This is a genomic window from Mycobacterium sp. ST-F2 (assembly GCF_001905655.1).
Taxonomy (GTDB): Bacteria; Actinomycetota; Actinomycetes; order Mycobacteriales; family Mycobacteriaceae; genus Mycobacterium.
The window spans coordinates 1-82,110 of the sequence record NZ_JMHT01000021.1 but is presented as its reverse complement, the minus strand read 5'-3'; the positions used below and the strand labels follow the sequence as shown (position 1 = coordinate 82,110).

The following is an 82,110-nucleotide window of genomic DNA, read 5'->3' as shown; positions in this document are numbered from 1 at the left end:
GCCCACCTCAGCCCCGTCCCCGAATTCCCACCACCCCAGGGGACTTAGCCTCATTCAGGACGTGTGCAGCGACGCACGACCATTCCCACCGTCCGTGCGCACCGCACCCCGGCTGATCGCGGGTCGTCGGCTCGGCCAGCCGAAGTCTGGTAAAGCATGCGAGAGCCCGCAGAACGGCTCCTAATCGGCGAGCGGCGGTCGCCGATCGCCGAGACCACCCTGTCGTTCCAAGAGGCTACCGAGCCTGAATCATCTCCATGTGCGCAGTCGATTGGCCCCGTATATATCGGCGCGATACTATGGCGCGAGGTGTTGAAGCGTCCTAGCGCTCAATATGCGTTGCCGTCAATTCATGTCGGGAGGTGACACTGTGCTGGAGCTGGCCATCCTGGGGCTTCTGCTGGAGTCCCCCATGCACGGCTATGAGCTGCGCAAACGGCTGACCGGACTGCTGGGTGCGTTCCGTGCGTTCTCGTACGGCTCGCTCTACCCGGCGCTGCGCCGCATGCAGGCCGACGGCCTGATCGTCGAAGATGCGGCGCCGCTCGGTTCGACCAAGGTGCGCCGCGCCCGCCGCGTCTACCAACTGACCGACGCCGGCAAGCAACGGTTCACCGAGCTCGTCGCCGACACCGGCCCCCAGAACTACACCGATGACGGATTCGGTGTGCACTTGGCGTTCTTCAACCGGACGCCCGCCGAGGCCAGGATGCGAATCCTGGAAGGGCGGCGCCGTCAGGTCGAGGAGCGTCGCGAAGGTCTGCGCGAGGCGATCGCACGGGCCAGCAGTTCACTCGACCGCTACACCCGCCAGCTGCATCAGCTCGGGCTCGAGTCCAGTGAGCGCGAAGTGAAATGGCTCAACGAGCTGATAGCTGCCGAGCGCGTGGCAACCGCCGGACCGACGGCACCGCCGTCACAAGGCCACGCCGACCAAACCTGAGCGCACGCGCCCCCGGCGAATGCACTGAAAGAGTAGGAAAAGGAGACCGTCACATGTCTGAGTCGAACGAGGTACGCGTCGCAATCGTCGGCGTGGGCAACTGCGCGGCATCGCTCGTGCAGGGCGTGCAGTACTACCAGGACGCCGACGAAAACTCGACCGTCCCGGGTCTGATGCACGTCAAGTTCGGCCCGTACCACGTGCGCGACGTGAAGTTCGTCGCCGCGTTCGACGTGGACGCCAAGAAGGTCGGCTTCGACCTCTCCGAGGCCATCGGCGCCTCCGAGAACAACACCATCAAGATCGCCGACGTGCCGCCGACCGACGTCATCGTGCAGCGCGGCCCGACCCTCGACGGCATCGGCAAGTACTACGCCGACACCATCGAGGTCTCCGACGCCGAGCCCGTCGACGTGGTCAAGGCCCTCAAGGACGCGAACGTCGACGTCCTGGTCTCCTACCTGCCCGTCGGCTCCGAAGAGGCCGACAAGTTCTACGCGCAGTGCGCCATCGACGCCAAGGTCGCGTTCGTCAACGCCCTGCCCGTGTTCATCGCCTCCGACCCGGAGTGGGCCAAGAAGTTCGAGGACGCCGGCGTGCCGATCGTCGGTGACGACATCAAGAGCCAGGTCGGCGCGACCATCACCCACCGCGTGATGGCCAAGCTGTTCGAGGATCGCGGCGTCACGCTGGACCGCACCTACCAGCTGAACGTCGGCGGCAACATGGACTTCAAGAACATGCTCGAGCGCGAGCGCCTGGAGTCGAAGAAGGTCTCCAAGACCCAGGCCGTCACCTCGAACCTGACCGGCTCGCTGGCCGACAAGGTCTACGACAAGAACGTGCACATCGGCCCGTCGGACTACGTCGCGTGGCTCGACGACCGCAAGTGGGCGTACGTCCGCCTCGAGGGTCGCGCCTTCGGTGACGTGCCGCTGAACCTGGAGTACAAGCTCGAGGTCTGGGACTCCCCCAACTCGGCCGGCATCATCATCGACGCCGTGCGCGCCGCCAAGATCGCCAAGGACCGCGGCCTCGGTGGCCCGATCCTGCCGGCCTCGGCCTACCTGATGAAGAGCCCGCCGGAGCAGGTCGCCGACGACCTCGCGCGCGCTCAGCTGGAAGCCTTCATCGAGGGGTAGTTTTTCGACGTCAGAGTGGGCGGCCAGGTGAAACCTGGCCGCCCACTTGGCGTTTGGGGCGTCGGGACCGTCAGGCCGGCGGTTGTGAGACTGGCCACAACAGCCCTCTTTAAACTGGAATTAGTCCAGAAAATGGCACTAGGGTGGGCTCCGTAAAGACATCCGACAGTGACCTGAGAGAGGTTCCCGTGGCCCTGATCAACAAGCAGATCAAGCCGTTCTCCGCGACCGCGTACAAGAACGGCACCTTCATCCCCGTGTCCGAAGCCGACATCGCGGGCAAGTGGGCCATCTTCCTCTTCTACCCGGCCGACTTCACGTTCGTCTGCCCGACAGAGCTCGGCGACCTCGCCGACCACTACGACGAGCTGCAGCAGCTCGGCGTCGAGGTGTTCTCGGTGTCCACCGACACCCACTTCACCCACAAGGCGTGGCACGACTCGTCCGACACCATCGGCAAGATCAAGTTCGCGATGATCGGCGACCCCACCCTGCGCATCAGCACCGACTTCGAGGTGCTGCGTGAGGACGAGGGCCTGGCCGACCGCGGCACCTTCCTGGTCGACCCCGACGGCATCATCCAGTTCACCGAGGTCACCGCCGAGGGCATCGGCCGCAACGCCGCCGAGCTGGTCCGCAAGGTCAAGGCCGCGCAGTACGTGCGCAACCACCCGGGCGAGGTCTGCCCGGCCAAGTGGGAAGAGGGCGAAGAGACCCTGGCCCCGTCGCTGGAACTCGTCGGCAAGATCTAGTTTTCACTGCTGGTCGGCGGTACGGGCTCCGGCCCGTACCGCTGTCCAGAAGTCTTCGCCCCCAACATCTTTCGGGCCACACCGGCCCACCATTCCTATTTCGATGGAGTTGATCCGCATGCTCGACACCGCACTCGCCGGCCAATTGAAGTCCCTGCTGGAGCGGCTGACCGTGCCCATCGAGCTGGTGTCCTCCCTCGATGACGGTCCCAAGTCCGCCGAGCTGGCCGGCCTGCTCACCGAGATCGCGGCAATGTCGGACAAGATCACCTACTCCCGGGCCGACGACGACGCCCGCCGGCCGTCGTTCGCCATCCGCCGCACCGGCACCGATGTCGAGGTCCGGTTCGCCGGCATCCCCCTCGGCCACGAGTTCTCCTCGCTGGCCCTGGCGCTGCTGCAGGTCGGCGGATACCCGTCGAAGGAAGCCCCCGAGCTGCTCGAGCAGGTGCGGAGCCTCGACGCCGACCTGCACTTCGAGACCTACTTCTCGCTGTCCTGCCAGAACTGCCCCGACGTGGTGCAGGCCCTGAACCTGATGGCGATCCTCAACCCGCGCATCAGCCACGTCGCGATCGACGGCGCGCTGTTCAAGGACGAGGTCGAACAGCGCAAGGTGCTGGCGGTCCCGACCGTCTTCCTGAACGGTGAGGTGTTCGACTCGGGCCGCATGACCCTCGAGCAGATCATCGGCAAGGTCGACGTCGGCGCCGCGCAGCGCACCGCCGAGGCCATCGCCGAGAAGGACCCCTTCGACGTCCTGGTCGTCGGCGGTGGACCGGCCGGGGCCGCGGCCGCAATCTACGCCGCCCGCAAGGGAATTCGCACCGGCGTGGTCGCCGAGCGGTTCGGCGGTCAGGTGCTCGACACCATGGCCATCGAGAACTACATCTCCGTCCCGCACACCGAAGGACCCAAGTACGCCGCGGCGCTGGAAGCCCACGTCGGCGAGTACGACGTCGACGTCATCAAGACCCAGCGCGGCGCGAAGCTGCTGCCGGCGATCGACGAAGGCGGCCTCATCGAGATCGCGCTGGAGAGCGGCGCCTCGCTGACGGCCCGCACCGTCATCCTCGCGACCGGCGCCCGCTGGCGCGCGATGGACGTGCCCGGCGAGGCCGACTACCGCAACAAGGGCGTCACCTACTGCCCGCATTGCGACGGACCGCTGTTCAAGGGCAAGCGCGTCGCCGTCGTCGGCGGCGGCAACTCCGGCGTCGAGGCCGCGATCGACCTCGCCGGCGTCGTCTCCCATGTGACGCTCATCGAGTTCGACTCGGTGCTGCGCGCCGACGAGGTGCTGCAGCGCAAACTGCGCAGCCTGCCCAACGTCGACATCCTGCTGAGCACGCTGACCACCGAGGTCCTCGGCGACGGCGACCAGGTGACCGGCCTGACCTACCAGGACCGCACCACCGGCGAGTCGCACCAGCTGGACCTGCAGGGCGTCTTCGTCCAGATCGGCCTGCTGCCCAACACCGAGTGGCTGGAGGGCAGCGTCGAGCTGTCCAAGCGCGGCGAGATCGTCGTCGACGAGCGTGGCCAGACATCGGTCCCCGGCGTGTTCGCCGCCGGCGACTGCACGACGGTGCCGTTCAAGCAGATCGTCATCGCGGCGGGAGCCGGTGCGACAGCAGCGCTCTCGGCGTTCGATCACCTGATCCGGACCACCGCCCCGGTCGGCTAGGCACTTCGTCCGGGTCGGGCGCGGGCGTTCCCAGCAGTTCACCAGTTCTTTCCCAGCTGCTGGTTCAGCTGTCATAGGTTCCAGCATCGTGGCCCTGTTTCCGCTGAACCTGCTCCTGACCCACGACGGCCGGTCGTCGCGCCAGCACGTCACGTGCCGCCACAAGTGTGGCGACGCGTGCTCGAAGCCGCTGCCGAACACCAGCGACAACGAGTACTTCGGTGACATCGCGCAGGCCGTGTCCCGACGGTCGATGCTCCGCGCGACCGGCATCGCGGTGCTCGCCGTCGGCGCCGGTCCCGCCCTGGCCGCGTGCGGCCGCGACGAGCAGCCCGCCGCAGGCACCTCGTCCGCTGCGCCCTCGTCGACACCGCCCGGCATGCGATTCGCCGCGGTCGCACCCAACCGCGAGGACGCCGTCGTCATCCCCGAGGGCTACCGGCAGTCCGTGGTCATCAGCTGGGGTGACCCCGTGCTGCCGGGCGCGCCGAAATTCGACGTGACGGCGCAGACCGCCGCGGCGCAGCGCGGCCAGTTCGGGTTCAACAACGACTTCGCCGGGCTGCTACCGATCCCCGACCGGCCCGGCCACTTCCTGCTGGTGACCAACTTCGAGTACGTCACACCGCAATTCATGTTCCCCGGCTACGACCCCAAGCACCCGACCCGCGAGCAGTTCGACATCGAGATCGCCGCCATGGGCATGGGCGTCGTGGAAGTCGCGCGCACCCCCGACGGCCTCAAACCGGTTCTGGGCCCGTACAACCGACGCATCACCGTCGACACCCCGTTCACCCTGACCGGACCCGCGGCGGGCACCGACTTCGTCAAGACAGCTGCCGACCCGACCGGCAGACGCGTGGCGGGCACCATGGCCAACTGCTCCGGCGGCATAACCCCTTGGGGCACAGTGCTTTCCGGCGAGGAGAACTTCCAGGGCTACTTCGGCGCACCGGCCGGCACCGCGCCTGCCACCCCGGCAGACGCGACCCGCCTCGCCCGCTACGGCATCGAGCTCAAGCCGTCCGAGATGCTCTGGGAGACCTTCGATCCGCGGTTCGACGTGGCCGCGACGCCGGGCGAGGTCAACCGGTTCGGCTACATCGTCGAACTCAATCCGTGGGACCCGAACTCCACCCCGGTGAAACACACTGCGCTGGGCCGCTTCCGGCACGAAGCCGCCAACATCTACGTCACTGCCGACGGCACCGTCGTCGCCTACAGCGGCGACGACGAGCGCTTCGACTACATGTACAAATTCGTGTCCAGCAAGAAGATTCAGCCCGGCCGCGAGCCGGCGGCGATGGCGCACAACATGACCATCCTCGACGAAGGCACCTTGTACGTCGCCAAGCTGTCCAGCGACATCCCCGCCGCCGAGATCGACGGCACCGGGAAGTTGCCGAGCACGGGTGCGTTCCGCGGCACCGGAACCTGGCTGCCGTTGCTGCGGTCCGGCCCCGAGGGTCGGGCCGAATCACTGGTGCCCGGGATCAGCGCGGCGGAGGCCGCGGTGTTCACCCGCTTCGCCGCCGACAAGGCCGGCGCCACCAAGATGGACCGGCCCGAGGACTTCGAAGCCGACCCGAAGACCGGCAAGCTGTACGTCGCCCTCACCAACAACTCCAAGCGCGGCGCGGAGGGCAAACCGGGCCCCGATGCGCCGAATCCGCGCAACGACAACAAGAACGGCCAGATTCTCGAGATCGTCGACAACCACGCCGGCACCGACTTCACGTGGGAGCTGCTGTTGGTCTGCGGCGACCCCGCCGCCGCCGACACCTACTACGCGGGGTTCGACAAGACCAAGGTCAGCCCGATTTCCTGCCCGGACAACCTGGCCTTCGACAGCCACGGCAACCTCTGGATCGCCACCGACGGTAATGCGTTGAAGTCCAACGACGGACTGTTCGCCGTCGCGCTGAGCGGCCCGAACCGCGGGGAGACCAAGCAGTTCCTCACCGTGCCGCTCGGCGCCGAGACGTGCGGCCCCGTCGTCACCGACGACCTCGTCACGGTCTGCGTCCAGCACCCCGGCGAGCACGACGACAAGAGCATCGACAACCCGGTCTCGCGGTGGCCCGAGGGCGGCAACGGCACCGCACGCCCCTCTGTGGTGGCGGTGTGGAAGGACAACGGAACGATCGGCAGCTGAGCACGCCTCGCCGCCGGGGGTAATGTCCGCAGACGTGGCCCTCGAGATTTCTGACGACGAACTGCTGACGCTCAACGAGTTCGCGCTGCTGCCCGAGAACGCCGAGCAGATCGGCGCCGACGGCCCGCTGCCGACGGTGTCGCGGATCGAGGACGGGCCCATCAGCCTGCTGAAGTGGGGCGTCGCGGAGCCCGAAGTGGTGTTCCTGCACGGCGGCGGACAGAACGCGCACACCTGGGACACCGTGATCCTGGGCCTCGGAGTGCCGGCGCTGGCGATCGATCTGCCCGGGCATGGGCGGTCGGCCTGGCGCGAGGACGGCGACTACGGGCCGAAGCTGAACGCGTCGACCGTGGCCCCGGTGATTCGGCGCCACGCGCCGTCGGCCCGGCTGGTGGTCGGGATGTCGCTGGGTGGGCTGACGGCGCTGCGGATCGCCGCGACCGAACCTGCGTTGGTACCCGAGCTGGTGCTCGTGGACGTCACGCCGTCGGCGCCGGAACGGCACGAGCAGATGACGCAGGCTCAGCTGGGTGCCGTCGCGCTGGTGAGGGGCGACCGGAGCTTCCCCAGTTTCGCCGCGATGCTCGACGTCACCGTGGCCGCGTCGCCGCACCGCAGCCGGAACTCGCTGCGCCGCGGCGTCTTTCACAATGCCAAGCAACTCGACGACGGCACCTGGACGTGGCGGTACGACTCGTTGACGCGAGGAGACGGCTACTCGAACTTCAACGGACTGTGGGACGACGTCCCGTCCATCACCATGCCGACGACGCTCGTGCGAGGCGCGAAGTCGTACTTCGTCAACGACGATGATGCCGCCGCGTTCGCGGCCGGGGCGCCGGGTTTCCAGCGGACCCACATCGTGGCCGACTCGGGTCATTCGGTGCAGGGCGACCAGCCCGCCGCACTCGTCGACATTCTGCGGGGCGTCCTCGGCGGTTAGCGTGGGGTCATGACCCAACCCATCCGCATCGGCGTTCAACTGCAGCCCCAGCACTCCCCCAACTACGGCCTGATGCGCGACGCGGTCCGGCGCGCCGAGGACCTCGGCGTCGACGTCGCCTTCAACTGGGACCACTTCTTCCCGCTGTACGGCGACCCCGACGGCGCGCACTACGAATGCTGGACCATGCTGGGCGCCTGGGCCGAGCAGACCTCGCGCATCGAGATCGGCGCCCTAGTGAGCTGTAACTCGTACCGCAATCCGGAACTGCTGGCCGACATGGCGCGGACGGTCGACAACATCTCGGACGGCCGGCTGATCCTGGGCATCGGCTCGGGCTGGAAAGAGAAGGACTACGACGAGTACGGCTACGAATTCGGTACGGCCGGAAGCAGACTCGACGACCTGGCGGCCGCCATGCCGCGCATCGTGTCGCGCCTGGGCAAGCTGAACCCACAGCCGGTGCGCGACATTCCGATCCTCATCGGCGGCCAGGGCGAGCGCAAGACGCTGCGGCTCGTCGCGGAGTACGCGCAGATCTGGCACAGCTTCACCACCGCGGCGACGTACCCGGAGAAGGCCGCCGTGCTGGACCGGCATTGCGCCGACGTCGGCCGCGACCCGAACACCATCGTCCGCTCGGCCGGCGTGGACAACAGCGGCGACGGCCTGATCGCCAATGCCGAAGCGCTTACCGCACTCGGGGTTTCGTTGCTGACCGTCGGGGTCAACGGCCCCGACTACGATCTGGGCCACGCCGAAGCCCTGTGCCGCTGGCGCGACAGCCGGTAGCCGGCGCTGCCCGGCCGAATGAATTCCCGGCGAGCTGAAGCCGCTGAATTCGGCCGGGCACCCGCTAGGTTGACGTGCGTGACCTCTTTCCTGCGTGCGACGGTAGCGATACTGGTGGCACTCCTGGTCTGTTCGCTGTCCGTGGGAGTCCCAGCCGGCGCCACCACCGACCAGTGCGCACCGCCGGGCGTGCAGAGCGCCAGCGCCCTGCCCACCAACCTGGCCACCGCCGCCCAGGGCGACGGCACCGACAAGTACACGACGCCCGGTACCCAGCCGCTTTCCACGGTGCGGCCGGAGGCGTTGGGGCTGGGTACGCCCGGAGTGCTGACCGTCGGCACGCTGTCCGATGCCCCGCCGAGCATCTGTATCAACTCCAGCGGCCAGTTCACCGGATTCGACAACGAGCTGCTGCGGGCCATCGCCGAGAAGATCGGCCTGCGCGTCAACTTCGTCGGCACCGATTTCGCCGGGCTGTTGGCCCAGGTCGCGTCCCGGCGGTTCGACGTCGGATCGTCGTCCATCACCACCACCGACGCCCGGCGCCGTACCGTCGGATTCACCAATGGCTATGACTTCGGCTACTTCTCGCTCGTCGTCCCGACCGGATCGGCCATCAACGGATTCGGCGCGCTGAAGGCCGGGCAGCGCATCGGCGTCGTGCAGGGCACCGTGCAGGAGGCCTACGTCGTCGACACCCTGCACCTGGAACCGGTGAAGTTCCCGGACTACGCCACGGTGTACGCCAACATCAAGACCCGGCAGATCGACGCCTGGGTGGCGCCGTCTCAGCAGGCCTCCGGCACCGTGCAACCGGGTGACCCGGCGCGCATCGTCGAAAACACCTTCAGCTTGGACAATTTCGTCGCGTATGCCGTCGCGAAAGACAACAAGCCGCTGATCGACGCCCTCAATGCGGGGCTCGACGCGGTGATCGCCGACGGCACCTGGGCGCGGCTCTATGAGAACTGGGTGCCACGCGCGCTGCCGCCGGGCTGGAAGCCCGGATCCAAGGCCGCGCCGCTGCCGCAGCTGCCCGACTTCAACGCCATCACCGCGTCGCATGCGTCAGCGGCGCCGGCGGCCGGTCCCGCGCCGAAATCCACGCTCTCGCAACTGAAAGACGCGTTCCTGGACTGGCACCTGTACCGGCAGGCCATCCCCGACCTGTTCAAGACCGGCCTGCCCAACACGCTGATCCTGACCGTCAGTGCCAGCATCATCGGCCTGATCATCGGCATGGCACTGGCCATCGCGGGCATCTCGCGGTCGCGCTGGCTGCGCTGGCCGGCCCGGGTGTACACCGACATCTTCCGCGGCCTGCCCGAAGTGGTGATCATCCTGGTGATCGGGCTGGGCATCGGGCCGGTGGTGGGCTCGTTGACCGGAAACAACCCGTACCCCTTGGGAATTGCCGCGCTCGGTCTCATGGCGGGCGCCTACATCGGCGAGATTCTGCGCTCGGGCATCCAGAGCGTGGATGCCGGCCAACTCGAGGCCTCGCGCGCGCTGGGCTTCGGCTACCCGTCATCGATGCGGCTGGTCGTGGTGCCGCAGGGCGTGCGCCGGGTCCTGCCCGCGCTGATGAACCAGTTCATCTCGCTGCTGAAGGCGTCGTCGCTGGTGTACTTCCTGGGGTTGATCGCCAGTCAGCGCGAGCTGTTCCAGGTGGGTCGCGACCTCAACGCGCAAACCGGAAACCTGTCTCCCCTGGTCGCGTCCGGGCTGTTCTACCTGGCCCTCACCGTCCCCCTGACCCATCTGGTCAACTACATCGACCGGCGGCTGAGCACGGGCAAGCCCGTTGCCGCCGAGGTCGCGACCCAGGAGATCATATGACCACGCCGCAGGCAGTTTCCCTGGCCGCCAAGGATATTCACCTGTCGTTCGGGGCCAATGGCGTCCTGCGTGGCGTCGATCTGGATGTCCCCGCCGGCACCACGACGGCAGTCATCGGGCCGTCGGGCTCGGGCAAGTCGACACTGCTGCGCACCCTGAACCGGCTGTACGAACCGGACCGCGGCGACATCCTGCTCGACGGCCGCTCGGTCCTGAAGGACAACCCGGATCAGCTGCGCCAGCGGATCGGGATGGTGTTCCAGCATTTCAATCTGTTCCCGCACCGGACGGTGCTGGAGAACGTCACGCTCGGACCACGCAAGCTCAAGCGCCTGGACGCCGATGCAGCCCGCGAACTCGGCCTGAAACTGCTCGATCGGGTGGGGCTGAAGCACAAGGCCGACGTCCGTCCCGCGACCCTCTCCGGCGGGCAACAGCAACGTGTCGCGATCGCCCGCGCCTTGGCCATGAGCCCCCAGGTGATGTTCTTCGACGAGGCCACGTCGGCCCTGGATCCCGAACTCGTCAAGGGCATCCTGGCGCTCATCAGCGAACTCGGGGCCGACGGCATGACCATGGTGGTGGTCACCCACGAGATGGGTTTTGCCCGGTCAGCGTCGGATTCGGTGGTGTTCATGGACGGCGGCCGGGTGATCGAGACGGGAACCCCCGAGCAGATCTTCGAATCCGCGGAAACTCAACGTTTACGTCAATTTTTGGCGCAGGTTGTCTAATACCGGCCAGTATCCGGCATACACGTTAGACTATCGAACTATGTCGTCGACGGAGCCGCAGGTCGCGGACCTTGCAGGAGACCTGCAACAGGTCCTCTCCAAGCTGTTCAACGTGATGCGCCGACGCGTCGAAATCCCGAAGGACGCCGAGGCGGGCGCCGATCTGACGTTGGCGCAGCTGTCCATCCTGCTGACCCTGCTGGACCGCGGACCCATCCGGATGACGGAACTCGCCGCCCACGAACGGGTCCGTACGCCCACCACCACGGTGGCGATCCGCCGGCTCGAGAAGCTCGGTCTGGTCAAGCGGTCCCGCGACCCCTCCGACCTGCGCGCCGTCCTGGTGAACGTGACACCGAAGGGACTGGTGCAGCACCGCGAGGCCCTCGAAGCCCGTCGGAAGGTGCTGATCGCGATGATGTCCAAGCTGACGCCCGAGGACATCGACAACATCTCCAAGGCCCTTGCGCCGCTGGAGAAACTGGCCACCAGCAACGACGACTAGCCGCGCAACGATCAAGCGGCGAGGAACGAGCCGCGATGAGGCGCGCGGCAACACGGCCTGAGTCAACCCAGCCAGTCGAGAACGGCGGCCGCTGTCCACGACTGCTGCATGCTCCCGAGCGGTTCCCCGGTGAAGGGTTCGTAGTACTCGGCGAACGTGCCGTCGCTGGCCTGCCGCAGGCCTTCCCGGCGCAGGATCGACGCGCGCTCGGACCAGCCGCGGCGCGCGAAACACCAGGAGAACAGCCACGTCATCACCGGCCACACCGGGCCGCGCCAGTACTCGCGCGGCCGGAAATCGCGGGACACCGGTGACGTCGACGGGATCAGCGGGTACTTGAGATCCGGGTGCGCGCAGAAACGTGGGCCCTCCAGCAGGCGCAGCAGCGCGCGTTCGCGGTCATGCGGCAGGCCGCCGCACAGCAACGGGGCGAACTGCGCGACGGTCTCGCTCTGGATCCACTTGCCGGCCCGCAGATCGAAGTCGCGGGCCGCGCCGGTGCGTTCGTCGGCGGTCGCCACCACGCCCTGACGGAACCGCTCGGCCCACGAATACAGTTCGCGCACATCGGCATTCGGGCGCTTGTAGTCCTCGCCGATCTCGGCCAGGACCGTACACGCCACCGACAGGATCGCCGAGACGAAGACATCCTCGACCTGGAAGCTCATGACCTTGGGCAGCAGCGCGTCGTCATAACGGACGGACTTCATCTCCTCCAGCAGCCACAGGTAGCGGTCGTACTCGACGTCCGACGGCCGCTGGCTGGTGTCGGTGATGATCGCGTTGTCCTCGCGCTGGTATTCGGGCACCGCGCCCGGAACCACGTTGGCGTATGCGCTGTCCCACCGCGGCGAGTTGTCCATGCCGGACTCCCAGCCGTGATACAGCGTCACCCGGCCGTGTTCCTGTGGGTCCCGGGCCTCGGCCAACCAGCGGTGCCAGCGCACCAGATCGTCCCACCGGCGGTCCAGGAACGCCTCGGCGACCACGCGCGTCGACCGGCCGCGGGTGCGGGCGTGGTCCAGAATCCGTTGCACCGCAATGGCATGTACGGGCGGCTGGGTGATGCCGGAGGTGTCCCGGCTGCGGGGCGCGTTGACGGCCAGGGCGGCGGTCTCCCACCGGGCCGGGCCCGGAAAGTAGCCGTCGACGCCGTTGGCGAAGACGATGTGCGGGATCATGCCGTTGGCCCACTGCGCCGACAGCAGCGTGTCCAGCTCGACGACCGCGCGCTCGACCGTCAACGACGCCAGACCGATCGACACGAACGCGGCGTCCCAACTCCACATGTGCGGATACAGCAGCGGCGCCGCCGTCGTCATGACACCCAGGTCATTACCGCGCAGCAGGTAGGCGGCGCGGGCGGAGAGCTGGGTGGGCGCAAAGCTGTGGTCGGGTGGCATCGCTGTCTATTGTGCGTCGCCGCCCCGGGATTCGCTGATCGGTAGGCTCACGCCATGCCGACCGCAATGATCACCGGCGCTTCCCGGGGCCTCGGACTGGCCATCGCCGAAGCCCTCGCGCCGACGCACACGCTGTTCCTGGCCGGCCGGCCGTCGCCCGAACTCGATGCCGTGGCCGAGCGCTTCGGCGCGACCACCTGGCCCATGGACCTCACCGACTACGAGGGCGTCGAGGCGACGGTGGAGCCCATCGTCGAACTCGATGTGCTGGTGCACAACGCCGGCGTGGCGTACCCGGGGCGGGTCGGCGAGTCCTCCATCGAGGAGTGGCGCGCCACCATGGAAGTGAATGTGCTTGGCGCCGTGGGACTTACGCTGCCGCTACTGCCGGCATTGCGCGCGGCCCGGGGCCAGGTCATCTTCGTCAACTCCGGTGGCGGCCGCAACCCGTCCCCCGGGTTGGCGGCGTATTCGGCCAGCAAGTTCGCGCTGCGGGGCTTCGCCGACGCCCTGCGCGCCGACGAACCGTCACTGCGCGTGACGACGGTGTACCCGGGCCGGATCGACACCGACATGCAGTGGAACCTGGTGGCCTATGAAGGCGGCGACTACAACCCCGAGCGGTTCCTGAAGCCGTCGACCGTGGCGCAGGTGATCGCGCAGATCGTGGCCACGCCCGCGGACGCCCACCAGCACGAGGTGATCATCCGCCCCCGCTGATTTCCGAGGGATTTGTGCACGATTTTCCGCGCCGACCGCGGAAAATCGTGCACGAATCCCGAGTCAGGCGACGATATTGACCAGCCGGCCGGGCACGACGATGACCTTCTTGGGCGTGGCGCCGGCCAGGAAGGCCTGCACCTTCTCGTCGGCGAGGGCCGCGGCTTCCAGCGTGGCCTTGTCGGCGTCGGCGGCGACGACGATCTTGCCGCGCACCTTGCCGTTGACCTGTACCGGGTACTCGACGGTGTCGTCGACCAGGTAGCGCTCGTCGGCGACCGGGAACGGGCCGTGCGCCAGGGACTTCTCACTGCCGAGACGACGCCACAGTTCTTCGGCGAGGTGCGGGGCCAGTGGCGCGACCATCAGCACCAACGGCTCGACCGCGGCGCGGGCCGTCACACCCTCCTTGGTCAGGTGGTTGGTGTACTCGATGAGCTTGGCGGCGGCGGTGTTGTTGCGCAGCGCCGCATAGTCCTCGTTGACGCCGGCGATGGTCTTGTGCAGCTGCTTGAGCGTCTCGTCGGACACCGCGTCGTCGGAAACCCTTGGCTTGCCGGTGGTTTCGTCGACCACGACGCGCCACACCCGCTGCAGGAACCGGTGCGCGCCGACGACATCCTTGGTCGCCCACGGCCGGGACGCCTCCAACGGACCCATCGACATCTCGTAGACGCGCAGGGTGTCGGCGCCGTACTCCTCGCAGATCTCGTCGGGCGAGACGGAGTTCTTCAGGCTCTTGCCGATCTTGCCGAATTCCTGGTTGACCTCGATCTCGCCATCCGGTCCGGTCCAGAAGAATTTGCCTTCGCGCTCAACAACTTCCGCTGCCGGGACGTAGGCGCCGCGGGCATCGGTGTACGCGAACGCCTGGATGTAGCCCTGGTTCACCAGGCGGCGGTAGGGCTCGCGCGACGAGACGTGGCCGAGGTCGAACAGCACCTTGTGCCAGAACCGCGAGTACAGCAGGTGCAGCACGGCGTGCTCGACGCCGCCGACGTACAGGTCGACGCCACCCGGGTCCGCGGGCCCGTGGATCTCGGGCCGCGGGCCCATCCAGTAGGCCTCGTTCTCCTTGGCGCAGAACGCTTCCGAGTTGTGCGGGTCGGCGTAGCGCAGCTCGTACCAGGAGCTGCCGGCCCACTGCGGCATGACGTTGGTGTCGCGGGTGTAGGGCTGCAGGCCGTCACCGAGATCCAGGTCGACGTGCACCCATTCGGTGGCCTTGTTCAGCGGCGGCGACGGCTCGCTGTCGGCGTTGTCCGGGTCGAACAGCACCGGCGAGTAGTCGGGCACGTCCGGCAGTTCGACCGGCAGCGCCGAGTCCGGCAGCGGGTGGGCTTGGCCGTCGGCGTCGTAAACGATGGGGAACGGCTCGCCCCAGTACCGCTGGCGGGCGAAAAGCCAGTCCCGCAACTTGAATTCGACGCGCGCCTGGCCGCGGCCGGCCGCGACGAGCTTGTCGGTCACCGCCGCCTTCGCGTCGGAAACCTGAAGGCCGTCCAGGTAGTCGGAGTTCACCAACGCGCCGTCGCCTGTGTACGCGGACTCCGAAAGATCGCCGCCGGCAATGACTTCCACGATGGGCAGGCCGAAGGCGGTGGCGAACTCCCAGTCGCGCTGGTCGTGGCCGGGCACCGCCATGATGGCGCCGGTGCCGTAGCCGGCCAGCACGTAGTCGGCGATGAAGATGGGAACCTGGTGTCCGTTCACCGGATTCGTGGCGTAGGCACCGGTGAAGACACCGGTCTTGGTCTTGTTCTCCTGACGCTCCAGGTCGGACTTGGCCGCGATGGCGGCGCGGTAGGCCGCGACGGCCTCGGCCGGAGTGGCCGCACCGGACGTCCAGCGCGCGTCGACATCGGCGGGCCAGGCGTCGGCCACCAGGGAGTCGACCAGGTCGTGCTCGGGAGCCAGCACCAGGTAGGTCGCACCGAACAGCGTGTCCGGGCGGGTGGTGAAGACTTCGATGTCGGCATCGCCGGCGGAGAACAGCACGGCGGCACCGGTGGAGCGGCCGATCCAGTTGCGCTGCATGGCCTTGACCTTGTCGGGCCAGTCCAGCACGTCCAGGTCTTCGAGCAGTCGGTCCGAGTACGCGGTGATGCGCATCATCCACTGCCGCAGGCGCTTCCGGAACACCGGGAAGTTGCCGCGCTCGCTGCGGCCGTCGGAGGTGACCTCTTCGTTGGCCAGCACGGTGCCCAGACCAGGGCACCAGTTGACCATCGAATCCGAGCGGTAGACCAGGCGGTACGAGTCGACGACCTCGGCGCGCTCGGCGGCCGACAGTGCCGACCAGTCGCGACCGTCCTCCAGAGTCCTTGCGCCGGAATCGAATTCGGCGATCAGCTCGGAGACCGGCCGGGCCTTCTGCTGCGCCGCGTCGAACCAGGCGTTGTAGATCTGCAGGAAGATCCACTGCGTCCACTTGTAGAAGTCGGTGTCGGTGGTGGCGAAGCTGCGGCGTGCATCGTGACCCAGGCCCAGGCGTCCCAGCTGCCGCCGGAAATTGACGATGTTGGCCTCGGTCCGGGTGCGCGGGTGCGTCCCCGTCTGCACCGCGTACTGCTCGGCGGGCAGGCCGAAGGCGTCGAAGCCCAGAGCGTGCAGGACGTTACGGCCCGTCATGCGGAAGTAGCGGGCGTACACGTCGGTGGCGATGTAGCCGAGCGGGTGGCCGACATGCAGGCCGTCACCCGAGGGGTACGGGAACATGTCCTGCACGAACATCTTGTCCGCGGGCACCGAGGAGCCGTCGGTGGGTGCGAGCGAGCCGACGGGGTTCGGCACGTTGAAGGTGCCGCGGTCCGTCCACACCTGCTGCCAGTCGGCCTCGATGTGGCCGGCCAGTTCGGCGTTGTAACGGTGCTGCGGGCTGTCGGCGTCAGCGGCCGCAGCCGCCTCGGGACGCACGCCTGCCTGCGCATTCGGGGATTCGCTCACGTGCACAGGGTAATAAACGCCCCCGGCGCGACCTGCATCACGCCAACCGATGGCCATTGGTCTCGGTTCCGTTGCAGTGCGGTCAGAGCACGGTTGCAGGTGCGCGTCGGATCTGGTGGCCACGACGCGGCCCTACATACAGTCGGCTCCAGTGCAACGCGTGAGGCAGAAGTGAAGCGGAAGGACTGGCGCCACATGTTCGAGAACGCCCGCCACTGGCGACTTCTGGCAGGAGGCGTCGCCGCCGGCCTGGCGGGCGTCGTCGGCTTCGCCGGCAGCGTCGCAGCAGCCGATCCCCTGCCGCCCCAGCCCGTCGTCCCGGCGCCGGCGACCGTGACCCAGACCGTTACCGTGGCCGCCCCGGCGCCGGCGGCAGCCGCTCAGCCGGCCGGTCCCGCCTTCATTCCCGCAGGCCAGGCCGCCGGGGTGCCGCAACCGGCCGTTCTCCCCCAGCCCGCCACGCTCCCCCAGCCCGCCGTCGCACAACCGGTAATCGCTCCCGCCCCGGCCCCCGCGCCGACCCTGCCGCCGGCCGCCTCAGGCACCATCGCCGACTTCTTCCACGCCCACAACGTCGCCATGCAGCGGCAGACGGCCGCCGGCTTCACCGCGCTGAACATCGTCCTGCCGGTGCCGCCGGGCTGGGCCGCGGTACCCGATCCGAACGTGCCCGACGCCTTCGCCGTGATCGCCGACCGCGTCGGCGGCGACGGCCTCTACACCTCGAACGCCGCACTGCAGGTCTACAAGCTGGTCGGCGACTTCGACCCGCGCGAAGCCATCAGCCACGGCTTCATCGACAGCCAGCAGCAGGTCGCGTGGCGGTCCACCGACGGTTCGATGGCGGACTTCTACGGCATGCCGTCGTCGATCATCGAAGGCACGTTCCGCGAGAACAACATGACGCTCAACACCTCGCGGCGGCACGTCATCGCCACGTCCGGCGCCGACCGCTACCTGGTGACGCTGTCGGTGACGACCAGCGCGCAGGTGACCGTGGCCTCGGGCAACGCCACCGACGCCATCGTCAACGGCTTCAAGGTCAGCGCGCCCGGTGCCCCGGCCGCTGTACCGGCGCCGGCCGTCGCACCCGCGGCTCCAGCAGCTCCGGCTCCGGTCCCTGCCGCACCGATGGTTCCGGCGCCGGCCGCCGTCGCGCCGCACGCCGCCGGAGCCATGCCGCTCACCGCGACCATTCCCGGCACGGGCCGCTGACCGGTCGCCGGTTTGGATCGGCCGCCCGGCCGCCCCTATCCTGAGGGGCATGCTGATCGCCGCCGTGCTGTGCCTGTGCGCGGCCGCGGTGACCGCAGGCGTCGGCGCCTGGTCGCTGCGCCGCCCCCATTCCGATGACACCGTGCCGCGCGTTCTGCGTTCCGTGGCGCCCATCCAACTCGCGACGGCCGTGATGCTCGCCGCGGGCGGCGCCGTCGCGCTCGTCGCACCGCGCAGCACCGGCCTGATGGTGTTGATGGTGTGCGTCATCGGAGCCGTCGGCACCCTCGCGGCCGGCTGCTACCAGGGCGCCAAGGCCGGAGCCGCCATGATGGCCCGCGAGAACGCCCCCGCCGGCGAAGGCTGCGCCGGCAGCTGCGCCAGCTGCACGCTGTCCTGCAGCTAGTTACCCGTACGGTCCGCGTTCGCATGGATCGCTGCGCGGCAGTAGGCCGCCAGTCCCGGAAGTCCGAATGATTCGTCGTAGGTTGCGACGTATCTCGGATCGCTGACGTACATGTCACCCAACCGCCGGTGGAAATCCGGCGGGCAGTCGTAGAACCACCGATTCACATGGACTCGATGATGTTCGGCGGCAGCCATCGCCTGCTCGGAGTCGGGCGGAAGTCCGGCACGGAAGGCGTCGGACAACGCCTTCTCGACGGCTTCGCCCTCGGCCTTGATCCGGACCCAGTCGTCCTTGCCGTACGACTTGGCCCGGCGCTGCGATTCCTTCCACTCCGGCGTCTCGCCCCACTTCTGCTCGGCCTCGGCCTGGTAGTCGTCGAAGCCGTCGCCGAAGAGTTCGCGCATGTCGTCGTCGGTCATGGGGGTGTTGGTCATCGCTTTCTCCAATGCCTGATCGATTGCCTCGACGAGGTCCTTCATCTCGTCGAGGCGGGACATGACGCGTTCGCGCTGACGAACCAGGTGGCTGACCTCGTCGCCCTCATCGAGCAGGCTCGCGATCTCATCGAGAGAGAACTCGAGCCGGCGGTAGACGATGATCTGGGACAAGCGCGTCAGGTCGGCCGACGTGTACACCCGGTATCCCGAGGCGCTGCGCCGACTCGGGGTCAACAACCCGATGTCGTCATAGTGGTGAAGCGTCCGGACCGTGATGCCAAATCGCTCCGCGACTTCGCCCACGGTGAGTCCGTCCACCGGCATCTCCTGCGTCACATCGATAAGGCTGAGGCCTGACGTTGCGTAAGGGTCAAGCCCCGGAAGCAGTTAGTTCCGGCTCACATCGATCGGGTGCGTCGCCAGCATCGCCATGGGCATGGGCTGGCGCCGCAGTACCCGCGACCACAGATCCACGCGCGGCTCGACCAGAACGTCCGACGGCAGCGCCGACAGCACGATCCAGTCGTCGCGCTCGATCTCACCGTCGAGCTGGCCCACCGACCACCCCGAGTAGCCGGCATAGATCCGGACGCCCTCGACGGCGGCTTCGATTTCCTCGGGTTCGGCATCCAGGTCGACCATCGCGATGCGGCCCTGGACGTGGCGCAGCCCGGGCACGGTGGCCGGGTCGACGCCGACCTTCATGGTCGCCAGGCACAACGCGGAATCGCGCTTCACCGGTCCGCCGATGAACATGGACTTGGGTTTCTTGGCCAGCTTCGCCCACTGCGGCAACACGTTGTAGACGGCCGTCTCGCTGGGGCGGTTCAGGACGACGCCGAGCGTGCCACCGGAGTTGTGCTCGACGATGTAGATGACGCTGCGCCGGAACGTCGGCTCCAGCAAATCGGTGTTGGCAAGCAGCAGCGTCCCTGCCCGGATCCGGTGCGCGGCAGGGGCTATGAAATCCTCCGGTTCCTCTGACTGCGCCACGCCCTCCATCATCGCACTCGCCGGCCCTCGCCGTGACCTACGCACACGGGTCGCCGGGATATTTGTAGTGTGGAGCGGGCCGATTCGATCCCGCCCGGCACCCTCAAATCAGGACACGAATATTCCAGTGACCGACCGCCCCCATCACGTCGTCCTGCGCGCGGTGCAGGCCCTGCCCGACTTTCGGCGGCTGCTGGAACTGCGTGCGGTCAGCCAGTTCGGCGACGGACTTTTCCAGGCCGGTCTGGTGGGCGGGCTCCTGTTCAGTCCGGAACGACAAGCCACCCCGTTGGCCATCGCCGGCGCCTTCGCCGCGCTGTACCTGCCGTACTCGCTGCTGGGTCCGTTTGCCGGCGCGTTGCTTGACCGCTGGGACCGCCGGCAGGTGCTCATCGCCGCCAACCTCGGCCGGCTGCTGGTGATGATCTGCGTCGGCGCGCTGCTGGCCAACGCCGCGTCCGACCAGTGGATCCTGTTCGGTGCGTTGATCGTCAACGGCTTCACCCGCTTCGTCTCCTCCGGGTTGTCGGCCGCACTGCCGCACGTCGTACCCACCGAACACGTCGTGTCGATGAACTCGGTGGCCACCGCTTGCGGCGCCGTCTCGGCGTTCGTCGGCGCCAACGTGATGCTGCTGCCCCGGTGGCTGCTGGGCGCCGGCGACACCAGCTCGGCCGTGGTGATCTGGCTGGCGGCGCTGGCCGTCGCGGTGGCGCTGTGGCTGTCGGTGCGCTTCCACCGCCACCTCCTGGGTCCTGATGACAGCGTCCGCGCGGTCCACGGTTCGGTCGCCTACGCCGTCATCACCGGCTGGATCTACGGACTCCGGTCGGTGGCGAACGTGCCGACCGTGACGGCCACCCTGACGGGTCTCGCGGCGCACCGGATGGTGTTCGGCATCAACACCCTGATGGTGCTGGTGATCGTCCGGCACGGCGGCGGCGAACACGTCGCCGGGTTCGCGGTGACCGTCGTGTTCGTCGCCGCCGCGGGCCTCGGGTCGTTCCTGGGCAACGTCGTCATGCCGGCCGCGGTGCGCCGCTGGGGTCGCTATGCGACTGCCAACGGGGCCCTCGCCATCTCGGCGGTGGTTCAGCTTTCCGGTGCGGGCCTGCAGATACCGGTGTTGATCGTGTGCAGCCTGGTGCTGGGCACCGCCGGTCAGGTGGTCAAGCTGTGCGCGGATTCGGCCATGCAGCTCGACGTCGACGACGCGCTGCGCGGCCACGTCTTCGCGGTGCAGGACTCGCTGTTCTGGCTGGCGTTCATCATCGCGATCACCGCCTCGGCTGCCGTGATCCCGGCCGACGGCAAGTCCTCGGCGCTGATGGCCAGTGGCGCCGTCGTCTACGTCATCGGGCTGGCCCTGCACGCGACGCTGGGCAAGCGCAGCAGAACCGGCGGTACCGTCTAGGGTGCTGCCATGGCCCCCAATGCTGCTGCCGGTGTGATCGCCGATCTGCGTGCCGAAAGTGACGACCTGGACCGGCTGGTCGCCGAACTGCCGGCCTCCGAGTGGGCCGCGCCCACCCCGGCCGAAGGCTGGACCATCGCCCATCAGATCGCGCATCTGTGGTGGACCGACAAGGTGTCCGTCCTGGCGGTGACCGACGAGGACGCCTTCGCCGCGACGCTCACCGAAGCGTGGAAGAACCCGCTCGGTTTCGTCGACGAGGGCGCCGAGGAACTCGCGACGACGCCACCGGCCGAGATGCTGGCGCAGTGGCGCGCCACCCGCGCCACCCTGCACGACGCGCTGGAAGGTGTCGCCGACGGCCGCAAGCTGCCGTGGTTCGGCCCACCGATGAGCGCCGCGTCCATGGCCAGCGCCCGGCTGATGGAGACCTGGGCGCATGGCGCCGACGTCGCCGACACGCTCGGGGTGCGGCGTGAGCCGACGGCCCGCCTGAAGTCGATCGCGCACATCGGGGTGCGAACAAGGGATTTCGCGTTCACGCTGCACGAGCTGGCCCCGCCAACCGAGGTGTTTCACGTGGAACTTTCCGCGCCCGACGGCGGCCTGTGGACCTGGGGGCCGGATGACGCCGCGCAGCGGGTCACCGGCTCGGCAGAGGATTTCTGTCTACTCGTCACCCAGCGCCGGCCGCTGCGCGAACTCGACGTGACGGCCGTCGGCGACGACGCCCAGAAGTGGCTGACCATCGCCCAGGCCTTCGCCGGGCCGCCGGGAGCGGGCCGCGACTGAGCCGTGCGTTGACTCGCCGAGAAGGACCAAATGGTCGTGATGCGAGCCGATTCGCAGCCATACGGTCCTTCTCGGCCACGCCGCCGGCTGCGGTGGGCCGCCTACCCGCGCGCCACCCCACCCGCCGAATCCGCCGCGCCGTCACCATCGGTGTCGGTCAGCTGCAGGTCCCACCGGCCGTCGCCATCGGTGTCGGCGTACGCCACGGACCCGGCCAGGACCCGGTCCGCGAGCCCGTTGCCGTCGGCGTCGATCAGCCGGTCGTCGGCCGCGCCGTCACCGTCGAAGTCGACGACCGCTCCCCCACTCTGTTCGGTGCCGTCCAACCCGAACCACCGCAGCCCCGAGCCGACGGCCCACGTGCCGGATCCGTCGTCGGTGAGGGTGCGCTGAGCCCCGTCCAGATCCACGACGGCGTGGTCCGCCCGGCCGTCACCGTCGAAGTCGGCGAGCGCGTCGTCGAACAAGCCGTCGCCGTCCACATCGAGCCGCACGCCGTCGAGCGTCCCGTCACCGTCGGCGTCCACGGCCGGCTCCCCCGGCCACCACGACGCCGACCCGTCCCCGTCACTCAGGCAGTAGTCCATACCTGATTGGACGGATGGTCAGCCTCTGGCGTTCCACCATTTCTGCAATTCGGCGACGGCCTCGTCGTGCGACAGGGGGCCGCGGTCCAGCCGGAGCTCCTTGAGGAACCGCCACGCCTCACCGACCTGCGGCCCGGCCGGGATGCCGAGCAACGTCATGATCTCGTTGCCGTCCAGGTCCGGACGCACCCGCGCCAGATCCTCCTGCGCGGCCAGCTCCTCGATGCGCCGCTCGAGCCCGTCGTAGTTGGCCTGTAGCCGCGCCGCGCGCCGGCGGTTGCGGGTGGTGCAGTCCGCGCGCACCAGCTTGTGCAGCCGGCTGAGCAGCGGGCCGGCATCGGTGACGTACCGGCGCACCGCCGAGTCGGTCCAGTTGCCTTCGCCCTTGTCGTCGGCGTAGCCGTGGAAGCGCAGGTGCAGATACACCAGCTGCGAGACGTCGTCGACCATCTGCTTGGAGTACTTCAGCGCGCGCATGCGCTTGCGCGTCATCTTGGCGCCGACCACTTCGTGGTGGTGGAAGCTGACGCCGCCGTCGGGCTCGTGGCGACGGGTGTCGGGCTTGCCGATGTCGTGCAGCAGCGCGGCCCAGCGCAGCACCAGGTCGGGACCGGTCTCGGGCTCCTCCAGATCTATGGCCTGGCGCAGCACCGTCAGCGAGTGGTGGTAGACGTCCTTGTGCTGGTGGTGCTCGTCGATGGCCATCCGCATGGCACCGACCTCGGGCAGCACCACATCGCCCAGCCCGGTCTGCACCATGAGGTCGACGCCGGCCATGGGGTCGGCACCGAGCATCAGCTTGTCGAGCTCGGCGGCCACACGCTCCGCGGTGATCCGGCCCAGCTGCGGCGCCATCTCGATCAGGGCCTCCAGCACGCGCGGCGCCACCGAGAAACCCAGTTGCGAGACGAAGCGGGCGGCCCGCAACATGCGCAGCGGATCGTCACCGAACGACACCTGCGGCGCCGACGGGGTGTCGAGCACCTTGTCGGCCAGTGCGGTCAGGCCACCCAGGGGATCGTGGAATTCACCGATGCCGGCGGGCAGGTCGGGGTTGATCCGGACCGCCATCGCATTCACGGAGAAGTCCCGGCGCACGAGGTCGTCTTCGAGCCGGTCGCCGAACACCACCTCGGGGTTACGCGACACCTGGTCGTAGCTGTCCGCCCGGAAGGTCGTGATCTCGATGCGCTGCCCGTACTTGGCGACGCCCACGGTGCCGAACTCGATCCCGGTGTCCCACAACGCTTCTCCCCAGCCGCGCAACAACTTCTGCAGCTGCGCCGGCCGGGCGTCGGTGGTGAAGTCCAGGTCGTTCAGCTCGCGACCCAGCAGTGCGTCCCGCACGCTGCCGCCCACCAGATACAGCTCGTGACCCGCCGCGGCGAACAGCCGGCCCAGGTCCACGAGCAAATCCGCATGCTGATTCAGTGCGACCGCAGCAGCGGTCAGCAGTGTCGCCGGGTCGCTGCGCGAGCTCCGCTCCGGTCCGCCTTCGGCGCTTGCATCGTTCGGCACGTCCGATGAGCCTAATGCGCCCACCCCGCGACCGGACCACCCACCATCGCGGCACGGTCACAACTGGGCCACTGACCGGCGAGGGGGGACAGACCGCCCAACCTGAGCAGCTACTATCGCTTGGGTGTCGGAAGGCGAGCGTGCCAAACCACGACGGCGCCGCGGGCGACGTCGCGGTCGACGCTCGGCAGGTCCGCCCAGCGACAACGCCCAGCGCACCGACACCGATTCGGCAGCGCCCACCCGTGACACCACCGCACAACCGGTCCCTGCCGCGGCGGCCGCGTCCACCCCTGCCGCCCGCAAGTCCAACAACGACCGGCTGCGCACCGTCCACGAGACGTCTGCCGGCGGGCTGGTGATCGACGGCCTCGACGGCCCCAAAGACACCCAGATGGCCGCCCTCATCGGCCGCATCGACCGGCGCGGCCGGATGTTGTGGTCGCTGCCCAAGGGGCACATCGAACTCGGTGAGACAGCCGAACAGACCGCCATCCGCGAGGTCGCCGAGGAGACCGGACTGCAGGGCGGCGTGCTCGCCGCGCTCGGCAGTATCGACTACTGGTTCGTGACCGAGGGCCGCCGCGTCCACAAGACAGTGCACCATTACCTGATGCGATTCCTGGGCGGCGAGCTCTCCGACGACGACGTCGAGGTCACCGAGGTGGCCTGGGTGCCGCTGCGGGAACTGCCGTCCCGCCTGGCCTACGCCGACGAGCGCAAACTCGCCGAGGTCGCCGGGGAACTGATCGACAAACTGCACACCGATGGTCCGGGCGCCCTGCCGCCGCTGCCGCGCACCGCGCCGCGCCGCCGCCCACAGACCCATTCCCGCACGCGGAACCACCGCACCGACGACTCCGCCCATACCCAACCCGGCCGCCGCGCGAACGGCTGCGGACCCGGGTCGTGATGGTCAGGTTGGCGGCCTCGACAGCTCTCCTGCGCGTCCTGGCAGTCACCGCCCTGCTGTTGTTGCTCACCGCCCCCATCACGCCGCAGTCGTCGGCCGGGGAACCGGGCGGGACGACGTTCCTGCAGTTGCGCATCGACCACGTCACCCCCGATGTCGTCACCACCACCAGCGAGCCCGTGGTGACCGTCAGCGGCACCGTCACCAATGTCGGGGACCGTCCGGTGCACGACGTCATGGTGCGCCTCGAGCACGCGCCGGCGGTGACGTCGTCGCCGGGGCTGCGCACGACGCTCGCCGGGGAGCCGACGGACTATTCGGCGGTCGGCGACTTCACCACCGTCTCGCAGGACCTGGCCCGCGGGCAGAGCGTGCCGTTCCGGCTCGCGTACCCGGTGCGCTCGGCCGAACACCCCGCGCTGGGTATCGACCAGCCCGGCGTCTATCCGCTTCTGGTCAACGTCAACGGGACACCCGACTACGGGTCGGCGGCCCGCCTCGACGACGCGCGCTTCCTGCTGCCGGTTCTGGGCGTGCCCGCCACCCCGCCTGCCGCGGGCGGTACGAGCTCGCAGCAGCCCATCGACGCCGTCGTCCCGCCCGACACCGCACATCCTGTCGCGCTGACGCTGCTGTGGCCGCTGGCCGACCGTCCGCACCTGGCCCCCGGCGTCCCCGGCCGCACCGAACCGGCCCGCCTTTCCGACGACGACCTCGCTACCTCGCTGGCCAACGGCGGCCGCCTGGACACCCTGCTGGCCGCGGCCGACTTCGCCACCAACGACCAGGTGGATCCCGGCGGCCTGATGCGCGGCGCGATGTGCCTGGCCATCGATCCCGACCTGCTGATCACCGTCAACGCCATGAGCGGCGGCTACGTCGTCTCCGACGACCCGGCGGCCGGCCTGAACTCCCCCACCCACCCCGGTACCGGCCAGCAGGCCGCGACCGAGTGGCTGCAGCGGCTGCGGCAACTCGCGCAGCGGGTGTGCGTCACCCCGACGGTGTATGCCCAGGCCGACCTGCGCGCGCTGCAGCGCGTCGGCGATGCGGTGCTGAGCACCACCGCCATCACCGACGCCGGGCCCATCGTCAATCAGTTGCTCGGCATCACGTCACTGCGGGGTGCCACGGTCGTCGGGGACGGCCCGCTCACGGGCCCGGCAGTCCGGCTGCTGGCCGCCCAGCCCGAGCCGACCATGGCGATCGCCGCGGCCCCCGTCACCGCCGACGAGTCCGGCGAACCAGCCGATACCGCGCCCCGCCGATACGGCGACAAGGTCACCGTCGCGCCGTTCGATCCGTGTGTCGCCGCGGCCCTGGCCGGCGCCGGACGGACCCCGATCTCACCGGGGTACCTCGATAGCTCGCTGCACGTGCCGCTCATCCACGACTCCCCGGTCGCACGCCGCCAGGATGCCATCGCCTCCGTGCTGTGGCGGGGCCTGCAGCCCGACGCGCAGCCCCGCAATCAGATCCTGATGCCACCGCTGGCGTGGGATGTGACGCCCGACGACGCGCAGGCGATCCTGACGTCGGTGGCCACGGCCATCCACTCGGGGCTGGCGGTGGCCCGCCCGATGCCCGCGGTGATCGCCGAGGCGCAGGCGCTGCCACCAACGCCGACGGCCACGCCGCCCGACAATGCGGCGGGAAACCCCAAGGCCCGCTACGGCGACGGCGTCACCAGCCAGATCTCGACCACCATGGAGCGGATCTGGGGTCTGACGGCCGCGCTGACCGTCAACACCCAGACGGGGCTGACGGGTGACCAGTACACGGCGCCGCTGCGGGAGGACATGCTGCGCGCGCTGACGCAGTCGGTGCCCCCGACCGTCCGCGAGGCCCTGGCCCAGCAGCGCGTCACCACCACGCAGCACACCATGGACGACCTGTTCCACGCCGTCACCGTGGTGAACCCCGGCGGCTCGTACACGCTGGCCACCGAACGCAGTCCCCTCCCCCTGGCCCTGCGCAACGACCTGCCGGTGCCCATCCGGGTGCGGCTGGTCATCGACGCGCCGCCCGGCATGACCGTCACCGACATGGGCGAGATCGAACTGCCGCCGGGCTACCTGCCGCTGCGGGTACCCATCGAAGTCCACTTCACCCAGCGCGTCGCGGTCGACGTCGCCCTGCGCACCGCCAACGGACTCACCCTCGGCGAGCCCGTCCGGCTCTCGGTGCATTCCAACGCCTACGGCAAGGTGTTGTTCTTCATCACCCTGTCCGCCGGCGCGGTGTTGTTCCTGCTGGCCGGCCGACGGCTGTGGCACCGGTTCCGCGGGCAACCCGACCGCGCCGACCTCGACCGCCCGCACCACTCGCGGCCGCTGCGGCCCGATCCCCTGGATACCGCCATCGCCCACGCGCCGGAGGACACATGAGCGCGCCGCGAACCCCCCGTGGCGAGGCCCCCGCCGCCACGTCTCCCCGGCGCGCCGAACTGTCCGACGCCGCCGTCGTCTCCCGGTCCTGGGGCATGGCCGTCGCCACCCTCGTCAGCCGCATCACCGGCTTCCTACGCATCGTGCTGCTCGCCGCGATTCTCGGTGCGGCGCTGTCGAGTTCGTTCACGGTCGCCAACCAGCTGCCGAACATGGTGGCCGCGCTGGTGCTGGAGGCGACGTTCACCGCGATCTTCGTGCCGGTGCTGGCGCGCGCCGAGCGCGACGACGCCGACGGTGGCACCGCGTTCGTGCGGCGCCTGGTCACCTTGGCCACCGCACTGCTGCTGGTGACGACGGTGTTGTCGGTCGCGGCGGCACCGCTGCTGGTGCGCCTGATGCTCGGCAGCGACCCGCAGGTGAACCAGCCGCTCACCAGGGCCTTCGCGTATCTGCTTCTGCCACAGATCATCTTCTACGGGTTGACCTCGGTCTACATGGCAATCCTGAACAACCGCAACGTCTTCGGGCCGCCGGCCTGGGCGCCGGTGATCAACAACGTGGTCGCGATCATCACGCTCGGTGTGTATGTGCTTGTCCCGGGCGAACTCTCGATCGATCCCGTCGAGATGGGCAACGCCAAACTGCTGGTGCTCGGCATCGGCACGACCCTCGGCGTCGTGGCCCAGGCCGGGGTGCTGCTGTACGCCCTGCACCGGCACCACGTCGACCTCCGGCCACTGTGGGGCATCGACGAGCGGCTCAAGAAGTTCGGGACCATGGCCGTGGCCATGATGCTGTACGTCCTGATCAGCCAGATCGGACTGATCGTCGGCAACGAGATCGCCAGCCACGCAGCCGCATCCGGCCCCGCGATCTACAACTACGCCTGGCTGCTGCTGCAGTTGCCGTTCGGCATCATCGGCGTGACGGTGCTGACCGTCGTGATGCCGCGGCTGTCCCGCAACGCCGCCGCGAACGACACCCCCGCGGTGCTCGCCGACTTCTCGCTGGCCACCCGGCTGACCATGGTGACGCTCATCCCGATCGTCGCCTTCATGACCGTCGGCGGCCCCGCGATCGGCAGCGCCCTGTTCGCGTACGGCAACTTCGGGGCCACCGACGCCGGCTACCTCGGCATGGCCATCACCCTGTCGGCGTTCACCCTGATCCCGTATTCCATGGTGCTGCTGGAACTTCGGGTGTTCTACGCGCGCGAACAGCCGTGGATCCCGATCGTCCTGATCGTCGTGATCACCGTGGTGAAGATCGTCGGCTCGCTGATCGTCCCCCACCTGACCGACGATCGCGAACTCGTGGCCGGCTACCTGGGCCTGGCCAACGGGCTGGGCTTCCTGGCCGGCGCGACCGTCGGCTACGTGCTGCTGCGGTCGGCGCTGCGGCCGCCGGGCGGCCGGATGATCGAGCTGCCGGTGATCCGGACCATCCTGGTGACCATCTGCGCCTCGCTCGGCGCCGGCCTGCTCGCCTACCTGGCCGACAAGCTGCTGGGCTTCGCCCGGCTGACCGAGCACGGCGGCGCGGGCGGATCGTTGCTGCGGCTGGTTTTGCTCGGCCTGATCATGCTGCCGGTGATCGTGGCGGTGCTGGTCGCCGCCAAGGTGCCGGAGGCCCAGGCAGGCATCGCATTCGTACAGCGCCGACTGGGCCGCGGTACCCCCGCGCCGACCCCGGCAGTCCAGGTCAGCTCTGCTGTACCGGACTCCGCGAGAGCCGGGTTCCCGTACCCTGGACACGGCAATTCACCTCCGGTACCACGGCGGCAGGATGCGGCCGCCACCCCAGGGGCAAACCCGAAAGGTGGTACCACGGGCGGGCTTCGGAAAGGATTTGCGGTGACCGACGCACCCGCGGACCAGGGATCCGCCCCCACGCCGGATACCTCAGGCGGCGACGATGTCGCTTTGCGGGCCGGCGCGGTCGTCGCCGACGGCCGGTACCGGCTGCTCGTCTTCCACGGCGGACCACCCGATCTGCAGTTCTGGCACGCACTCGACATCGCGCTCGATCGCCAGGTGGCGCTGACGTTCGTCGACGCCGATGCCGAGCTGCCCGAGTCGATGGTCCAGGAAATCCTCACCCGGACAAGCAAACTGAGCCATATCGAAGGACCCGGGCTGGCCCGGATCCTGGACGTCACCCGGCTGGGCCATGGTGGCCTGGTGGTCAGCGAATGGATCCGCGGCGGCTCGCTCGCCGAAGTCGCGGCCACCAATCCGTCCCCGATGGGCGGGGCCCGCGCCATCCAGTCCCTGGCGTCGACGGCCGAGTCCGCGCACCGGGCCGGCGTCGCACTGTCTGTCGACCATCCGGGCCGGATCCGGGTCAGCATCGAGGGCGACGTAGTACTCGCCTTCCCCGGCACGCTGCCGTCGGCCACGCCCGAGGACGACATCCGCGGCATCGGCGCCACCTTGTACGCGCTGCTGATCAACCGGTGGCCGCTGCCCGAGGCCGGTGCCCTCAGCGGCATGCTGCCCGCGACGCAGAACAGCGCCGGCCAGCCCGTCGAACCGCGCTCGATCGACGGCACCATCCCGTTCCAGATCTCCGCCGCGGCGGCGCGCGCCGTCCAGGACGGTGGCGGAATCCGTTCGGCCCCAACGCTGTTGAACCTGCTTCAGCAAGCGACCACCGTCGCCGAGACCACCGAACTGCTGGAGCCCATCGACGGCTCGGCGGTCCTCGACGAAGCCGATGCCGAAGCCATCGAAGCCGCCGCCAAGCGGCGCCGGGCCCTGATGATCGGGGTGGGCGTCGGCGGCGCGATTCTGGTGGTGGCCCTGCTGGTGCTGGCGTCGGTGCTCAAGGGCATCTTCGGCGACGTCGGCGGCGGCCTGGACAAGCAGCAACTCGGCCTCAACAGTCAGCATCCGACCTCCAGCGGCGCCCCGACGCCCGGCAATGTGGTGAAACCCGTTGGTGTTACGGTGTTCTCGCCCGGCGGCGGCGCCGACTCGCCGGAGACCGCGGGCAAGGCCATCACCGGCGCCGCCGGCGACGCCTGGTCCACCGACGTCTACACCGATCCGGCCCCGTTCCCCAGCTTCAAGAACGGCGTCGGCCTCATGCTGAACCTGCCCCAGGCGACTACCGTCGCGTCGGTCAGCCTGAACCTGACCAGCACGGGTACGGCGATCCAGATCCGGTCCGCCCAGACGGCGACACCGGCCTCACTGGACGCCACCACGGTGCTGACACAGCCGGCGACCATGAAGCCGGGCACCAACACCATCACGATCAGCAACGCGCAACCGACGTCGCACCTGCTCATCTGGATCTCGACGCTGGGCTCGGTCGACGGCAAGAGCAAAACTGACATCTCGAACGTCGTGGTGAAGGCCGCCGCGTAGGTTATCCACAGGCCCGGAAACCGGGTTTGTGCAGGTCACAGCCGTGTCCGCCAATTCGCGTCAGGCCCCTTCCAGAACCGGATTTATGGTTCGGACGTGGGGAGTTTCGGGGGGAAACTGTCGGACACGTCCGACGCTGAATTACTGGCAGCGCACATCGCCGGGGACCGTTACGCATTCGAGGAACTGGTACGCCGACACCGGCGCCTGCTCTACCGGCTCGCGCGCGTGCGAAGCAACGACCCGCGGGATGCCGACGACGCCCTGCAAGACGCGCTGCTCAAGGCACACTGCCATGCGCCCCGGTTTCGGCACGACAGTTCGGTCCGCAGTTGGCTCAGCCGCATCGTCGTGAATTCCTGCGTGGATCGGTTGCGGCACAACAGCATTTACAGCACCGACGAACTCCGCGACGATGCCTGCTCGGTGCCCGGCCCGGCCCATCACGTGGAGATGGTCGTGGCGATTGAACGGGCGCTGCTGCGACTACCGGTCGAGCAGCGGGCCGCAGTGGTCGCCGTCGACATGCAGGGCTACTCGGTCGCCGAGACCGCGGCGATGCTGGGTATCGCGGAGGGCACTGTGAAGAGCCGCTGCTCACGGGCCCGGGCGAAACTCGCACGGTCGCTGGCCCACCTGGCACAGCAGCCGGACTGAGAGCGCGCCACCGCGGCCACCACGCAGCCGCAGCGCACGGAATGGCCGGCTACGCAACGCCATCGACAACCAGGGTGCCACCCCATGACTCGAGCGTGCCGGTGTTGCACCCGCCCGGTTTCCCGACCGCGGTGAGACTCGCATCGTGACCGCCCGTCGCGCCGATCGTCATCGGGACTCCACTGATGGTCTGACCGGGGTGGCCCACCGTCGGAGCGCCGGCCCCTTGGCCGTCTAGATGGAAGGCGAAGATGGCGTCCGAGCAAGAGTGGGCATCGGGGGTGTATTTGATCAATACTCGCTGGCCCTTCGCGGCATCGAAATGAACCGACGGCGCAGCGTTGCAAATCTGACCATTGGGTGGCGTGCAGTATCCGCGAACCGAGGACATCAGCGCTGCCTACACGGATATGACCTATAGCGGGCACCGGATCCCGTACCTGGGCTCGGGTGATCCCGAAGCCGCCGCGATCAACAGCGCCTACAAGCGTGGCGCGGGAGCCTTCATCAGCCGATGCGACTGGACCGAATTCGGCGTGGGCTTCATTCGTCACGAAGACCGAAGCGTCGACGTCGTGACCATCGTGTTCGGCAAACCGCTGGAGAACCCCGGACCGGATCCGAAGGCCGCCGACACCACCAACGGCGTGCCCGCCAACAAGCCTGTCGAGAAGCCGCCCATCCAATGCCCGGAGGGTTCGCCCACGCCTACAGTCCCGGCCGGCCAGCAGTGCGCACCAATCCCCATCGTGACCAATGCGATTCAGGCGTCCTTCGGTGATCCCGGCCTGACCACACTCACGTTCAACGTCACCAACACGTCCAAGCTCGAGGCAACGTGCAACTACACCGCCACGACAAACTCGATCAACCCCGCCGTCCCGAAGAAGACAACCCGACAGTTCAACGTGCCGGCAAACGGCAGCCACACCGAAACCTTCAACGGCGCAATAACATTCACTACTTACAACGCCGTGCTCTCCTGCAGGGACGCCACCGGCAGACAGACCGCCGAACTCGGCCACGTCGAAACTTCGGTCACGTGGTAGCCCGGTCGGTCACCAGAGGCGCTGACCTGGTCGACGGTGTCGACATCCAACGTCTCGATGACCCCACCGAGCACTGACCGTCGAAATCAGCACACCGGAAAGCATTTTCGCGCCAACGACGCCCCAACCAGGGCAGCACTAGCCCTACGACAATAGGTTTCACGATGGACCCGATGGAACCCTGCTATCTCGTCGAGTGGTACAGCCCGAGTTTCATCGACGGGGCACTGGCGCAGGCTGCCGACGCCTTGAGCGCCACCGCTGCGTCACTGTCCACCGATGGCGCGCGGGTCCGCATGTCGACGTTGATCGCCGTGCCGACAGACGAGGTGGTGTTCGGGATCTTCGTCGCCGACTCCGCCGAGATCGTCACGCGGACATGCGAATCGGCCGGTTTTCCCGCCCAGCGGCTCAGCGCCGCCAATGATGTGGGTACGCGCGAATAACATTGGGGTTTCGGGTAATCGGCCCGAACCGCTAGATTTCCTTTCGTGACCTGGGCACGACGGGTGACCGACTCCATCGCCGACGGCGCCAGTGACGGCACCGACGCGGACAAGCTCGTCGACACCCCGCGGCACCACGTCATCCCCGGCCACACTGCCGGTCATGGCGCGCGCCCACTGCGCCCGGCCGTCGTCGGTGGTGCGGTGGCGGGCATTGTCGCGATCGGGCTCGCGACGGCGCTTCTGCTGATCTCACCCGGCGAACCCACACGAATCTCCGCCGGCCCGACAGCGTCGTCGCTGACCGTGCAGCGCCAGGCGGGCATGCCGTGGTCCGACCGGCAGATTCTCGGGCTACGGAACAAGGCACCCGAGTTGGGGGCGCTCGCCGGAGCGGACCGGTTGCGGTCCTGCCTGCAGAGGCTCGGTTACTCCCCCACCACGCCGGTTCTGGGCGCGGCAACCCTGACCGCCCGCGACCAACCCCAGGTGCTCCTGCTGCTTCCCGGCACCGATCGCGGCTCGCTGCTGGCCCTGGTGGTGTCTGCCGGCTGCGGCTCGACCGACGCCGGCCTGATCGCCGATGCCGTCATCCACGATGCTGCGGGCCCGTCGCCACAATCGAGCCGCTGACCGCCCCGGAGCCCGCCAGACGGCCGGGAACACCGGCACTTACCCTGGTGTTATAGGCGTACCGACTCTGGCAGCAGGCCAACCAGGTATGAGCCTGACCAGAGCCAGATGAAAGGCGGCCATGACCACCCCAGACACCGTGCACGACGTGATCATCATCGGCTCCGGGCCGGCCGGCTACACCGCTGCGGTGTACACGGCCCGCGCCCAGCTCAAGCCGCTGGTTTTCGAAGGTGTCCAGTTCGGCGGCGCGCTGATGACCACCACCGAGGTGGAGAATTACCCGGGCTTCAAGGAGGGCATCACCGGCCCCGAGCTCATGGAGGAGATGCGCGAGCAGGCGCTGCGGTTCGGTGCCGACCTGCGCATGGAGGACGTCGAGGCGGTGTCGCTCGACGGCCCCATCAAGACCGTCACGGTCGACGGCGAGACCCACCAGGCCCGCGCCGTCATCCTCGCGATGGGCGCCGCCGCCCGTCACCTCGGCGTCCCGGGTGAGCAGGAGCTGATCGGCCAGGGCGTCAGCACCTGCGCCACCTGCGACGGTTTCTTCTTCCGTGACCAGGACATCGCCGTCATCGGCGGCGGTGACTCCGCGATGGAAGAGGCGACCTTCCTCACGCGCTTCGCCCGTTCGGTGACGCTGATCCACCGCCGCGAGGAGTTCCGCGCGTCGCGGATCATGCTCGAACGCGCCCAGGCCAACGAGAAGATCACCTTCGTCACCAACACCGAAGTTGTTGCGGTGGAAGGCGATTCGAAGGTCAGCGGGCTGCTGCTGCGTAACACCGTCACCGGTGAGGAGAGCAAGCTGCCCGTCACCGGAGTGTTCGTGGCCATCGGTCACGACCCGCGCTCGGAGCTGGTGCGCGGCCTCGTCGACCTCGATGACGAGGGCTACGTGCAGGTGCAGGGTCGCACCACCAACACCTCGCTCGACGGTGTGTTCGCCGCCGGCGACCTGGTCGACCACACCTACCGGCAGGCCATCACGGCGGCCGGCAGCGGCTGTGCGGCGGCCATCGACGCCGAGCGCTGGCTCGCCGAGCACCACAGCTGATCGTCTTTCACAGAGTTCACCCGAGAGGAGCAGTACATGAGCGAGGGCAGCGCAACGCAGACCGTCACCGACGGTTCGTTCGACAGCGACGTCATCAAGAGCGCCACCCCGGTGCTGGTCGACTTCTGGGCGACCTGGTGCGGACCGTGCAAGATGATCGCCCCAGTTCTCGAGGAAATCGCCGGTGAGAAGGCCGGGGCGCTCACCGTCGCGAAGCTCGACGTCGACGCCAACCCCGAGACCGCCCGCGCGTTCAACGTCGTCTCGATTCCGACCCTGATCCTGTTCAAGGACGGCGAGCCGGTGAAGCGCATCGTCGGGGCCAAGGGCAAGGCGGCCCTGCTGCGCGAGATCGCCGACGACCTCTGATCGCCATCAGCGGCTGCGCACCCGCCGGATTCGGCGGAGCGCACCGCTGCTGCCTGTGAAGTTGCGGATTCCGGCGGGGCGTCTGCGACAATGGGACTCGGCGTCCCGCCAGTGCGCAGCTGTCCGCCCGCCTGGCGTCCGTGATTGAAAGGCCAGGAATGTCGATACTGCGTCGCGGTGACCGGGGAGGTTCGGTCACCGAGATTCGGGCCGCACTGGCCGCCCTGGGACTGCTGGACAGTCCCGACGCGGATCTCACCACCGGCAAGCACGTCGCGCTCGATCTGTTCGATGAGGACCTGGACCAGGCCGTGCGGGCCTTCCAACAGCAGCGTGGGCTGCTCGTCGACGGCACCGTCGGTGAGGCCACCTACCGCGCGCTGAAAGAGGCCTCGTACCGGCTCGGGGCGCGGACCCTGTCGCACCAGTTCGGTGCCCCCATGTACGGCGACGACGTCGCCACCCTGCAGGCGCGCCTGCAGGATCTCGGTTTCTACACCGGTCTCGTCGATGGTCACTTCGGCTTGCAGACTCACAACGGCCTGATGTCCTACCAACGCGAGTACGGCATGTTCCCGGACGGCATCTGCGGACCGGAGACGCTGCGCTCGCTGTACTTCCTGGGTTCCCGCGTCACCGGTGGTTCACCGCATGCGATCCGCGAAGAGGAACTCGTGCGGCGCAGCGGCCCCCGCCTGACCGGAAAGCGGATCATCATCGATCCGGGCCGCGGCGGCGACGACCGCGGGCTCATCATGACCAGCCGGTCCGGCCCGGTCAGCGAGGCCGACGTGCTCTGGGATCTCGCCAGCCGCCTCGAAGGCCGCATGACGGCCATCGGCATGGACACCTTCCTGTCCCGACCGGTCAGTGGCAGCCCGTCGGACGCCGAGCGCGCCGCGACGGCCAACGCGGTCGGCGCCGATCTGATGATCAGCCTGCGGTGCGCCAGCCTGCCCAGCCCGGCAGCCAACGGTGTCGCTTCGTTCTACTTCGGTAACTCGCACGGCTCGGTGTCCACCATCGGCCGCAATCTCGCCGACTTCATTCAGCGGGAAGTCGTGGCGCGTAGCGGTTTCCGCGACTGCCGTACGCACGGCCGCACCTGGGACCTGCTGCGGCTGACCCGGATGCCCACCGTCCAGGTCGACATCGGTTACGTCAGCAGCCCGCACGACCGCGAGCTGCTGACCTCCCCCGGTCACCGCGACTCCATCGCTGAAGGCATCCTGGCCGCCGTCAAGCGGCTGTACCTGCTGGGCAAGAACGACCGTCCCACAGGCACTTTCACCTTCGCCGAACTGCTGGCCCACGAGATGTCCGTGGAACAGGCCGGCCAGGCCGGGGCTTAAGCCCTTCTCCTGTAAGGCTTTCCGCCACGAGCGTGCGATGAGAGCGTGAAAATCTGTTGCGGGACGCGCTGATGGCACATCCGGCGCCGACTTGGCCTGGCCGAATCAGTTCGCATGAGTCGTAACGCTGCGGTTCTCGTCACGGGCATGTCCGGCGTCGGCAAGTCGACGGCGCTGGCCGGCCTTGCTCAACGGGGCTATGCCACCGTCGACACCGACGACGGTCCGTGGATCGAAGTCATCGACGGCGAGCCGCTCTGGCGAGAGCCGCTCATCGACGCGCTGCTCAACCAGCGGCGCGAACGGCCCTTGTTCGTTCAGGGCACTGTCGCCAATCAATGGCACTTCTACGCCCGGTTCGATGCCGTCGTACTCCTCACCGCCCCAATCGATGTCGTGTTGGACCGAGTCCAGCGTCGCACGAACAATCCGTTCGGCAAGACCGCGGAAGAGCGGGCGCGGATCCTGGCCGACATCAAAGAGATCGAGCCATTACTGCGGCGGTCGGCCACGCACGAGATCGATACGACCCGGCCGCTGCAGCAGGTCGTCGAGGAACTGGTCGGGATCGCCGAGGCGGCGATCGACCGACGTGCGGTGATCCCCGCCGTGCCGCCTCCTGGATCAGCTGGACTCGGGAGCTGAGTCCCAGCTTGTTGTAGACGTGCGTGAGGTGCGTCTGCACCGTCCGGGGTGAGACGAACAGCCGCGCGGCAATGTCCTTGTTGCCCAAGCCATCACAGGTCAGTTTCACGACGTCCCGCTCGGCGGGTGTCAGCGAGTCCCAACCGCTCGCCGGGCGCTTGCGCTCCCCCCGCCCGCGTTGGGCGTACGCGATCGCCTCCGCCGCGGACAGCCCCGCCCCATCTGCCCACGCGGCGGCGAACTCCGTCTCCCCCATGGCTTCTCGCCTGGCCGCCACCGACGCCTCATAGCCCGCCTGGTGTACCCGGAAGCGGACTGCGCCCAGTTGTCCCCGGATCATGTCCGCGGCGCCGTAGAGGCGGGCTGCCTCGCGGTGATCACCGGACAGTGCCGCCAGGCATTCGAAGATGTCCGGAATTCCGGCCGCGGCGCCAACTTCGACAGCGAGGGCGAGCGCGGCATGAGCGTCACGTGACGCTTGATCGGGTTGGTCCTGGGCCATTGCCACGCGGGCCCTCGTGGTCAATGCGAGCATCAGATGCCAGCCGGTGTTGCCGGCAACACCGGCGTCGACCAACCGGCGCGCCTCGACGAGATCACCACCGGCGAGTGATGCCTCTGCGATCCGCACGAGCGTGGTGACCGCGGTGGCCGGCTGGACGCTGAGGGACCGCTGTGCCAATTGACCCGATTCCCGGGCGGCAGTGACATCACCGGCCGCCAGTGCCGCGATGGCCAGTGTCGAGTAGCCGAGGCCGAGGATGAAGTCACCGAACTCGGCACCCACGGCGAGTGCAGCCTCTGCCGCCGAACGCGCTTCGGCGGCTTCGCCCTGAAACGCCAGTGCGAATCCGAGACCTTGCAGACCCGCGATCGTCCAGATCGGATCGTGCGCCTCCTTGGCGTCCGCGACGCCGATGCGAAACTGCGCGACCGCCTCGGTGAGGTTGCCTTGCATCAACAGCGCCCAACCGAGGTTCTGCCGCCAGTCACGCCAACTCGCCCCGTCACCGAGGGCCTCCGCGATTTGGCGCACTTCTTCGGCGGATGCGAGCGACGTGGCCGGGTCGCCCGCTACGGCGGCCGCCTGGGCCTGCCAGAGCAAGATGTGGCGCAGCATCCATTGGTCACCCAACGCGCGCGCCAGGGCGACCGCCTCGGTGATGTACGGCCGAGCCGCCCCGGGGATCTCCGCGTTACCCGCGATGAATCCGCGTGTCGTCAGCGTCCTGGTGAGGATGGTGGGGTCGCCCACCCCGCGCGCAATCGCGAGCGCCTGTTGCGCCTCTTCCCTGTTGGGCATTCCCGCCCACGCACCGAGCATGGCCTTGTCGGTCAGGGCCCGCGCATGGATGGCCGGCATGGTCTCGAGAACGGGCGCGCAGGGCTCACTCAGGACGCACCCGAACCACGCGAGTCCTTCACGCATGCGGCCGCCGTTGAGCCACAGCGGTTGCAGCGACGACGCGATGGTCGCGGCGACGCCGATGTCAGAGTTCTCGTGACTCCACTGGAACGCTGCCCGCACATTGTCGATGTCGCGGTCGATGTCGTCGAATCGCCGCTGCTTCCCCCACAGACTCCACGGGGTATCGAGTTCGCTCGCCAGCGCCGCGTAGTGGTCTCGGTGCCACGTCCGGATGTCGTCCCCTTCTCCGGACTCCCCCAGCTTCTCGAGTGCGTACTGGCGCACGGTCTCCAACAACCGATACCGGGTGGAGCCACCCGCGTTCTCGGCGACGATCAACGACTTGTCGAGGAGCAGGCTCAGCTGATCGAGCACTTGATACCGCTCCGCGACGTCCGCCGCAGCCACCGCCTGGGCGGCCTCCAGATCGAAGCCACCATGGAACACCGCGAGCCGGCGGAACAGCACGCGTTCGGGTTCACTCAGCAGTGCGTGCGACCAATCCACCGAAGCCCGCAACGTCTGCTGCCGGCGTACCGCCGTTCGGGAGCTTCCCGTCAACAGCCGGAAGCGGTCATGGAGGCTGTCCCGGATCTCGAACAGCGTCAACGCCCGCACCCGGGCCGCTGCGAACTCGATCGCCAACGGCATGCCGTCAAGCCGTTGACAGATCTGGGCCACGGTCGCGGCGTTGTCCTCGGTGACGGTGAAGTCGGCACGGGCGAGGCGAGCACGGTCGGCGAACAGTTCGACTGCCTCATCGGTGAGCGACAGCGAGGGCACCTGCCACACCACCTCGCCCGGCACGCCCAGCGGTTCCCGGCTCGTGGCGAGAATCGTGACAGCTGGTGCTGCGCCGAGCAGAGCGGTGACCAATCCGGCACTCGCGTCGAGGACGTGCTCGCAGTTGTCGACCACCAAGAGGAGCCGACGGCCGCGCACGAACCGCAACAGCGTGTCGATGGTGGAGCGGCCGGGTTGGTCGGGCAGTCCGAGCGCGCGGGCCGCGGTGGCGGGCACAGCGTCGGGATTGGTGAGCGGTGCCAGGTCGACGTACCAGACGCCGTCGCTGTAGTCGCCGACCACCGTCGCAGCGACATGGACCGCCAATCTCGTCTTGCCCGCGCCGCCGGCTCCGGTGAGGGTGACGAGCCGATTGGTCGCCAGGGCGTCGCTCAGGTTCGTGGTCTCGACGCGGCGACCGATGAACGTCGTCAGCTGAACGGGCAGTCCGTGTGCGACGGCGAAGCCCGGCGTGCGCAACGGCGGGAAGTCGTTCCGGAGATCGGGGTGGCACAGCTGCATCACGCGTTCGGGCCGCGGGAGGTCCCGCATCACATGCGTGCCGAGGTCCGTCAACGACGTTCCCGCCGGAAGCTGATCCTCGGTCAGTGCCGCCGTCACTGCCGACAGCAGTGTCTGACCGCCGTGGCCGAGATCCCGGAGCCGCGCCGTCCGGTTGATGGTCGGGCCGATGTAGTTTCCGGCGTCCCGCATGCGCACCTCGCCAGTGTGGATGCCGATGCGCAACCGGATCGGCGCCAGCGGTGCCCGCTGCAGATCCACCGCGCACGCGACGGCATCCGATGCACAGCCGAAGGCGATGACGAAGCTGTCGCCCTCCCCCTGCTCGACCGGCCGAACCCCGGCGTGGGCGATGAGGGCGTCGGCCACGGTCTCATCGAGTCGAGCGATGGCGGCGGCCATCTCGTCGGGTTGCGTCTCCCAGAGGCGCGTGGAGCCTTCGACGTCAGCCAACAGCAGCGTCACTGTTCCGGTCGGAAGCTCGCTCACGGCCACGTCGCTCCAGTCAGCCAATGGGATACCCGCACGCAGTTCGCTCATGCTAATCAGCGTGCGGCTTCGATGGATCACAAACATCAGCGCAGACGCGTAGCCGGTACGCCGTCTGCCCCGTAGTGCGCCTACGCCTCTGGCGTCCAGGGTTACGCGTCCGCGCCGATGGTTTCTCGCCCGGCCGCTCGCAGACTCATCTGACCACCCCATCGATCAGGAGCCACCATGTCACTGCACTACGTCGACCCGCACCGACCCCACGGCTACCGGTACACCGCACTGATGAACTTCGGTCGCTCGCGGCCGGGGCAGTTCTTCGCTCGGCACGTTTCGTTTCATGTGGACCCGTGGTTGTATCGGACAACCGGTGGCCGATACCCGCGGGTCCTCGGAGGCACCGTCACTGCGCCGTTGGCAAGCACGGGTGCCAAGTCGGGCCGCCCACGCGTGTGCCAACTCGCCTATTTCCACGACGGGCCCGACGTGATCGTGCTGGCCTCCAACTCCGCCAAACCGACCAATCCGGGGTGGTACCACAACTTGAAGAACAACCCCGATTGCGCCCTGGGCGACGAAGAATTCCGGGCCACAGAGGTGACCGATGCCGACGAGTACACGCGTCTCTACGCGCTCGCCGAGCGGGTCTACGCCGGGTACGGCGACTACCGCGTACAGGCCGCGAAGGCCGGGCGACGCATCCCGATCCTTCGGCTCACGCCGCATTGAAAACAGCCCCGCGGCGGCCGATGTTTCACGTGGAACCTCACCCTGTCAGCCCGCCGGGGTGAACCGCGCGACGGCCTCCGTGATCGCCGCCGCCATCGCCGCGCTGCCGGTGTGCCCCGAGTCCTCGATGATCCGCAGCTCCGCGTCGGGCCATGCCTGCGCCAGTTCCCACGCCGTCCGAACGGGCGCGGAGAGGTCGAGCCGGCCATGGATCAGGACACCCGGAATGCCGTCCAGCCGGTATGCATCCCGCAGCAGTTGACCGTCTTCGAGCCACGCCGCGTGCGCGAAGTAGTGGGTACAGATCCGGACGAAGGCCAGTCGTGCGGCATCGATCTTCTCCGAGTATTGACCGGGCTTCCCCGACGCCTCGTGGGCGATCGCGGCGTCCTCCCACGCGCACCAGTCCGCGGCTGCCTGCTCCCGCACCGCGGCATCAGGGTGCTCCATCAGTTGCCGATACGCCTCGACGAGATTGCCGTCCCGATGCGCCTGGGGCACGCCGGCCCGGAACCGCTCCCACTCCCCCGGGCGGACGAGCCGCAGCCCTCGATACAGCCAGTCGACTTCCTGCGGACGCGTCATCGTCACGCCGATCAGCACGATGCCCAGCACGCGCTCCGGGTGCCGCTGCGCGTAGGCGAGGATCAACGTGGATGCCCAGGAGCCGCCGTACAACAGCCACCGGTCGATCCCCAGATGCCGCCGCAGCGCCTCCATATCGGCCAGCAGATGCTCCGTCCTATTGCACGACATGTCGGTCGACGGATCGGCGGCGCTCGGCACGCTGTCGCCGCAGCCGCGTTGATCGAAGGCCACAATGCGGAAGAGGTCCGGGTCGAACTGCTTGTGCGCGGTGCGGGAGCGGCCGGCACCTGGACCGCCGTGGACGATGAGGACAGGGCGCCCGGCCGGGTTGCCTCGGGTCTCCCAGTACATCCTGTTGCCGTCGCCGACATAGAGCAGGCCGGAGTTATCCGGATTCGGCGGCAGCTCCCCCATGGCCGCGAGAGTACGGGAAAGCCGCTGTTTCACGTGGAACCAACCGACCAACGCGGTCGGCCCATACCTACCGACTCAGCGCTGCGGCGTCCACAGCACCGCGCTGGAGACCGCGCCGACGGGCTGCTGCAGCTGCGCGCTGTCGAGCAGTCGCTCGAGTGCCGCCTCGACATCTGCCTTCCAGCCGAGTCCCTGCTCCAGTTCCAACCGCAGCCGCGGGAAGTACGGATGCGGGGCGACGATCTCGAAGCCGTTGTCCTGAAGGAAGTCGGCTTCGATGACGCACTGCTCGACGGCGCACTCCCCGAACGCCTCGACCGTCGCCGCCAATTCTGCCGGACAGCCCTGCGGGCCCGCGATCTGCGCGACCTCGGCGGTACGCCCGAACGCCTCCAACGCACGCACACCACGACGAACCAGATCGGCGACGACGGCCGCGATGAGATGGCGCGGCAGCGCATCCCCTTCCTCGCTGGAATCGACGCCAATGGATGTCAGCAGAACCGCGTCGGGACTGACCGGCCCCGTGGGAAAGCGCGCCGCCCGGGGCACCGCGCGCGGCGGTGCATAGAACGCGTAGCCCAGACAGGGCGCGTCGTCATTGGGGTCCTCGGCACGGTCCGGATCGCACCCGACCGCGAGCTGTCCGCACGATCCCCACTCGAGCATGACCATCGACAGCCATGCTTCCTTCTCGAATTCTGGGTCACTGAGATGGTCACTGTCACCGAGCGCCGACGGATCGACTTCCCAGAACACGCAACGCCGCGCATGCTTCGGCAGCCGCTCGAACGATTCGAGACGCAGCGGCGTGATTCGTGATGTCACCAGACTCCCGTCGTCCGCCCGATCGGATCAGGCTGCCTTTCCAGGATAAGAGAAGCCGGCGCCGCCGACCCGATTTGTTCAGTCGGGATCGACGGCGGCCGAACGATGAACTGTTCCACGTGAAACATCGCGGTTCCCTCCCCGCCCAACGCACCCCGAAAATGTCACCGTCACAGTGACGTAACTGGCCCTAGGGCTGGGTCACGCCCTCGCAGACCCAAAAATGGCCAGTTAGCCCTGCTCTGTCTTCATCAGTTCGACGATGCGCTGAAGGTCGTCGACCGAGCCGAACTCGACGACGATCTTGCCTTTGCGCTTACCCAGGCTCACGGTCACCTTGGTGTCGAACGCCGTCGACAGCTGCTCGGCCACATCCTGCAGCCCGGGCATCTGGATCGGCTTGCGCTTCGGGGCCGGCGCCGGCTTGTCACCGTCGCGGTTGGCCAGGGTGACCGCCTCTTCCGTGGCACGCACCGACAGTCCCTCAGCGACGATCCGGGCCGCGAGCTCTTCCTGCTTCTCCGCTCCCCCTTCGAGAGCGAGCAGCGCACGGGCGTGGCCCGCCGACAGCACGCCGGCCGCCACCCGACGCTGCACCGCGATGGGCAGCTTCAGCAGCCGGATCATGTTGGTGATCACGGGGCGCGACCGGCCGATGCGCGTCGCCAGTTCCTCGTGGGTGACGTCGAACTCTTCCAGCAGCTGCTGGTACGCCGATGCCTCTTCCAGTGGATTGAGCTGGACGCGGTGGATGTTCTCGAGCAGGGCGTCGCGCAGCATGTTGTCGTCGGCGGTCTCGCGGACGATCGCCGGGATGGCGGCCAGGCCCGCTTCTTGCGAGGCACGCCACCGGCGCTCGCCCATGATCAGCTGGTAGCGGTGCGGACCGGAGGGCTGGCTCAGCTCACGGACGACGATGGGCTGCATGAGCCCGAACTCGCGGATCGAGTGCACCAGTTCGGCGAGCGCGTCCGCGTCGAAGACGCTGCGCGGCTGGCGCGGGTTCGGCTGGATGGCCGACGGTTCGATCTCGCGGTACACCGCCCCAATGGCCTCGGCTTCTGCCCTGGCCGCCGCGGCCGACTCTGCGGCCGCCGCCCCGTTGATCGGCGCGATCGGACCGCCACCGATCAACACGTCGGCGGCCGCGGACCCCATCCGCAGCGAAGTGTCCTGCTGCCCATCCTCGGGAGCACCGGTCGGGATGAGCGCCGCCAGCCCCCGACCGAGTCCGCTGCGCTTCTTGGGCTGCGACATCGTTACTTCCTCACTCCCGGCTCGCCGCGCTGGGCGAGTTCACGGCTGGCGTCCAAATAGCTCATTGCTCCACGTGATCCCGGGTCGTAATCCAGGATCGTCATGCCGTATCCCGGCGCCTCGGAAACCTTGACGCTGCGTGGGATGACGGTCCGCAAAACCTTATCGCCAAAGTGGTCTCGAACGTCCATCGCCACCTGATCGGCGAGTTTGGTGCGTCCGTCGTACATGGTGAGGACGACGGTGGTCACGTCCAGTTGGGGATTGAGGTGGGCCTTGACCATCTCGATGTTGCGCAGCAGCTGACCCACGCCCTCCAGGGCGTAGTACTCGCACTGGATCGGGATGAGGACTTCCGGTGCCGCCACGAGCGCGTTGATGGTCAGCAGACCCAGCGACGGCGGGCAGTCGATGAAGACGTAGTCGAAGTTGTGGTCCTTCAGTGTGGCGAGCGCGTTCCGCAGCCGGGTTTCACGTGCCACCATGCTGACCAACTCGATCTCGGCGCCGGCCAGGTCGATGGTCGCCGGGACGCAGTACAGGCGCTCGTTGTGCGGGCTGCGCTGCAACGCGCTCTCGAGCGTGATCTCCCCGATCAACACCTCGTACGACGACGCGGTGCCCGGTCGGTGTTCGATACCCAACGCGGTGCTGGCGTTGCCCTGGGGATCCAGGTCGATGACCAGAACGTTGAGTCCCTGCAGCGCGAGCGCCGCCGCCATGTTGACCGCGGTGGTGGTCTTACCGACGCCACCCTTCTGGTTCGCGATGGTGAACACCCGCTGATGCTGCGGGCGCGGCAGCTGCTGGCCCTTGGCTCCGTGAATGATCTGGACAGCGCGTTCGGCTTCCGCCCCGATCGGCGTATCCATCGTCACGCTTGTAGTCCACGTTTCACGTGAAACATCGGCATCGCTTGCTGCCTTTCCTGATGTGGCGGCCGGGCCGGCCGCTTCCGAAGCCCGGGACATGTTGCCCTCCCCCGTCGACGACGTCATCGCCGGTTCTTGGCCGGACGGCCGGTTCCCGCGCGCTTGGCTCCGCGCTTCGCCACGACCACGGTTGCGGGCGGAGTCAAATAGTTCACGCCACATTTCACCACCCTTACGTCCACAGCACCGAGTGAGTTGAGTACCCGACGGTGTTCGACGATCTCATCGGCCGCGCGCTCCCCCTTGAGGGCGAGCATCCGGCCGTCCACCTTCAACAGCGGCAGGCACCACTTGGCGAGCTTGTCCAGGGCTGCCACCGCACGCGACGTGACGACGTCGAGCTCGCCGGCTTCCGCGCGGACCGTCCGCTCCTCGGCACGACCGCGGATCACCGTCACGTCGATCCCCAGCTCGTCGACGACTTCGCGGAGGAAGTCCGCGCGACGCAACAGCGGCTCGATCAGCACCACGTGAACGTCGGGCCGGGCGAGCGCCAACGGGATGCCCGGGAGGCCTGCTCCACTGCCGATATCGCCGATTCGTTCGCCGCTGGAGACCAACTCACCTATCGCAGCACAATTCATCACGTGACGGTCCCACAACCGGCCGACTTCGGATGGTCCGATCAGTCCGCGTTCGATTCCGTCGCCCGCAAGAATCTCGGCATAGCGCTGCGCCAGTTCGGCTCGCTCGCCGAAAACGTCGACGGCGGCGGCCGGTGGGGATGGGGCTTCACCATGTTTCACGTGAAACAGCCTCCGCTTTCCCCGCCAGCTCGCCGCCGACGAACAACATCGATGTAATTAAGGTGCTCAATCAGGCAGGACGACCACCCGGCGAGACGGCTCGACGCCCTCGCTCTCGCTGTGGACGCCGTCCACCGCCGCCACGGCGTCGTGCACGATCTTGCGCTCGAACGGCGTCATCGGCGACAGCTCTTCGCGCTCACCCGATGCGAGCACCCGCTCGGCCACCTTCTGGCCCAGGGCCGCAAGCTCATCGCGACGCTGACGCCGCCAGCGCGCGATGTCCAGCATCAGCCGGCTACGCTCGCCGGTCTTCTGGTGCACGGCCAGGCGGGTCAGTTCCTGGAGCGCGTCCAGCACCTCACCCTTGCGGCCCACCAGCTTGGTCAGATCGTTGCCGCCGTCGATGCTGACGACCGCGCGGTCGCCTTCGACGTCCAGATCGATGTCACCATCGAAGTCCAGCAGATCGAGGAGCTCCTCGAGGTAGTCACCGGCGATCTCGCCTTCGGCAACCAGGCGCTCTTCCAGATCGTCACTCTTGCTTGCAGGAGCGGCCGCAGCCGACGTCGGGGCCTCGGGCGTTTCCGTGGCGTCCGCCTGCGTTTCTGTGTCTGTCATATCCCTGCCTTCTCCCTCTTGCACCGGCCGTCGCTCAGGGTCTTTACCCTCTGACCGGTCAACGCTTCTTCTTGTTGGGCTTGGCGCCCGGGGCCGGCTTCGACCCTGCGGAATCGGACTCCGTGCCGCCGAGCTCGGTACCCGTCTGTTCGACGTCAGTGCCCGGGCCGGCCGCGGCCGCCGGCGGATTGCCCTTCTTCGATCGGTTCGGCTTCACACCGGGGGCGGGCGCGTTCGCGGAACGGCGCGCGATGGCCTGTTCCTTCTCCTCGGCCTCACGCTTCTCGATGCGGTTGAACACCACGTGCTGCTGGCCGTAGGTCCAGATGTTGTTCGCCACCCAGTACATGAGGATGGCGATGGGCAGGAACGGCCCTGACACCACGACACCCAACGGGAACACGTAGAGCGCCAGCTTGTTCATCAGCGCCGTCTGCGGGTTGCCGGCGGCTTCGGGGCTCTGCCGGGCCACCGAGGCCCGGCTGTTCATGTGGGTCGCGATACCCGAGATGATCATCAGCGGAATGCCGACCAGGATGACCGACATGCGGTCGAAGTGCGCGAACGCCTTCAGGCTCTCACCGGTCTGAATCATGGTGGCGCCCAACGGCGCACCGAACAGATCGGTGTTCAGGAAGTGGCTGACGTCGGTGGCGCTGAAGAAATAGTTGCCGATCGACCGGTTCTGCTCGATGGACAGCGCCTGGGCACCGATGCCCATGCCGGCGCCCTCAGTCCGGTTGAACGACCGCAGAACGTGGAACAGGCCCAGGAACACCGGAATCTGCGCCAGCATCGGCAGACAGCCCAGGAGCGGGTTGAATCCGTGCTCGCTCTGCAGCTTCTGCATCTCGAGTGCGAGCCGCTGGCGGTCCTTGCCGTACTTCTTCTGCAGTTCCTTGATCTGGGGCTGCAGTTCCTGCATCTGCCGGGTGGTCTCGATCTGGCGGACGAACGGCTTGTACAGCAGGGCGCGGAGGGTGAAGACCAGGAACATCACCGACAGGCCCCAGGCGAAGAAGTTCTCCGCCCCGAGGATCGCGCCGAAAAGCTTGTACCAGAGCCACATGATCCCCGAGACCGGGTAATAGATGTAGTCCAGACTGAACCAGTTAAAAGACAAGCGAATCGCTCCTTGACTGCGCGGCCGTTGCCGCGGACCGTCTTTCGGGGATGGGGTCCCATCCCCCGTGATGCCACGGGCCACACTTGGCCAGCCGAACTGTCGTCAACCAACAACCACGGAACAGTCCGTGCTCGGTCAGCGCCTCGACGGCGTATTGACTACAGGTGGGGCTGAACCGGCAGCTGGGCAGGCGCATCGGGGACACCATGTTGCGGTAGAGCTCGATGAGAAAGATCAGCCCGCGGGCCAGCCGCCCGGTCATGGACGGGGTCCGGACTTCGCGTGCGCACGCTGGACCGCCACTCGCAGTTCGTCGTGCAACGTCGACGTTGCCGCGTCGCGACTGCCGGGAAGGGCCCGGATCACCAAGAGCTCACCGGTACGCAGCTCGGGCAGCAGGTCCCGACTGGCGTGGCGGAGCTGACGGGACACCCGATGCCGCTGAACGGCGTTACCGACCGATTTGCCTACGACGAGACCGACTTTCGGTGCATCCTCGGTGTTCGAGTCAGCGCCACCGGAAGCCCCGGGTGCCAGTGAATGCACCACGAGATCCCGCTGTGCCGCACGGACACCGCGGTTCACGGTGACTCGAAAGTCTGTCGAGCGCGTCATCCGGTTACGAGCCGGAAGCACGGTGCTTGATCCTGCGTCAGATCACGCAGTGAGAGAGCGACGGCCCTTGCCGCGACGAGCCGACACGATGGCGCGGCCGGCACGGGTCCGCATCCGCAGACGGAAGCCGTGCACACGAGCCCGACGGCGGTTGTTCGGCTGGAAAGTCCGCTTGCCCTTGGCCACGGCTGTATCTCCTCAACTATGTGACGCCCGCACCCGCCACCGACATGAACCAGTCATGCCGGAGGGCACGTCGTCGCTGGTAAGCTCGCGCATCTTGCTTGCTAGCCGGCGCGGTACCGGTTGATACCGGTCGCAGCCGTATCGCCACGTGTGGGCGACTGTTCGAGGGTACTGATCTGAATTCCCAGGGTCAAACCTCGCTCCCCCACGTCAGGAACCGTTACCGCTTCGTAGCGAGAAGCGCATCGTCTCGTGGGGCCGGTCACACGTGGGTTCGTCACAGTTGTCCCACTCGCCACGTGGCAAGCCGACACGCCCAAGAACCTCAAACCAATGTTGCCGAACGGTTGGCGGACGACAAGAAAACTTGTTAGCTTCTGCCAATGCCGTTGCACGACGGCGCCAGACAAAGAGCCAGAGAGGTCCCGACGCTACGAGCCCACAGACGTTCCTGTGACGAGCCTCAGCGCGCGGGCTTCCTGCATGCAAAACACGAGTACGACGACACTCTCCTACTTTGTCCACAGTCTGTGGATAACTATGTGGACAGATTGTCGTCGTTTTATTGAGCCACCGGTCAGGCGGCTCCGAGGGGGTAGTCGTCGTTGACCGCTAACCCCGGTGCATCGTTCACCGACATCTGGAAAAGCGTCGTTGCCGAGCTGAACGGTGACCTCGGCGGCACCACGACGCTCACCGCCCAGCAACGGGCCTGGTTGCGCATGGTGCAGCCGCTGGTGCTCACCGAGGGCTTCGCGTTGCTGTCGGTCCCGACCCAGTTCGTCCAGAACGAGATCGAACGCCACCTGCGCGAACCGATCATCGCCGCGCTGAGCCGTCATCTCGGACAGCGTGTTGACCTGGGCGTTCGCATCGCGGTCCCGGAAACCGACGACCGGCCGGCCCCGGCGGAGCCCGCTGAGACAGCCGAACCCGAACCGGTCACCGCCGCCGATGAGGTGGACGACGACGCCGAAGAGCTCACCACCGCGGAAGAGAGCTGGCCCCGGTACTTCAACCGGCCACCCGCCGATGAATCGGCCGACCTGAGCCTCAACCGGCGCTACACCTTCGACACCTTCGTCATCGGGGCGTCCAACCGGTTCGCGCACGCCGCGACACTGGCCATCGCCGAAGCTCCGGCCCGGGCCTACAACCCGCTGTTCATCTGGGGTGAATCCGGTCTGGGCAAGACGCACCTGCTGCACGCCGCGGGCAACTACGCGCAGAAACTGTTCCCGGGTATGCGCGTGAAGTACGTGTCCACCGAGCAGTTCACCAACGACTTCATCAACTCGCTGCGGGACGACCGCACCGCGTCGTTCAAACGCAGCTTCCGCGACATCGACGTCCTGCTGGTCGACGACATCCAGTTCATCGAAGGCAAGGAAAGTACTCAGGAGGAGTTCTTCCACACCTTCAATACGTTGCACAACGCGAACAAGCAGATCGTCATCTCGTCGGACCGGCCGCCGAAACAGCTTGCGACGCTGGAAGACCGGCTGCGGACCCGCTTCGAATGGGGTCTGATCACCGACGTTCAGCCGCCCGAGCTGGAGACGCGCATCGCGATCCTGCGCAAGAAGGCGCAGATGGATCGCCTGGACGTGCCGGACGACGTACTCGAACTCATCGCCAGCCGCATCGACCGCAACATCCGCGAGCTCGAGGGCGCGTTGATCCGCGTGACGGCGTTCGCATCGCTGAACAAGACGATGATCGACAAGTCGCTGGCCGAGATTGTGCTGCGAGATCTCATCGCCGACGCCGGCACCACGCAGATCAGTATCGCCACGATCATGGCGGCCACGGCCGAGTACTTCGAGACCACCGTGGAAGAGCTCCGCGGCCCCGGTAAGACCCGTGCCGTGGCGCTCTCCCGGCAGATCGCCATGTACCTGTGCCGGGAGCTCACGGACCTGTCACTGCCGCGGATCGGCCAGGCCTTCGGCCGCGACCACACCACAGTGATGTACGCCGAACGCAAGATCAAGAAGGAAATGGCTTCGCGGCGTGAGGTTTTCGATCACGTCAAGGAGCTCACCACCCGGATCCGGCAGCGTTCCAAGCACTGATTGCAGTTCTTCCGACACCGGCCCCCAGGCACTCACGCCTGCGGGCCGGTGTTGTTTTTCGGCACAAGCGTGCCCAACACCTCGGCTCGAATCCGACGAGATCCGGGCCGATTTTCGCGCCGGCGCACCTGTCTGCCAAAAAAATCTTTGGCATCACAAGCACCGTTTGTCACACGATTCGGCTGTGCACAGCGCTGTGTACTACATGGGACAAACCCTGGGATTTTGCTCAGAACAATCCACACGACCGGATCGCTCCACAAATACACGGATTGGATTAACGCCGCCTGCACAGACTGCTCACAGCCCGAGATCCCGCCGGCGAGCCCCCGACCAGCAACTCCGTGGATCCATCCACAGCGTGCACAACCCCTATTACTAATACCTTTAGATCCCTCTAGATCTTCTTCTAAAAGCAGGCCGTTGGGGAAACTCCCGGTGGACAACCGGATCCGGCGGGTTTCCGGGGGTCGTCACGCGCTGTCCGGCCTGATCGTTTAGCTTTCAACTTCACGCAGAACGCTCTACGGTGTTCTTCGATAGCCGGAACCAACGCCGAGGTGCGTTGTTCGCGCCTCACGGCGGGATCCGGCAGGCAAGCGTGGTGGGGTTACAGCGAAGGGACGCTATGGACGTGGCGACGACAGCCGGTCTGACCGATTTGAAGTTCCGTCTCGTTCGGGAAGACTTCGCCGACGCCGTGGCCTGGGTCGCCCGGATCCTGCCGTCCCGGCCGCTGAACCCGGTCCTGGCCGGTGTGCTGCTGACCGGCTCCGACGACGGCCTGACCATCTCCGGATACGACTACGAGGTGTCCGCCGAGGTTCGGGTTGCAGCTGAAATCGCTTCTCCCGGAAGCGTTTTGGTGTCGGGCAAGCTGCTCTCGGACATCACCCGCGCACTGCCGGCCAAGCCCGTCGAGCTGAGCGTCGAAGGCACCCGCGTGGCGCTGAGTTGCGGGAGCGCCCGCTTCTCCCTGCCGACCATGGCCGTCGAGGACTACCCGGCACTGCCCGCGCTGCCGGATGAGACCGGCATCGTGCCTGCCAACGTTTTCGCCGAGGCCATCGGTCAGGTGGCCGTCGCCGCCGGCCGCGACGACACCCTGCCGATGCTGACCGGTGTCCGCGTCGAGATCTCGGGCGAGAAGGTGGTCCTGGCGGCCACCGACCGCTTCCGTCTCGCGGTGCGCGAATTGACGTGGAATTCCGCGGTGCCGGATCTCGAAGCCGCCGTGCTGGTTCCGGCCAAGACCCTGGCCGAGTCGGCCAAGTCCGGCGCCGACGGCACCGAGGTGCACCTGTCGCTGGGTGCCGGCCAGGCCGTCGGCAAGGACGGCATGCTGGGTATCCGCAGCAACGGCAAGCGCACCACCACGCGCCTGCTCGACGCGGAATTCCCGAAATTCCGCCAGCTGCTGCCGGCCGAGCACACCGCGGTGGCCACCATCGGTGTCGCCGAACTCGCCGAGGCCATCAAGCGTGTCGCCCTGGTCGCCGATCGTGGTGCCCAGGTCCGGATGGAGTTCGCCGACGACATCCTGCGGCTGTCGGCCGGTGCCGACGACGTGGGCCGCGCCGAGGAAGACCTGCCCGTCGAGTTCTACGGCGAGCCGTTGACCATCGCGTTCAACCCCACCTACCTGACCGACGGTCTGGGTTCGCTGCATGCCGACCGCGTCACGTTCGGCTTCACCACCCCCAGCAAGCCTGCGGTGTTGCGGCCGGCCGGGGAGAATCAGTACTCGGGATCCGGACCGTTCCCCGCCGGGGACACCGACTACGTGTACTTGCTGATGCCGGTGCGCCTGCCGGGCTGACCGGAACCGAACAGCGGAGGAAGCACTGATGCAACTGGGGTTGATCGGCCTCGGAAAAATGGGCTTCAACATGCGCGAGCGTCTGCGCGGTGGCGGCCACGACGTCGTCGGGTACGACCCACGGCCCGAGGTGAGCGACGTCCCGTCACTCGCCAGCCTGGCCGAGCGGCTCGAGGCGCCGCGCGTGGTGTGGGTCATGGTGCCCTCGGGTGAGATCACCCGCGAGACCATCGAGGATCTCGCCGGGGTGCTCAGCGCCGGCGATCTGGTGATCGACGGCGGCAATTCCCGGTACACCGAAGATGGTGTGCACGCAAAACTGTTGGCGGACAAGGGAATCGGCTTCATCGACGCCGGCGTGTCCGGTGGTGTGTGGGGCCTGACCGAAGGTTATGGCCTGATGGTCGGTGGCAGCGACGACGACGTCGCGCGCGTCATGCCGATCTTCGAGACGCTGCGGCCCGAGGGAGATCTCGCCGACGGCTTCGTCCACGCCGGCCCCGTCGGTGCCGGACACTTCGCCAAGATGGTGCACAACGGCGTCGAGTACGCGTTGATGACGGCCTACGGCGAGGGGTACGAGATGCTGGCCGCCGAGCCGCTGATCAAGAGTCCGCAGGCGGTCTATCAGGCCTGGACCAACGGCACCGTCGTGCGGTCGTGGTTGCAGCAGCTACTGGCCAAGGCGCTCAAGGAAGATCCCGAGCTGGCCGACATCAGCGGCTACACCGAGGATTCCGGTGAAGGCCGGTGGACAGTCGAGGAGGCCATTCGGCTGCGGGTCCCGGTGCCCGGTATCGCGGCGTCGTTGTTCGCGCGGTTCCTGTCCCGGCAGGAGGACTCGCCGACCATGAAAGCCGTTGCGGCACTTCGTAATCAGTTCGGTGGACACGCCGTGCAGAGGGTCAGTAAGTCCGGCTAGGGTGTTTGTTCGACAACTCACTCTGACCGACTTTCGGTCCTGGCCCCGGCTCGACCTGGAACTGGCGCCGGGACGGACCGTCTTCGTCGGCCAGAACGGTTTCGGCAAGACCAATGTCGTTGAGGCCCTGTGGTATACCGCCACTCTGGGCTCTCACCGGGTCGCGTCCGACGCCCCCCTGATCCGGTCCGGCTGCGAACGCGCGGTGGTGTCCACCATCGTCGTCAACGAGGGCCGGGAACTGGCGGTGGATCTCGACATCACCGCAGGCCGGGCCAACAAGGCTCGGCTGAACCGCTCCCCCGTCCGCTCCGCCCGTGAAATTCTTGGCGCCCTGCGGGCGGTGTTGTTCGCACCCGAAGACTTGTCCTTGGTCCGCGGGGATCCCGGTGAGCGCCGGCGGTATCTCGACGAACTGGCGAGCACCCGTCGGCCCAGATTGGGCGGCGTCCGCGCCGATTACGAAAAAGTGGTCCGCCAGCGCACGGCGCTGTTGAAGTCCGCGGGCGCCAGTCGTTTTCGCGGTGCTGACGCAGGCGCGCTCGAGACGCTCGATGTCTGGGACGGTCATCTGGCCAGCCACGGCGCCGAACTGATCGCCGCGCGGGTCAACCTGATCAACGAACTGCATCCAGAGATCACCAAGGCCTACCACCTGCTGGCGCCGGCCTCACGGCCCGCGTCGGTCCGTTACCGCAGTTCCGTCGAGGCCGTCGAAGAACAAGCCGGTACCGGATCGGTCGACGTCGCGGCATACCAGAGCGCGTTGCTCGATGAACTCGCCCGCCGCCGGTCGGCGGAACTGGAGCGCGGCGTCTGCCTCGTCGGCCCGCACCGTGACGATCTCGAACTGCGCCTCGGCGACCAGCTCGCGAAAGGTTTTGCCAGCCACGGCGAATCGTGGTCCATGGCCCTGGCGTTGCGCCTGGGCGCGTACGAACTGCTGCGGACCGACGGCACCGACCCCGTGTTGCTCCTCGACGACGTGTTCGCCGAACTCGATTCGGCACGCCGGCGCGCGCTGGCCGACGTGGCACAATCGGCGGAGCAGGTTTTGGTCACCGCGGCGGTGCCCGACGACATTCCGCAGGACTGGGACGGCACCCGGATCAATGTGGTGATGCGTGACGACGAGGGCGGGCGGATTTCGGTGGTGGACGCATGAGCGACGCTTGCGGAGCGAATCAGCGACCGAGCAGCGAGGAACCGCAGAATTCCGACATGCCCGAAAGTGCTTTCCCGCCACCGCATCTGGCCCATCTCAAGGGCATGGATCTGGTGCGTCGCACGCTGGAGGAAGCCCGCGGCGCCGCCCGCAGCCAAGGAAAAGACGTCGGCCGCGGCCGTAACGCGCCCGTCTCGAAAGCCAAGCGCGGCGGTGGTCGGCGCACCTGGTCCGGCCCCGGGCCCGATCGTCGGGATCCCCAGTTGTTGGGGTCGGCGACCATGGACCTGGCCCGTAACCGGGGCTGGTCGGGCCGGATGGCCGAGGGATCGGTGTTCGGTCAGTGGTCGACGGTGGTCGGTGAGCAGATCGCGGAACATGCCTCCCCCACATCTCTGCGCGAGGGCATCCTGACGGTGACGGCGGAGTCCACGGCCTGGGCGACGCAGCTGCGGATGGTGCAGTCCCAGATTCTGGCGAAAATCGCGGCCGCCGTCGGCGACGGGATCGTCACGTCGCTCAAGATCGTCGGTCCGTCGGGCCCGACGTGGCAGAAGGGCCCGCGTAATTTCGGGGCCCGCGGGCCCCGCGACACTTTCGGCTGAGGCCGTTTTCCGGCGTCGCTCAGCGCGCCGATGCGTCTCAGATGACGCCCCTGGAGCGTCCGGACGCGACGTAACCCGAGAAATTCCCCGCACGGCGCGAACAGACGTGTCAAAACGCTGTCAGAAAGTCAGTGCCGCCCGGGCCTACCGGTAGACTGTCGACAGATCTGAGTGCGGTGTCCTCACCGCCCCGCGAACCCCAAGGAGACGCGTCCGACGTGGCTGCCCAAAAGAAGGATGCGCCGGCTGAGTACGGTGCCGATTCGATCAAGGTCCTCGAAGGTCTGGAAGCGGTCCGTAAACGTCCCGGTATGTACATCGGGTCCACCGGCGAGCGCGGCCTGCACCACCTCATCTGGGAAGTTGTGGACAACGCGGTCGACGAGGCCATGGCCGGTTTCGCGACCAAGGTCGACGTCCGCATTCTCGAGGACGGCGGTGTCCAGGTCACCGACGATGGCCGCGGCATCCCCGTCGCGATGCACGCCACCGGTATCCCGACCGTTGACGTCGTCATGACCGTGTTGCACGCCGGTGGAAAGTTCGAAGAGGGCGCCTACCAGGTCTCCGGTGGTCTGCACGGCGTCGGTGTCTCCGTGGTGAACGCGCTGTCGACCCGCCTCGAGGCCGACATTCACAAAGACGGCTTCGAGTGGCACCAGACCTACGACAAGTCGGTCCCCGGCACCCTGCGCAAGGGTGAGCCGTCCAAGAAGACCGGAACCACCATCCGGTTCTGGGCCGATCCGGACATTTTCGAGACCACGGTCTACGACTTCGAGACCATCGCCCGCCGGCTGCAGGAAATGGCGTTCCTCAACAAGGGCCTGACCATCGAGCTCACCGACGAGCGCGTCGCCCCGGCCGCGGTGGTCGACGAGGTGGTCAGCGATCACGCCGAAGCCCCGAAGTCTGCCGAGGAACAGGCCGCTGAGGCTGCCGCGCCGCACAAGGTCAAGCACCGCGTCTTCCATTACCCCGACGGTCTGGTCGACTTCGTCAAGCACATCAACCGCACCAAGAGCGCCATCCAGCAGAGCATCATCGACTTCGGTGGCAAGGGCGACGGCCACGAGGTCGAGATCGCCATGCAGTGGAACGCCGGATACTCCGAGTCGGTGCACACCTTCGCGAACACCATCAACACGCACGAGGGCGGTACGCACGAAGAAGGCTTCCGTGCGGCACTGACCACGGTGGTCAACAAGTACGCGCGCGACAAGAAGCTGCTGAAGGAGAAAGAAGCCAACCTCACCGGTGACGACATCCGTGAGGGTCTCGCGGCCGTCGTGTCGGTGAAGGTCCGTCAGCCGCAGTTCGAGGGCCAGACCAAGACCAAGCTCGGCAACACCGAGGTCAAGTCGTTCGTGCAGAAAATCTGCAATGAGCAGCTGACCCACTGGTTCGAGGCCAACCCCGCCGAAGCCAAAACGGTTGTCAACAAAGCGGTTTCGTCGGCGCAGGCGCGTGTCGCCGCGCGTAAGGCGCGGGAGTTGGTGCGGCGTAAGAGCGCGACCGACATCGGTGGCCTGCCAGGCAAGCTGGCCGACTGCCGCTCCACCGACCCGAGCAAGTCGGAACTGTATGTGGTGGAGGGCGATTCGGCCGGTGGCTCGGCCAAGAGTGGCCGCGACTCGATGTTCCAGGCGATCCTGCCGCTGCGCGGCAAGATCATCAACGTCGAGAAGGCCCGCATCGACCGCGTGCTGAAGAACAACGAGGTCCAGGCCATCATCACGGCCCTGGGCACCGGTATCCACGACGAATTCGACATCTCGAAGCTGCGCTATCACAAGATCGTGCTGATGGCCGACGCCGACGTCGACGGCCAGCACATCTCGACCCTGCTGCTGACGCTGTTGTTCCGCTTCATGAAGCCGCTGGTGGAAAACGGGCACATCTTCCTGGCGCAGCCGCCGCTGTACAAGCTGAAATGGCAACGCAGCGAACCGGAATTCGCGTATTCGGACCGGGAGCGCGACGGCCTGCTGGAAGCCGGCAAGAAGGCCGGCAAGCGCATCAACACCGACGACGGCATCCAGCGCTACAAGGGTCTGGGCGAGATGGACGCCAAGGAGCTGTGGGAGACCACCATGGATCCGTCGGTCCGGGTGCTCCGTCAGGTCACCCTCGACGACGCCGCCGCCGCCGACGAACTGTTCTCGATCCTGATGGGCGAGGACGTCGAAGCGCGCCGCAGCTTCATCACGCGGAACGCCAAAGATGTTCGCTTCCTTGACGTTTAGCGCTCGATAGCAAGACAGAAGAGAGAAAATCGATGGTGCACACCGCGTTTATCCGGGTCAAGGTATCGCCCGACGCGGCCGAGCAGGCCGCTGCGGCCATGCGCGAGTTGGTGACCCCGACCCTGGCCGAGCCGGGTTGCATCACCTACGAGTTCTACCGCGACCTGGATGAGCCGTCGCTGTTCCACTGCTTCGAACACTGGGACTCGAAGGAAGCGCTCGACCTGCACGGCACCACTCCCCACGTCGCCAAGTTCCTGACGGAGCTGGGGCCGCTGATCGAAAAGTGGGAATACAACCACACCGAAGCGATGTGAGGTCGGCCGCTGAGCCGATCCGAAAAACACGATGTTTAACGTGAAACAATCCGCAGAAGGAACCCGATGACCGACACCATGCCGCCCGAGGGCGACCGCATCGAACCGGTTGACATCCAGCAGGAGATGCAGCGCAGCTACATCGATTACGCCATGAGCGTCATCGTGGGCCGCGCCCTCCCCGAGGTCCGTGACGGCCTCAAGCCGGTGCACCGTCGCGTGCTCTACGCGATGTACGACTCGGGCTTCCGTCCGGACCGCTCCCACGCCAAGTCCGCGCGTTCGGTTGCCGAGACCATGGGTAACTACCACCCGCACGGCGACTCGTCGATCTACGACACCCTGGTCCGCATGGCCCAGCCGTGGTCGCTGCGCTACCCGCTGGTCGACGGCCAGGGCAACTTCGGCTCGCCGGGTAACGACCCCGCGGCAGCCATGCGTTACACCGAGGCCCGCCTCACCCCGCTGGCCATGGAGATGCTGCGCGAAATCGACGAGGAGACAGTCGATTTCATCCCCAACTACGACGGCCGCGTGCAGGAGCCGACCGTCCTGCCCAGCCGGTTCCCGAACCTGCTGGCCAACGGCTCCGGCGGTATCGCCGTCGGTATGGCCACCAACATCCCGCCGCACAACCTCCGCGAACTCGCCGAGGCCGTGTACTGGTGCCTGGAGAACCACGAAGCCGACGAGGAGACCACCCTCGAGGCGGTGATGGAGCGGGTCAAGGGCCCGGACTTCCCCACTCACGGCCTGATCGTGGGGACGCAGGGCATCTCCGACACCTACCGCACCGGTCGTGGCTCGGTCCGCATGCGCGGTGTCGTCGAGATCGAGGAAGACGCCAAGGGCCGCACCTCGCTCGTCATCACCGAGCTGCCCTACCAGGTCAACCACGACAACTTCATCACTTCGATCGCCGAGCAGGTGCGCGACGGCCGGATCGCCGGCATCTCCAACATCGAGGACCAGTCCAGTGACCGCGTCGGTCTGCGCATCGTCGTCGACCTCAAGCGTGACGCCGTCGCCAAGGTGGTGCTGAACAACCTCTACAAGCACACTCAGCTGCAGACGAGCTTCGGTGCCAACATGCTGTCGATCGTCGACGGCGTGCCCCGCACCCTGCGTCTCGATCAGATGATCCGCTACTACGTCGCGCACCAGCTCGACGTGATCATCCGGCGCACCCGGTACCGGTTGCGCAAGGCCAACGAACGCGCCCACATCTTGCGCGGCTTGGTGAAAGCCCTTGACGCTCTTGATGAAGTCATCGCGCTGATCCGCGCGTCGGCCAACGCCGACGCGGCCCGGACCGGCTTGATGGAGCTGCTCGAGGTCGACGAGATCCAGGCGCAGGCCATCCTCGACATGCAGCTGCGTCGCCTCGCCGCCCTGGAACGGCAGCGCATCGTCGACGATCTGGCCAAGATCGAAGCCGAGATCGCCGACCTCGAGGACATTCTCGCCAAGCCCGAGCGGCAGCGCGCCATCGTCCACGACGAGCTCCAGGAGCTCGCCGACAAGTACGGCGACGACCGTCGTACCCGGATCATCGCGGCCGACGGTGATGTCACCGACGAGGACCTCATCCAGCGCGAGGACGTCGTCGTCACCATCACCGAGACCGGCTACGCCAAGCGCACCAAGACCGACCTGTACCGCAGCCAGAAGCGCGGCGGTAAGGGCGTGCAGGGTGCCGGGCTGAAGCAGGACGACATCGTCAACCACTTCTTCGTGTGCTCCACGCACGACTGGATCCTGTTCTTCACCACGCAGGGCCGGGTGTATCGGGCCAAGGCCTACGACCTGCCCGAGGCCTCGCGGACCGCGCGCGGTCAGCACGTCGCGAACCTGTTGGCCTTCCAGCCGGAGGAGCGCATCGCTCAGGTCATCCAGATCAAGAGCTACGAGGACGCGCCCTACCTGGTGCTCGCCACCCGCAACGGTCTGGTGAAGAAGTCCAAGCTGGCCGACTTCGACTCGAACCGCTCGGGCGGCATCGTCGCGATCAACCTGCGTGACGGCGACGAACTGGTCGGCGCGGTGCTGTGCTCCGCCGAAGAGGACCTGCTGCTGGTGTCGGCCAACGGCCAGTCCATCCGGTTCTCGGCCACCGACGAGGCGCTGCGGCCCATGGGCCGTGCCACCTCCGGCGTGCAGGGCATGCGGTTCAACGAAGACGACCGGTTGTTGTCGCTCAACGTCGTCGTGCCGGACACCTACCTGTTGGTCGCGACCGCGGGTGGTTACGCCAAGCGGACCGCCATCGACGAGTACACGGCGCAGGGCCGAGGCGGCAAGGGCATCCTCACGATCCAGTACGACCCGAAGCGTGGCAGTCTGGTCGGTGCGCTGATCGTCGACGACGAGACCGAGCTGTACGCCATCACCTCCGGTGGCGGCGTCATCCGGACCGCGGCACGTCAGGTGCGCAAGGCCGGACGGCAGACCAAGGGCGTTCGGTTGATGAACTTGGGCGAGGGCGACACACTGATTGCCGTCGCGCGCAACGCCGAAGAGGCCGAGCCTGGCGACGGTGACACCGAGACCGACGTCGAGGTGACGACCGAGACCGAGACCGACGAAACGTAGTGCTGCGACTGCCCACAGCCGCCGGAGATTGAAGGAGCCGCCAGGTGAGTTCCCCGAACGAGCCGGGATACACCCGTACCGGTGACGGACCCACGAGCAACAACGGGCCGGCCACCGGATCGGGTGGCGGTGCCCATGCGGCCGACCCAGGCGGCGAGACACCGCCCTGGCAGCGGGTCCGCTCCGGGGCCCCGGCTGACGCAGCTGGGGCCGCCGGCCAGAGCCTGGACGACCGGCTCAACCGGTTCGTCAGTGGCAGCGGGGGTGGGTCGGCTTCGGAGGCGGAGACGACCATCACGCCGGCCATCACTCCGGACACCCCGCCCCCGGCGCCGGCTGTTCCGGCGGCACCCGCGGTGACCCCGACGGGCAACGTGCCGCCCAAGCCTGTCCGGACTGCCGAAACGGTACGGACGGAGACGCGTCCCGACGCCGCGTACGCCAGCGAGATCCCGGACCTCTCCCGCCAGCCGCAGCGCCGGCCGGGCGAGCCGCGGGAGCCGCGCAGCACCGTCGCGACGGTGTCCCCCGCCCCGGCCCGTTCGGCGGCGTCGCGGCCTCGTGCGGGCGCCCGTCAGGATGGTCCGGTGCGGGCCAGCATGCAGGTGCGCCGCGTCGACCCGTGGAGCGTGTTGAAGGTCTCGTTGGTGCTGTCGGTGGCGCTGTTCTTCGTGTGGATGATCGCCGTCGCGTTCCTGTACCTCGTCCTCGGTGGCATGGGTGTGTGGAGCAAGCTCAACAGCAACGTCGGCGATCTGCTCACCAGCGGTGGCGGCGCGGGCGGTGAATTGGTTTCTGCGAGTACGATTTTCGGCGGCGCGACCCTCATCGGGTTGGTCAACATCGTGCTGTTGACGGCCATGGCGACCGCCGCGGCTTTCGTCTACAACCTGACGACGGATCTGGTCGGCGGCGTCGAGGTGACGCTCGCGGATCGGGACTAGTCAGCAGGCCTGCGGGCGCGGCTGACGTCGCGTTTTGGGCGCAGAGGTACCCATACGGTAATCTCATCGCTCGGCCGCAAGGCCACTTTCGGGCCTATAGCTCAGGCGGTTAGAGCGCTTCGCTGATAACGAAGAGGTCGGAGGTTCGAGTCCTCCTAGGCCCACGGAAGTCGGTAATACCGACTCCCCCACCGGAAGGGTGCACCGTGAGATTGGTTCTGCTGGTGCTCGGTACCTTGCTCGGAGTGGCCGCGGTCACCGTTTGGCGGACCCGGCATGGCGCAGAGGTCTGGCACTCCATTCACCCGGACACCATCGAGGGGCCTTAGCTCAGTTGGTAGAGCGCTGCCTTTGCAAGGCAGATGTCAGGAGTTCGAATCTCCTAGGCTCCACAATTCAAAACAACGGCTTCGGTCTTCGGCACCGGGGCCGCTTGTGTTATCCGTGCGCGCATTTTGGTGTGAGCCCGCCGCAAATGACGTTGGTTGATTGCGACCCAACGGGATCGACTTCCGACGGGTACCGGTGCCCGTAACGGTCCAACGTTAGGCAGACGGACTTTGTGTCCGAGCATGTGCGGTAGGGCCTTGATGGTTCGCGCGGCCTGTATCGCGAGTCTCGCCGTAGGTGTGCCTCAGCTCGTGCATCTTGAAGTCGTAGACACGATGTGTCCTCGCCCGGCTTGTTTTGCCCTGTGTGCAGGAGCAGGAGGGCCGCTGCGAGCGCATCTGACCACCACCGTCGGCGCACGTTGCCGCCGCGCATAATCGCGGCCCTGGCTGTCGGTGAGCAGCATGCTGGGGCACAATCCGGGTTGCTCCTACTGGCGGCCGGATTGTCGGGGGTGTAAGCGGGCGGACTTGTGTAGCGCGAATGACTCGACCCGGAGTCCTGCATCCGGTTGAGCCACTGTCTGTGTGTTGGATTCCCCATTTTGATTCCGGCGTCCGTCCACCCAGATACCCTGCCGCTGCAGGGGGTTCTTTAGCGTCTTTAGCGGACTGGCTCCATGCGGTTTGTTGCTGGATACCTTCCGATGTAGGTGGTACCTGCGTGTGGCAGTTAGGCGGAGTGGCATGGACCTCGCTGAATCAATCAGTGAACTAGGGTTGGCGGACCGTGTGCCGCATTTGAGTGCGGCGGTAGATCGCTCGAAAGTAGCGACAGAGCGAATGCGCGCGGCGTTAGCGGATTTTGATTCGGGCGGAGGCGCTATGGATGTCGTTGCGTTCGGTTCTCTCGCTCGGCAGGAGTACACGCCTGCAAGTGATGTTGATTACCTTGTCTTGGTCGATGCCATGCCAGAGGACCCCGCGGTTCCGCACGAACTCTTGAGCAGAATCAGAGACTGTCTTTCCGTTGAGGCAACTGCCGACGGTTCATCCAAGTCGCCTGGGGCCACTGGTCTTTTCGGTAGGGCTGCCGGAATATACGACATCATCAATCAGGTTGGGTTGGAAGGCGATACGAACTCCACGCACACCGTCAGAATGGAAGTCATTCAAGAGTCGGTCAGCCTGCTAAATGCCGAAGTGCATTCGAAAATCCTTGGCAGCACCCTTCGGAGATACATTACCCTTTTTGATGTTCCACAGGCTCGGCCGCCGAGGTTCCTGCTCAATGACATGCTGAGATATTGGCGCCAGATAACGGTCGACTATCAGGCAAAGACCCCAGTTGGCGGCCAAGAGCCCAAGGCAGTCATGCGCTATTTGAAGCTTCTAACGACTAGGAAGAACTTTATTGCAAGCTCGATTCTCCCGCTGATTGCTCCGCGCGATCTTGAAGTTCCGTGGGAGGTCTACCTGAAAGACATGTACTCGATCCCCCCGCTGGCGCGGCTGGCTACAGTCACCAAGAACGCCCCGGACCCCGTCAAAGATGCTGTGCGAACAGTCTTTTCTACTATCGACCTGTTCATTGAAAACACTGAGAGCGCAGACAAACGGAAGCGCTGGAATACCCTCCCGTGGGAGGCGCGTAAGTCGGATGACGGCTACCGTGTCTTCAGGGCCGCCGCCGAAGAGTTGCAACTGGCCTTCGAATGCATTTTCCTGGATTGGGATGATGTTGCCAAGAATACGCGAAGCTATCTATTGCTCTAGTCAAAGACCACCGACTCTCACCGCCGGACGTCCTCAAAACCCTGCTTGAGTAGGTCGACGAAAATCACCCGGTCGGATTCAGTCAGCTTTGAATAGGGTTCCGCATTCTCCCATGGAGAAACTCCGTGATTGCCATCAGCTATACGCCGAGGAATCACGTGGGCATGTAGATGAGGTTCCTTATTGCCCAAAATGGCGATGTTGACACGCTCCACGTTGGACATTTTCCTCAGTACGAGTGATGCATCTTGAAGGTCGGACATGAAGGACGACAACAGATCTGGATCAGTCTGGTCGTAATGTTCGACATGATCGTTGAGGCTGACGATCAGGCGCCCTGGGAAACGCGCGTCGCTGTAAAGTCCGACTTGCGATACACGAAGTGCGGCCACGGGAATCCACAACGTAAAGCCGCAGGTTGAGCAACCAGAAGCCGGCGAACCGGCGCGGTTCATCGCACTCCCAGCGACCGCTGCACACTCCTGGTTTGCGTGCGTCATTGTTCCATCAAACCCATCTGCCTCAGGCATTGGACCAACGCTTCATCATCGAACGTACATTCGATGATCGGCGTGGTCAATACGCGCTGTGAAAGTAACAGTTGATCGGCGGTGGCGTGTTCCCATTGGAGTACGTCATACTGATCACCTATTACTTATTACGTAACACGTACATAGTAGCGGAGATGCGGTGGACGACGAGGCTTTGCGCAACGTGTCCAAAGGACTCTTTGGGAACCGGCACAAGCTAGAAGTGATCGCGGCCATCGGCGACGCGATTGCCGATGGTGCTCAAGATGTGTACCCCCGCATGATCTCTAAGACGCTACGAGACGCTGCCGACAAGCAAGTGGGCGAAATCTTCACGCAGCTCCGTAGTGGTGGCCTGCTGATACCCGTTGTCGACAAGACCGACCTGCAGAAGAACCGTTACCGAGCGCGTGAGTCGGAAGTCTGGGAAGCCGCGCGGAACCTGCTGGCTGAACTGCGCCTGGCAGCGTGGCGGCCCGATGAACTCATGGGTTAGGGGTGCTGTCCGCAGTGCCCGTTACGTGCCCACAGTTGTAAATGAAATCCGACAAGTTGTAGTTAGGGCTCTCCGAAGTTGGACGGCGGATAAACCCCTGGCCAGCAACGGGATCTGCTTTCGCAAGCAGATTTGACAAGGCCGAATCTCCTAGGCGCCACGATCAAGAACGGCGGCTTTCGTGTTCGTCACGGAGGCCCCCTTTCGTCGGTGGTCACTGACGCATGTAGGACCGGTTAACGTGCGTGGAAATTCCAAGGAGGCTCCAACACCGCGGTCCTACGCTGCGCCTATGACGACAGAGATCAGCTACGCGAAGTGGATGTTGCCGCTGTCGGTGCCGTTCGGTCTCGGGCCGAAGCACAGTGCAGTGGAGGTGCGCGACGGCGCGCTGCACGTGACCATGGGTTGGGGTTTCTCGGCCGAGATCCCGTTGGCGTCGATCAAGGAAGCCAGCCGCTGGGAAGGCCGCATCACGTCCTGGGGCGTGCACGGCTTCCGCGGCCGATGGTTGGTCAACGGTTCGTCGGACGGCGTGGTGGCGCTGACCATCGATCCACCGGTGAAGGCCAAGGTCGTCGGGATGTCAGTCACCCTGCGGCAGCTCGGGGTCAGCGTGACCGATCCGGATGCCCTCATTACGGCCTGCACGAGCTGGGGCCGCCGAACGTGAGCTTGTGTGTCAGATCCAGGCCGGATCGGACACACAAGCTCAGTCTCGGCGCGGAAAACTAGGGCTGAGGCGTCACATCCACGCTCGGGGGCAGCGGGGAGGGCTCGGGCTGCATTCTCCATCTCGCGGACCGTCCCGGCGCGCCTATCAATCTCGTTGGCTGGCGCGGTGTTGGAGCGAGCGGGCGATTCTTCGTTTCGAATGCACCGTGCCAAAGGTCTGTCGGCTACAACGTCACCGGGGTGTAGCGTTGCTGCCATGAGTTGACTCGTCGCGGACGCTAGGGGAGAGCGCTTCGACAGGTGCGGGCAATTCGGATGCCGTTGTGGCTTGCTTCCACTAGGTCGGCCGATTGGGGGATTGGCGTGGAAAATCTGAACGTTGACACAAGTGGACTTTCGGCCGCTGCCGCGAGTGGTGAAGCGGTAGCAGTCTCGCTCATGAGCGGGGAAATTGGGGAACTAGCGGTGCCGACGGAGGCGCGGCACAGTGGAGTGGGAATTGCGGCCCTGGACAAGGCCGTCACCAGGGTGCATGACCGGCAGGCGCGACGGATTTTGACGCATGCGAATAGCTTGCGGAATGCCAGTAGTCGCTACGACGAGACTGACAGAGGTGGCGCTGCGGATATTGCGGTGACGGTGTGAAGATGGGCCACCGATGACTGGCGTCCCGCGTACCTCCACCGACGCATTGCCGTCCCGCGCAGCGATCGAGGCATGGGACAGTCGTCATCTGTATGAGGCGGCGGCGCGGTGGCGTGCCTCAGCGGCAATGTCGGAGGAAGGCTTTCGGCAGCACCAGGCGAGTGTCTCCAATCTCGACTGGACGGGCGAGGCCAGAGACGCAGCCGTCAACCGTATGGCTGCAGACGCAGCCGTAGTCGATCGTCAGAATCAGGTCCAGCGGGCGTCTGCAGAGATCGCCGAAGGCGGTGCACACGGCATCGAGTCGGCGAAACGCGAAGCGTTGGAGGCTATCTCGCACGCAGAGTCGAACGGGTTTCGCGTCAGGGCGGACCTATCGGTCACCGACACTTCGCGTGTTGATTTGTCGACGGCGGCGGCACGCTACAGAGCTGCAGCCGAGCATGCTGAGGAAATTCGGTGGTACGCGGAGCGACTCGTGCAAGCCGATACATTTGTCGGCAAGCGATTAGCAGAGAAAGCTGTTGAGCTGGAGTGTATTTCGTTCGATGGCGAACACGAAAGTCATGCGAGCGGGGACCGAACGCAGCTTGTTGGCAACGAGATCAAGCTCAATCCACCGCAGCCACCAGCGCCGCAGTTGTCGCCGAGCCGCCAGGCCGCGCTGGAGTATTCGGAGAAGTGGGCTGAGGGATTCAACCCTGACTACGAATCACTTGGGGGCGGAGACCTCGATTGCACCAACTTTGCGTCGCAAGTAATGCGGGCCGGCGGATTTGGCGACGTAGGTAACGGCATCGATGACTGGCGTCGCGGAGACAGCGACGACTGGTACTACCAAAATGATGGCTTGATATTTCCTCACAACACCTCTTCGAAAACCTGGACATTGGCCAAAGAGAGTCACAACTTCGTCACTCAGCACTCCGGCCGGGGCGAGATCGTGGGTGTTGTGCCGACTCCGAGTCGCGACGGCCTCGACCCGCTCGCCCCGTCTCGTGCAGGGCTACTCCCTGGCGACCTGAATTATTACAAGGACGCAGACGGCAACATCAACCATGTCGCGGTGTATGCAGGCCAAACGATGATGAACGGGGTGCCTACCGACGTGATCAATCAGCACTCGGGTGGAGTGAAGCTGCATGGTGATTGGATGCCGGATTCGGCGGAGTACACCCAGGCACCTGCTCAAGTCGAGTTTGTCCATTTGAGATATCCGGGGGAATGATCGGATGGCGGAGGGAATTGTCACGCGCGGCCGCATTGTCGTGGCCCTCGTAGCGATGGCCGTAATTGTCGTTGCTGCGTTGCTGTGGGTGTTCACCATGCCGTCAAGCGAGGACGGATTGTCCATGGGCGACTATGGACAGAAGAAGCAGAGCGAGTGGGCCGAGCGTCTGGTCGCAGGCTTGAACACCCACGATGTGAACCAGGTGCCCCTGCTGCGTACCAACGGGGTCCTGTCAGCGGAGCAGCGCACGACGATCGAGGCCTTCCTTCCCGAATCCAACTGTGAATACCGGTTGACAGCTGTGGATGATCGGGGACAACAGGGCAGGCAGAAAGTACCTGGGTTGTCTGCAGAGAGCTCGACTTACCGCTTCGACATGAGTGTCGAGGAGACATGCTTGAACCAGTCACCACGAAGCCGAACAGTGGGCGTGGTGGCAATCCCCGAAATGAGCTACTGGGAACCGTTCTACTTCGCACCCTAGAACCGCACGAGACGGAGCTTGTATGTCAGATTCAGGCCGGATCTGACACACAAGCTCAGTCTCAGCGCGGAAAACTAGGGTTGGGGAGTCACATCCACGCTCGGGGGTAGCGGGGAAGGTTCGGGCTGCATCGAGCGCCGCACGATCGAGAACGCGACGCCACCGATGGCCAGGACGGCGACCGTCGCGCCGGCAATGAGCAGGGGCCGACGACGCTTGCTGCCCGTCTGCACGACCACAGCCAGATCACCCGCAGGATCCTCACCGCGGTGGCAGCGGCGCCCCACCCAGCGGGCGGTCCCCACCGTGGATCCGACACCCAATCCGAGCACCCCGCGCAAGATCAGCAGCGGCCCGATGATCGAGTACTTCAGCCCCCGACCCAGGCGGGCACCGGAGCTGGGGCGGCTGACCTCGGGGACATTCTCGGTGACAGTGCTCATCAACCAACCTCTCTGCCGGACACGATTAATGGGGAGCACCGAAGCGTGGCTCGGTTCTTCGCTCGGCCTTCCACGTTATTCGGTGGGGGCGGCTTCGGGGTCTTAAATGTGAGTGGCAGACTGACTTTCCGTGACGAGCCCCATTCAGACTGCGACCGCGACGCTGCACACCAACCGCGGCGACATCAAGATTGCTTTGTTCGGTAACCACGCGCCCAAGACCGTCGCCAACTTCGTTGGACTGGCCCAGGGCACCAAGGATTACTCCACCGAGAACGCCTCGGGCGGCACCTCCGGCCCGTTCTACGACGGCGTCATCTTCCACCGCGTCATCGACGGCTTCATGATCCAGGGTGGCGACCCGACCGGCACCGGCCGCGGCGGCCCGGGCTACCAGTTCGCCGACGAGTTCCACCCGGAGCTGCAGTTCGACAAGCCGTACCTGCTCGCCATGGCCAACGCCGGCCCGGGCACCAACGGCTCGCAGTTCTTCATCACCGTGGGCCCGACCCCGCACCTGAACCGTCGCCACACCATCTTCGGTGAGGTCGTCGACGAGGCGTCGCAGAAGGTCGTCGACGCCATCGCCAGCACCGCGGTGGACCGCGGCGACCGTCCGACCGAGCCGGTCGTCGTCGACTCGGTCACCGTTTCCTGAATCCCAGCCTGACGCGCGGCGCGGCAGTCCCCTACCGGGGCTGCCGCGTCGTTTGCGTTGGGCCTGCTTGATGTGGGCGCACAAGTGCGAGTGCGGTGCGCCGTGGGCGCAGAGTCAGCGGGGACCCGGTGGAATCAGCCCGGCGTCGGTCAGGGCGTCGAGGACGTTGATGGGGTCGGTGCCGACATCCCATCGGGTGAAGACCAGGAGCCGGTCGTCGACGGTGTCGAGCTCCAGCAGCCGGACCTTGCGGGTCAACCGGCGGAACTCGGTGATACGCACACTCTTGAGGTCGGCCTGTGCATAAGTCTGTGTCCCGAACCAGCCGCGCACCACGAGCCCGGCGGGCGTGATGGCGAGCTTCGGCCGGGCCCGCCAGGACAACGTGGTGAAGACCAGCAGGCCGACGGCGGCGATGCCGGCGAGAACCCGTCCGGGCAGGTCAGTGACCGAAGTGAGGGCTACAGCGCCCAGCGCCACGCCGAAGAGTCCACAGGCGGCGATACCCGCCGTCGGGGGGCTCCATTGAGTTTGTTCCACAAGCCATCCACACCCTCGGGGGCAAGTTATCCACAGGCACTATCCCCAATGGGGATGAATCACATCGATGTGATTGGGTTTCCGTCAGGTTGCCAGTTGGGTTACGTAACGAAACCGGGATGTAACGAACCGGGGCCGTTGACCCAGCTCAGCGCCACCGCATGGTCAGCAGCAGACCGGTGATCATGAACGCGAAGGCGATGGCGTAGTTCCACTGGGCGAGGTCGGCCATCCACTGCAGCAGGTGCGGGGTACCGGCCGGGTTCAGCGCCGCGAGCTGGAACACGGCCAGCCAGATCAGACCGATCAGCATGAGCGAGCAGAAGAACACCACGAACCACACGCTCGACGGTCCGGCCTTGACCTTCACCGGCGTCCGACTCACCGGGTTGATGGTGAAGTCGTTCTTCTTGCGAACCTTGGACTTGGGCATTGGTACCTTCGCGGACTGTCGGTGCCGCACACCCGCGCCGGTGGAGAAAAACCGGCAATTCGGTGCGACGATGGAGCGGTATGCACCCAGAGCCTAACGCAGAAGACGTGTCGCCTCGCAGGCCACGGACGGACAGGACCTCGGAACCTGACCAGCCGGCCCGCCACTCGGCCTGGCGATTCGGCGTTCCTGTGGTCTGTGTGCTCGCGGGCCTTCTGCTGGCCACCACCCACAGTGTGTCCGGGGGCAGCGAGATCCGGCGCAGCGACGCACCCCGCCTGGTCGACATGGTGAAGGAAGCGCAGCGCACCGTCGCCACCCGCACCGCGGAGCGCGACAACCTGCAGCATCAGCTGGAGAACCACCACGGCGGTACCCCCGGCGCCAACGCCGCGCTCGGTGCCATCACGGCCCGGGCCGACGAACTGGGTCTGGAACTGGGCCTGGACCCGATGCGCGGGCCGGGTCTGGTCATCAGCCTCAACGACGCCCAGCGCAACGCGCAGGGCCAGTACCCCCGCGACGCCACCCCCGACGACCTCGTGGTGCACCAGCAGGACGTGCAGGCGGTGCTCAACGCGCTGTGGCTGGGCGGCGCCGAGGCCGTCCAGATGCAGGACCAGCGGATCCTGGCGACCTCCGCCCCGCGCTGCGTCGGGAACACCCTGCTGCTCAACGGCCGTACCTACAGTCCGCCGTACGTCATCACCGTGATCGGCAACGTCGACGGCATGCGCGCCGCGCTCGCCGCCGCGCCGCTGGTGACCTTGTACAAGCAGTACGTGGTGCGGTTCGGGCTGGGTTACACGGAGGAGCCGCGGGCGTCGGTGGACGTCGTCGGGCACCGGATGCCGCTCAAACTCCAGTACGCCAAACCGGTCGGACCGCTCACATATTGAGTGATCGACTCCGCGGGTGACCCAGTAGCCTGACGACATGCAGGTTCTCGTCCTCGACAACTACGACAGCTTCGTGTTCAACCTGGTCCAGTACCTGGGCCAGCTCGGGGTGCACGCGCAGGTCTGGCGCAGTGACGACGAGCGCGTCTCCACGCCCGAAGGCGTTGCCGCCGTCGCGAAGGAGTTCGACGGGATCCTGGTGAGCCCCGGCCCCGGCACCCCGGAGCGGGCCGGCGCGTCCATTCCCCTGGTCCGTGCCTGTGCCGAGACCGGCACCCCCCTACTCGGGGTGTGCCTGGGACACCAGGCCATCGGCGTGGCGTTCGGTGGCACCGTCGACCGTGCGCCGGAACTGCTGCACGGTAAGACCAGCCTGGTGCATCACGCGAACAGCGGTGTGCTGCAAGGACTTCCGGACCCGTTCACGGCGACGCGCTATCACTCGCTGACCATCCTGCCGGAGACCCTGCCGGACGAACTGGAGGCCATCGGGCAGACCGACAGCGGCGTGATCATGGCCGTCCGGCACCGCGAACTGCCGATCCACGGGGTGCAGTTCCACCCCGAGAGCATCCTGACGCAGGGCGGTCACCGGATGCTGGCCAACTGGCTGGCCTTCTGCGGTCAGGCGCCTGATGAGGGACTGGTCCGTCGCCTCGAGCAGGAAGTCGCCGACGCCGTCTCCGCCGCGACCCGCACGGCCTAGTCACCGAGCTTGCATCCACGCCGTGCGAGAGGCGTGTGCCGTGGGTTCAGGGGTGGACGCCGTTCTGGGCTGCCAGGGTCGTTGACTCTCACCTCATGGCGTGGGAGTGCGAGTAGCTACGACCCTGAGGTGAGAGTCAACGGCTGCTGGGGCCGGAATCCCGTTGACCCTGACCTGAGGGCGCAAAAGACCGAGTGGCCACGACCCTGAAGTGAGAGTCAACGCGATGTTGGGCTGCCGGGGTCGTTGACTCTCACATAGTGGCGAGCAATGGGCTGCCAGGACGTCCCCGCAAAACTACGAGGCGAAGCTCAGCGTGATCGACGCGCCGAAGTTGACGCCGCTGCCGGCTGCCGGTATCTGGCTGACCACCGCGTTGCTGCGCTGACCGCTGTTCTGTACGTCGGCGCCCTTGATCAGCACGCCGGTCCAGCCGAGGGCACGCAGGTTCGGCTCGGCGTCGGTCCAGAACTGACCGGCCAGGTTCGGCATGACGAACTGGTTGCCCTGCGAGACCTTCAGCGTGACGGGCGCGTCCTTGGGCGTCGGGGTGCCCGCCGGCGGATCGGTGGCGATGACCTCACCCGCCGGCTTCGGGCTGTCGACCGGAGCCGTCAGGATCGTCAGGAAGCCGACGGTGTTGAGGTTCTTGGTCGCGACCTCGACGTTCTGGCCGTTGGTGTCGGGGACCGGGACCAGGCCGGGCCCGGAGCCGACGATGATCGTGATGACGTTGGTGATCGCCGACGTCTGGTGGGCCGGCGGGTTGGTCGCGATGACCCGGTCCTTCTGGTCCGGGAGCGACTGCGACACCGTCTGCTGGAGGTTCCGGAAGCCGGCGCTCTGCAGCTTGGCCATGGCGTCCGCCGGTGACAGCTTCGAGACGTCCGGGACCTCGCGCTGCTCGGGGCCGGTCGAGATGTTGATGGTGATCTCGTCCCCGGCGGCCACCGACGTGTTGGCCGCCGGTTCGGTACCGATGACGTGGTCCGGCGCCACCGTGGAATCGGGGCGCTGCTGGGTGCGGGTCTTGAAGCCGCGGTTCTGCAGGTTGGCGACGGCGTCGGCCTGGGCCAGCCCGCGGACGTCGGGAATCTGCTGGTCGTGGGGCTTGCCGTTGACCAGGTTGATGGCGACGGTGACGACGACCGTCAGCACTGCCAGGATGGCCGCGGCGATGAGCCACCGGCCGATCGGGGTCGCGGCCCGGTCCGTCGAGCGGTACGGCTGCGGGTTGACGCTGATGGGCTCGGGCATCATGCTGCGCGGTCCACCGAACCCGCCGGCGCCCATCATCGCGGTGCGCTCGGCGTCGGTGAGCACCTTGGGGGCGTCGGGCGCTTCGCCGGCGTGCACGCGGATCAGGTCGTTCCGCATGTCCGCGGCGCTCTGGTAGCGGTTGTCGGGATTCTTCGCGAGGGCCTTGAGCACGACGGCGTCCAGGTCCGGGGAGATGCCGGAATGACGTTGCGACGGCGGCACGGGGTCTTCGCGGACGTGCTGGTAGGCCACCGCGACCGGGGAGTCGCCGACGAAGGGGGGCTCACCGGTGATCAGTTCGTAGAGCACACAGCCCAGCGAGTACACGTCCGAGCGGGCGTCGACGTTCTGCCCGCTGGCCTGCTCGGGTGACAGGTACTGGGCGGTGCCGATGACGGCCGCGGTCTGCGTCATCCGGTTGCTGCTGTCGGCGATGGCCCGGGCGATGCCGAAGTCCATGACCTTGACCGCGTTGGTCTTGCTGATCATGATGTTCGCCGGCTTGATGTCCCGGTGGACGATGCCGTGCTGGTGGCTGAAGTTCAGGGCCTGACAGGCGTCGGCGATGATCTCGATGGCGCGCTGCTGCGGCAGCGGTCCCTCGGTGTGCACGATGTCGCGCAGCGTCACGCCGTCGACGTACTCCATGACGATGTACGGCAGCGGCCCGTTGGGCGTCTCGGCCTCGCCGGTGTCGTAGACCGCGACGATCGCCGGGTGGTTCAGCGCCGCGGCGTTCTGCGCTTCCCGGCGGAACCGCAGGTAGAAGCTCGGGTCCCGAGCGAGGTCGGCGCGCAGCACCTTGACCGCCACGTCGCGGTGCAGACGCAGGTCCCGGCCGAGGTGAACCTCCGACATGCCGCCGAAACCGAGGATGTCCCCCAGCTCGTAGCGGTCGGAGAGGTGCTGGGGCGTGGTCATGAGATGGACGGTCCTGACAGATCCGGGAGACGAAGCGACTGGCCCGTCGGTGCGCCCGGCGTCTTGGTGGTCTCGGTGATGGTGTTGGTGACCGTCGACTGCTGCTGGTTCTTCTGGTCCTGGCGGTCCTGCGCGTTGAGCACGATCAGGATCGCGATGACGATAGCCAGCGCCCCGAGCACACCCGCAGCCCACAGCAGCGCGCGCTGTCCGGGAGAGAACGTACGTCGGGCCGGCGGCGACGGCCGGTGGCTGCCGGTGGCCGGCCGGGGCCGGGGTGCGGCCGGTGCGGGTCGGGCGGGCTCGATGGCAGCCCGTGCCTGTGTGCTCGACGGAATCGCCGCGGGAGCGGCCCGTCCGATGGTCGGGGCCTGGTTGGGCCGCGGGGGACGGCGTCCGGCCCGGACCGCGGCGACGGCGTCGGCGAACGGGCCGCCGCTGCGGTAGCGGTGGATGGCGTCCTTGGCGAGGCTGATCTCGATCAGCTCCCGGACGTTCGGCGGCAGGTCGGCCGGCAGCGGTGGCGGCGCTTCCTTGATGTGCTTCATCGCGACGGTCAGGGCCCCGTCGCCGGTGAAGGGGCGACGGCCCGACACGGACTCGTAGCCGACCACACCGAGCGAGTAGACGTCGCTGGCCGCGGTCGCGTCGTGGCCCAGGGCCTGTTCGGGCGCGATGTACTGCGCGGTGCCCATCACCATGCCGGTCTGGGTGACCGGGGCTGCGTCGACGGCCTTGGCGATACCGAAGTCGGTCAGCTTCACCTGGCCGGTGGGGGTGATCATGATGTTGCCGGGCTTGACGTCGCGGTGCACCAGGCCGGCGCTGTGCGCGACCTGCAGGGCCCGGCCCGTCTGCTCCAGCATGTCCAGCGAGTGCCGCAGCGACAGCCGTCCGGTCCGCTTGATCACGGAGTTCAGCGGCTCGCCGTTGACCAGCTCCATCACCAGGTACGCGGTGCGTCCGGTGTCATCGAGCTCGGTCTCGCCGTAGTCGTAGACGCTGGCGATACCGGGGTGGTTCAGCATGGCGACCGTGCGCGCCTCGGCGCGGAACCGCTCGACGAATTCCGGGTCGGTCGAGTACTCGGCCTTGAGCACCTTGATGGCGACCTGTCGGCCGAGCCTGCTGTCGACGCCCTCCCAGACCTGACCCATGCCACCTGTGGCGATGAGTCGCTGAAGTCGATAGCGGCCGGAGAGCGTGACTCCGACGCGCGCGCTCATGATCCCTCCCGTAGCGCCGCGGCGATGGTGGCCCGCCCGATGGGTGCGGCCAGCGCACCGCCGGTTGCGGACAAACGGTCCCCACCATTCTCCACTAGGACTGCGACGGCCACCTTCGGGGATTTCGCCGGTGCAAAAGCGATGTACCACGCGTGCGGTGGGGTGTTGCGCGGATCGGTGCCGTGTTCGGCGGTGCCCGTCTTTGATGCGATCTGCACGCCGGCTATGGCTCCCTTCTGCTGCGTCACCTGCTCGGCGCCGACCATCAGATCCGTAAGTGTAGCTGCGACCTGGGATGAGATGGCCCGCCGCTGTTCGTGCGGTGAGGTAGCCGCGATGTTGCGGAGGTCAGGTCCCTTGAGGTCGTCGACCAGGTAAGGGGCCATGGTGACGCCGCGGTTGGCGATGGTCGCGGCGATCATCGCGTTCTGCAGCGGGGTCAGGGCGACGTCCTTCTGGCCGATGCTGGAGATACCCAGGGCCGGGGCGTCGGAGATCGGGCCGACGGTCGATTCGGCGACCTGCAGCGGGATCGACGGCGGCGGCGTGTCCAGGCCGAACTGCTTGGCCATGGTGCGCATCGCGTCGGCGCCGTTGTGCAGACCCAGTTCGACGAAGGCGGTGTTGCAGGACTTGGCGAACGCCTCGCGCAGGGAGACCGTCGGGCCCCCGCCGCACGCCGCGCCGCCGTAGTTCTCCAGCGTTGCGGTGCTGTCCGGCAACGTGATTCGCGCCGCCGAGGTCAGCTGCGTGTCGGGGGTGGCACCGGCCTGCAGCGCCGCTGCGGTGGTCAGCACCTTGAACGTCGACCCCGGCGGGTAGGTCTCGGAGATCGCCCGGTTCTGCAGGGGCGAGTCGGGATTGTCGCGCAGCGCCTGCCAGGCGGCGGACTGCCTCTCGCCCTCGTGCGAGGCCAGCAGATTGGGGTCGTACGACGGGGACGACACCATGGCCAGAATCTTGCCGGTGGACGGATCCAGCGCGACCACCGAGCCCTTGCACGGGTTGCCGCCGCAGCCCTGCTGCATGGCGTCCCACGCGGCCTGCTGCACGCGCGGCACGATCGTCGTGTCGACGTTGCCGCCGCGCGGATCGCGGCCCGTGAAGAAGTCCGCGATGCGGTTGCCGAACAGCCGCTCGTCGGAGCCGTTGAGGATGCTGTCCTCGGCGCGCTCGAGGCCGGTGCTCGAGTACTGCAGCGAGTAGAAGCCGGTCACCGGCGCGTAGACCAGCGGGTTCGGGTAGATGCGCAGGTAGCGGAACCGGCCGTTGGTCGGCATCGAGTACGCCAGCAGCTGGCCGCTGGCCGTGATCTGGCCGCGCTGGCGCGAGTACTCGTCGAGGAGCACGCGCTGGTTGCGGGGATCGGCGCGCAGGCTGTCGGCGGCGAACACCTGCGTGGTGGTGGCGTTGAGCAGCAACAGCACGACCAGTGCCATCACCAGCCCGGAGAGGCGACGAAGGGAGGTGTTCATTGCTTCTCGATCACCTCGGTGCTGGCCGCCGCGATCGGCGCTTGGTTGGGGCCGCGAGTGGTCAGCGGACGGCGCGCGACGTGCGAGACCCGCAGCAGCAGGGCCAGCAGCACATAGTTGGACAGCAGTGACGAGCCGCCGTAGGACATCCAGGGGGTGGTCAGGCCCGTCTGCGGGATCAGTTTGGTGACTCCGCCGACGACGATGAACAGCTGCAGCGCCAGCGCGCCCGACAGGCCGGCGGCCAGCAGCTTGCCGAAGCTGTCGCGCACCGCGATGGCGGTGCGCAGCCCCCGGATGATGACGATGGTGTAGAGCATCAGCACCGCGGCCAGGCCGACGAGGCCGAGCTCCTCACCGACCGCCGCGATGATGAAGTCGGTGGAGGCGTCGGGCACCGTGCCGGGCTGGCCGTTGCCCAGGCCGGTGCCGAAGATGCCACCGGTGGCGAAGCTGAACAGCGACTGCACCATCTGGTAGCCGGCGCCGTCGGGATCGGCGAACGGGTCCAGCCAGTTCTGCACGCGCACCCGCACGTGGTCGAAGAGCTGGTACGCCACCAGGCTGCCGACGCAGAACAGGCTGAGCCCGGTGACCACCCAGCTGAGCTTCTCGGTGGCGACGTACAGCAGCACCAGGAACGTCGCGTACAGCAGCAGCGACGCCCCGAGGTCCTTCTCGAACACCATGACGCCGATGGAGCCGATCCAGGCCACCAGCAGGGGCGCCAGGTCGCGCGGCCGCGGCAGGTCCATGCCGAACACGTGCTTGCCGGCGCTGGTGAACAGGCTGCGCTTGGTGACCAGCACGCTGGCGAAGAAGATCAGCAGCAGGATCTTGGAGAACTCGGCGGGCTGAATGGAGAAGCCCGGCAACCGGATCCAGATCTTGGCGCCGTACTGCTCGGCCACCGAATCGGGCAGCACCGCGGGGATGGCCAGCAGCACGAGGCCGACCAGGCCGCAGATGTAGCCGTAGCGAGCCAGCATCCGGTGGTCGTGCACGAACATCAGTACCGCGGTGAACACCAGGATGCCCAGCAGCGTCCACAGCATCTGCTGGTTGGCGTTGCCGCCCGGCAGGATGCCCGCGGGACGGGAGTGCGACGACAGGTCCAGCCGGTAGATCATCACCAGGCCCAGGCCGTTGAGCAGTGCGACCACCGGCAGCAGCAGCGGGTCGGCGTAGGGCGCGTAGCGGCGCACCGCCAGATGGGCGGCGCCGAACAGCACGATGAAGCCGAGGGTGAACTGGGCGAGGGCCGGCCGCAGGCCGCTCTCCTGGTTGGCTTCGACGATCAGCAGCGCCACCGTCGTGATCACTGCGGCGAAGCCCAGTAGGACCAATTCGGAATTACGCCGATTGGGCAGCGGAGGAGCGACCGCGACCGGAGACTGCGGCTGAGTGTCTTCCCGTCGTTTCGCTCGCTCCGGCGTCGTCATGACGCGTTCCGGCAGTTAGTGCCCGGCTCCTGAGGTGGCGGAGGGAGTGCCGTGGCCGTCGGGGACGGAGCCGCAGGCGAGGTCGGGGCAGGCGCGGGGCTGGACGGGTTGGGGGCCGGTGCCGCTGTGGGCGCGGGTGCCGGAGGCGTCGTAGAACTCGGTGCCTCGGGACCAGGGGCCGGACCGCGCGGCGGTTGCGGCACCACCGACAGCGACGGCGGCGGCGCGGGGCTCGGGGTCGGCGGGGTGACGACGAGCGGCGCGCACAGCGGCAGCAGCGAGCTGTGGCTGAGTTCCTTGAGCTGACGGATCGCGTCGTCGACGGTGCCGGTCGGCAGGCCGGCGGTGACCTGGGCCCGGCCGGACTCGCGCAGGTCGGCGACCTTCATGGGCTGGCAGCCCGGGTGGGTGTCGTCGACGCCGATGATCGTCATCTCGGAGTGGGTGTCCACGCAGGCCAGCAGGTAGGGCTCCTGTAGTGGCAGCCCCAGCAGGGAGCCCGGGACGCCGCGCATGATGTAGACCGAGCCGTTGTAGCCCGAGACGTAATAGTTGCTCCGGATCAGATAGCGCCCGATGGCCAGTCCGGTGATGAGCAGCAGGATCAGTAGGATGGCGCCGATGATCAGGTTGCGCCGGGTGTGCTTCTTTCGAGCCGGTGGATCAGGTTGTGCCACAGGCTTTTTCGCTGCGGCTGCCGCTCGCTTCGGGTTGAAGGCGGAGGCCCGTCCGGCGGCGGTGTTGGGCGGCAGGGTGTCGTCGTCCTGACCCGACACCGCGCCCGCCAGGATGGGTGCGGTCTGGCCGTATTCGTAGTCGACGACGTCGGCCACCACGACGGTGACGTTGTCCGGGCCGCCGCCGCGCAGGGCCAGCTCGATGAGCCGGTCGGCGCAGTCCACGACGTCCGGGATCTGCATGGCGCCCTGGATGGTCTCGTGGCTGACCGGGTCGGACAGCCCGTCCGAGCACAGCAGGTAGCGGTCGCCGGCCTTGGCCTCGCGCATGGTCAGCGTCGGCTCGACCTCATGCCCGGTCAGGGCCTTCATGATCAGCGAGCGCTGCGGGTGACTGTGCGCCTCCTCGGCGGTGATGCGACCGTCGTCGACCAGGGTCTGGACGAAGGTGTCGTCCTTGGTGATCTGCGTGAGCTCGCCGTCGCGCATCAGGTAGCCGCGCGAGTCTCCGATGTGCACCATGCCCAGGCGCGTGCCGGCGAACAGGATGGCGCTCAGGGTCGTGCCCATGCCCTCGAGCTCGGGATCGGCCTCGACGTGCGCGGCGATGGCCGCGTTGCCGTCGTGGACGGCGTCGTTCAGCTTGGCCAGCAGGTCGCCGCCAGGTTCGTCGTCGTCCAGGTGCGCCAGCGCGGCGATGACCAGTTGCGAGGCGACCTCACCCGCGGCGTGACCGCCCATGCCGTCGGCCAGGGCGAGCAGGCGGGCACCGGCGTAGACGGAGTCCTCGTTGTTGGCGCGGACCAGGCCGCGGTCGCTGCGCGCGGCATATCGGAGTACAAGTGTCACGGGCGCAGCTCAATTACCGTCTTGCCGATTCGAACCGGCGTTCCCATTGGAACCCTTACCGCCGTCGTCACTTTCGCCCTGTCCAGGTATGTACCGTTGGTCGATCCTAGGTCTTCGACGTACCACTCGGAGCCTCTCGGCGACAGCCGGGCGTGCCGTGTCGAGGCGTAGTCGTCGGTGAGCACCAGCGTGGAGTCGTCGGCCCGGCCGATCAGAACGGGCTGGCTGGTCAGGGTGATCCGGGTGCCGGCGAGGGCGCCTTCGGTCACCACCAACTGGCGCGCGTACCGGCGTCGGTCCCGGTTGGGCAGCAGGGTGCCCCGGAACGCCAGACCGCGCCGCACCATGACGGCTCCGGTGGGTGCGTAGATGTCGGTGCGCAGTACGCGCAGCACCGACCAGATGAAGAGCCAGAGCAACAGAAGGAAACCGACCCGCGTCAGCTGCAGAACTAACCCCTGCATCCGACGTCCTCTCCGTTGCCGCGTCGAGGCTGGGCCCGGTGCCCGGTAGCCGTCGGCATCGTCACGATACTTTGGCGGTCACCGGCCGGTGCGAAGATCATCCGGCCGGTGACGGAAACCGGGTTCAGTGAACGCGGACCACGATCTCGGAGTGACCCACCCGGATGACGTCGCCGTCGGCCAGCTGCCACTCCTGAACCGGGGCGTTGTTGACGGTCGTGCCGTTGGTCGAGTTCAGATCCGAGAGCAGCGCGGTGTGGCCGTCCCAGCGGATCTCGAGGTGCCGGCGCGAGACACCGGTGTCGGGCAGGCGGAACTGCGCGTCCTGGCCGCGGCCGATGACGTTCGCGCCTTCGCGCAGCTGGTAGGTGCGGCCGCTGCCGTCGTCGAGCTGCAGCGTCACGTTCGCACCGACGGCACCGTAGCCACCGCCGTAGCCGCCCTGCTGTCCGTAGTCGGGCTCGGCGTAGCCGGCACCTGCGCCGCCGTAACCCGGGTCGCCATAGCCACCCTGGGCCGGGGGCTGGCCGTAACCCTGATCAGCGGGCTGGCCGTAGCCCTGGTCGGGCTGGCCGTAGCTCGGCTGCTGGGGCTGACCGTAGTTCTGCTCGCCGTAGCCGCCCTGGCCGGAAGGCTGGCCGTAGCTCGGCTGTCCGTAGTTCTGCTGGGGCTGCCCGTACCCCTGGTCGGGCTGGCCGTAACCGCCGCCCTGCTGGGGCTGGCTGTAACCGCCCTGCTGGCCGCCGTACCCCTGGTCGGGCTGGCCGTAACCGCCCTGCTGGGGCTGGCCGTAGCCACCCTGCGGAGCACCGACGGGCGGCGGTCCGGGAGGACCACCCTGGGGGCTGCCGTAGCCGCCCTGGCCGTATCCGGACGGGCCCGCGCCATAACCGGCCTGGTCCCCCTGCTGTCCGTAGCCGCCCTGCTGGCCGTAACCACCCTGGTGAGGCTGCCCGTAGCCGCCCTGCTGGCCATAACCCTGCTGCGGGTAGCCGCCCTGGTTCGGGTCCTGCGGGTACTGCTGACCGCGCTGCTGCTCGTCGGGCTGCCGTCCGTAGTCGTACTCGTCGCCTGGCTGGCCCTGTCCCTGGCCGGGGCGGTGGGTCGGGTTGTCAGTCATCGTTGGTACTCCTGGTTCTGCGGTGTGCACGCGGTCGCTGGGTGCCGGCCGCGGTGGCCCGGCGGTTGAGTCGGGGTTGACCGCGCCGTGGGCGCGGAATTGGCCGGTATGAAGGCCAGGTGACGGCTCAAACCTGACGACCACCTCACCATACGTTTGCCATCCCCGCTCATGGACGAATCCCTCGAGGTGTTTGGCAAAAGCACTGGGTGTGAGGTCAGGATCGGCGTTCACCTTCTCGAAATCGGTGTAACTGAGCGTAATGACGTATTCGTTCGGTGCCAAAATACGACCGCCGCCGACATCGTGGGCACCGGATTCGGCTTCCCGCTGTAATGCGGCCTCGACTTCCGGGGGTGCGATCGACCCCCCGAAGACGCGGGCAAAAGCGTCTCCGACCGTGGTTTCGAGCTTGCGCTCGATCCGGTCGACCAGACCCATGTACTCCTGCCTCGCCTCGTCTCGATGTCCAGATGTGATGTGCGCGATAACCGCGGACACCACTGTTACGCATGGTATCGGCCTGACCTTGTAATACGTGACCAACAGAATCGTGAGAATTCGAAAGCCGCTGGTCAGGAGGTGGTCGGGGCGCATCGGGAGCGAGATCGGGCGAGGTGTCGCGATCTGCGGGCACCTTCGGCGCTGCGGTTTGGTTGTCCAGAAGGTGCTGGTCAACGGCGGATTTGGAGCCGGGGGTGGGGGTGGTGATACTCTCTCCCAGTTGTTTGGGGCGAGTGGCGGAATGGCAGACGCGCTGGCTTCAGGTGCCAGTGTCCTTCGGGACGTGGGGGTTCAAGTCCCCCTTCGCCCACTCAACAGCAGTTCTACGAACTGCCGGCATTAAGGTCACGAACTCAGAAGAGTTCGTGACCTTTGTGTTTGGTGGGCAGGCTGGCCGCAGGTGCGCGTTTCAATCGGGTCGGGGATTGTGTCGCCTAAGTCCCCATAATTGTTGAAGCGAAACGCGATCTAACCGGGGCCGGGGCTTCAAAGGAGTTGTAGGGCGTGTCAACGAAGCTCATCACCCAAGTCACGCGCCGCAGGATTTTCGACACCATCACTCTGTCGAAGGTGCTGTGGGAAGGACGGCTGGAAGAGCCCGACTTCTTGGCGCGGATCTACGACTTGGATTCAATGCCGAGCACTGATTCGAGATACAAGTCCGCCGTTGGCGACATCCGGCAGCATCGGGTCAACAACCCTGAAGACTGGCCGGACGACTGGATATTCACCGACAGTCGCTTTGGGTTGCAACACGGTGATGACGAACTCGTTCTCCAGTTCCTTGCTGAGATGCTGCACCCGCTGGTGAGACCCGATGAAGAGGAAGTCGGCAAACTTCTCAAGTCTTTCAACGAAGCGCTCGCCAGAGATGGCTATGAGCTCTACCCGGCCGACTGGATCAGCGGCCATGCTGTCTACGGATGGCGGCGCCGCGACTCCTTCCATGGCTCGAACCCGGACCTTCGCCTAGATGAGCGCGAACTTGTGCCCGATCCGGAAGTGCTGGAAGAACACCTCGCGCGTATTCGTGACAGTCTGGCCTCTGATCCGGCGGCTGCGATCTCGTCGTCCAAGAACCTTGTTGAGAGCCTGTTCAGGATCATCCTCGATCGATCTGCGGTCACCTACGGCGCGCGCGACGACATTCCGCAGCTGTATCGGCATGTCGCGGATCTACTTGAGCTGAAAGCAGATTCGGTTCCCGGAAGTGCTAAGGGCAGTGAATCCGCGCAACAGATTCTTCGCACACTCGTCACCACAATCCAGTCACTTGCAGAACTGCGTAACGAGCTCGGAATCGGCCATGGCCAATCAAAACGAAGCGTCGCGCTGACGCGACACGCGAGGCTGGCTTTGAACGCGACCGTTACAGTTGCGGAGTTCGTGCTGGATACATGGCAAGCACGGGTCGCCGCGGGGCGCGTCGTAGTCGGACATTAAGGATCGTTCACGAGAGCGACGCAGCGCCCTGGGGGACGCACGAGCTGGTCGCGGCAGCGCTCCTGCTCGCCCGGGTCGCGCGGAGCGTCGATGGCGAGTCCCCGATTCTGAGTCCACCCGGAATTAGAGTCGGGTTTGTTG

General features: G+C 67.0%; 73 protein-coding genes, 3 tRNA genes and 1 pseudogene. 49 read left to right on the top strand and 28 right to left on the bottom strand.

What is annotated here, in order from left to right; all coding sequences use genetic code 11:
• Positions 1–370 precede the first annotated feature (370 nt).
• The 10 genes from EB75_RS09270 (at position 371) to EB75_RS09225 (ending at position 11,495) form a co-directional block, all read left to right on the top strand.
• A complete protein-coding gene (locus EB75_RS09270; protein ID WP_020099852.1) occupies positions 371–943 on the top strand; it encodes a PadR family transcriptional regulator in 573 nt (190 codons plus the stop codon).
• Between the two features lie 53 nt (positions 944–996).
• Positions 997–2,085 carry an inositol-3-phosphate synthase gene (locus EB75_RS09265; protein WP_073695126.1) on the top strand — a complete coding sequence of 363 codons (1,089 nt, stop codon included), beginning with the start codon at positions 997–999 and terminating at the stop codon, positions 2,083–2,085.
• Between the two features lie 188 nt (positions 2,086–2,273).
• Positions 2,274–2,837, top strand: a complete 564-nt coding sequence (gene ahpC / locus EB75_RS09260) for an alkyl hydroperoxide reductase subunit C (RefSeq protein WP_073695125.1) — start codon at positions 2,274–2,276, stop codon at positions 2,835–2,837.
• A gap of 118 nt (positions 2,838–2,955) precedes the next feature.
• Positions 2,956–4,524 (top strand): alkyl hydroperoxide reductase subunit F, encoded by a 1,569-nt coding sequence (gene ahpF, locus EB75_RS09255; protein ID WP_073695134.1) that lies wholly within the window; start codon positions 2,956–2,958, stop codon positions 4,522–4,524.
• Positions 4,525–4,612: 88 nt separating this feature from the next.
• The gene (locus EB75_RS09250; protein ID WP_073695124.1) at positions 4,613–6,679 is read left to right on the top strand and encodes a PhoX family protein; all 2,067 of its coding nucleotides are present in this window, start codon (positions 4,613–4,615) and stop codon (positions 6,677–6,679) included.
• Positions 6,680–6,701: 22 nt separating this feature from the next.
• Positions 6,702–7,625 carry an Rv0045c family esterase gene (locus EB75_RS09245; RefSeq protein ID WP_073695123.1) on the top strand — a complete coding sequence of 308 codons (924 nt, stop codon included), beginning with the start codon at positions 6,702–6,704 and terminating at the stop codon, positions 7,623–7,625.
• Between the two features lie 9 nt (positions 7,626–7,634).
• On the top strand, positions 7,635–8,417 hold the full coding sequence (locus EB75_RS09240; protein WP_073695122.1) for an LLM class F420-dependent oxidoreductase: 783 nt from the start codon (positions 7,635–7,637) through the stop codon (positions 8,415–8,417).
• Between the two features lie 18 nt (positions 8,418–8,435).
• Entirely contained in the window at positions 8,436–10,256 is a 1,821-nt protein-coding gene (locus tag EB75_RS09235; protein ID WP_502689349.1) for an ABC transporter substrate-binding protein/permease, read from the top strand.
• Entirely contained in the window at positions 10,253–10,990 is a 738-nt protein-coding gene (locus tag EB75_RS09230) for an amino acid ABC transporter ATP-binding protein (protein WP_073695120.1), read from the top strand. The genes EB75_RS09235 and EB75_RS09230 overlap by 4 nt, the downstream gene beginning before the upstream one ends.
• 40 nt (positions 10,991–11,030) lie before the next feature.
• On the top strand, positions 11,031–11,495 hold the full coding sequence (locus EB75_RS09225; RefSeq protein ID WP_073695119.1) for a MarR family winged helix-turn-helix transcriptional regulator: 465 nt from the start codon (positions 11,031–11,033) through the stop codon (positions 11,493–11,495).
• 62 nt (positions 11,496–11,557) lie between these two features.
• Here EB75_RS09225 and ggh read toward each other — a convergent pair whose 3' ends face one another.
• On the bottom strand, positions 11,558–12,898 hold the full coding sequence (ggh, locus tag EB75_RS09220; RefSeq protein WP_073695118.1) for a glucosylglycerate hydrolase: 1,341 nt from the start codon (positions 12,896–12,898) through the stop codon (positions 11,558–11,560).
• A 54-nt stretch (positions 12,899–12,952) separates the two neighbouring features.
• Between ggh and EB75_RS09215 the strand changes: the two genes are divergently transcribed.
• Positions 12,953–13,618, top strand: coding sequence for an SDR family oxidoreductase (locus EB75_RS09215; protein WP_073695117.1), 666 nt, complete (start codon positions 12,953–12,955; stop codon positions 13,616–13,618).
• A gap of 63 nt (positions 13,619–13,681) precedes the next feature.
• Here the strand turns inward: EB75_RS09215 and leuS are convergent, their stop codons facing one another.
• Entirely contained in the window at positions 13,682–16,564 is a 2,883-nt protein-coding gene (gene leuS, locus EB75_RS09210; protein ID WP_168176017.1) for a leucine--tRNA ligase, read from the bottom strand.
• 195 nt (positions 16,565–16,759) lie between these two features.
• Between leuS and EB75_RS09205 the strand changes: the two genes are divergently transcribed.
• Positions 16,760–17,779 (top strand): LpqN/LpqT family lipoprotein, encoded by a 1,020-nt coding sequence (locus tag EB75_RS09205; protein ID WP_073695132.1) that lies wholly within the window; start codon positions 16,760–16,762, stop codon positions 17,777–17,779.
• 49 nt (positions 17,780–17,828) lie between these two features.
• Entirely contained in the window at positions 17,829–18,185 is a 357-nt protein-coding gene (locus EB75_RS09200; protein WP_073695116.1) for a hypothetical protein, read from the top strand.
• Here the strand turns inward: EB75_RS09200 and EB75_RS09195 are convergent.
• Together EB75_RS09195 and EB75_RS09190 are read right to left on the bottom strand one after the other, a co-directional pair.
• Positions 18,182–18,943 (bottom strand): MerR family transcriptional regulator, encoded by a 762-nt coding sequence (locus EB75_RS09195; RefSeq protein WP_073695131.1) that lies wholly within the window; start codon positions 18,941–18,943, stop codon positions 18,182–18,184. The two genes, EB75_RS09200 and EB75_RS09195, sit on opposite strands and share 4 nt — an antisense overlap.
• 69 nt (positions 18,944–19,012) lie before the next feature.
• Positions 19,013–19,627, bottom strand: a complete 615-nt coding sequence (locus tag EB75_RS09190; RefSeq protein ID WP_174557646.1) for a YqgE/AlgH family protein — start codon at positions 19,625–19,627, stop codon at positions 19,013–19,015.
• 118 nt (positions 19,628–19,745) lie between these two features.
• Between EB75_RS09190 and EB75_RS09185 the strand changes: the two genes are divergently transcribed.
• Complete coding sequence (locus tag EB75_RS09185) at positions 19,746–21,032, top strand: MFS transporter (protein WP_073695115.1); 1,287 nt, start codon at positions 19,746–19,748, stop codon at positions 21,030–21,032.
• Positions 21,033–21,041: 9 nt separating this feature from the next.
• The gene (locus EB75_RS09180) at positions 21,042–21,824 is read left to right on the top strand and encodes a TIGR03084 family metal-binding protein (RefSeq protein ID WP_073695114.1); all 783 of its coding nucleotides are present in this window, start codon (positions 21,042–21,044) and stop codon (positions 21,822–21,824) included.
• 101 nt (positions 21,825–21,925) lie between these two features.
• Here EB75_RS09180 and EB75_RS09175 read toward each other — a convergent pair whose 3' ends face one another.
• Together EB75_RS09175 and EB75_RS09170 are read right to left on the bottom strand one after the other, a co-directional pair.
• Positions 21,926–22,411: a pullulanase gene (locus tag EB75_RS09175; protein ID WP_073695113.1), complete on the bottom strand. Its 486-nt coding sequence runs from the start codon at positions 22,409–22,411 to the stop codon at positions 21,926–21,928.
• An 18-nt stretch (positions 22,412–22,429) separates the two neighbouring features.
• Positions 22,430–23,929, bottom strand: a complete 1,500-nt coding sequence (locus tag EB75_RS09170; RefSeq protein ID WP_502689348.1) for a CCA tRNA nucleotidyltransferase — start codon at positions 23,927–23,929, stop codon at positions 22,430–22,432.
• 124 nt (positions 23,930–24,053) lie between these two features.
• Here EB75_RS09170 and EB75_RS09165 point away from each other — a divergent pair, with 124 nt between their 5' ends.
• The 11 genes and pseudogenes from EB75_RS09165 to EB75_RS29935 form a co-directional block, all read left to right on the top strand.
• On the top strand, positions 24,054–24,842 hold the full coding sequence (locus tag EB75_RS09165; protein WP_073695112.1) for an NUDIX hydrolase: 789 nt from the start codon (positions 24,054–24,056) through the stop codon (positions 24,840–24,842).
• Positions 24,842–27,229 carry a hypothetical protein gene (locus EB75_RS09160; protein WP_073695111.1) on the top strand — a complete coding sequence of 796 codons (2,388 nt, stop codon included), beginning with the start codon at positions 24,842–24,844 and terminating at the stop codon, positions 27,227–27,229. The genes EB75_RS09165 and EB75_RS09160 overlap by 1 nt, the downstream gene beginning before the upstream one ends.
• The gene (gene murJ, locus EB75_RS09155) at positions 27,226–30,603 is read left to right on the top strand and encodes a murein biosynthesis integral membrane protein MurJ (RefSeq protein ID WP_073695110.1); all 3,378 of its coding nucleotides are present in this window, start codon (positions 27,226–27,228) and stop codon (positions 30,601–30,603) included. Before EB75_RS09160 ends, murJ begins: the two co-directional genes overlap by 4 nt.
• Positions 30,604–30,699: 96 nt before the next feature.
• The gene (gene sigM / locus EB75_RS09150; RefSeq protein WP_073695109.1) at positions 30,700–31,260 is read left to right on the top strand and encodes an RNA polymerase sigma factor SigM; all 561 of its coding nucleotides are present in this window, start codon (positions 30,700–30,702) and stop codon (positions 31,258–31,260) included.
• Between the two features lie 365 nt (positions 31,261–31,625).
• The gene (locus tag EB75_RS09140) at positions 31,626–32,309 is read left to right on the top strand and encodes a hypothetical protein (protein ID WP_073695107.1); all 684 of its coding nucleotides are present in this window, start codon (positions 31,626–31,628) and stop codon (positions 32,307–32,309) included.
• Positions 32,310–32,473: 164 nt separating this feature from the next.
• Positions 32,474–32,755, top strand: coding sequence for a hypothetical protein (locus tag EB75_RS09135; RefSeq protein WP_073695106.1), 282 nt, complete (start codon positions 32,474–32,476; stop codon positions 32,753–32,755).
• 45 nt (positions 32,756–32,800) lie between these two features.
• Positions 32,801–33,388 (top strand): RsmA family anti-sigma factor, encoded by a 588-nt coding sequence (locus EB75_RS09130; protein WP_083612120.1) that lies wholly within the window; start codon positions 32,801–32,803, stop codon positions 33,386–33,388.
• Positions 33,389–33,509: 121 nt separating this feature from the next.
• Complete coding sequence (gene trxB / locus EB75_RS09125) at positions 33,510–34,448, top strand: thioredoxin-disulfide reductase (RefSeq protein ID WP_142239509.1); 939 nt, start codon at positions 33,510–33,512, stop codon at positions 34,446–34,448.
• A gap of 36 nt (positions 34,449–34,484) precedes the next feature.
• Positions 34,485–34,817 (top strand): thioredoxin, encoded by a 333-nt coding sequence (gene trxA / locus EB75_RS28750; protein WP_142239508.1) that lies wholly within the window; start codon positions 34,485–34,487, stop codon positions 34,815–34,817.
• Between the two features lie 158 nt (positions 34,818–34,975).
• Positions 34,976–36,169, top strand: a complete 1,194-nt coding sequence (locus EB75_RS09120) for an N-acetylmuramoyl-L-alanine amidase (RefSeq protein ID WP_073695105.1) — start codon at positions 34,976–34,978, stop codon at positions 36,167–36,169.
• A gap of 114 nt (positions 36,170–36,283) precedes the next feature.
• Positions 36,284–36,673 (top strand): annotated as a pseudogene (locus EB75_RS29935) (AAA family ATPase); the annotation flags it as partial.
• On the opposite strand, the gene EB75_RS09110 reads toward EB75_RS29935, so the two are convergent.
• Positions 36,645–40,067 carry a LuxR family transcriptional regulator gene (locus EB75_RS09110; protein ID WP_073695103.1) on the bottom strand — a complete coding sequence of 1,141 codons (3,423 nt, stop codon included), beginning with the start codon at positions 40,065–40,067 and terminating at the stop codon, positions 36,645–36,647. The pseudogene EB75_RS29935 and the gene EB75_RS09110 overlap by 29 nt on opposite strands.
• Positions 40,068–40,244: 177 nt before the next feature.
• Here EB75_RS09110 and EB75_RS09105 point away from each other — a divergent pair, with 177 nt between their 5' ends.
• A complete protein-coding gene (locus tag EB75_RS09105; RefSeq protein ID WP_073695102.1) occupies positions 40,245–40,745 on the top strand; it encodes a nitroreductase/quinone reductase family protein in 501 nt (166 codons plus the stop codon).
• A gap of 45 nt (positions 40,746–40,790) precedes the next feature.
• Here EB75_RS09105 and pip read toward each other — a convergent pair whose 3' ends face one another.
• From pip to rpmH, 10 genes are all read right to left on the bottom strand, one after another.
• Positions 40,791–41,747 carry a prolyl aminopeptidase gene (gene pip, locus EB75_RS09100; RefSeq protein WP_073695101.1) on the bottom strand — a complete coding sequence of 319 codons (957 nt, stop codon included), beginning with the start codon at positions 41,745–41,747 and terminating at the stop codon, positions 40,791–40,793.
• Positions 41,748–41,822: 75 nt separating this feature from the next.
• Positions 41,823–42,575 carry an acetyltransferase gene (locus EB75_RS09095; protein ID WP_073695100.1) on the bottom strand — a complete coding sequence of 251 codons (753 nt, stop codon included), beginning with the start codon at positions 42,573–42,575 and terminating at the stop codon, positions 41,823–41,825.
• 231 nt (positions 42,576–42,806) lie between these two features.
• On the bottom strand, positions 42,807–43,832 hold the full coding sequence (locus EB75_RS09090; RefSeq protein ID WP_073695099.1) for a ParB/RepB/Spo0J family partition protein: 1,026 nt from the start codon (positions 43,830–43,832) through the stop codon (positions 42,807–42,809).
• Between the two features lie 2 nt (positions 43,833–43,834).
• Positions 43,835–44,803 carry a ParA family protein gene (locus tag EB75_RS09085; protein WP_286150134.1) on the bottom strand — a complete coding sequence of 323 codons (969 nt, stop codon included), beginning with the start codon at positions 44,801–44,803 and terminating at the stop codon, positions 43,835–43,837.
• A 23-nt stretch (positions 44,804–44,826) separates the two neighbouring features.
• Positions 44,827–45,510 carry a 16S rRNA (guanine(527)-N(7))-methyltransferase RsmG gene (rsmG, locus tag EB75_RS09080; protein WP_073695097.1) on the bottom strand — a complete coding sequence of 228 codons (684 nt, stop codon included), beginning with the start codon at positions 45,508–45,510 and terminating at the stop codon, positions 44,827–44,829.
• 66 nt (positions 45,511–45,576) lie between these two features.
• Entirely contained in the window at positions 45,577–46,131 is a 555-nt protein-coding gene (locus EB75_RS09075) for a Jag family protein (protein WP_073695096.1), read from the bottom strand.
• Between the two features lie 58 nt (positions 46,132–46,189).
• Positions 46,190–47,200: a membrane protein insertase YidC gene (gene yidC / locus EB75_RS09070; RefSeq protein WP_502689350.1), complete on the bottom strand. Its 1,011-nt coding sequence runs from the start codon at positions 47,198–47,200 to the stop codon at positions 46,190–46,192.
• A 43-nt stretch (positions 47,201–47,243) separates the two neighbouring features.
• On the bottom strand, positions 47,244–47,519 hold the full coding sequence (yidD, locus tag EB75_RS09065; protein ID WP_073695094.1) for a membrane protein insertion efficiency factor YidD: 276 nt from the start codon (positions 47,517–47,519) through the stop codon (positions 47,244–47,246).
• A complete protein-coding gene (rnpA, locus tag EB75_RS09060) occupies positions 47,516–47,893 on the bottom strand; it encodes a ribonuclease P protein component (protein ID WP_073695093.1) in 378 nt (125 codons plus the stop codon). The genes yidD and rnpA overlap by 4 nt, the downstream gene beginning before the upstream one ends.
• A 21-nt stretch (positions 47,894–47,914) precedes the next feature.
• Entirely contained in the window at positions 47,915–48,058 is a 144-nt protein-coding gene (gene rpmH, locus EB75_RS09055; RefSeq protein ID WP_073695092.1) for a 50S ribosomal protein L34, read from the bottom strand.
• Positions 48,059–48,663: 605 nt separating this feature from the next.
• Between rpmH and dnaA the strand changes: the two genes are divergently transcribed.
• The 13 genes from dnaA to EB75_RS08995 all read left to right on the top strand — a co-directional run bounded on the left by dnaA (position 48,664) and on the right by EB75_RS08995 (position 62,848).
• Positions 48,664–50,133, top strand: a complete 1,470-nt coding sequence (gene dnaA / locus EB75_RS09050; protein WP_073695091.1) for a chromosomal replication initiator protein DnaA — start codon at positions 48,664–48,666, stop codon at positions 50,131–50,133.
• Between the two features lie 628 nt (positions 50,134–50,761).
• Positions 50,762–51,952 (top strand): DNA polymerase III subunit beta, encoded by a 1,191-nt coding sequence (gene dnaN, locus EB75_RS09045; protein ID WP_061006386.1) that lies wholly within the window; start codon positions 50,762–50,764, stop codon positions 51,950–51,952.
• 28 nt (positions 51,953–51,980) lie between these two features.
• A complete protein-coding gene (gnd, locus tag EB75_RS09040) occupies positions 51,981–52,874 on the top strand; it encodes a phosphogluconate dehydrogenase (NAD(+)-dependent, decarboxylating) (RefSeq protein WP_073695090.1) in 894 nt (297 codons plus the stop codon).
• A 1-nt stretch (position 52,875) separates the two neighbouring features.
• Positions 52,876–54,039, top strand: a complete 1,164-nt coding sequence (recF, locus tag EB75_RS09035; RefSeq protein WP_073695089.1) for a DNA replication/repair protein RecF — start codon at positions 52,876–52,878, stop codon at positions 54,037–54,039.
• 56 nt (positions 54,040–54,095) lie between these two features.
• Positions 54,096–54,644, top strand: coding sequence for a DUF721 family protein (locus EB75_RS09030; protein WP_073695088.1), 549 nt, complete (start codon positions 54,096–54,098; stop codon positions 54,642–54,644).
• A gap of 218 nt (positions 54,645–54,862) precedes the next feature.
• A complete protein-coding gene (gene gyrB / locus EB75_RS09025) occupies positions 54,863–56,890 on the top strand; it encodes a DNA topoisomerase (ATP-hydrolyzing) subunit B (protein WP_073695087.1) in 2,028 nt (675 codons plus the stop codon).
• Between the two features lie 32 nt (positions 56,891–56,922).
• On the top strand, positions 56,923–57,207 hold the full coding sequence (locus tag EB75_RS09020) for a putative quinol monooxygenase (protein WP_073695086.1): 285 nt from the start codon (positions 56,923–56,925) through the stop codon (positions 57,205–57,207).
• A gap of 66 nt (positions 57,208–57,273) precedes the next feature.
• Complete coding sequence (gene gyrA, locus EB75_RS09015) at positions 57,274–59,799, top strand: DNA gyrase subunit A (RefSeq protein WP_073695085.1); 2,526 nt, start codon at positions 57,274–57,276, stop codon at positions 59,797–59,799.
• Positions 59,800–59,843: 44 nt separating this feature from the next.
• Positions 59,844–60,743 carry a DUF3566 domain-containing protein gene (locus EB75_RS09010; RefSeq protein WP_073695084.1) on the top strand — a complete coding sequence of 300 codons (900 nt, stop codon included), beginning with the start codon at positions 59,844–59,846 and terminating at the stop codon, positions 60,741–60,743.
• Between the two features lie 90 nt (positions 60,744–60,833).
• Positions 60,834–60,907: transfer RNA gene (locus EB75_RS09005), tRNA-Ile, on the top strand.
• A gap of 42 nt (positions 60,908–60,949) precedes the next feature.
• Positions 60,950–61,072 (top strand): hypothetical protein, encoded by a 123-nt coding sequence (locus tag EB75_RS29930; RefSeq protein WP_286150133.1) that lies wholly within the window; start codon positions 60,950–60,952, stop codon positions 61,070–61,072.
• Positions 61,063–61,135: transfer RNA gene (locus EB75_RS09000), tRNA-Ala, on the top strand. The genes EB75_RS29930 and EB75_RS09000 overlap by 10 nt, the downstream gene beginning before the upstream one ends.
• Before the next feature lie 684 nt (positions 61,136–61,819).
• The gene (locus EB75_RS08995; RefSeq protein ID WP_142239506.1) at positions 61,820–62,848 is read left to right on the top strand and encodes a nucleotidyltransferase domain-containing protein; all 1,029 of its coding nucleotides are present in this window, start codon (positions 61,820–61,822) and stop codon (positions 62,846–62,848) included.
• 17 nt (positions 62,849–62,865) lie between these two features.
• On the opposite strand, the gene EB75_RS08990 is transcribed toward EB75_RS08995, so the two are convergent.
• Entirely contained in the window at positions 62,866–63,378 is a 513-nt protein-coding gene (locus EB75_RS08990) for an HIT family protein (RefSeq protein ID WP_083612115.1), read from the bottom strand.
• A gap of 160 nt (positions 63,379–63,538) precedes the next feature.
• Between EB75_RS08990 and EB75_RS08985 the strand changes: the two genes are divergently transcribed.
• From EB75_RS08985 to EB75_RS08970, 4 genes are all read left to right on the top strand, one after another.
• Entirely contained in the window at positions 63,539–63,874 is a 336-nt protein-coding gene (locus tag EB75_RS08985; protein WP_142239505.1) for a hypothetical protein, read from the top strand.
• Between the two features lie 292 nt (positions 63,875–64,166).
• Positions 64,167–64,547, top strand: a complete 381-nt coding sequence (locus EB75_RS08980; RefSeq protein WP_073695080.1) for a hypothetical protein — start codon at positions 64,167–64,169, stop codon at positions 64,545–64,547.
• A 660-nt stretch (positions 64,548–65,207) separates the two neighbouring features.
• Positions 65,208–66,422: an amidase domain-containing protein gene (locus EB75_RS08975; RefSeq protein ID WP_073695079.1), complete on the top strand. Its 1,215-nt coding sequence runs from the start codon at positions 65,208–65,210 to the stop codon at positions 66,420–66,422.
• 4 nt (positions 66,423–66,426) lie between these two features.
• Positions 66,427–66,909, top strand: coding sequence for a hypothetical protein (locus EB75_RS08970; protein WP_073695078.1), 483 nt, complete (start codon positions 66,427–66,429; stop codon positions 66,907–66,909).
• 74 nt (positions 66,910–66,983) lie between these two features.
• Here the strand turns inward: EB75_RS08970 and cwsA are convergent, their stop codons facing one another.
• Positions 66,984–67,352, bottom strand: coding sequence for a cell wall synthesis protein CwsA (gene cwsA / locus EB75_RS08965; protein WP_073695077.1), 369 nt, complete (start codon positions 67,350–67,352; stop codon positions 66,984–66,986).
• Positions 67,353–67,482: 130 nt separating this feature from the next.
• On the opposite strand from cwsA, the gene EB75_RS08960 reads away from it, so the two are divergent.
• A complete protein-coding gene (locus EB75_RS08960; RefSeq protein ID WP_073695076.1) occupies positions 67,483–68,010 on the top strand; it encodes a peptidylprolyl isomerase in 528 nt (175 codons plus the stop codon).
• Between the two features lie 114 nt (positions 68,011–68,124).
• On the opposite strand, the gene EB75_RS08955 is transcribed toward EB75_RS08960, so the two are convergent.
• Together EB75_RS08955 and crgA are read right to left on the bottom strand one after the other, a co-directional pair.
• Complete coding sequence (locus tag EB75_RS08955) at positions 68,125–68,550, bottom strand: PH domain-containing protein (protein ID WP_073695075.1); 426 nt, start codon at positions 68,548–68,550, stop codon at positions 68,125–68,127.
• 148 nt (positions 68,551–68,698) lie between these two features.
• Positions 68,699–68,983 carry a cell division protein CrgA gene (crgA, locus tag EB75_RS08950; protein ID WP_020099906.1) on the bottom strand — a complete coding sequence of 95 codons (285 nt, stop codon included), beginning with the start codon at positions 68,981–68,983 and terminating at the stop codon, positions 68,699–68,701.
• A gap of 80 nt (positions 68,984–69,063) precedes the next feature.
• Between crgA and EB75_RS08945 the strand changes: the two genes are divergently transcribed.
• Together EB75_RS08945 and EB75_RS08940 are read left to right on the top strand one after the other, a co-directional pair.
• The gene (locus EB75_RS08945; protein ID WP_073695074.1) at positions 69,064–69,882 is read left to right on the top strand and encodes a DUF881 domain-containing protein; all 819 of its coding nucleotides are present in this window, start codon (positions 69,064–69,066) and stop codon (positions 69,880–69,882) included.
• Positions 69,883–69,919: 37 nt separating this feature from the next.
• On the top strand, positions 69,920–70,588 hold the full coding sequence (locus EB75_RS08940; RefSeq protein WP_073695073.1) for an aminodeoxychorismate/anthranilate synthase component II: 669 nt from the start codon (positions 69,920–69,922) through the stop codon (positions 70,586–70,588).
• 297 nt (positions 70,589–70,885) lie between these two features.
• Here the strand turns inward: EB75_RS08940 and pknB are convergent, their stop codons facing one another.
• The 7 genes from pknB to EB75_RS08905 form a co-directional block, all read right to left on the bottom strand.
• Entirely contained in the window at positions 70,886–72,769 is a 1,884-nt protein-coding gene (pknB, locus tag EB75_RS08935; protein WP_073695072.1) for a Stk1 family PASTA domain-containing Ser/Thr kinase, read from the bottom strand.
• Entirely contained in the window at positions 72,766–73,995 is a 1,230-nt protein-coding gene (locus tag EB75_RS08930; RefSeq protein ID WP_073695071.1) for a protein kinase domain-containing protein, read from the bottom strand. The genes pknB and EB75_RS08930 overlap by 4 nt, the downstream gene beginning before the upstream one ends.
• Positions 73,992–75,470: a D,D-transpeptidase PbpA gene (gene pbpA, locus EB75_RS08925; protein ID WP_073695070.1), complete on the bottom strand. Its 1,479-nt coding sequence runs from the start codon at positions 75,468–75,470 to the stop codon at positions 73,992–73,994. Before pbpA ends, EB75_RS08930 begins: the two co-directional genes overlap by 4 nt.
• Positions 75,467–76,912, bottom strand: a complete 1,446-nt coding sequence (locus tag EB75_RS08920) for an FtsW/RodA/SpoVE family cell cycle protein (RefSeq protein ID WP_073695069.1) — start codon at positions 76,910–76,912, stop codon at positions 75,467–75,469. The genes pbpA and EB75_RS08920 overlap by 4 nt, the downstream gene beginning before the upstream one ends.
• Entirely contained in the window at positions 76,909–78,438 is a 1,530-nt protein-coding gene (locus tag EB75_RS08915; RefSeq protein WP_073695068.1) for a PP2C family protein-serine/threonine phosphatase, read from the bottom strand. Before EB75_RS08915 ends, EB75_RS08920 begins: the two co-directional genes overlap by 4 nt.
• Positions 78,435–78,902, bottom strand: coding sequence for an FHA domain-containing protein FhaB/FipA (locus EB75_RS08910; RefSeq protein ID WP_064859211.1), 468 nt, complete (start codon positions 78,900–78,902; stop codon positions 78,435–78,437). The genes EB75_RS08915 and EB75_RS08910 overlap by 4 nt, the downstream gene beginning before the upstream one ends.
• Before the next feature lie 124 nt (positions 78,903–79,026).
• The gene (locus EB75_RS08905) at positions 79,027–80,463 is read right to left on the bottom strand and encodes an FHA domain-containing protein (RefSeq protein WP_073695067.1); all 1,437 of its coding nucleotides are present in this window, start codon (positions 80,461–80,463) and stop codon (positions 79,027–79,029) included.
• Positions 80,464–80,753: 290 nt separating this feature from the next.
• Between EB75_RS08905 and EB75_RS08900 the strand changes: the two genes are divergently transcribed.
• Together EB75_RS08900 and EB75_RS08895 are read left to right on the top strand one after the other, a co-directional pair.
• Positions 80,754–80,836: transfer RNA gene (locus EB75_RS08900), tRNA-Leu, on the top strand.
• Positions 80,837–81,030: 194 nt separating this feature from the next.
• Positions 81,031–81,969: an abortive infection family protein gene (locus tag EB75_RS08895; protein ID WP_083612114.1), complete on the top strand. Its 939-nt coding sequence runs from the start codon at positions 81,031–81,033 to the stop codon at positions 81,967–81,969.
• Positions 81,970–82,110 lie beyond the last annotated feature (141 nt).

Excerpts from the sequence above, each read along its gene's own strand:
- EB75_RS09265 (WP_073695126.1), top strand. The coding sequence starts at position 997 with ATGTCTGAGTCGAACGAGGTACGCGTCGCAATCGTCGGCGTGGGCAAC.
- ahpF (WP_073695134.1), top strand. The coding sequence starts at position 2,956 with ATGCTCGACACCGCACTCGCCGGCCAATTGAAGTCCCTGCTGGAGCGG.
- EB75_RS09245 (WP_073695123.1), top strand. The coding sequence starts at position 6,702 with ATGTCCGCAGACGTGGCCCTCGAGATTTCTGACGACGAACTGCTGACG.
- EB75_RS09240 (WP_073695122.1), top strand. The coding sequence starts at position 7,635 with ATGACCCAACCCATCCGCATCGGCGTTCAACTGCAGCCCCAGCACTCC.
- EB75_RS09235 (WP_502689349.1), top strand. The coding sequence starts at position 8,436 with ATGAATTCCCGGCGAGCTGAAGCCGCTGAATTCGGCCGGGCACCCGCT.
- EB75_RS09230 (WP_073695120.1), top strand. The coding sequence starts at position 10,253 with ATGACCACGCCGCAGGCAGTTTCCCTGGCCGCCAAGGATATTCACCTG.
- EB75_RS09225 (WP_073695119.1), top strand. The coding sequence starts at position 11,031 with ATGTCGTCGACGGAGCCGCAGGTCGCGGACCTTGCAGGAGACCTGCAA.
- ggh (WP_073695118.1), bottom strand. The coding sequence starts at position 12,898 with ATGCCACCCGACCACAGCTTTGCGCCCACCCAGCTCTCCGCCCGCGCC.
- EB75_RS09215 (WP_073695117.1), top strand. The coding sequence starts at position 12,953 with ATGCCGACCGCAATGATCACCGGCGCTTCCCGGGGCCTCGGACTGGCC.
- EB75_RS09205 (WP_073695132.1), top strand. The coding sequence starts at position 16,760 with ATGTTCGAGAACGCCCGCCACTGGCGACTTCTGGCAGGAGGCGTCGCC.
- EB75_RS09200 (WP_073695116.1), top strand. The coding sequence starts at position 17,829 with ATGCTGATCGCCGCCGTGCTGTGCCTGTGCGCGGCCGCGGTGACCGCA.
- EB75_RS09190 (WP_174557646.1), bottom strand. The coding sequence starts at position 19,627 with ATGGAGGGCGTGGCGCAGTCAGAGGAACCGGAGGATTTCATAGCCCCT.
- EB75_RS09180 (WP_073695114.1), top strand. The coding sequence starts at position 21,042 with ATGGCCCCCAATGCTGCTGCCGGTGTGATCGCCGATCTGCGTGCCGAA.
- EB75_RS09175 (WP_073695113.1), bottom strand. The coding sequence starts at position 22,411 with ATGGACTACTGCCTGAGTGACGGGGACGGGTCGGCGTCGTGGTGGCCG.
- EB75_RS09160 (WP_073695111.1), top strand. The coding sequence starts at position 24,842 with ATGGTCAGGTTGGCGGCCTCGACAGCTCTCCTGCGCGTCCTGGCAGTC.
- murJ (WP_073695110.1), top strand. The coding sequence starts at position 27,226 with ATGAGCGCGCCGCGAACCCCCCGTGGCGAGGCCCCCGCCGCCACGTCT.
- EB75_RS09135 (WP_073695106.1), top strand. The coding sequence starts at position 32,474 with ATGGACCCGATGGAACCCTGCTATCTCGTCGAGTGGTACAGCCCGAGT.
- trxB (WP_142239509.1), top strand. The coding sequence starts at position 33,510 with ATGACCACCCCAGACACCGTGCACGACGTGATCATCATCGGCTCCGGG.
- trxA (WP_142239508.1), top strand. The coding sequence starts at position 34,485 with ATGAGCGAGGGCAGCGCAACGCAGACCGTCACCGACGGTTCGTTCGAC.
- EB75_RS09120 (WP_073695105.1), top strand. The coding sequence starts at position 34,976 with ATGTCGATACTGCGTCGCGGTGACCGGGGAGGTTCGGTCACCGAGATT.
- EB75_RS09110 (WP_073695103.1), bottom strand. The coding sequence starts at position 40,067 with ATGAGCGAACTGCGTGCGGGTATCCCATTGGCTGACTGGAGCGACGTG.
- EB75_RS09105 (WP_073695102.1), top strand. The coding sequence starts at position 40,245 with ATGTCACTGCACTACGTCGACCCGCACCGACCCCACGGCTACCGGTAC.
- pip (WP_073695101.1), bottom strand. The coding sequence starts at position 41,747 with ATGGGGGAGCTGCCGCCGAATCCGGATAACTCCGGCCTGCTCTATGTC.
- EB75_RS09090 (WP_073695099.1), bottom strand. The coding sequence starts at position 43,832 with ATGTCGCAGCCCAAGAAGCGCAGCGGACTCGGTCGGGGGCTGGCGGCG.
- EB75_RS09085 (WP_286150134.1), bottom strand. The coding sequence starts at position 44,803 with ATGTCCCGGGCTTCGGAAGCGGCCGGCCCGGCCGCCACATCAGGAAAG.
- EB75_RS09075 (WP_073695096.1), bottom strand. The coding sequence starts at position 46,131 with ATGACAGACACAGAAACGCAGGCGGACGCCACGGAAACGCCCGAGGCC.
- yidC (WP_502689350.1), bottom strand. The coding sequence starts at position 47,200 with ATGTGGCTCTGGTACAAGCTTTTCGGCGCGATCCTCGGGGCGGAGAAC.
- yidD (WP_073695094.1), bottom strand. The coding sequence starts at position 47,519 with ATGACCGGGCGGCTGGCCCGCGGGCTGATCTTTCTCATCGAGCTCTAC.
- dnaN (WP_061006386.1), top strand. The coding sequence starts at position 50,762 with ATGGACGTGGCGACGACAGCCGGTCTGACCGATTTGAAGTTCCGTCTC.
- gnd (WP_073695090.1), top strand. The coding sequence starts at position 51,981 with ATGCAACTGGGGTTGATCGGCCTCGGAAAAATGGGCTTCAACATGCGC.
- EB75_RS09030 (WP_073695088.1), top strand. The coding sequence starts at position 54,096 with ATGCCCGAAAGTGCTTTCCCGCCACCGCATCTGGCCCATCTCAAGGGC.
- EB75_RS09020 (WP_073695086.1), top strand. The coding sequence starts at position 56,923 with ATGGTGCACACCGCGTTTATCCGGGTCAAGGTATCGCCCGACGCGGCC.
- gyrA (WP_073695085.1), top strand. The coding sequence starts at position 57,274 with ATGACCGACACCATGCCGCCCGAGGGCGACCGCATCGAACCGGTTGAC.
- EB75_RS08995 (WP_142239506.1), top strand. The coding sequence starts at position 61,820 with ATGGACCTCGCTGAATCAATCAGTGAACTAGGGTTGGCGGACCGTGTG.
- EB75_RS08990 (WP_083612115.1), bottom strand. The coding sequence starts at position 63,378 with ATGCCTGAGGCAGATGGGTTTGATGGAACAATGACGCACGCAAACCAG.
- EB75_RS08980 (WP_073695080.1), top strand. The coding sequence starts at position 64,167 with ATGACGACAGAGATCAGCTACGCGAAGTGGATGTTGCCGCTGTCGGTG.
- EB75_RS08975 (WP_073695079.1), top strand. The coding sequence starts at position 65,208 with ATGACTGGCGTCCCGCGTACCTCCACCGACGCATTGCCGTCCCGCGCA.
- EB75_RS08970 (WP_073695078.1), top strand. The coding sequence starts at position 66,427 with ATGGCGGAGGGAATTGTCACGCGCGGCCGCATTGTCGTGGCCCTCGTA.
- cwsA (WP_073695077.1), bottom strand. The coding sequence starts at position 67,352 with ATGAGCACTGTCACCGAGAATGTCCCCGAGGTCAGCCGCCCCAGCTCC.
- crgA (WP_020099906.1), bottom strand. The coding sequence starts at position 68,983 with ATGCCCAAGTCCAAGGTTCGCAAGAAGAACGACTTCACCATCAACCCG.
- EB75_RS08945 (WP_073695074.1), top strand. The coding sequence starts at position 69,064 with ATGCACCCAGAGCCTAACGCAGAAGACGTGTCGCCTCGCAGGCCACGG.
- EB75_RS08940 (WP_073695073.1), top strand. The coding sequence starts at position 69,920 with ATGCAGGTTCTCGTCCTCGACAACTACGACAGCTTCGTGTTCAACCTG.
- pknB (WP_073695072.1), bottom strand. The coding sequence starts at position 72,769 with ATGACCACGCCCCAGCACCTCTCCGACCGCTACGAGCTGGGGGACATC.
- EB75_RS08930 (WP_073695071.1), bottom strand. The coding sequence starts at position 73,995 with ATGAGCGCGCGCGTCGGAGTCACGCTCTCCGGCCGCTATCGACTTCAG.
- pbpA (WP_073695070.1), bottom strand. The coding sequence starts at position 75,470 with ATGAACACCTCCCTTCGTCGCCTCTCCGGGCTGGTGATGGCACTGGTC.
- EB75_RS08920 (WP_073695069.1), bottom strand. The coding sequence starts at position 76,912 with ATGACGACGCCGGAGCGAGCGAAACGACGGGAAGACACTCAGCCGCAG.
- EB75_RS08910 (WP_064859211.1), bottom strand. The coding sequence starts at position 78,902 with ATGCAGGGGTTAGTTCTGCAGCTGACGCGGGTCGGTTTCCTTCTGTTG.
- EB75_RS08905 (WP_073695067.1), bottom strand. The coding sequence starts at position 80,463 with ATGGGTCTGGTCGACCGGATCGAGCGCAAGCTCGAAACCACGGTCGGA.